At 71.4% G+C, this 104218-nt stretch carries 83 protein-coding genes, 2 tRNA genes, 1 other RNA gene and 5 pseudogenes; 58 read left to right on the top strand and 33 right to left on the bottom strand.

Going from position 1 to position 104218, the window contains the following annotated elements:
- Positions 1 to 86: 86 nt before the first annotated feature.
- Both ACZ5XZ_RS08685 and ACZ5XZ_RS08680 read right to left on the bottom strand, forming a co-directional pair.
- Positions 87 to 269 (bottom strand): annotated as a pseudogene (locus ACZ5XZ_RS08685) (Lrp/AsnC family transcriptional regulator); the annotation flags it as partial.
- A gap of 175 nt (positions 270 to 444) precedes the next feature.
- A complete protein-coding gene (locus tag ACZ5XZ_RS08680; RefSeq protein ID WP_468975499.1) occupies positions 445 to 1911 on the bottom strand; it encodes an amidohydrolase family protein in 1467 nt (488 codons plus the stop codon).
- A gap of 345 nt (positions 1912 to 2256) precedes the next feature.
- Here ACZ5XZ_RS08680 and ACZ5XZ_RS08675 point away from each other — a divergent pair, with 345 nt between their 5' ends.
- The 5 genes from ACZ5XZ_RS08675 to ACZ5XZ_RS08655 all read left to right on the top strand — a co-directional run bounded on the left by ACZ5XZ_RS08675 (position 2257) and on the right by ACZ5XZ_RS08655 (position 9675).
- Positions 2257 to 3144 carry an ATP-grasp domain-containing protein gene (locus ACZ5XZ_RS08675; protein ID WP_468975497.1) on the top strand — a complete coding sequence of 296 codons (888 nt, stop codon included), beginning with the start codon at positions 2257 to 2259 and terminating at the stop codon, positions 3142 to 3144.
- Positions 3141 to 4040 carry an ATP-grasp domain-containing protein gene (locus ACZ5XZ_RS08670; RefSeq protein ID WP_468975495.1) on the top strand — a complete coding sequence of 300 codons (900 nt, stop codon included), beginning with the start codon at positions 3141 to 3143 and terminating at the stop codon, positions 4038 to 4040. Before ACZ5XZ_RS08675 ends, ACZ5XZ_RS08670 begins: the two co-directional genes overlap by 4 nt.
- 90 nt (positions 4041 to 4130) lie before the next feature.
- On the top strand, positions 4131 to 6365 hold the full coding sequence (locus ACZ5XZ_RS08665) for a family 2 encapsulin nanocompartment cargo protein terpene cyclase (RefSeq protein WP_468975493.1): 2235 nt from the start codon (positions 4131 to 4133) through the stop codon (positions 6363 to 6365).
- A 203-nt stretch (positions 6366 to 6568) separates the two neighbouring features.
- Positions 6569 to 8704: a nuclease-related domain-containing DEAD/DEAH box helicase gene (locus tag ACZ5XZ_RS08660; RefSeq protein ID WP_468975491.1), complete on the top strand. Its 2136-nt coding sequence runs from the start codon at positions 6569 to 6571 to the stop codon at positions 8702 to 8704.
- Between the two features lie 38 nt (positions 8705 to 8742).
- Positions 8743 to 9675, top strand: coding sequence for a chitin-binding protein (locus ACZ5XZ_RS08655; RefSeq protein ID WP_468975489.1), 933 nt, complete (start codon positions 8743 to 8745; stop codon positions 9673 to 9675).
- Positions 9676 to 9742: 67 nt separating this feature from the next.
- On the opposite strand, the gene ACZ5XZ_RS08650 is transcribed toward ACZ5XZ_RS08655, so the two are convergent.
- Both ACZ5XZ_RS08650 and ACZ5XZ_RS08645 read right to left on the bottom strand, forming a co-directional pair.
- Entirely contained in the window at positions 9743 to 10234 is a 492-nt protein-coding gene (locus ACZ5XZ_RS08650) for a MarR family winged helix-turn-helix transcriptional regulator (RefSeq protein WP_468975487.1), read from the bottom strand.
- A 31-nt stretch (positions 10235 to 10265) separates the two neighbouring features.
- On the bottom strand, positions 10266 to 11387 hold the full coding sequence (locus ACZ5XZ_RS08645) for an Lrp/AsnC family transcriptional regulator (RefSeq protein WP_468975485.1): 1122 nt from the start codon (positions 11385 to 11387) through the stop codon (positions 10266 to 10268).
- A gap of 165 nt (positions 11388 to 11552) precedes the next feature.
- On the opposite strand from ACZ5XZ_RS08645, the gene ACZ5XZ_RS08640 reads away from it, so the two are divergent.
- Positions 11553 to 13028, top strand: a complete 1476-nt coding sequence (locus tag ACZ5XZ_RS08640) for an MFS transporter (RefSeq protein WP_468975483.1) — start codon at positions 11553 to 11555, stop codon at positions 13026 to 13028.
- A 488-nt stretch (positions 13029 to 13516) separates the two neighbouring features.
- Complete coding sequence (locus tag ACZ5XZ_RS08635; protein WP_468975481.1) at positions 13517 to 15517, top strand: ABC transporter ATP-binding protein; 2001 nt, start codon at positions 13517 to 13519, stop codon at positions 15515 to 15517.
- On the opposite strand, the gene ACZ5XZ_RS08630 is transcribed toward ACZ5XZ_RS08635, so the two are convergent.
- The 3 genes from ACZ5XZ_RS08630 to ACZ5XZ_RS08620 form a co-directional block, all read right to left on the bottom strand.
- Entirely contained in the window at positions 15477 to 18245 is a 2769-nt protein-coding gene (locus tag ACZ5XZ_RS08630; protein WP_468975480.1) for a SpoIIE family protein phosphatase, read from the bottom strand. The genes ACZ5XZ_RS08635 and ACZ5XZ_RS08630 overlap by 41 nt on opposite strands.
- A 397-nt stretch (positions 18246 to 18642) precedes the next feature.
- Entirely contained in the window at positions 18643 to 19137 is a 495-nt protein-coding gene (locus ACZ5XZ_RS08625; protein WP_468975478.1) for a hypothetical protein, read from the bottom strand.
- Between the two features lie 373 nt (positions 19138 to 19510).
- Positions 19511 to 20632 carry a toll/interleukin-1 receptor domain-containing protein gene (locus ACZ5XZ_RS08620; protein ID WP_468975476.1) on the bottom strand — a complete coding sequence of 374 codons (1122 nt, stop codon included), beginning with the start codon at positions 20630 to 20632 and terminating at the stop codon, positions 19511 to 19513.
- A gap of 202 nt (positions 20633 to 20834) precedes the next feature.
- Here ACZ5XZ_RS08620 and ACZ5XZ_RS08615 point away from each other — a divergent pair.
- Positions 20835 to 21278 (top strand): annotated as a pseudogene (locus tag ACZ5XZ_RS08615) (site-specific integrase); the annotation flags it as partial.
- 80 nt (positions 21279 to 21358) lie between these two features.
- Here ACZ5XZ_RS08615 and ACZ5XZ_RS08610 read toward each other — a convergent pair.
- Positions 21359 to 21446, bottom strand: a tRNA-Ser gene (locus tag ACZ5XZ_RS08610).
- A gap of 131 nt (positions 21447 to 21577) precedes the next feature.
- Here ACZ5XZ_RS08610 and ffs point away from each other — a divergent pair.
- The 11 genes from ffs to ACZ5XZ_RS08555 all read left to right on the top strand — a co-directional run bounded on the left by ffs (position 21578) and on the right by ACZ5XZ_RS08555 (position 33897).
- An RNA gene (gene ffs, locus ACZ5XZ_RS08605) (signal recognition particle sRNA small type) lies at positions 21578 to 21676 on the top strand.
- Positions 21677 to 21759: 83 nt separating this feature from the next.
- On the top strand, positions 21760 to 24327 hold the full coding sequence (locus tag ACZ5XZ_RS08600) for a DNA polymerase III subunit gamma and tau (RefSeq protein ID WP_468975474.1): 2568 nt from the start codon (positions 21760 to 21762) through the stop codon (positions 24325 to 24327).
- A gap of 283 nt (positions 24328 to 24610) precedes the next feature.
- Positions 24611 to 24961 (top strand): YbaB/EbfC family nucleoid-associated protein, encoded by a 351-nt coding sequence (locus ACZ5XZ_RS08595; RefSeq protein WP_384427784.1) that lies wholly within the window; start codon positions 24611 to 24613, stop codon positions 24959 to 24961.
- Between the two features lie 51 nt (positions 24962 to 25012).
- Positions 25013 to 25612 (top strand): recombination mediator RecR, encoded by a 600-nt coding sequence (recR, locus tag ACZ5XZ_RS08590; RefSeq protein WP_030813346.1) that lies wholly within the window; start codon positions 25013 to 25015, stop codon positions 25610 to 25612.
- The gene (locus ACZ5XZ_RS08585) at positions 25605 to 26267 is read left to right on the top strand and encodes a DUF5063 domain-containing protein (RefSeq protein ID WP_468975472.1); all 663 of its coding nucleotides are present in this window, start codon (positions 25605 to 25607) and stop codon (positions 26265 to 26267) included. The genes recR and ACZ5XZ_RS08585 overlap by 8 nt, the downstream gene beginning before the upstream one ends.
- Before the next feature lie 262 nt (positions 26268 to 26529).
- On the top strand, positions 26530 to 27801 hold the full coding sequence (locus tag ACZ5XZ_RS08580) for an aspartate kinase (RefSeq protein WP_384427788.1): 1272 nt from the start codon (positions 26530 to 26532) through the stop codon (positions 27799 to 27801).
- Positions 27798 to 28913 carry an aspartate-semialdehyde dehydrogenase gene (locus ACZ5XZ_RS08575; protein WP_468975470.1) on the top strand — a complete coding sequence of 372 codons (1116 nt, stop codon included), beginning with the start codon at positions 27798 to 27800 and terminating at the stop codon, positions 28911 to 28913. Before ACZ5XZ_RS08580 ends, ACZ5XZ_RS08575 begins: the two co-directional genes overlap by 4 nt.
- A 482-nt stretch (positions 28914 to 29395) precedes the next feature.
- Positions 29396 to 30058, top strand: a complete 663-nt coding sequence (locus ACZ5XZ_RS08570; RefSeq protein ID WP_384427792.1) for a SigE family RNA polymerase sigma factor — start codon at positions 29396 to 29398, stop codon at positions 30056 to 30058.
- A complete protein-coding gene (locus ACZ5XZ_RS08565; protein WP_468975468.1) occupies positions 30055 to 31506 on the top strand; it encodes a hypothetical protein in 1452 nt (483 codons plus the stop codon). Before ACZ5XZ_RS08570 ends, ACZ5XZ_RS08565 begins: the two co-directional genes overlap by 4 nt.
- 88 nt (positions 31507 to 31594) lie before the next feature.
- A complete protein-coding gene (locus tag ACZ5XZ_RS08560) occupies positions 31595 to 32389 on the top strand; it encodes an SURF1 family protein (protein WP_468975466.1) in 795 nt (264 codons plus the stop codon).
- A gap of 200 nt (positions 32390 to 32589) precedes the next feature.
- Positions 32590 to 33897: a cation diffusion facilitator family transporter gene (locus ACZ5XZ_RS08555; RefSeq protein WP_468975465.1), complete on the top strand. Its 1308-nt coding sequence runs from the start codon at positions 32590 to 32592 to the stop codon at positions 33895 to 33897.
- A gap of 122 nt (positions 33898 to 34019) precedes the next feature.
- Here ACZ5XZ_RS08555 and ACZ5XZ_RS08550 read toward each other — a convergent pair whose 3' ends face one another.
- Complete coding sequence (locus ACZ5XZ_RS08550) at positions 34020 to 35810, bottom strand: S9 family peptidase (protein ID WP_468975954.1); 1791 nt, start codon at positions 35808 to 35810, stop codon at positions 34020 to 34022.
- 183 nt (positions 35811 to 35993) lie between these two features.
- On the opposite strand from ACZ5XZ_RS08550, the gene ACZ5XZ_RS08545 reads away from it, so the two are divergent.
- Both ACZ5XZ_RS08545 and ACZ5XZ_RS08540 read left to right on the top strand, forming a co-directional pair.
- A complete protein-coding gene (locus ACZ5XZ_RS08545) occupies positions 35994 to 36827 on the top strand; it encodes a class I SAM-dependent methyltransferase (RefSeq protein ID WP_468975463.1) in 834 nt (277 codons plus the stop codon).
- A 211-nt stretch (positions 36828 to 37038) separates the two neighbouring features.
- Positions 37039 to 38115, top strand: coding sequence for a hypothetical protein (locus ACZ5XZ_RS08540; RefSeq protein ID WP_468975461.1), 1077 nt, complete (start codon positions 37039 to 37041; stop codon positions 38113 to 38115).
- A gap of 93 nt (positions 38116 to 38208) precedes the next feature.
- Here ACZ5XZ_RS08540 and ACZ5XZ_RS08535 read toward each other — a convergent pair whose 3' ends face one another.
- The 4 genes from ACZ5XZ_RS08535 to ACZ5XZ_RS08520 form a co-directional block, all read right to left on the bottom strand.
- A complete protein-coding gene (locus tag ACZ5XZ_RS08535) occupies positions 38209 to 39501 on the bottom strand; it encodes a cytochrome P450 family protein (protein WP_468975460.1) in 1293 nt (430 codons plus the stop codon).
- Positions 39502 to 39560: 59 nt separating this feature from the next.
- Positions 39561 to 40298 (bottom strand): TetR/AcrR family transcriptional regulator, encoded by a 738-nt coding sequence (locus ACZ5XZ_RS08530; RefSeq protein ID WP_468975458.1) that lies wholly within the window; start codon positions 40296 to 40298, stop codon positions 39561 to 39563.
- 54 nt (positions 40299 to 40352) lie between these two features.
- Positions 40353 to 40655 (bottom strand): FtsX-like permease family protein, encoded by a 303-nt coding sequence (locus ACZ5XZ_RS08525; RefSeq protein ID WP_468975456.1) that lies wholly within the window; start codon positions 40653 to 40655, stop codon positions 40353 to 40355.
- Positions 40656 to 40825: 170 nt separating this feature from the next.
- A complete protein-coding gene (locus ACZ5XZ_RS08520) occupies positions 40826 to 41347 on the bottom strand; it encodes a YcxB family protein (RefSeq protein WP_468975454.1) in 522 nt (173 codons plus the stop codon).
- Positions 41348 to 42224: 877 nt separating this feature from the next.
- Between ACZ5XZ_RS08520 and ACZ5XZ_RS08515 the strand changes: the two genes are divergently transcribed.
- Genes ACZ5XZ_RS08515 through ACZ5XZ_RS08470 form a run of 10 tightly spaced genes read left to right on the top strand, consistent with a single transcriptional unit; the run spans position 42225 to position 49939 of the window.
- Positions 42225 to 43133 (top strand): diiron oxygenase, encoded by a 909-nt coding sequence (locus tag ACZ5XZ_RS08515; RefSeq protein ID WP_468975452.1) that lies wholly within the window; start codon positions 42225 to 42227, stop codon positions 43131 to 43133.
- A 20-nt stretch (positions 43134 to 43153) separates the two neighbouring features.
- A complete protein-coding gene (locus ACZ5XZ_RS08510) occupies positions 43154 to 44017 on the top strand; it encodes a class-II aminoacyl-tRNA synthetase family protein (RefSeq protein WP_468975451.1) in 864 nt (287 codons plus the stop codon).
- Entirely contained in the window at positions 44007 to 44249 is a 243-nt protein-coding gene (locus ACZ5XZ_RS08505) for an acyl carrier protein (RefSeq protein WP_399151028.1), read from the top strand. The genes ACZ5XZ_RS08510 and ACZ5XZ_RS08505 overlap by 11 nt, the downstream gene beginning before the upstream one ends.
- The gene (locus ACZ5XZ_RS08500) at positions 44246 to 44896 is read left to right on the top strand and encodes a maleylpyruvate isomerase family mycothiol-dependent enzyme (protein WP_468975449.1); all 651 of its coding nucleotides are present in this window, start codon (positions 44246 to 44248) and stop codon (positions 44894 to 44896) included. Before ACZ5XZ_RS08505 ends, ACZ5XZ_RS08500 begins: the two co-directional genes overlap by 4 nt.
- Positions 44897 to 44933: 37 nt before the next feature.
- Complete coding sequence (locus tag ACZ5XZ_RS08495) at positions 44934 to 45353, top strand: MaoC/PaaZ C-terminal domain-containing protein (RefSeq protein WP_384427822.1); 420 nt, start codon at positions 44934 to 44936, stop codon at positions 45351 to 45353.
- Positions 45354 to 45395: 42 nt separating this feature from the next.
- On the top strand, positions 45396 to 46253 hold the full coding sequence (locus ACZ5XZ_RS08490; protein WP_468975446.1) for a class I SAM-dependent methyltransferase: 858 nt from the start codon (positions 45396 to 45398) through the stop codon (positions 46251 to 46253).
- On the top strand, positions 46250 to 47020 hold the full coding sequence (locus tag ACZ5XZ_RS08485; RefSeq protein WP_468975444.1) for a PIG-L deacetylase family protein: 771 nt from the start codon (positions 46250 to 46252) through the stop codon (positions 47018 to 47020). The genes ACZ5XZ_RS08490 and ACZ5XZ_RS08485 overlap by 4 nt, the downstream gene beginning before the upstream one ends.
- Positions 47021 to 47031: 11 nt before the next feature.
- Positions 47032 to 47988, top strand: a complete 957-nt coding sequence (locus tag ACZ5XZ_RS08480) for an EamA family transporter (protein WP_468975442.1) — start codon at positions 47032 to 47034, stop codon at positions 47986 to 47988.
- Between the two features lie 5 nt (positions 47989 to 47993).
- Positions 47994 to 48437: a PPC domain-containing DNA-binding protein gene (locus ACZ5XZ_RS08475; RefSeq protein ID WP_468975951.1), complete on the top strand. Its 444-nt coding sequence runs from the start codon at positions 47994 to 47996 to the stop codon at positions 48435 to 48437.
- Positions 48438 to 48463: 26 nt separating this feature from the next.
- Positions 48464 to 49939 (top strand): FAD/NAD(P)-binding protein, encoded by a 1476-nt coding sequence (locus ACZ5XZ_RS08470; RefSeq protein WP_468975440.1) that lies wholly within the window; start codon positions 48464 to 48466, stop codon positions 49937 to 49939.
- A gap of 74 nt (positions 49940 to 50013) precedes the next feature.
- Here ACZ5XZ_RS08470 and ACZ5XZ_RS08465 read toward each other — a convergent pair whose 3' ends face one another.
- The gene (locus tag ACZ5XZ_RS08465; protein ID WP_468975438.1) at positions 50014 to 50970 is read right to left on the bottom strand and encodes a toll/interleukin-1 receptor domain-containing protein; all 957 of its coding nucleotides are present in this window, start codon (positions 50968 to 50970) and stop codon (positions 50014 to 50016) included.
- A 263-nt stretch (positions 50971 to 51233) separates the two neighbouring features.
- Here ACZ5XZ_RS08465 and ACZ5XZ_RS08460 point away from each other — a divergent pair.
- Positions 51234 to 51817, top strand: a pseudogene (locus tag ACZ5XZ_RS08460) (tyrosine-type recombinase/integrase).
- A gap of 77 nt (positions 51818 to 51894) precedes the next feature.
- Here the strand turns inward: ACZ5XZ_RS08460 and ACZ5XZ_RS08455 are convergent.
- From ACZ5XZ_RS08455 to ACZ5XZ_RS08445, 3 genes are all read right to left on the bottom strand, one after another.
- A tRNA-Pro gene (locus ACZ5XZ_RS08455) sits at positions 51895 to 51968 on the bottom strand.
- Positions 51969 to 51980: 12 nt separating this feature from the next.
- Entirely contained in the window at positions 51981 to 52709 is a 729-nt protein-coding gene (locus ACZ5XZ_RS08450) for a Pr6Pr family membrane protein (RefSeq protein WP_468975436.1), read from the bottom strand.
- A 215-nt stretch (positions 52710 to 52924) separates the two neighbouring features.
- Positions 52925 to 53851, bottom strand: a complete 927-nt coding sequence (locus tag ACZ5XZ_RS08445) for a metallophosphoesterase (RefSeq protein ID WP_468975434.1) — start codon at positions 53849 to 53851, stop codon at positions 52925 to 52927.
- A gap of 112 nt (positions 53852 to 53963) precedes the next feature.
- Between ACZ5XZ_RS08445 and ACZ5XZ_RS08440 the strand changes: the two genes are divergently transcribed.
- Positions 53964 to 54428, top strand: coding sequence for a GatB/YqeY domain-containing protein (locus ACZ5XZ_RS08440; RefSeq protein ID WP_468975433.1), 465 nt, complete (start codon positions 53964 to 53966; stop codon positions 54426 to 54428).
- Positions 54429 to 54677: 249 nt separating this feature from the next.
- Here the strand turns inward: ACZ5XZ_RS08440 and ACZ5XZ_RS08435 are convergent, their stop codons facing one another.
- Positions 54678 to 56876, bottom strand: coding sequence for a transglycosylase domain-containing protein (locus ACZ5XZ_RS08435; protein ID WP_468975431.1), 2199 nt, complete (start codon positions 56874 to 56876; stop codon positions 54678 to 54680).
- A 382-nt stretch (positions 56877 to 57258) separates the two neighbouring features.
- Here ACZ5XZ_RS08435 and ACZ5XZ_RS08430 point away from each other — a divergent pair, with 382 nt between their 5' ends.
- Positions 57259 to 57600, top strand: a complete 342-nt coding sequence (locus ACZ5XZ_RS08430) for a WhiB family transcriptional regulator (RefSeq protein WP_468975429.1) — start codon at positions 57259 to 57261, stop codon at positions 57598 to 57600.
- 270 nt (positions 57601 to 57870) lie between these two features.
- Here ACZ5XZ_RS08430 and bagB read toward each other — a convergent pair whose 3' ends face one another.
- Both bagB and bagA read right to left on the bottom strand, forming a co-directional pair.
- Positions 57871 to 59214: an ATPase BagB gene (gene bagB, locus ACZ5XZ_RS08425; RefSeq protein WP_468975427.1), complete on the bottom strand. Its 1344-nt coding sequence runs from the start codon at positions 59212 to 59214 to the stop codon at positions 57871 to 57873.
- Positions 59211 to 60269 (bottom strand): ATPase BagA, encoded by a 1059-nt coding sequence (gene bagA / locus ACZ5XZ_RS08420; protein ID WP_468975425.1) that lies wholly within the window; start codon positions 60267 to 60269, stop codon positions 59211 to 59213. Before bagA ends, bagB begins: the two co-directional genes overlap by 4 nt.
- A 209-nt stretch (positions 60270 to 60478) precedes the next feature.
- Here bagA and ACZ5XZ_RS08415 point away from each other — a divergent pair, with 209 nt between their 5' ends.
- The 4 genes from ACZ5XZ_RS08415 (at position 60479) to ACZ5XZ_RS08400 (ending at position 63145) form a co-directional block, all read left to right on the top strand.
- Positions 60479 to 60640, top strand: a complete 162-nt coding sequence (locus ACZ5XZ_RS08415) for a DUF4177 domain-containing protein (protein WP_003975360.1) — start codon at positions 60479 to 60481, stop codon at positions 60638 to 60640.
- A complete protein-coding gene (locus ACZ5XZ_RS08410; protein ID WP_468975423.1) occupies positions 60637 to 61101 on the top strand; it encodes a RidA family protein in 465 nt (154 codons plus the stop codon). Before ACZ5XZ_RS08415 ends, ACZ5XZ_RS08410 begins: the two co-directional genes overlap by 4 nt.
- Positions 61102 to 61292: 191 nt before the next feature.
- Positions 61293 to 62312 (top strand): NUDIX hydrolase, encoded by a 1020-nt coding sequence (locus ACZ5XZ_RS08405; protein ID WP_468975421.1) that lies wholly within the window; start codon positions 61293 to 61295, stop codon positions 62310 to 62312.
- The gene (locus ACZ5XZ_RS08400; protein WP_468975419.1) at positions 62309 to 63145 is read left to right on the top strand and encodes an MBL fold metallo-hydrolase; all 837 of its coding nucleotides are present in this window, start codon (positions 62309 to 62311) and stop codon (positions 63143 to 63145) included. The genes ACZ5XZ_RS08405 and ACZ5XZ_RS08400 overlap by 4 nt, the downstream gene beginning before the upstream one ends.
- 61 nt (positions 63146 to 63206) lie before the next feature.
- Here the strand turns inward: ACZ5XZ_RS08400 and ACZ5XZ_RS08395 are convergent, their stop codons facing one another.
- On the bottom strand, positions 63207 to 64016 hold the full coding sequence (locus tag ACZ5XZ_RS08395) for a nucleotidyltransferase domain-containing protein (RefSeq protein ID WP_468975418.1): 810 nt from the start codon (positions 64014 to 64016) through the stop codon (positions 63207 to 63209).
- Between the two features lie 94 nt (positions 64017 to 64110).
- On the bottom strand, positions 64111 to 64785 hold the full coding sequence (locus ACZ5XZ_RS08390; protein WP_006604164.1) for a Crp/Fnr family transcriptional regulator: 675 nt from the start codon (positions 64783 to 64785) through the stop codon (positions 64111 to 64113).
- 458 nt (positions 64786 to 65243) lie between these two features.
- Between ACZ5XZ_RS08390 and nth the strand changes: the two genes are divergently transcribed.
- The 3 genes from nth (at position 65244) to ACZ5XZ_RS08375 (ending at position 68391) form a co-directional block, all read left to right on the top strand.
- Entirely contained in the window at positions 65244 to 66344 is a 1101-nt protein-coding gene (nth, locus tag ACZ5XZ_RS08385; protein ID WP_468975416.1) for an endonuclease III, read from the top strand.
- Between the two features lie 96 nt (positions 66345 to 66440).
- On the top strand, positions 66441 to 67178 hold the full coding sequence (locus ACZ5XZ_RS08380) for an NUDIX hydrolase (protein ID WP_468975414.1): 738 nt from the start codon (positions 66441 to 66443) through the stop codon (positions 67176 to 67178).
- 13 nt (positions 67179 to 67191) lie between these two features.
- Complete coding sequence (locus ACZ5XZ_RS08375; RefSeq protein WP_468975412.1) at positions 67192 to 68391, top strand: MarP family serine protease; 1200 nt, start codon at positions 67192 to 67194, stop codon at positions 68389 to 68391.
- Between the two features lie 78 nt (positions 68392 to 68469).
- On the opposite strand, the gene ACZ5XZ_RS08370 is transcribed toward ACZ5XZ_RS08375, so the two are convergent.
- The 7 genes from ACZ5XZ_RS08370 to ACZ5XZ_RS08340 form a co-directional block, all read right to left on the bottom strand.
- Positions 68470 to 68664 carry a hypothetical protein gene (locus tag ACZ5XZ_RS08370; protein WP_384427869.1) on the bottom strand — a complete coding sequence of 65 codons (195 nt, stop codon included), beginning with the start codon at positions 68662 to 68664 and terminating at the stop codon, positions 68470 to 68472.
- Positions 68665 to 68850: 186 nt separating this feature from the next.
- Complete coding sequence (locus ACZ5XZ_RS08365) at positions 68851 to 69789, bottom strand: alpha/beta fold hydrolase (RefSeq protein WP_468975410.1); 939 nt, start codon at positions 69787 to 69789, stop codon at positions 68851 to 68853.
- Entirely contained in the window at positions 69786 to 70244 is a 459-nt protein-coding gene (locus tag ACZ5XZ_RS08360; RefSeq protein ID WP_468975409.1) for a phage holin family protein, read from the bottom strand. Before ACZ5XZ_RS08360 ends, ACZ5XZ_RS08365 begins: the two co-directional genes overlap by 4 nt.
- 44 nt (positions 70245 to 70288) lie before the next feature.
- On the bottom strand, positions 70289 to 71641 hold the full coding sequence (gene nhaA / locus ACZ5XZ_RS08355) for a Na+/H+ antiporter NhaA (protein WP_468975407.1): 1353 nt from the start codon (positions 71639 to 71641) through the stop codon (positions 70289 to 70291).
- 314 nt (positions 71642 to 71955) lie between these two features.
- Positions 71956 to 73920, bottom strand: coding sequence for an acetate--CoA ligase (acs, locus tag ACZ5XZ_RS08350; RefSeq protein ID WP_468975406.1), 1965 nt, complete (start codon positions 73918 to 73920; stop codon positions 71956 to 71958).
- A gap of 148 nt (positions 73921 to 74068) precedes the next feature.
- Positions 74069 to 76402 (bottom strand): SulP family inorganic anion transporter, encoded by a 2334-nt coding sequence (locus ACZ5XZ_RS08345; protein WP_468975405.1) that lies wholly within the window; start codon positions 76400 to 76402, stop codon positions 74069 to 74071.
- Between the two features lie 468 nt (positions 76403 to 76870).
- Complete coding sequence (locus tag ACZ5XZ_RS08340; protein WP_468975403.1) at positions 76871 to 77857, bottom strand: ATP-binding protein; 987 nt, start codon at positions 77855 to 77857, stop codon at positions 76871 to 76873.
- Positions 77858 to 77958: 101 nt separating this feature from the next.
- On the opposite strand from ACZ5XZ_RS08340, the gene ACZ5XZ_RS08335 reads away from it, so the two are divergent.
- A complete protein-coding gene (locus tag ACZ5XZ_RS08335; protein WP_384427881.1) occupies positions 77959 to 78816 on the top strand; it encodes a Fic family protein in 858 nt (285 codons plus the stop codon).
- 376 nt (positions 78817 to 79192) lie between these two features.
- Here ACZ5XZ_RS08335 and ACZ5XZ_RS08330 read toward each other — a convergent pair whose 3' ends face one another.
- Complete coding sequence (locus ACZ5XZ_RS08330; RefSeq protein WP_468975401.1) at positions 79193 to 80083, bottom strand: HAD family hydrolase; 891 nt, start codon at positions 80081 to 80083, stop codon at positions 79193 to 79195.
- 493 nt (positions 80084 to 80576) lie between these two features.
- Between ACZ5XZ_RS08330 and ssd the strand changes: the two are divergent.
- The 7 genes and pseudogenes from ssd to ACZ5XZ_RS08295 form a co-directional block, all read left to right on the top strand.
- Positions 80577 to 81680 (top strand): annotated as a pseudogene (gene ssd / locus ACZ5XZ_RS08325) (septum site-determining protein Ssd); the annotation flags it as partial.
- A gap of 287 nt (positions 81681 to 81967) precedes the next feature.
- Positions 81968 to 83140 carry a TadA family conjugal transfer-associated ATPase gene (locus ACZ5XZ_RS08320; protein ID WP_468975400.1) on the top strand — a complete coding sequence of 391 codons (1173 nt, stop codon included), beginning with the start codon at positions 81968 to 81970 and terminating at the stop codon, positions 83138 to 83140.
- Entirely contained in the window at positions 83137 to 84081 is a 945-nt protein-coding gene (locus tag ACZ5XZ_RS08315) for a type II secretion system F family protein (protein ID WP_468975398.1), read from the top strand. The genes ACZ5XZ_RS08320 and ACZ5XZ_RS08315 overlap by 4 nt, the downstream gene beginning before the upstream one ends.
- Positions 84082 to 84446: 365 nt before the next feature.
- Positions 84447 to 84902, top strand: coding sequence for a type II secretion system F family protein (locus tag ACZ5XZ_RS08310; protein WP_468975397.1), 456 nt, complete (start codon positions 84447 to 84449; stop codon positions 84900 to 84902).
- A gap of 122 nt (positions 84903 to 85024) precedes the next feature.
- Complete coding sequence (locus ACZ5XZ_RS08305; RefSeq protein ID WP_468975395.1) at positions 85025 to 85222, top strand: DUF4244 domain-containing protein; 198 nt, start codon at positions 85025 to 85027, stop codon at positions 85220 to 85222.
- Positions 85209 to 85601, top strand: a complete 393-nt coding sequence (locus ACZ5XZ_RS08300; protein WP_468975393.1) for a TadE family type IV pilus minor pilin — start codon at positions 85209 to 85211, stop codon at positions 85599 to 85601. Before ACZ5XZ_RS08305 ends, ACZ5XZ_RS08300 begins: the two co-directional genes overlap by 14 nt.
- Positions 85579 to 85851, top strand: a pseudogene (locus tag ACZ5XZ_RS08295) (Rv3654c family TadE-like protein); the annotation flags it as partial. The gene ACZ5XZ_RS08300 and the pseudogene ACZ5XZ_RS08295, both read left to right, overlap by 23 nt.
- A 201-nt stretch (positions 85852 to 86052) precedes the next feature.
- Here ACZ5XZ_RS08295 and ACZ5XZ_RS08290 read toward each other — a convergent pair.
- Entirely contained in the window at positions 86053 to 88428 is a 2376-nt protein-coding gene (locus tag ACZ5XZ_RS08290) for a DEAD/DEAH box helicase (RefSeq protein WP_468975392.1), read from the bottom strand.
- A gap of 162 nt (positions 88429 to 88590) precedes the next feature.
- On the opposite strand from ACZ5XZ_RS08290, the gene bldG reads away from it, so the two are divergent.
- From bldG to ACZ5XZ_RS08255, 7 genes are all read left to right on the top strand, one after another.
- Complete coding sequence (gene bldG / locus ACZ5XZ_RS08285; protein WP_004571875.1) at positions 88591 to 88932, top strand: anti-sigma factor antagonist BldG; 342 nt, start codon at positions 88591 to 88593, stop codon at positions 88930 to 88932.
- A gap of 109 nt (positions 88933 to 89041) precedes the next feature.
- Positions 89042 to 89485: an ATP-binding protein gene (locus ACZ5XZ_RS08280; protein ID WP_468975390.1), complete on the top strand. Its 444-nt coding sequence runs from the start codon at positions 89042 to 89044 to the stop codon at positions 89483 to 89485.
- Between the two features lie 886 nt (positions 89486 to 90371).
- Entirely contained in the window at positions 90372 to 92777 is a 2406-nt protein-coding gene (locus ACZ5XZ_RS08275) for a sodium-translocating pyrophosphatase (protein ID WP_468975388.1), read from the top strand.
- Positions 92778 to 92996: 219 nt separating this feature from the next.
- A complete protein-coding gene (locus ACZ5XZ_RS08270) occupies positions 92997 to 93572 on the top strand; it encodes a small secreted protein (protein WP_468975387.1) in 576 nt (191 codons plus the stop codon).
- 132 nt (positions 93573 to 93704) lie between these two features.
- On the top strand, positions 93705 to 95264 hold the full coding sequence (locus ACZ5XZ_RS08265) for a DUF7059 domain-containing protein (protein WP_468975385.1): 1560 nt from the start codon (positions 93705 to 93707) through the stop codon (positions 95262 to 95264).
- 142 nt (positions 95265 to 95406) lie between these two features.
- Positions 95407 to 95604, top strand: coding sequence for a hypothetical protein (locus ACZ5XZ_RS08260; RefSeq protein ID WP_468975383.1), 198 nt, complete (start codon positions 95407 to 95409; stop codon positions 95602 to 95604).
- A 194-nt stretch (positions 95605 to 95798) separates the two neighbouring features.
- The gene (locus ACZ5XZ_RS08255; protein ID WP_468975382.1) at positions 95799 to 96203 is read left to right on the top strand and encodes a hypothetical protein; all 405 of its coding nucleotides are present in this window, start codon (positions 95799 to 95801) and stop codon (positions 96201 to 96203) included.
- A 79-nt stretch (positions 96204 to 96282) separates the two neighbouring features.
- Here ACZ5XZ_RS08255 and ACZ5XZ_RS08250 read toward each other — a convergent pair whose 3' ends face one another.
- A complete protein-coding gene (locus ACZ5XZ_RS08250; protein WP_468975380.1) occupies positions 96283 to 96708 on the bottom strand; it encodes a DUF2752 domain-containing protein in 426 nt (141 codons plus the stop codon).
- Positions 96705 to 97289: a hypothetical protein gene (locus ACZ5XZ_RS08245; protein ID WP_468975378.1), complete on the bottom strand. Its 585-nt coding sequence runs from the start codon at positions 97287 to 97289 to the stop codon at positions 96705 to 96707. Before ACZ5XZ_RS08245 ends, ACZ5XZ_RS08250 begins: the two co-directional genes overlap by 4 nt.
- A gap of 523 nt (positions 97290 to 97812) precedes the next feature.
- Between ACZ5XZ_RS08245 and topA the strand changes: the two genes are divergently transcribed.
- Both topA and tmk read left to right on the top strand, forming a co-directional pair.
- Positions 97813 to 100656: a type I DNA topoisomerase gene (topA, locus tag ACZ5XZ_RS08240; protein WP_468975376.1), complete on the top strand. Its 2844-nt coding sequence runs from the start codon at positions 97813 to 97815 to the stop codon at positions 100654 to 100656.
- Positions 100657 to 100777: 121 nt separating this feature from the next.
- Entirely contained in the window at positions 100778 to 104020 is a 3243-nt protein-coding gene (gene tmk / locus ACZ5XZ_RS08235) for a dTMP kinase (RefSeq protein ID WP_468975375.1), read from the top strand.
- Positions 104021 to 104218 lie beyond the last annotated feature (198 nt).

Here is a 104218-nt window from a genome sequence, read left to right as displayed (position 1 = left end):
ACGTTGGAAATCAGCCGCCCCCCCCCCCCCCCCCCCCACTCCCCCTCCCCCCCCCCCCCCCCCCCCCCCCCCCCCCCCCCCCCCCCCACGGTCGCGCTGAACCCCGTGATCACGTTGTTCTCCCGCAGCCGGTCCACCCGCCGCTTGACCGCCGTGGACGACAGCCCGACCGCCGCCCCGATCTCCGCGAAGCTGGCCCGTGCGTTGTCGATCAGCGCCGCCATGATCTTGCGGTCGAGGTCGTCGAAGGACGCGGCCTTGCTGGTCACTGAAACCTCCCGATCCATCCCGGTCCCGCACCGGCGCGGGCGCCTCACGCTAGCGGTACCAGGCGCGGTGACGAGGCATCCCCCGTCGGGTACGGCAATCCCGTAACGCCGACATCGATGCAGGTCACTCGGGGTGGCGTGGCTTCGCGGCAAGGCCGCTCCCCCAGGGCCGGCGCTACGTCGGCTCCACCCGTTGGAGCTTGGCGCGGCGTACGACCTCCGGGCCCACCTTCGCCGCGCGGGCGACCAGGGCAGGGCCGTCCCAGTCCGGCGGCCAGCCCTGCCACAGGCGCAGCTTGCCGCCCACGACGACCGCGGCGATCTGGTCGCGGTTCGCCAGGCGGACGAGTTCCCAGCGCAGGTCGTAGGAGGGCGTGAGCTCGGGGACGCGGAGGTTCACGACGAGGAAGTCGGCGGCCTTGCCGACCGCGATCTGGCCGGTCACCTTGCCCAGCCCGAGCGCATCGGCGCTGCGTGCGGTCGCGTGCTCCAGCCACAGCCGCCCGGCCCCGCACACCGAGTCGCCCTCGGCCATGCCGTACGCCAGCCGCTGCGCGCTCTCCCCCGCGTCGAGCAGCCGGAAGCCGTCGCCGCGGGTCCCGTCGGTGCCCATGCCGAACCGCACGCCCATCGCGGCCAGCATGGTCGCCTGCGCGACGCCGTTGCCCTTCCAGGCGCTGGCCACCGGGTTGTAGCTGATCGCGGCACCGGAGTCGGCCAGCAGCCGCACCTCCGCGGGGGTCAGCAGGGTGGCGTGCGCGCCCAGGGTGTGCGGGCCCAGTGCGCCGATATGGTGCAGATGGCCGAGGGGGCGCCGGCCGACGCTCTTCAACGAGCGCTCCACGGAGGCGAGATGCTCGTTGACGTGCACCTGTAGCACCGCGCCGGCCTCGGCGCACAGGTCCGCGGTCTTCTTGATGACCTCCGCGGGCGCGTCCTCGGGGACGGCGATCGCCAGCGAGGGGTGGATGAGCGGATGCCCGTCCCACCGCGCCAGGTGCTCCGGACCGCCCGTCCCGCTGGAGACGATCTTCGACAGTACGCAGCGGATCCCGGCCTCCTCCGTGCCCCTGGCCACCGCCCGGACATCGACGGGCGCACGGGTCCCGGCGTCGGCGACGGTGGTGAAGCCGCCGCGCAGCGCCTCCAACGCGGCCAGTTTCGCCGACAGATAGGCGCTCTCCTCGTCCAGCGCGTGCTCCAGCGGCTCCCAGATCGTCTTGAAGATCTCCGACGGCTGGCCGAACGACTGGGCCTTGCCGAAGCTCTGGGTCAGATGGTGGTGCGCGTCCACGAAGCCCGGCATCAGCAAGTGGCCGTCCAGGCGCACCGGCTCAAGGCCGGGGTGCGCGGCGACGAGCTGTTCGGCCGGCCCGATCGCGCGGAACTTCCCGCCGTCCACGAGCACCGCCCGGCCGTGCACCGGCCCGTCCGGCAGGAGCAGCACCTCGGGTACGAGCAACTGCCGTGTGCCGCGGAAGTGCGCGGGCCGCGGACCGCCGCCCGGTCCGTACTTCGCCGCGTCGTCGTCCCGGGTCGCGGCCTGCGCCGTGTCCGCACCGCCGACGCCGGACGCGCCGATGAATCCGCCCACACCGGCCAGAAACCCGCGCCGGCCGTAGCCGCTTCGCTGTTCGTTCACCAACCCGCTCGCCTGCTTCCCGTACTTCGTTACTCGCATACCGCTCGTCGATGCGTCCCCGGGGTGGCCTGACCCTAGGACCGCCCGGGAAGCGGAACAAGGGTTCCGGCATACGGGATTTGAAAATCGGGGGAGTGGGTGGCGGAAGTCGTGCGGGTGCCTGCCGCACCCCTGGTCAGGGCGTACGGGCGGGACGTGCGAGGTGGCGTAATGCGGCAGAAACGTCAGTCGGAGCCGGGCGCGTGGGCCACCCGGCTCGTCCGGTTGGTCACGTGGGATCCTGGTACGTCGTGGATCTGCCGGACGGACGGTGGACGGACGTGCGGCGAGGACGAGGATGCCCCGATGAGACTCTGCTTCCTGGTGGAGGAGCAGTACCGCGACGACGGCATGCCGCTGGACGTGATCCGCCAACTCGGCGTCTGGGGCCACCAGGTGGACGTGCTGCGGCCCGGCAGTTCACTGATCCCGCTGTCCCGGGCGGTGCAGGCGGGCAGCCATGACGCCTGGGTCCTCAAGACCGTCTCCGGCGGTCCGGGGCTGTCCCTGCTCGAAGCCGCCGCCTCCGTCGGGCTGACGACGGTGAACGACGTCCGGGCCATCCGGGGCGTACGGGACAAGGCGCTGGCCGCGGTGATCGCCCGCGGCAGCGGGCTGCCGGTCCCGGTGACGTATGCGGCGGCCCGGGCGGCGGACTTCGCGGAGATACCCGAGGCCGAGTACCCGCTCGTGGTCAAGCCGGCCGACGGCAGCTCGGGGCGCGCCGTCCGGCTGGTCGAGACGCCGGACCGGCTGACCGGCCCGGGCGCCGGGCCGGCCGACGGCGGCCTGCTCATCGCCCAGCCCTACGTCCCCAACTCCGGTTCCGACCTCAAGGTCTACTGCGTCGCCGGTGAGCTGTACGCGACCGAGCGGTGCTCACCGCTGCACCCCGGCCGCGCCGTACGGGAACGTCAGGTCCCGCTCACCCCCGAGGTCGCCCGGATCGCTCAGGAGGTCGGCGCGGTCTTCGGCCTCGACCTGTACGGCGTCGACGTGCTGATGGGGCCGGCCGGGCCGGTGGTCGTCGACATCAACGACTTCCCCAGCTTCCGCCAGGTGCCGGACGCCGTCGCCCGGGTGTCCGCCGCCATCGTGCGGCTCGCCCGTGAGGGGTCCGGGCGGCCGGTGGTCCCTCCGGCGAGGGTCTCCTCGGCCGCGGCCCCGCTGGCGGCGATCGGCGGCGACCGGTGAGGGTCGGCCTGATCACCGCCGATCCGCGGCACCCGCTGCTGGCCGCGGTCACCGCACTGCTGACGCCGCATCACCAGGTGGCACACCTGGGCGCCGGGGAGGAGGCCCACGGCGGCGACCGGGACGCGCCGCCGCCCGACGTCTGCCTCCTCAAGGCGCGTACGCCGCGGGCCCTGGCCTTGGCCGCCCGCCTGGAGGAGCGCGGTGTGCCGGTGATCAACTCCAGGGCGGCGACGGCGCGTTGCCAGGACCGGGTGGCGATGGCGGAGCTGGCGCGCGCGGCCGGGCTGCCGTTCGCCCGGACCGCCCTCGTGCCCACGCTGGGGCAGCTGGCCGCCGCCGGGGAGCCGGCCACCCCGCTGGTGATCAAGAGTCGGCACAGCCGGCGCCATGACCTGGTGGCGCGGGCCGACAGCGCCCGGCAGCTGCGACAGCTCGCCGCCGACTGGCCCGAAGAGCCGGTGGTCGTCCAGGAGTTCACCGCGAACAGCGGCTGGGACCGCAAGCTGTGGGTGGTCGACGGGCGGCTCTTCGCCGCGCTGCGCCGCTCGGAGCTGGCCCCCGGCGGCCGGGGACCGACCAGGCCGCTGCCACTGGACGAACTCCCCGCGGGCTGGGCCGAGTCCGCCCTGCGGGTCGGCGAGGTCTTCGGCCTGGAGGTCTACGGCGTGGACCTGCTCGACGCCGGCGCGGGCCGGCCCGTCATCGTCGACGTCAACGCCTTCCCCGGTATCCGCGGCCAGGCCGGCGCCCCGGAGGCGCTGGCGGCGCTCACCCTCCGTGCCGCGGCGCGAACCGGAAGGAGAGCGCCAGAGGTGAGCGCGAAACGATCATCCGCGGAAGGTGATCGAACGCAAGCGGCGCCGAGACGGAACCTCCCGCTCCACAAGGACTGACGCACCGACACCCGGGGTAGCGCTGGCCCCGTCAGGGGGGCGTGCTGCGCCGCGCCTTCCTTCCGTACGTATGGGGAGAGGCCAGCAACGGTGACACAGCCATTCGAACTGCCCAACTTCTATACGCCCTATCCGGCGCGGCTGAACCCGCATCTGGAGGCGGCGCGTACGCACTCCCGGAAGTGGGCCCGCGACATGGGGATGCTGGAGGGCTCGGGCATCTGGGAGCAGAAGGACCTCGACGCCCACGACTACGCCCTGCTGTGCGCGTACACCCACCCGGACTGCGACGCGGACGCGCTCTCGCTGGTGACCGACTGGTACGTCTGGGTCTTCTTCTTCGACGACCACTTCCTGGAGAGGTTCAAGCGGACGCTGGACCGGGAGGGCGGCAAGGAGTACCTCGACCGGCTGCCCGCCTTCATGCCGATGGACGACTCCGCGGCCGTACCCGAGCCGGTCAACCCGGTCGAGGCGGGCCTGGCCGACCTGTGGGCGCGCACCGTGCCGCACATGTCGATGGACTGGCGCAGGCGGTTCGCCGAGAGCACCGAGCATCTGCTCAACGAATCGCTGTGGGAACTGTCCAACATCAACATCCACCGGGTGCCCAACCCCGTCGAGTACATCGAGATGCGCCGCAAGGTCGGCGGCGCCCCCTGGTCGGCGGGCCTGGTGGAGTACGCGACCGGGGCCGAGGTCCCGGCGGCCGTCGCCGGATCCCGGCCGCTGCGGGTGCTCAAGGACACCTTCTCCGACGGCGTCCACCTGCGCAACGACCTGTTCTCCTACCAGCGGGAGACGGAGGAGGAGGGCGAGCTGAGCAACGGCGTCCTGGTGCTGGAGACGTTCTTGGACTGCACCACCCAGGAGGCCGCCGACTCCGTCAACGACCTGATTACCTCGCGGCTCCAGCAGTTCGAGAACACGGTGGTCGTGGAGCTGCCCGCGCTGTTCCTGGAGGAGGGCCTGGACCCGAAGTCGTGCGCGGACGTGCTGGCGTACGCCAAGGGCCTGCAGGACTGGCAGTCCGGCGGCCACGAGTGGCACATGCGCTCCAGCCGCTACATGAACGGCGGCGGCGCGGCGGCCGGTTCGGGGGCGCCCTGGTCGCCGTTCTCCGCCGGTGGGCTGGGCACCTCGGCGGCGGACCTCAAGACCGCGCTGACCACGGCGGCCGCACACCGCCTGCGCAGCTACACCCACGTCCCGCACGAAGAGGTCGGGCCGTCCCGCATCCCCGACATCCACATGCCGTTCACCACCACCCTCAGCCCGCACCTGGAGGGCGCCCGCCGCCGGCTCATCGACTGGGCGCACCGGATGGGCATCCTCCAGCCGCAGCCCGGTGTGCCGCTCTCCGACGTCTGGGACGAGCCCGCGATCATCCGCTACGACCTGCCGCTGTGCGCGGCCGGCATCCACCCCGACGCCACGCCGGAGCAACTCGACCTGACCTCCGGCTGGCTGGCCTGGGGCACCTACGCGGACGACTACTACCCGCAGGTCTTCGGCCGCCCCCGCGACATCGCCGCCGCCAAGGTCTGCACCGAGCGGCTGTCGGCCTTCATGCCGCTCGACCTGGGCGCCACCCTGGAGCCGGTCAACGCCCTCGAACGCAGCCTTTTGGACCTGTGGACGCGTACCGCCGGGCCGATGACCCCGGAAGCCCGCGAGGCGTTCCGCGCGGCCGTCGACAAGATGACCGCCAGCTGGCTCTGGGAGATCGACAACCAGGTCCAGAACCGCATCCCCGACCCGGTCGACTACATCGAGATGCGCCGCGCCACCTTCGGCTCCGACCTCACCATGGCCCTCAGCCGCATCGGCCACGGGCGGCAGGTCCCCCCGGAGATCTACCGCACCGGCACGCTGCGCTCACTGGAGAACTCCGCCGCCGACTTCGCCTGCCTTTTGAACGACGTCTTCTCCTACCAGAAGGAGATCGAGTACGAGGGCGAGGTCCACAACGGCATCCTGGTCGTCCAGACCTTCTTCGACTGCGACTACCCGACCGCGCTGGCCATCGTCCACGACCTCATGGCCTCCCGTATGCGCGAGTTCCAGCACGTCGCCGCCAAGGAACTCCCCGTCGTCTACGACGACTTCGCGCTCTCCGCCGAGGCCCGCGCGGCGCTCGACGGCTATGTGCGCGAGCTGGAGCACTGGATGGCCGGCATCCTCATCTGGCACCGGGACTGCCTGCGCTACGTCGAGCCCGAGCTGCGCCATCCGCCGGGCTCCCCGGGCTGGCTGGGCGCGCCGTCGGGGCTGGGGACGTCGGCGGCCCGGCTCTTCAGGCACTCCCTCGCCGGTGCCGGATAGGCCGTCGGACCGCGCCGGAGCGACGGGGCCCGCACCGCGCCGGACCGGCCGGGCGCCAGGCCGTCGGGCCCGTAGGTCCACCGCCTACGGGCCCCCAGGCCATGCCCCCTGTGCTCCTCCCGTGCGCACTACCGCGTCATGTGCCCCCGACCTATGGTTCATGGCCCCCGCGGGTGCGGGGGCCGGCGGTGAGGGGGCGAGCGATGGCAGCAGCGGGTGTGGCGGGCGGTTCGGCGGGCGGGTCGGCCTCCCGGCGGGCGCAGGAAGCCCGCAGGCAGGAGCGCGTGTTACGCGAGCAGTGGCGGGCGGCCCGGCAGCAGGCCGAACGCTGGGAGGCGGCGAGCGAGGGGGAGCGGCGGGTCGCCGCGCAGCTGCTGATGCTGACCGAGCGCGGCTGGCGGCTGCTGGTCGACCGGCGCTGGCCGGGCACCCGCGCGGCCAATGTGGACATGCTGCTGATCGGCCCCGGCGGCGTCTTCGTCATCGACGTCAAGAACTGGCGGGCCGCGCCCGAGCCTTCGGGCGGACGGCTGCGGGCCGGCGGGTTCTCCCGCGACGAGCACCGGCGCAAACTGCTCGCGGTCACCAAGGCCGCCGAGGTCGCGGTGGCGTCCCTGGGGATGTCCCCGGTGGCGGTGCGTCCGCTGATGGCCTTCGCCGGGCAGCGGGTCGACGCCGAACTGGGCCGGGTACGGCTGCTGGGCGAGCACGAGATCGGCCCCGCGCTGCTGTCGGAGCGCACCCGGCTGCCCGCGGCCTCGGTCCGCGCCCTGGCCGAGCATCTGGGGCGGGTCTTCCCCGAGTACGAGGACCCGGCCGGCAACGGGCCCGCCCGCACCGCGGCCCGCCCGCCCGAGCCCGAGGCCGACGGCCTCTTCGACCTCGACGGGCTCCGCGAGGCCGCGCTGGACGAGGCCCGCCGGGCCCCCATCGAGCAGTGGATGAGCTTCCTGGACCCCGACCAGCTCGCACTGGTACGCCGCAACTGGGCCGGCCCCGCCCGGATCAGCGGCCCGGCCGGCACCGGCAAGACGGTGGTGGGGCTGCACCGCGCGGCCCACCTCGCCCAGCGCACCGGCGGCCGCGTCCTGTACGCCACCTTCGCCAACAACCTGCCCCGAGTGCAGGCCACCTTCCTCAAGGCCATGGCTCCGGCGGTCGCCGACCGGATCGACTTCCGCAGCCTGCACTCCTGGGCACAGGAGTACCTCCACGGCCGCGGCGTGACCGTCCGCCTGCACCGGGACAAGGCCGAGACGGCCTTCAGCCTCGCCTGGAAGCACGTCGGCCGGGACAGCTGCCTGGCCGAGATCGACCCACTGCCCCGCTACTGGCGGGAGGAGATCGACTACGTCATCAAGGGCCGCGGCATCACCTCCTTCGACGAGTACGCCGCGCTCGCCCGCCGTCGCCGCCGGGCCGCCCTGCGCCGCCCGCACCGGCAGGCCGTCTGGGCCCTGTACGAGGCGTACGAGGCCGAGCGCACCGAGCGCGCGGTGCACGACTTCAACGACGTGCTCTCCCTCGCGCTCGCGGAGGCGGCCGGCCGCACCCACCACTGCGGGTACACGGCCGTCGTCGTGGACGAGGTCCAGGACCTCACGCTCGTCGGGGTACGCCTGCTGCACGCCCTGGTCGGCGACAGCTCCAACGGACTGCTGCTCATCGGCGACGGGCAGCAGTCGGTCTACCCCGGCGGGTTCCGGCTCTCCGACGCCGGCATCGACATCCGCGGCGACCGCGGGCAGGTGCTGCGCGCCAACTACCGCAACAGCAAGGAGATCGTGGACACCGCGCTCTCCGTGGTCGCCGAGGACGCCTTCGAGGACCTCGACGGGCTGCGCACACCGGGCCGCCGGGACGTGGACCTGACCTACCATCACGGCCAGGTGCAGCGCGCCGTACTGCCCACCGTGGCCGGACACGACCGGGCGCTGCTCGCCGCCCTGCACGCCCTGACCCCGCAGGAACTGGCCGACTCCGCCGTCCTGTGCTCCTCCCAGCGCGCCATCGAGCGCTACCTGCGCCTGCTCACCCGCGCGGGCATCGGGGTCTGCCCGCTGGAGCAGTACGACGGGAACCCGTCCGAAGGGGTGAAGCTCGGCAGCTACCGCCGCGCCAAGGGCCTCGAATTCAAGCGCGTCTACCTGCCCCGTTACGACGCCGCCCTGCCACCCGAGACCAAGCAGGACGCCGTGGGCGCCGGCGCCGAAACGGCCCGCGAGCGCGGGGAACTGGCCCGCAGTCAGCTCTTTGTGGCGATGACCAGGGCGCGGGATGTGCTGTGGCTGGGAAGCGTCACGGGGGCCGGGGGTGAATATCCGATTCGTGGTGAATAGTCCCATATGATATGTGGAACCTTCCGGCCATGCGACATATGACTGCTTTGCTTGGCGCGGCGGCAATCACCGGGACGGCGCTCGCCGCGTTCGCCCCCCTCCGTGCGCAGGCCACCACCGGCACCATCACCTTCCACATGCGCCCGCACAACAAGCAGTACGAGATCCTCGACCCGGGTGACGACCACTGCTACGGCCTCGGGCAGGGGGGCGGCGAGGTGGGCAACGAAACCCCCCTCGACCTCATCCTGTGGTCCTCCCGCGACTGCACCGGCAAGGCGATGGCCGTGGTCCCGGCCGGCGAGTGGGCCCGCTTCGCGCGGTACGGAAGCCTGCAGCTCGACCCGGACAGCGCCCCGGAGCCGGACCCGCGCGATGACGAGGACCCGTCCTACGAGGACCCGCGTGACTCGGGCGACCCGTCGGACTCCGGGGACCCGCGTGACTCCGGGGACCCGCGCGATTCCGGCGACCCGTCGGACTCCGGGGACTCGTCGTACTCCCCGGACCCGCGCGATTCCGGCGACCCGTCCGACGCCCCGGACCCGTCCCGCTCGCCGGACCCGCGTGACTCCGCGGACCCGCGTGACCCGGCGGATCACTCCCACGCCCCGGACCCGTCCCGCTCCCCGGACCCGCGTGACTCCGCGGACCCGCGGGACCCGGCGCATCCCTCGGGCACCCCGGCTCCCGCCAAGTCCCCGGACCCCGCGCGTTCTCCTGCGCCCGCCAAGTCGCCGGCGCCCGCCAAGTCCCCTGCGCCCGCCAAGTCCCCGGCTCCGGCCAAGTCCCCGGCTCCGGCCGGAGTTCAGGACCCCGTGAACTCCCCGGACCGGGGCGACTTCCCGGCGCCCGCGCGCACCCCGGCGGCCGCCAAGTCCCCGGCCGCCAAGCCGACGCCCTCCAGTGCGCCGGCCAGGCCGAGCAACCGCCCCAGAGTGGTCGGCCGACCCTCCGGCGACACGCCCTAGGGGCAGATGCCGCCCGGGAGCCCGTCTCCCCGCCCTCCGGCCCACGGAGTTCGGGGAGACGGGCTCTTCAGCTCTGTACCTCGCGGACCCAGGCCGTGAGTCCGGCGAGGAAGCCGGCCCGGTCGCCGGGGGAGAGTCCGTCCAGCGCGCGCAGCAGCGGCTCGGTGCGCCGGGCGATGAAGGTTTCCAGCGAGGGGCGGTGGGCCTCGGACAGCGACACCAGGATGCGGCGGCGATTCGTCGGGTCCTCGGCGCGCTCCACGATCCCGGCCCGGCTCAGGGCGCCCACCAGCTCGCTGGCGGTGGGCAGCGACACATGCAGCCGCCGGGCGATCTCGCCGACGGTCAGCGGCTCCCCGGCCAGCAGCTGCGGGAGCACCGCGCCGTGACGCGGCGTCAGCCCGTGTGCCTCCATGGCGTCGCGCAGGGGTGCCGGCATGAGGTCGCGCACCGCCGAGCCGCGGAAGAACGGCTCCAGCAGCGGCACGAGGCCGGTGATCCGGAGCTCGTCGGGGGTCGGCCTCCGGGGCGGCTCCCCGGCCTCGGGCGTCTGCGGCATGCTGCGAGTGTAGATGGTTCAGGTATTCAAACTATTGGGACAACCGAAAGGAGGCCGGGGGAGCGAGCGGGCCCGCCCCCTTGAGGGTGCGCAGGACGGGCGCGGTCTCCAGGGTGCGGATCGCGGTGCGGTTGCCCAGGCGGTGGGTGAGGTAGTGGTGCAGGGCCGCGGGCCCGGGGCACAGGGCGTGCGCGACCAGGTTCGTGGGGCCGGTGGTGGCGGCGACGAAGGCCAGCTCGTCGTGCCGGGCGAGGTCGGTGGCGACCTGGTCGAGGTGGGTGGGAGCCACGGTCATCCAGAGCAGGGCCTGCGTGGTGGCGCCGTATGGCGCGTCGTCGACCTCGACGTCGAAGAAGAGCGTGCCGGTCGCCCGTAGAGCGGTGAGGCGGCGCGCGACGGTGGCCGGGGACCAGCCGGTGGCCGCGGCCAGTTCGGCCTGGCCGGTCCGGCCGTCCCGCTGGAGCGCGGTCAGCAGGCGGTGGTCGCCGTCGGTCAACTCCACTGCGGGGATGGGGAGTTGGCCGCCGCCATGGTTCTCCCGGTTCTCCCGGTTCTCCCGGTTCTCCCGGTTCTCCCGGTTCTCCCGGTTCTCCCGGTTCTCCCGGTTCTCCCGGTCGTCCCGACCGTCCTGGCCGGTGTTCCCCTCGTCGTCCAGCCCTGTGTGGGGCGCCAGTTGGCGCCGCTGGGCCTCGTCCAGGACGTTGGCGCGGCCGCGCCAGGCGGTGGGGCCGCCGAGGTAGGTGTGCAGCAGGTAGTGGGCGGAGACCGCGGTGATGCCGGCGGTGCGCGGGATGTCGTGCAGCAGCAGTGAGTGCCCGGCGGCATCGGCCGGGGTGTGCACGACCGCGATGATCTCGGTGCCGCCGGAGGCGAGTTTCACCCAGGAGGTGTCCGCGCGCCTGGCCAGCGCCCAGGCGAGGTCCTGGGCGCTGTGCGGGGCGGCGGTGAGCCGCACCAGCCACTGCGCCCGGCCCGCGCGGTGCGGATCGGCGAGTCCGACGACCCGCAGCCCGGCCGCCGCGCGCAGCCGCCGGTAGCGGCGGGCCACGGTCTGGGTCGACACCCCGAGCACCGCGGCGATCCGGCTGAACGGCGCCCGCCCGTCGAGGTGCAGCGCGTGCACCAGCCCGCGGTCGACGTCGTCCAGCCGCACGGCCGCACCTTCAGGGACCCGCTCGATGGATGGATCCTTCACCAGCCCGGCTCCGATGGAAAAGATCGGCGATCTCCACGCCGTAGGTGGAATCCCACCGTACGCGCCCGCAGGCTCTCCCGTGCGCTCCGCCGCATCCCTCGCACCCGCTGAACGGAGGCCCCCATGCCCGCTCGCCGACGCTGGGCCGCCCTGGTGATCCTGCTGATCGCCGAGGCCATGAATCTGCTCGATTCCACGATCATGACGGTCACCGCCCCGGTGATCCATGCCGACCTCGGCGGGCCCGCCTCCGCCATCCCCTGGTTCAGCGCCGCCTACACGCTGCCGTTCGCGGTGCTGCTGATCACCGGCGGCCGGCTGGGCGACATCGCCGGACGCAAGCGGGTGTTCCGGATCGGGATCGCCGGGTTCGTGGCCGCCTCGGTGGCCTGTGCGCTGGCCACCTCGCCGGCGCTGCTGATCACCGCGCGGGCCGCCCAGGGTGCCGCGGCGGCGCTCGTCATCCCGCAGACCATCGGTCTGATCCGGAGCATGTTCGACGGCGACGAACTGGCCAGGGCCATGGGCAGCATCGGCCCGGTCATGGGCCTGGCCGCGGTCTGCGGTCCGGTGCTCGCGGGCGTCGTGACGCACGCCGATCTGCTCGGCTCCTCCTGGCGGGCGGTGTTCTTCGTCAACGTCCCGCTCGGCCTGGGGGTGCTCGCCGCGACGCCCCTCCTGCGGGAGGACCGCTCCGCGCGGCGGCCGCGCCTCGACCTCGCGGGCACCGCGCTGGCGGTCCTCGGCATGGGCCTGACCGTCCACCCGCTCATCGACGGCGGTCCGGCCTGGGGATCGCCCCGGCCCTGGGCCGTGCTGGCCACCGGTCTCGCCGTCCTGGCGGTCTTCGGCGCCCACCAGCGCCGCCGCAGCGCGCGGGGCCGCAGCGCGCTGGTCGAGGCCGGGCTCTTCCGGGACCGCGGTTTCCCGGCCGCGCTGGCCGCCTCCGTGCTCTTCTTCGCGGTGATCAACGGCCTGATGATGGTGATCGTGCTGCAGCTCCAACTCGGGCCGCACACCGATGTCCGGTCCGCGGGTCTCACCCTGCTGCCGTGGTCGTGCGCGATGGCGGTGTCCTCCTGGATCGCGGGCGCGCGCCTGGTGCCCCGCTACGGCGCACGCGTGATGTTCGCCGGGCTGGCCGCCCTGCTCGTGGGCACCCTGGCTGCCACCGCGGTCTACGTGGCCGGTGCGGCGACGTCCTACCCGTGGCCGCTGCCGGCCGCGCTGGCCGCCTGCGGCCTGGGGCAGGGGCTGTTCGCCGTCGCGTTCTTCACCACCGCCCTGCACCGGGTCCGCCCGCACGAGACGGGCTCGGCGGCCGGGTTGCTCAACGCCGCCCAGCAACTCGGCGGCACGCTCGGCGTCGCGCTGCTCGGCGCGGTCTTCTTCCACGCCATCGGCGCATCCGGCGCCGCCACCGGCACATCGGCCGCGGACGCCGCGCTGCTCGGCGCCCGCGACGCCTTCTGCGCCGCCGTGGTGGCGCTCGCCGCCACCGGCGCCGCAGCGGTGCTGATGCACCGGCCTCGGCGCGGTCCGGAGCCGGCGGAGCGCCGCGACCGGACCGTCAAGTCCCGTGCCGGCTACGGAGGGTGATAGTTGCCTGGTGAGGGCCGCCTCGCTCAAACGCGAGGCCGCATTCGGAGCGTCACCCGCAGGCACGTTGTGTGGTAATGAAAAGAATTTCGGCTTATGTCTGAAATTTCACGCATTTTTCCTTGTTGGTGGCAGGTTGGCGTCGTAGCTTGGGAGTTGACGGACCTGAAAAACGGCTCGTCAGCAAGGAACCCAACCGAGGAGGAAGCATGAGCTTCCGGAACGTCTTCCCACGTAGGCGCGACAGGTGCGACTGGGACGACCACGGCAGGGGCCGCGGCCGTCGGCGGTTCCGCCGCAGGCACGGTCGCAGGCTCCGTAGGCGCCGTTACTTCGGCTACTACGACTAAGTCAAAGCTCTGAGCTCGAGGCTGGCTCGCGTGACACGCGAGTCCGCCTCGTGTGTATAGGGGCACCCCGCGGCACTCCAACCGGGGGCGTGCCCGCCCGATCGGCCCTCCCGAGCAGCCCGAGATGACGTAGCGACCATGCATCTGCGCAGCTCCCGCCGGCGAACGGCACCCGATCAAGCGCCGACGCCGCCGCCCCAACAAGGCTCCGGAACACCGCCCGTTGGCCAGGGCCAAGGCCTTGGGCGAGGCCTGTGGGCGGCGCAGGCGGATCCCACGATCCGCACCAGGCGCGTCGGCCTCAAGGAATCGATCCGCCGCTTCTGGCCGCTGACCAGAGGCGACCGCCGCTGGATCTTCCTGGTCTGCCTGGCCGCCATCGCGGCCGCGGCCACCGAGACCGTGGCGATCCTGGTCTTCGCCCAACTCACCGACAACGCCCTGCAGAAGGGCTCGGTCAGCGCCTTCTGGCAGCCCGCCGGGGTGTGGCTCGGCGTCGCCGTCATCGGCGCGGTGGTGGCCTACCTCGGCAACTCGCTCGCGGCCTGGACCGCCGAGCGTTTCGTGATGCGCCTGAGGGCCCGGGTCTTCGCCCATCTGCAGAAGCTGCCGCCGCACTTCTTCCAGCGCAACCGCCGCGGCGACCTGCTGGAGCGGATGACCGGCGATGTCGACGCCATCGAGGAACTGGTGGTCTCCGGTCTCGTGCAGGCCGCCGCGGCCCTGTTCGGCATCGTCTTCTACGCCGGCGCCGCCCTCTGGCTGCGCTGGGAGCTGGCGCTGGCCACGTTCCTGCTGGCCCCGCTGTTCTTGTACGCCACACAACGCTTCACCAGCCGGGTGAAGGAGATCTCCCGCCGGGAGCGCGCCGCCGACGGCGCCATCACCTCGGTCGTCGAAGAGGGCCTGGTGAACGTCGTGATGACCCAGGCCTACAACCGGCAGCACGACGAGGAGCAGCGCCTCCAGCGCCGGGCGGACAACTGGTTCAGGGCCTCGGTGAGCAGCGCCCGCCTCAACGGCCTCTACGACCAGATCGTGGAGCTGCTCGAAACCCTCTGCGTGCTGGCGATCATCGGCCTCGGGGCGTGGGAGATCTCCGCGGGCCGGATGACCCTCGGACAGCTGCTGGCCTTCGCCGCCTTCGTCGGCTACCTCTACCCGCCGATCCGCTCCCTGGGCCAGCTCGGCCTGACGGCCACCGAAGCCACCGCCGGTTCCGAGCGCCTGCTGGAGATCCTCGACGCCCGCCCCGCCGTCAGCGACCCGCCGCCGTCCCTGGCCGCCCCGCCGCGCTTCGACCGCGCCATCGGGGAGGTGGAGGCGCGGGGGGTCGACTTCCACTACCCGGGAAGCACCGAGGACGTCCTGCACGACTTCTCCTTCACCGCGGTCCCCGGCGAACTGCTGGTCATCACCGGACCGAGTGGCGCGGGCAAGTCGACCCTGGCGGCGCTGCTGCTGAGGTTCTACGACCCCGACAGCGGCAGCATCCGGCTGGACGACGTGCCCGTGGACCAGATGCCGCTGGCCCAGCTCCGCCGCAACATCACGCTCCTGCCGCAGGACACCCTCGTCCTGCACGACACCGTGGAGGAGAACATCGCCTGCGGGCTCGTCCACACCCACGTCTCCCACGACGAGGTCGTACGCGCCGCCCGCGCGGCCGACGCCCACGGTTTCATCAGCGCCCTCCCGGACGGCTACGACACCGTCATCGCCCCCGGTACCGCCCGCCTCTCCGGCGGCCAGCTGCAGCGCGTCGCGATCGCCCGCGCCATGCTGCGCGACGCCCCGGTACTCGTCCTCGACGAGCCCACCACCGGCCTGGACGTGCTGGCCACCCAGCGCATCCTCGGCCCGGTGCGGCGCCTCGCCGAGGGCCGCACCGCGATCGTGATCAGCCACGACCTGGACCTCGCCGCGGAAGCCGACCGCATCCTCGTCCTGGACGGCGGGCGGCTGGTGGAGTCGGGCACCCACCCCCAACTCCTGGAACGGCACGGCCTGTACGACACGCTCTTCCACGCCCATCCCCCCGCCCGCACCCACAACGGCGCCCCGAGCCGTGCCGCCGGCCGACCGAGGCCCGGCCCGGTCAGAGAAGAGGCCGGTCAAGGGCCTGCTCGGCCCAGATGATCTTGCCCTCGGGGGTGTAGCGGGTGCCCCAGCGCAGGGCGAGCTGGGCGACGAGGAACAGACCACGGCCCCCTTCGTCCTCCGCGGCGGCGTAGCGCAGGTGCGGGGCGGTGCTGCTGGTGTCGGAGACCTCGCAGATCAGGGTGGAGTCGAGCAGCAGACGCACCCGGATCGGGCCGGTGGCGTGCCGGATGGCGTTGGTGATCAGCTCGCTGACGATGAGCTCGGTGGTGAAGGCCGCCTCCGCCAGGCCCCACCGCGTCAGCTGCCGGGTGATCTCCGCGCGCGCGTCGGCCACCGCCGCCGGGTCGGAGGGGACGTCCAGGTTCGCGATGCGCTCGGGGGCCAGCCGGTGGGTGCGTGCGACGAGCAGGGCGATGTCGTCGCGCTGGCGGTCCGGCAGCAGGGCGCCCAGCACGGCCTCGCACGTCTCGTGCGGCGTCCGGCCCGGCTGCGCCAGCGCCGTGGCCAGCAGCTGCAGCCCGGTGTCGATGTCCCGCTTGCGGTCCTCGACGAGACCGTCGGTGTACAGCACGAGGCTGCTGCCCTCGGGCAGCACCAGGTCCGTGGACTCGAAGGGCAGCACGCTGAGGCCGAGCGGCAGACCGGCGGGCAGCTCGGGGAACTCCACGGTGCCGTCGGGACGGACCAGCGCCGGCAGGAGGTGGCCGGCGCGGGACAGGCTGCACACACCGGAGGAGGGGTCGTAGATCGCGTACAGGCAGGTGGCGCCCGCGACCATGGCGTCCTCGTTCGCCGCGGCCGCCTCCTGGTCGATGCGGTTGATCAACTCGTCCAGGTGGTTGAGCAGCTCGTCGGGCGGCAGGTCGAGGGTGGAGAAGTTCTGCACCGCGGTGCGCAGCCGGCCCATCGTGGCGGCCGCGTGCAGACCGTGACCGACCACGTCGCCGACGACCAGCGCGACCCGGGCGCCCGGCAGCGGGATGACGTCGAACCAGTCGCCGCCCACCCCGGTCTGCGCGGGCAGATAGCGGTGGGCGATGTCGAGGGCGTTCTGCTCGGGCAGACCGCGGGGGAGCAGGCTGTGCTGCAGCGTGACGGCCAGGGCGTGCTCGCGGGTGAAGCGCCGGGCGTTGTCGATGCACACGGCGGCCCGGGCCGCCATCTCCTCGGCCAGGGACAGCTCGCTCTCCTCGAAGGGGGTGCTCTCCCGGGTGCGCCAGAAGTTGGCGACCCCCATGAGCACCCCGCGCGCCTGGAGCGGCACGGTGATCAGCGACTGGCACCCATGGCTCAGCACCAGCTGGAAGCGCTCGGTGTCCTGGTCGCGCCAGTGGTCGGCGACCCGCAGATCCGGTACGAGCACGGACTGCCCGGTCACGAAGACCATGGCCATCGGAGTCGTCCCGGCGAACCTGTGCAGCTCGCCCGCCGGGTAGAGGGGGTGGTCGTCGCGGATCCCGGCGAGTGCCACCCGGCGCAGCTCCGGAGCCTCCTGATACGCCCCCTGCGGCGGCTCCTCGCCGCTCAGCACCGGCTCGGCCAGATCGACGGTGACGTAGTCGGCGAAGCGGCCCACGGCGACCTGGGTCAGCTCCTCGGCGGTGCGCCGCACATCCAGGGTGGTGCCGATCGCCACGCTCGCGTCGTACAGCAGCCGCAGACGGCTCTGGGCGGCCTCGGCCTTCCCCGCGAGGGCGAGCAGCTCGGTGGAGTCCCGCAGCGTGGCCACACTGCCGGGCGGGCCCCCGCGGCGGTCGGTGGACCGGTTGTTCACCGCCAGCAGCCGGTCCCCGACCTGGAACACCTCGTCGGTGACCGCGCGCCGGGACGTCAGCAGGTCGGCCACCTGGGGGGCGAGCCCCAGGTCGTCGACCTGGCGCCCCTCCGCGTCGGGCGCCAGGTCGAGCAGCCGGCGCGCCTCGTCGTTCGCCAGCAGGACGCACCCGTCCGCGTCGACGATGAGTACGCCCTCGCGCACGGCGTGCAACACCGCGTCGTGGTGCTCGTACATGCGGGTCATCTCCGCCGGTCCGAGCCCGTGGGTCTGGCGCTGCAACCGCCGGCTCACCAGCGCGGTGCCGGCCGTGGCCAGGCCCAGCGCCGCCGCCCCGGTGCCGAGGACGACCGGCAGCTGCCGGTCGATCGCGCTGCTCACACGGCTGACCCGCATACCGGCCGACACCAACGCCACCACCTTGCCGCGCGCGTCCCTGACCGGCACCACCGCCTGCACCTCGTGGCCGAGCGGGCCGTTGACGCTCTCCAGCGTGACCTTGCCGGCGAGCGACGGCTTGATGGTGCCCACGAAACGCTTGCCGATCAGCTCCGGCCGGGGGTGGGTGTAGCGGATGCCGTCCCGGTTCATGACGACGATGAAGTCGAGCCCGCCCCGTTTGCGGGCGGACTCCGTCCGCGGCTGGAGCACCGCCGACGGGTGCTTCCCGTCCAGCGTCTCCACCAGGCCGGGGCTGTGCGCGAAGGCCTCGGCCGCCGCCAGCGAACGATCGCGCGCCCCCTGGAACCGGTCGCTGCGGGCCTGCACCAGCAGCGTGATCACCGCGGCCACGACGAGCAGCAGCACGATCAGGACCTGCAGCAGGAACAGCTGACCGGCGACGCTGTGGACACTGGCCAGCGGCCGCGGGCGCCGTCCTGGCGATCCCGGCGAGGCGGCACGCCGTGCACGCCGACTGCGGCCCGGGCGCCGACCGGTGAACCAGCGCCCCGAAGGCAGCCACGGGAAGCGGCCGGAATTTCGGGCCATGTCCCATATGTACCGCTCGTTTGGCACCTCCGACACACACCACGCCGGGGTATCGGATGACTGTACGACGGGACCCGGCCACACTGACCCGCCTGGCGGGGCCGAGGGGGGTGCTGAGGGGGCCGGGGGCGTGGGGAGGGGCGGGTCCGCTTCCACGCCCCTCAGGTGGCCCAGGTGGTGACCCGGGTGCCGCAGGCGGACGAGGCCCAGGACGTCCGACCGGTCCCGCGCCGGTATGGCCTCCGCGTCGGCTCACCGGTCGATCTCCGCGGTGATCACCAGCACGGACCCGGCCTTACCCCTTCAGCGCAGCCAACGGACCCGGCCTTACCCCTTCAGCGCAGCCAACGGACCCGACCCTGCCCCTTCAGCGCAGCCGCCCGCCATGCACGAGCGCTCAGCGGCGCTCCTGGGGGCGCTCTACGCCGTCCACTGCCTTCACCGGCCGCCAGGACGGATCCTTGTCCCTCTGCGCGGCCGCGGCGATCTCCATCCAGCCATGCTCCTCGGCGAACACTTCGCCGGTGGCTTCGTCCAGGGCCCTGCGGACGATGCCGCACACATCGACCGGTCCCGCCTTGTGCACGGGGTCGACGACCACGACGGGATCGCCTTCCTGGCACCCGGACCACTCCCAGTGACCCCCGGCCGTGTACAAGACGGCCTCCCCCAGATAAGCGCCCAGCCCGCGGACGAGGAGATCGGTGTTGCCCCCCTGCTCCAGGTAGGCGATCGCCGCTTCCTCCAGGACGGACAGCGTGCCGGGGCTGTAGTCGTCCGCGAAGCCCTCCGGGAGAGCAAGCGCACCCAGCTTGGACAGTTCGACGGCGATCTCGTCCAGCCACATGGCGAGAAACCCGTCGGCCATGGGGGACTGGCCGCTGTCGGCCACCTGGCCACCTCCGCGGATCCCGTGCTCTCGTAACGGCCGCCCAGGGACGCCCGCCCATCGGCTCCGCCGTACCAAGTGCCAGACATGCTTACCTGGTTGGGGCACAGCGAGCGCCACCAGCGAGACCACCGGGCCACGCTCCTGACCTTGCTGCCCCGACGATGCCCGGCACGGCCACGTAGGACGGTGCTTCTTCCGTCCGCGCCAGGCCCGCACCGCACGGATGGAGAGAGGGGGGCAGCGGGTCGAGGTGACCGTAGGGGGGCTGCCAGCCGGACGTGAATCGGGGTGAGTCGGGTAGGTGCCCCTGTCTTCGACCGGTGGGAGAGCGGGGAGTGCACTTCGCACGGTCGCCTCGGTGCTCTGAGCGCGGTCAACGCGAGGTTACTGTCGGGCCATCGCCTTCCTTGATCAACCTCTCCCACTCGTCCATAACGGCTTGCCCGTCGACGACTCGCTGCACAGATTTGACCAGCGTCCTCATGAGGGGCCGCATGCTCCTGCTGTATTTGGCAGTTTCCTCTGCGCTGGACGCGAAGCCTGTGAGAATCGGCACGTTTTCGCGCGAGATGGCAACTGTGTGTACAACGACGCGGAAAAATTCCTCGACCGCGGACCGATCCTCTTCGGGGAGATCGGGGTCTTTCGCCATCCTGATGAACGTCAAGACGCCGGGGTCGACGATTGCCAATGCAGAGGCGTACTGCTCCCCTAGTTCGGCAAGCTTCTGTACCGGCACCTGCAGCCGGTCAGCGAGCTGATCGCTTACTCGCAGCCTTCCAGCAAATCCACCATTACGCTTGTCGGATTCGCCGATCTCGCCCGTTGCCCACTGCATGTGGGAGCCGATTTCTCCCGTTACCTGACCGAACCCGGTCAGGCATTCAGCTAGCCGTGGCAAGGCATTTTCCATGTCGGCGAGCTGGTCAACGATACCCACTTGGTCGTCAACGATCAGCGTTTCTTGAGCGGTAGGCTCCATTTCGCTGGAACGGTCCAGAATTTCTGCCAGCCGTTGGGCGAGTGCATGGACGGCCCGACGGTACTCGGGAGAATCTTCGTCTTCCAGGCGGAGGTGCGTCCAGTTGACGTAGTTGCGCCTCTTGATCAAGGTGGCCACTTCGTCGTCGTGATTTTCGTCCAGCAGGGCGGCGGGGCCGCTGTAGAGAATAGGGAGCAGTAGGTCATCAAGGCCGCGACTCGATGCATGGCTAGAGAAGGTGATCACCTCTCGACGGCACTCCTGGCTCTTCAAGAACCGGGGAGTGACGATGGCGATCATGAAAGTCGTCCCCATGATTGCTGAGTCAATTCGTGTGCGCCATTCCTCGCCCCAGGAAATGTCTTGCTTGTCGAAGAAGATGTGTAGCTCGCGGCCGGTCATGATCTCGAACTCGTCCGAGATGAGATCGACCAACCTTTTTATCTTGCCACGTTCGATTTCATCGTCTCGGCGTGTGTAGCTCCAGAAGCCAACGGGCTCATCCTGATGCATGCCCGTACCGTAAGGCGCAGGGGCCGACCTGTCCCAGAAACGCAGTTATTCATATTAATCGGCACGGCTGGCAGTCTTAAGGCTGGCGGAGCGGGTTCGGCCGGTGGCCCGCCCGGTCTTACTCGACGCGGGACGCTGGCCGGGGGGTGGCTAAAGCCGTGGAGCCGACTGCTCCAGCCGCAGAGGGGGGTTTCTCCCACGTCGGTGGGTCGTCGCCCCGGCACTCGGCCTGCGGCAGGGGGAAGTCCTCGGGCTGCACTGGGAAGACGTCGATCTTGGGGCGGGATACGTCCGTATCCGGAAGAACCGGCTTCGGCCCAAGTACGCGCACTTATGCGGGGGTCACCCCCTGCGGACGGAAGGCCGGCTACTGCCTCCGGCGGGAACAGGCCCGGCGTGAGCACACGTCCACCAAGTCGCGGGTGGGCCGGCGCACCATCGGTCTGCACTGACCCTCTGATCGAGATCCTTCGGCAGTACCGGGAAGTCCCGGACGGGCGGCTTCATGTCGCTCGTCACACATAGGGGACCGATCTGCTGCTCTTCGGCGTTCGCCCGGTACATGCACATCACCGGGCCGATGCTGCGGAAGGCCGCGCAGCAGATCGGAGAGGCGCTCTGGGCGCCGCCGCCCGAAACCGACTGAGACGGGAACCGAGAGGGAGAACCGCGAAGGGCCCCACCGCAAGCGGTGGGGCCCTTCGACATCGTGCCCGGTGAGAGCACTGGCGGAGGATACGAGATTCGAACTCGTGAGGGGTTGCCCCCAACACGCTTTCCAAGCGTGCGCCCTAGGCCACTAGGCGAATCCTCCGCCGCAAACAATACAAGACGTTGGGGAGTGCTCGCGAACATGATCCGGGGGAGGGGGTGGAGGTGGGTCGGAGCGGGGGTGTGGGCGGGGGCCGGGTTCGGCTGTCGGGCGGTGGATCCGCTACTGTGGTGCTCAGCCCCTCACGTGGCGCTATCTGACTGAACTCCCCCAGGGCCGGAAGGCAGCAAGGGTAGGTCGGCTCTGGCGGGTGCGTGGGGGGCGCTTGCGTTTGCGATGGGGCCTTCCCTGCTCGAGCGAAGCCGAGGACTTGGGGAAGGGCCGGTTGTCAGTGGGGCCCGATATCGTCGTATGCGTGTCGTCCCTTGCGCTGTACCGCCGATACCGACCCGAGACCTTCGCCGAGGTCATCGGGCAAGAGCACGTGACCGATCCGCTGCAGCAGGCGTTGCGGAACAACCGGGTCAACCACGCCTATCTATTCAGTGGGCCGCGCGGCTGTGGCAAGACGACCAGTGCTCGGATTCTCGCGCGCTGCCTGAACTGTGAGGAAGGTCCCACTCCCACGCCCTGCGGGACGTGCCAGTCGTGTGTGGACCTGGCCAGGAACGGGCGCGGGTCCATCGATGTGATCGAGATCGACGCGGCGTCGCACGGTGGCGTGGACGACGCCCGTGAGCTGCGCGAGAAGGCGTTCTTCGGGCCGGCCAGCAGTCGGTACAAGATCTACATCATCGACGAGGCCCACATGGTCACCTCCGCGGGGTTCAACGCCCTGCTGAAGGTGGTCGAGGAGCCGCCGGAGCATCTGAAGTTCATCTTCGCGACCACCGAGCCCGAGAAGGTCATCGGGACGATTCGGTCGCGGACCCATCACTATCCGTTCCGGCTGGTGCCGCCCGGGACGCTGCGCGAATACCTGGGGCAGGTGTGCGGGCAGGAGGACATTCCGGTCGAGGACGGTGTGCTGCCGCTGGTCGTGCGGGCCGGTGCCGGCTCCGTGCGTGACTCGATGTCGGTGATGGACCAGCTGCTCGCCGGTGCGGGCGCCGAGGGTGTGACGTATGCCATGGCGACGGCCCTGCTGGGGTACACCGACGGGTCGCTGCTGGATTCGGTGGTGGAGGCGTTCGCCGCCGGAGACGGCGCGGCGGCCTTCGAGGTGGTGGACCGCGTCATCGAGGGCGGCAACGACCCCCGCCGGTTCGTGGCGGACCTGCTGGAGCGGCTGCGGGACCTGGTGATCCTGGCGGCGGTGCCGGACGCGGGGGAGAAGGGCCTGATCGACGCCCCCGCGGACGTGGTGGAGCGGATGACGGCGCAGGCGTCCGTGTTCGGCGCGGCCGAGCTGAGCCGGGCGGCCGATCTGGTCAATACGGGCCTGACGGAGATGCGCGGGGCGACCTCGCCCCGGTTGCAGCTGGAACTGATCTGTGCGCGGGTGCTGCTGCCCGCGGCGTACGACGACGAGCGCTCGGTGCAGGCGCGGCTCGATCGCCTGGAGCGCGGCGCGGGTGCGGCGCTGCTCGGCGGGGCGGGCGGTGCCGGCGGGGTGACCGGTGGTGGCGGCGGTGACCTGGGGGCCGGGGCGGCGCCTGTAGTGGCCACCGGCGGGCCCGCGGCCGGGTATGTGCCGGGCCCTGAGGCACATCCGGCGATGCCGGCCGCGGGGTCGTCCGGCCCGGCGGCGGCCCGTGCCGCGGTGCGGGGCGCGACGGGCGGCGGTGCGGCGAGCAGTGGCCCGGGTGGCGGTGCGGCGGCACCGGCCGCAGCGAGCGGCCCGGCCGCGCCGGCCCCTGCGGCTCCGGCCGCGGGTGGCCCGGGTGCGCCCGGTGGAGCCATGGCCGGGTCCGGTGGGGAGCAGCAGCGGGGAGCCGACGGCGGTGCCGCGGGCGGGCCGCAGGGCGGTCCGGCGGGCGTCCCGGCGGGCGGTGCGCAGGACGCCGGCCGTGAGGGCGCGCCCGCACGGCCGGGAGCCTGGCCCGGAGCCGCGGGCCGCGGCAACGGCGCAGGCGGAGCGGGCAGCGCGGGCGGGGCACGGCAGCCCGGTGGCTGGCCGACGGCCGTGGCGCCGGGCCAGGGCGGCCAGGGGCAGCAGAACCAGGGCGGCCAGGGGCAGCAGGGCGGTGCGCCCACGGCGCCCGGTCCGGCGGCCGGCGCGCCCGTCCCGCCGCAGTCGGCGCAGACCGCTCCGGCGGCCGGTGGGCACCCGGCCGTACAGCAGCAGCCGCAGGCCGGGGCGGCCCCCGGGGCGGCGCAGGGTGCCGCTCAGGTGCGGCAGATGTGGCCGGAGATCCTGGAGGCGGTGAAGGACCGGCGGCGGTTCACCTGGATCCTGCTGAGCCAGAATGCGCAGGTCTCCGGATTCGACGGGACGACGCTGCAGATCGGGTTTCCCAATGCCGGTGCCCGCGACAGCTTCGCCAACGGCGGCAGCGAGGACGTCCTCAAGGACGTGCTCGCCGAGCGGTTCCAGCTGCAGTGGCGGGTGGAGGCGATCGTCGACCCGTCCGGCGGCGCCAATCCGCCCGCCGGCGGCGCGCCCCGCACTGGCGGTGGCGGCTTCGGTGGCGGAGCGCCCGCCGCGCCGCCGCAGTCCGCACCCCAGCCGCCGCCCCAGCAGGGCGGCCCGGGGGCGTCCGAGTCCTCCGGCGGGCAGTACGGCCAGGGCGGTGCCGCCGGCGGCAGCCAGGGCGCGCGGATGGCGCGGGAAGCGGTGGCCCCTTCGGCGTCCGCAGGGGGCGGGCAGGGCGGCGCCCCCGTCGCGGAGCCCTCGTACACCCCTGAGCCTCCGCCGATGTCGATCGAGTACGACATGCCGGCCGAGGACGACCCGGACCTGGTCGACTCCGCGCTCAGCGGCCACGACCTGATCGTGCGGGAGCTGGGCGCGACGGTGCTGGAGGAGTTCAACAATGAGTGAGCGCATACGGGGATGAGCGATCGCATACGCGGATGAGTGAGCGCATGCGGGCATGAGTGCGTGCCTCACGGCGAGGGCGGGCGCGGCGCGGTGGGAGGTGCCTGTTCCTGGGGCCCTCGGCCGGAGTCGTCGACCGGATCGGCACGCGGCGAGAGACCGGCTCTGAGTGGGCGTACATCAGGCGTACGCCCGTGCTCCTCCTTACGCAGTAGGGCGCGGGGGCGGTGGAACACGTAGGCTCGGGCTACCGCACCAATCGTTGTCGTATGGCAGGAGTCACGTCGTGATCCCCGGTGGTCAGCCCAATATGCAGCAGCTGCTCCAGCAGGCCCAGAAGATGCAGCAGGACCTCGCGGCCGCCCAGCAGGAGCTGGCGGAGACGCCCGTGGAGGGCTCCGCGGGCGGAGGCCTGGTCAAGGCGACGGTGACCGGCTCCGGTGAGCTCAAGGGCCTGGTCATCGACCCCAAGGCGGTCGACACCGACTCCGCGGAGGAGACGGCCGAGACGATCGCCGACCTCGTGCTGGCGGCGGTCCGGGACGCCAATGCCAGTGCCCAGCAGCTGCAGCAGCAGAAGCTCGGTCCGCTCGCCCAGGGTCTGGGCGGCGGCGGCATCCCCGGTCTCCCCTTCTGAGGAGTAGCCAACTAGCGTACGCAGCACGGCAGAAGAGAGAGAAGACGTTCCGTGTATGAAGGCGTGGTCCAGGACCTGATCGACGAGTTGGGCAGGCTGCCCGGCGTCGGTCCCAAGAGCGCGCAGCGGATCGCCTTCCACATCCTTCAGGCCGAGCCGACCGATGTCCGCCGGCTCGCGAACGCGCTGATGGAGGTCAAGGCGAAGGTCCGGTTCTGCAGCGTCTGCGGCAATGTGGCGCAGGAGGAGCAGTGCCGGGTCTGCCTGGACCCGCGGCGTGATCCGGCGGTCATCTGCGTCGTGGAGGAGCCCAAGGACGTCGTGGCCATCGAGCGGACCCGGGAGTTCCGCGGCCGCTACCACGTCCTCGGTGGGGCGATCAGCCCGATCGAGGGCGTCGGCCCCGACGACCTGCGGATACGGGAGTTGCTGACCAGGCTCGCGGACGGCACCGTCACCGAGCTGATCCTGGCCACCGACCCGAATCTGGAGGGCGAGGCCACGGCCACGTATCTGGCCCGCATGATCAAACCCATGGGCCTGAGAGTGACACGACTGGCGAGCGGACTGCCGGTCGGAGGCGATCTGGAGTATGCCGACGAGGTCACGCTCGGGCGGGCCTTCGAAGGGAGGAGACTTCTCGATGTCTGATGCCACGCTGCACAACGCGACACAGGACCCGGACGACTTCGCCGTTTCGATCTCCGACTCGATCGAGAGCTTCATCGTCGCCGTCACGGAGGTCGCCAAGGGCGACGAGCCGGACAGCGCGGTGCCCTTCCTGCTGCTGGAGATCTCCCAGCTGCTGCTCACCGGCGGACGGCTGGGCGCCCACGAGGACATCGTTCCCGACGAGCGGTACGAACCGGACACCGGACCGGAGCCGGACGTCGACGATCTCCGGGAGCGCTTCGCGGTCCTGCTCGACCCGGTGGACGTCTACTCCGAGGTCTTCGACCCGTATGTGCCGCGTAGCGAGCCGGTCGCCTGCCGTGTCTCCGACGACCTGGCCGACATCATCACCGACCTGCGGCACGGCCTGGCGCACTACAGGGCGGGCAGGATCAGCGAGGCCCTGTGGTGGTGGCAGTTCTCCTACCTCTCCAACTGGGGCCCGACCGCCTCGGCCGCCCTGCGCGCGCTGCAGTCGCTGGTCGCCCACGTACGCCTCGACCAGCCGCTGGACGCGCTGGACGGCCTGGACACCGACAGCGGGGCCGACGGCGACGAGGAACGGCTCGCCGAGGAGGCCGGGAAGGTCATGGCGGCGGAGATCGCCGGTCCGCTGGGGCTGGGCGGAGTCTGAGTTCCGGGGCGCCCCGCCCTGTGACCTGGGTTACGTTTTCGTGTGTACCGGTCTGTAGCGGGCATGTGCTCGCCGAGCGGGCGCGATGGGGCGCCCGGCGGAACCGCCCCCGGGAGGCGTGGCTCACGTAGTGGGTCCCGCGTCTCACGATGTGGTATTAGCAGGGCGGACTCCGCTTGCTCGATAGACTGAGCCGACCGCAGTACCCCCATTTCGGGGGTCCGGGAGGAAACTCCCGAAGAGACAGTTGCGAGGAGCGCACGTGGGCCTTGTCGTGCAGAAGTACGGCGGCTCATCCGTTGCGGATGCCGAGGGCATCAAGCGCGTTGCCAAGCGAGTCGTCGAAGCCAAGAAGAACGGCCACCAGGTGGTCGTCGTGGTTTCGGCGATGGGCGACACGACGGACGAGCTGATCGATCTCGCGCAGGAAGTGTCCCCGATTCCGTCGGGGCGCGAGTTCGACATGCTGCTGACCGCCGGAGAGCGGATCTCCATGGCCCTGCTGGCGATGGCGATCAAAAACCTCGGTCACGAGGCGCAGTCCTTCACCGGTAGCCAGGCCGGTGTCATCACCGACTCCGTGCACAACAAGGCACGGATCATCGATGTCACGCCGGGCCGCATCAAGAGCTCGGTCGACGAGGGCAACATCGCCATCGTCGCCGGCTTCCAGGGCGTGTCCCAGGACAAGAAGGACATCACCACGCTGGGGCGGGGTGGCTCGGACACCACCGCGGTGGCGCTGGCGGCCGCGCTGGACGCCGAGGTCTGTGAGATCTACACCGACGTGGACGGCGTCTTCACCGCCGACCCGCGGGTCGTGAAGAAGGCCCGGAAGATCGACTGGATCTCCTTCGAGGACATGCTGGAGCTGGCCAGCTCCGGCTCCAAGGTGCTGCTGCACCGTTGCGTCGAGTACGCACGCCGTTACAACATCCCGATCCACGTCCGCTCCTCCTTCTCGGGGCTGCAGGGCACATGGGTCAGCAACGAACCGCAAGGGGACCAGCCGATGGAGCAGGCAATCATCTCGGGCGTCGCACACGACACCTCCGAGGCGAAGGTCACGGTCGTCGGCGTTCCGGACAAGCCGGGCGAGGCCGCGCGCATCTTCCGCGCGATCGCGGACTCCGAGGTCAACATCGACATGGTCGTGCAGAACGTGTCGGCCGCCTCGACCGGCCTGACCGACATCTCCTTCACGCTGCCCAAGGCCGAGGGCCGCAAGGCCGTCGCCGCCCTGGAGAAGACCCGGGCCGCGGTCGGTTTCGAGTCGCTGCGCTACGACGACCAGATCGCCAAGATCTCGCTGGTCGGCGCGGGTATGAAGACCAACCCGGGCGTCACGGCGACGTTCTTCGAGGCGCTGTCGAACGCCGGCGTGAACATCGAGCTCATCTCGACCTCCGAGATCCGCATCTCGGTCGTCACCCGCGCCGATGACGTGAACGAGGCCGTGCGCGCCGTGCACACCGCCTTCGGTCTCGACACGGAGAGCGACGAGGCCGTGGTCTATGGCGGCACCGGACGATGATTCCGGCCGAGGCGGGCCGTCCGTCCCTCGCCGACACGGCGGGGGCGGACGCCCGTACGGCTCGCAGGCCGCATCTCGCCGTCGTCGGCGCCACCGGTGCCGTCGGCTCGGTGCTGCTCGGCATCCTCTCCGAGCGGGCCGACATCTGGGGTGAGATCCGCCTGATCGCCTCGCCCCGGTCGGCCGGCCGCAAGCTGACCGTACGGGGTGAGCAGGTCGAGGTCGTCGCGCTGAGCGAGGAGGCCTTCGACGGCATCGACGTCGCGATGTTCGACGTCCCCGACGAGGTCTCCGCGCAGTGGGCGCCGGTCGCGGTGTCCAAGGGCGCGGTGGTTGTGGACAATTCGGGCGCCTTCCGGATGGATCCGGATGTGCCGCTGGTCGTCCCCGAGGTCAATGCGCATGCCGCGCGGGTGCGTCCGCGCGGCATCATCGCCAACCCCAACTGCACGACGCTGTCGATGATCGTCGCGCTGGGCGCACTGCATGCCGAGTACGGGCTGAGCGAGCTGATCGTCTCCTCGTACCAGGCCGTCTCGGGGGCGGGGAAGGCCGGCGTCGACACGCTGCGGGCGCAGCTGTCGGCGGTGTGCGGCACGGAGCTGGGCGCGACGCCCGGTGACGTACGGCGGGCCGTCGGCGACACGCTGGGGCCGTTCCCGGCGCCGATCGCGCTCAACGTCGTGCCCTGGGCCGGCTCGCTCCAGGAGGACGGCTGGTCCTCCGAGGAGCTCAAGGTCCGCAACGAGTCCCGCAAGATCCTCGGGCTGCCGGACCTGCGGGTCACCGCGACCTGTGTACGGGTGCCGGTGCTCACGACCCATTCGCTGGCCGTGCACGCGCGGTTCGAGAACGAGGTCACGGTCGCCGGCGCGCACGAGATCCTGGCCGCCGCCCCCGGGGTCGTCCTCAGCGACGATCCGGCCGAGGGGGAGTTCCCCACCCCGTCCGACGTCGTCGGTACGGATCCGACCTGGGTCGGCCGGGTGCGGCGTTCGCTGGACGATCCGCGGGCGCTGGAGCTGTTCGTGTGCGGGGACAATCTGCGCAAGGGTGCGGCTTTGAACACGGCGCAGATCGGCGAGTTGGTGGCGGGGGAGCTGCGCGGGTAGGACGCGGGCCGGGCCGGCGGGGTGGCGCAGGCGGGGGTCGGTGGAGCGCGGTGGTCCCGGTGGGGCAAGCTGGGCGTCCGTCGCGACGGGTCGTAAGTCCTGGGATGACGGCATCGGGTTCGGGTGACTTGGCGGGATTGGCCGTCGCGTCCCGACCGCCTGGGAGATACTTTGCGGGATGTGTGAAGATCCTGTGAGCGAATTGCTGGTCCATACGTCTTGATCTGGACTGACGATCTGTTCGACCATTCGCTCCCCGCCGCACTGCAACCGGCAGTTGGGCGGGGAGCGTCTTTGTGGCCGCCCTCAGGGGTGGCCCGTGATGCCCGCGGGCGGCTTGGTGAGCCCCGGGTGACAGGGCAAGCGCGTCAAGGTGAATGGGACATTCGGGAAGAGCTGGTACGCATGAGGGCATTTGATGCATCGTCAAAAGCGGTGCCTTGCGCGTACAACCCTTATGGGGGGAAGCGTGTCCAACAGGCGTGGCAGAGGTACTCGGATTCACGATCGCCCCAGCGGGCGCAGCAGGGGCAGCAGTGCGCCCGCAGCGGCCCCGTGTGGCCGGGGGCATGCCGGTGATCGCCCCCTGGCCCACCACGCGCCCCGCGCAGCTTCCTGCTCAGAGTGGGGACTCTGACGAGGCGATGGCAGCGGGCACCACAGTCGACCACCTCACCGAGACCTACCGCGCGCACTACCGCTCGCTGCTCGGTCTCGCCGCGCTGCTCCTCGACGACACCGCCTCCTGCGAGGACGTCGTCCAGGAGGCCTTCATCCGCGTGCACTCCGCACGCGGACGGGTGCGCGACCCCGAGAAGACCCTCGCCTACCTCCGGCAGACCGTCGTCAACCTCTCGCGCTCCGCGCTGCGTCGCCGCATCATCGGGCTCAAGCTGCTCTCCAAGCCGATGCCCGACATGGCCAGCGCCGAGGAGGGCGCGTACGACCTGCTGGAGCGGGATCAGCTGATCAAGGCGATGCGCGGACTGCAGCGCCGCCAGCGCGAGGTACTGGTCCTGCGCTACTTCGCCGACATGACCGAGGCGCAGGTGGCCCAGACGCTGGGCATATCACTGGGCTCGGTCAAGGCGTACGGGTCGCGCGGGATCGCGGCGCTCCGCGTCGCGATGGAGGCTCCCGCATGAGTGGCACGAGGTTCGGCCGGCAGGACTCGGTGGGGGCGTGGGGGACACGTCGCCTGCGGGAGCCGGTTGGTGCGCATGGGGCGTTCGGTTCGTATGCCGTGCGTGAGGCGCAGGGACGCCAGGAAGGCGAGCCGGCCGGCGGCCGTTCGTGCGGCGGCGCGGCGCTCGGCCGGAGCGTTGAGGCGAGCCGGGACGCGGAGACGGGCCGGGGAGCCGAGGCGAGCCAAGGTGCGGAGACGGGCCGGGGTGCTGCGGCGGACCAGGGCGACGCCGGCGCCTGTGACGAGGCCACCGCGTACGACGACGTCACCGCCTACGACGACGCCGCGCACGACCGTGATGCGCAGGCCGACGTCACCTTCGGCAGCGGTGGCGGCAGTGGCGGCGATGACGACGACCGGCACGGCCGCAGCCATCCCACGGGCGGTGGCTTCGGCGGCGAGGACGAACTGAGGCGGCTCCTGCAGTCCCGCGTCGGCGACCTCGAACCCGCGACGGACGCGCTGGAGCAGCTGCGCCGCGCGGTGCCCGCCCGCCGCCAGCGCCGTCGTCATCTCGTCGTCGGAGCGGCCGCCGCGCTGCTGCTCGGCGGTACGTCCATCCCCGCCATGGTCCATGTCGTGGACCTCGCGGACGGTTCCACGGACCGCTCCGCCAACACCGCGAGCAGCCAGCGCTCCCAGGGCGGTGCCGAAGGCGCACACGGCGAGGGGACCGAGCACGCCGGACCTCGGCCGACCGACGCGGCCGGCGCGAAGCCCGGTGGGCGCGCGCCCGAGGGCAAGGGCAAGGCCGCCGACAAGAACGGCGCGGGCCACGGCGCCGGGGCCGGTACCCCCACCCCCGACGCGACCATGGACGTCACCTCGCCGGTCTGCTCCCGCGACCAGCTCGGCCAAGGCACAGGAACGGTCCTTCCGGCGGACTCCGCGGGCCGCGTCTATGGCTCGTTCCGCGTGGTCAACACCTCCGCCACGGCCTGCTCCGTCGACGGCGGTGGCGCCGTCGGCGTCGTCGCCCAGGGCTCCACGAACCCGGACCGCATCCACGTCGTCGACCACACCTCGGGTGACGAGGCCACCGGCCTGCCCGACCCGGCCACCACCCCTGACCAGCTGGTTCTCAAGCCGGGGGAGGCGTACGAGGTCAAGTTCGCCTGGATCCCCGAGTCCGGTGGCGGCCCCACCGGATGCGTCACCCCGGGGCCCTCACCGACACCCGACGCCTCCAAGGAACCGGACCAGTCCCCGGATGCCGGGGCCGCAACGGGCGGTGACGGCAGCGGTCAGGCGGGCGGCGACGACGGGACCGGTGGTGGCGGAACCGCGCCCGGAGGGGTCGTTCTCAGCCATACGCCGGAGGCCGGGGAGCCCGCCGCGACCGAGGCGAAGATCGCGGACGCGTGCGCCGGGACGGTCTACCGCACCGAGGCGCTGGCGACCCAGTAGCGGCCGACGGCCCGGGCCCGCGTGACTGGCTGCGGGCGGTGGAGGGGGCGGTGCGGCCCCGCCGTACAGGCCCCGTACCGTTGGTGGTGTGTACCGGTTCCTGCTGACCCCGCGGTGGTGGGGGATCAACGTCTTCGCCGTACTGGCGATTCCCTTCTGCATCTTCATGGGCAGCTGGCAGCTGAGCCGCTTCGAGGACCGGGTCGACTCCCACCAGCAGCAGGAGGACCGCTCCGCCCGGGCCAAGGCCGCGGCGGCCCGTCCCCTCGCCGGCCTGCTGCCCGTCGATCAGGTCACCTCCGGCCGTCAGGCCAGTGCGCGCGGGCACTACGACCCCGGTCACCAACTGCTCGTACCCGGCCGCTCCCTGAAGGACGAACACGGCGACCGGCAGGGCTTCTACGTCCTCAACCTCCTGCGTACGGACAGCGGCAAGGCCCTGCCCGTCGTGCGGGGCTGGCTGCCCGGTGACGCCGGCGCCAAGGCCGATACGGCGAAGGTTCCCGCGCCGCCCAAGGGCGAGGTGACGGTCACCGGGGCGCTGCAGGCCTCCGAGAACCAGGGCACCGACGGCGTCCAGGCCGGCGGCGGGCTGCCGCGCGGGCAGCTCGGCATGATCAGCGCGGCGTCGCTGGTCAACATCGTTCCGTACGAGGTCTACGACGGCTGGATCACGCTCACCGACGTCCAGGCCCCGCTGCGTGCCGTCCCGCCGGCCGCCGCCGAGGGCAGCGGCCTGGACCTCAAGGCCTTCCAGAACCTCGGCTACACCGGCGAGTGGTTTGTCTTCGCCGGATTCGTCGTCTTCATGTGGTTCCGCCTCTTCCGCCGCGAATCCGAAGCGGCGAGGGACGCAGCACTGGGGATCTTGCCGGAGGGGTGAGGGGTGCGGGGTGGGGCGTGGGGGCTGAGGTGTGAGGGGTGGGGGGCTGGGGTGTGAGGGGTGGGGCCTGGGGGCTTCCCCCCCGGGGCCCTCCCCCTCCCCCCCGCCCTCCCCACCCCCACCTGCGACGGCTTTGCACCTGGTCAGCGGGTGTATGACCGTTGTAGCCGCAATCGACTCGGCGTGCCACGGTAGGCCGTATGGCAGGCAACCACTCCCGCTCGCACGGCCATGACCATCCGCACATCGCCGATCACGGTCACGACCAAGCACCCGCCGACCGCCATACACCCACCGACCCGCACGCCGGCCACCATGGTCACGGCCCTGGTCACGCACCCCATCACTGTCACGCTGCCCACGACAGCCACCATCACAGCCACGTCGGGGACCAAAGCCACGTCGGGGACCCCAGCCATGCCGACCACCACAGCCATGCCGACCACCACGGTCAGGCTGCCCCCGGTGCTCGTGTCAGCGCCGTCGGCGGGAACGTCACCGCGGACGGCCACCACGGTGCCGGGCGGTGGGCGAGGCTACGGCACCAGCTCGTCCACCTGGTCACCCCGCACAGCCATGAGGCCATGGACAAGGTCGACACGGCGATGGAGACCTCCCGCGAGGGGATGCGCACCCTCTGGCTCTCGCTCGGGATCCTCGGTCTGACCTGTGTGTTCCAGGCCGTGATCGTTGCGATGTCCGGGTCGGTGGCACTGCTCGGCGACACGATTCACAACGGTGCCGACGCCCTTACCGCCGTCCCGCTGGGCATCGCGTTCGTTTTGGGCCGCCGCGCGGCGAACCGCCGCTACACCTACGGCTACGGCCGTGCCGAAGATCTCGCCGGTATCGCCATCGTGCTGACCATCGCCGCTTCCTCCCTCCTGGCCGGCTATGAAGCCGTCGACCGCTTGCTGCACCCTCGTGATGTCACGCACCTGTGGGCGGTTGCGCTGGCGGCCCTGGTCGGATGCGTCGGCAACGAGTGGGTGGCCCGATACCGCATCCGCACCGGCCGCAGGATCGGCTCCGCCGCCCTCGTCGCCGACGGCCTGCACGCTCGCACCGACGGCTTCACCTCCCTGGCCGTCCTCCTCGGCGCCGGTGGCGCCGCCCTGGGCTGGCGCCTGGCCGATCCCCTCATCGGTCTGCTGATCACCGCCGCCATCCTCATGGTCCTGCGCGACGCAGCCCGTGAGGTCTACCGGCGGCTGATGGACTCCGTCGACCCCCGTTTCATCGACACCGCCGAGACCGCCCTGCGCACCGTGGACGGCGTCCGCGACGTCGGGCAGGTCCGTATGCGCTGGATAGGCCACACCCTGCGTGCCGAGGCCGACATCGTCGTCGACTCGGCTCTGACCGTGGTGCAGGCCCACGCCCTCGCCGTCGCCGCCGAACACGCCCTCATACACGCCGTCCCCCGGCTCACCGCCGCGACCGTCCACACCGACCACACCACCGAAGGCACCGACCCGCACGCCGCCCTCGCCCATCACACCCCCTAGGGCTCCCTCCCCCGGGGCGAAGGCCGCGCGGTAGCCGGGTGGTTACCTCACCGAGGGCTGTGCTGTGTCCGTGTGGCTGTCGCGTTCGGTGGGGCCGGCGCGGCCGGTCTGGCCGTGCCCCGTCAGTTCTCCCGCTTCTTGTCGATGACGTACCGCTGGGCGAACTCCAGCTCCAGTCGAACCTGCTTGATGCGCTCTTCCACGACCAGGGAGCCGTGACCGGCGTCGTAGCGGTAGACCTCGTGCGGGTGGCCGCGCCGCTCCAGCCGCTCGACGTAGTTCTCCACCTGCCGGATCGGGCAGCGGGGGTCGTTGACGCCCGCGGAGATATAGACCGGTGCCCGCACCGCGTCCACGTACGTCAGCGGAGACGACGCCTCGAAGCGCTCGGGGACCTCCTCGGGGGTGCCGCCCAGCAGCGTCCGGTCCATCGCCTTGAGGGCTTCCATCTCGTCGTTGTAGGCGGTGACATAGTCCGCGACCGGGACCGCCGCCAGGCCCACGGCCCAGGCGTCCGGCTGGGTGCCCAGGCCCAGCAGTGTGAGGTAGCCGCCCCAGGAGCCGCCTGCCAGCACCAGCCGCTCCGGGTCCGCCAGCCCGGACGAGACCGCCCACTCGCGCACCGCGGCGATGTCCTCGAGCTCGATCAGGCCGACGCGGTGCTTGAGCGCGTCCGTCCAGGCGCGGCCGTATCCGGTCGAGCCGCGGTAGTTGACGCGTACGACCGCGAAGCCGTGGTCCACCCAGGCCGCCGGGGACGAGGCGAAGGCGTCGCTGTCGTGCCAGGTCGGGCCGCCGTGTATGTCGAACACGGTCGGGAAGGGACCCTCGCCCGCCGGCTGCTGCACCAGCGCATGGATACGGCCTCCGGGGCCCTCCACCCAGACGTCGCGCACCGGCACCGACCCGGGCGCCTTCATTCCGGGCGGGTCCAGCACGACCCTGCCGCTCGTCGAGCGCACCTCCGGAGGCTGCGCGGCCGAGGACCACAGGAACTCGACCGTGCCGTCCGGCCGTGCCGTCGCACCCGAGACCGTGCCGGCCGGGGTCTCCACCCGGGTCAGCCCCTGGGCGCCCGCCCCGGACAGTTCGTAGCGCCACAGCTCGCTGCGCGCCTGGTACTCGTGCTCCACCAGCAGGGCCGAGCCGTCCGGATACCAGTCGGCGCCGACATCTCCGGGCAGATCGATGGCGAGGGCCGTCTCCTCGCCGGTCAGCGGATCCCAGACCATGGGCTCCCAGCGGCCCCGCCGCTGGTGCCCGACCAGCAGTCTGGAGTCACCGTCCACGGGCGCGAAGCCCATCACCGACAGGCCCAGCTCCTCGGTCCCGCCGTTGGTGTCGTCCAGCTCGGCGACCACGGAGCCGTCGGGCCGCACGACGCGGATCGCAGAGTGCATCGCGTCGCCGTGCTCGGTGTGCTCGATGGCGATCAGCGAGCCGTCGTGCGAGAGAGCACCGACGCCCGCCGACTCCCGATGGCGGTAGATCTCCACCGGCGGCTGCCCCTGCCGTACGACATGGACCGTCGAGCCGTCCTCGTCCGTGGAGCAGCCGACGACCGCCGTGCCGTCGCGGCCGATCTCCAGGCCGCCGGGGTACGAGGGAGCCAGGCCCGGGGTGGCCGGCTCATCCGGGCCGCCGCCGAACGGCTGGCGCATCCAGACGCCGAACTCGTCCCCGTCGGTGTCCGAGAACCACCAGATCCACTCGCCGTCCGGCGACAGCGTGCCGTCCGTCGTGCCGTTCGGCCGGTCCGTGGCCTGGCGCTGCCCGCCCGTCGCCCGGTCCCAGGCGTACAGCTCGAAGGTGCCGGTGGCGTTCGAGACGAACAGAGAGCGGTCCGGGGCGTCCTCGGCCCAGTCCGGCAGCCCGATCCGCGGGGCGCGGAAGCGCTTCTCCCAGTCGGGCATCTCCGTGCCCGCTATCGGCCCGGCCGGGCCCGTCCCGGGGGAGCGGTCGGCTGCGGCCGCCGGGGCGATCGGATCGATGGAGGGGTCGGGACCTGCGGTCGTCTCGTCAGTCATGGGCCCATTCTGCGCCCGGCGCTCGAATTGCGTTGGCGAGGGCCGCAAGGCTGTGGATAACTTCGTCGTATGCAAGGACATAGCGGCCCCGACGACTGGCGGGAGGCCAATCGCGCCAGGTGGGACGAGCGCGTGGCCATCCACACCGCGAGCGATTATTACGACCAGGGCAGATTCCGCCGGGCCCGGGACGTCATCCGCGACTTCGAGGTCGCCGAGGTCGGCGACGTCACCGGCCGGTCCCTGCTCCACCTCCAGTGCCACTTCGGACAGGACACCCTCTCCTGGGCCCACCGCGGCGCCGCCCGCGTCGTCGGCCTGGACTTCTCCGAGCAGGCCGTCGAAACGGCCCGAGAGCTGGCCGCCGAACTCGGCTACGCGCCGGACCGCGCGGCGTTCGTCGCAGCCGACGTCTATGACGCAGCCGAAGCCGTCCCCGACCCCGCGTACGACATCGTCTACACCGGCATCGGCGCCCTGAACTGGCTCCCGGACCTGGAACGCTGGGCCGACACCGCCGCCTCCCTCGTCGCCCCGGGCGGGTTCCTCTACCTCGCCGAGTTCCACCCGCTGTGCGACGTGCTGGACGACGAGACCGGGTCGCGCATCATCCACGACTACTTCAGCCGGGACGCCTGGGTCGACGAAATACCCGGTACCTACACGGACTTCGACGCGCCGACGGTCAACAACCGCAGCGTCGAATGGCAGCACCCGCTCGGCGAGGTCGTCTCCGCCCTCGCCGGCGCCGGTCTGCGCATCGACTTCCTGCACGAACACGACATGACGATGTTCCAGCGCTTCACGGCCCTGCGCCGCGCCGACGACGGCTACTACCGCTTCCCCGGGGACCGCCCCCGCATCCCCCTCATGTACTCGCTGAAGGCGAGCCGTCCACGCTGAGGGAGAGCCGGTCCGTGCCGGGGGAGGGCGGTCCGTGCCGGGGCGGGCCGTCCCGGTGAGGGCGGACCGGGCGCCCCGAGGGCCGGCCCGGGACCGCCGCCGTCCCCCTTCCCCGCGGCGGCTAACGTGACTGCCCGACCGGGCCGGACGGGGGCGCGGTCGACGGCCGTGTGGTGAGGCGCCAGACGGCACAGATCAACGGGGGTTTGCCGTGCGGAAGCCGATACGTATCGCTGGTGCCGCGGGTGTCAGCGCGCTCATGCTGCTGGCCGTGGGGTGCTCCGGCGCGGCCGGTACGGCCAGGAAGCCGGGGGCGTCGGAATCCGTCACGCCCGCCAAGCCGCTGCCGATGAAGGCCACACCGCGCCAGGCCACCTGGACCGACTCCGACGACAAGGCGCATCCGTTGCGGCTCACGCCCACCCGGCTCGCCCGCGGCTCGGACTCCGACCTCTCGCACATCCGGCTGGACGACGACCTGAAGGGGATGGTGCCGTACTACCTCACCTTCTCGTACACCAACACGGCCAAGAGCACGCTGCGCCAGGTGGATCCGGCGCGGAACTTCTCCGTCAACGGGGCGAACGGCGAGGCCGCCCAGCAGGTCTCGCTCTTCCAGTCCAACCCGTTGGCGACCGGCTCCGGACTGCCGCCCGAGTGCCGCGAGGGCGGCGCCGCCGAACTGGCCGCCGGTGCCACGTCGGCGATCTGCCAGATCTTCATGCTGCCCAAGGAACAGCCGCCGGCGACCGTCTCCTACAAGGACGACGGCGGCGACACCCTCATCTGGCCGGTCGGCGGCGGCGCGGGTGGCTCCAAGGGGGTGCTGGCCCCGGACGTGCCCGCCGACGGCATCACGGAGGACACCCGCGACCGCCCGGTCTCGCTGCGCATCACCCCCAAGGGCGTGCGCACCGGCTCCCTCGCCGACCTCAGCCGCTTCGACCTGGACGCGGACCAGAAGAAGATGGTGCCGTACTACGTGACGATGCAGTACCGCAACAGCGGCAAGTACGACCTGCTGCCGAGCATGAGCCAGGGGATCACGCTGCGGACCGCCGGCGGGCAGACCGTGAAGAGGATGCTGCTGATCGACATCGGCGGGCCCGGCGTCGCCAAGTGCCCCGAAGCCGTGCCGGACAACATGGTCAAGCCGAACGGCGTGGTCACCGAGTGCTCGATCCACCTGCTGCCGAAGGGCGATGCCCCGGCCGCCGTCGTCTTCACCGGTGAGGGGCAGAGCGCGCAGCCGGTCACCTGGAGGGCGCAGGTGGACGGCGGACAGTGACCGTCGCCGCCCGGCGAGTTCGGGCGAGCGGGGGAGCGCCAGGGGGTGTCCGATGGGTCATGGCCACGCCCTGGCCCGCTCCCCCGCCCGCGGCTACCCCAGCCGCAGCGGCAGTGACGCCAGCCGCCAGTTACCGGGCAGCGGCAGCCGCTCCAGCCGCTGCGGTTCGACGCCCAGCGACAACTCCGGGAAGCGCGCCAGCAGTTTGCCGAACGCGACCTCGCCCTCCTGCCTGGCGAGCGAGGCCCCCAGACAGTAGTGCGGCCCGTGCCCGAAGCCCACATGGTTCTCGGCGTGGCCCGCGGGGTGCCGGGTCAGGTCGAGACGGTCCGGGTCGGTGTAGTGGCGCGGGTCGTAATTGGCCGACACCAGGATGACTTGCACGGCGTCGCCCTTGCGCAGCTGCGTACCGGCGAGCTCGATGTCCTCGGAGGCGTACCGCAGCTGGGTCATGTGCACCGGCCCGCACCAGCGCATCAGCTCGTGGACCGCGCGCGGAAGCAGCGCCGGGTCGTCCTTGAGCAGGCGCAGCTGGTCGGGGTGGGCGAGCAGCGCCGCCGTGCCGTTGGCTATGAGGTGCGCGGTGGTCTCGTGGCCGGCCAGGACGAGGGTGAGGACCATGGTGACCATCTCGACGTCGCTCAGCCGGCTGCCGTCGTCGTCGTGGGTCTGGATCAGCTCGCTGAGCAGGTCGTCGGTGAGCGCGCCGCGCCGTTCGCGGATCAGCTCGTGGATGTGGTCGATCATCGCGGGGAACGTCCTGCCGAGCCGGTTCGGCTCCAGCGAGACGAGGTCGGCGCCCCACTTGCGCCACAACGGGCGGTCCGCTTCGGGAATGCCGACGAGTTCGCAGATGACGGTGATCGGCAAGGGGTAGGCGAAGTGCTGGATCAGGTCGACCACGCCGTCCTCGGCGTGCTCGGGGAGCCGGGCCAGCAGCTCGTCGGCGATCTGCTCGACGCGCGGACGCAGCGCGGTGATCTTACGGGCGGTGAAGGCGCGCGACACGAGGCGGCGGAGCCGGGTGTGATCGGGGGCGTCGTTGTTGAGGATCGAGCCCGCCAGATAGACGCGCAGGTGCTCGGGGAAGCCCATCATGTCCATCATGCGGTCCCTGGGCGACTGCCCGGGCGCATCGCCCAGGGCCGAGGAGACCGGGTTGTTCACGAACCGCTGGTCACGCAGGACCTGGCGGACCTCCTCGAAGCGGGTCACGAACCACACCGGTGAGTCGTCCATGAACCGCCCGCGGACGACCGGAGCCTGCTCGCGCAGCGCGCCGTAACCCCTGAACGGGTCGCCGATCAGCGCCGGATCCATCACGTTCGGCTCGCCCGGGTGTTTCCCCACGTGCTCGGCGAACGGAGAGCTGGGTAATGCCGACATCTCGTTCTCCTCCGGTTGGGAGTCGTCTGGAGTTGTGGAGTCAGGGTGGGACTCGAAGATCAGCTGCGAACCTGCCGGCGCATCTCCTGCGCCCTGTGCTCCCCCAGTTGCTCGTGGAGCGCGATGATCTCGGGCGCGGCCGCGACGACGGCGCCGTGAACGGGGTCGGAGTCGGGGGCCGGGCAGGGGCCGTGGCCGGGCACGACTGACGTTTCCAGTGTGCTCCGGACTGTCTGGGCGAGGAGTTCCGCACGTACCTCCGGGGTGTCCGGGGCACGGTCGTGGAGCAGCGCTTCGGACATGAAGAAGCCGGTGACGATCGCCATCAGGGTGTACTGCTGGTGGTGCAGGTCGGTGTCGTCGCGCATCAGCCCGTGGGCGCGCAGCACCTCGAGGTGGCGGTACAGGGTCCGGTCGCCGTGCGCGATCAGCTCGGCGAACTCCTTCTTGGCGGTGTCGTTGAGCCGGCCGAGGATGTCGGAGTCGTCGGTGTAGAGGGCGCGCAGCACCGGCTCGTCCAGGAAGTCGAGGAAGAGCCCGCTGACGTGCCGGCCCGGCAGGATCTCCAACGGGTCGGCGCGCATCCGCTCCAACTGGCGCTGGTGGGTGCGGGTCTGCGCCTTGAGCACGACGGCCAGGAGCAGGGCCTCCTTGGTCTTCCAGTGCAGGTAGACCGTGCCCTTGCCGACCTTGGCCCGCCGGGCGATCTCCTCGATCGTCAGCCGCCCGTACCCCCAGGCGAGCAGCAGTTCTCCCGCCGCCTCCAGGATGCGCTCGGCCCGCTCCGCCCGTTCCACGCCTGCCCCCTCCGCTGCCGTGACCAGATTTCAGATCTGGTCACACAGTCAACGCTAGGTCGGGCGGCACAAGGGGGTAAGGCGGTTTCCGGTCAGCCGGGCGTACGCGGTCGCCGATCGGTCGGGGTGCGGATCCTGGAGGTCCATCCGCCGGACGCCGGCGCGGGCCATGCCGATGGCGCGCAGTACGCCGATCTCGCAGGTGCGTTCCGCGACCGACATGGCCGGCGTGTTGACGATGCCCAGCGCGGAGATCACGGCGCCGATGGCCAGCAGCCCGTACATCAGGGTCAGCAGGTTGCCCAGGTTGCCCAGGTTGCCGGCGGCCTCGTGGACGAGTGCCTCCCGGTCCCGCACCGTGTCCCCCCCCCGGCGAATCCCCAGGTCAGACCGGACGACACCACTCGGACAGCCGCCGCCGGCACGGCACGCCGGCCCCGTTGGGCCGCACCGTGCCAGGGCCCGGCGCACCGATTCGATGGCCGGCCAAGCGCTCCCCGATACCCGCCCGATACAAAGCGCAGGGTTCAGAAGCGGGGCAGATGGCGGCCCACGAGCTCCCGCAGTTGCTCCGCGTCCTGCGCGCAGCGCAGCCCGCGCTTGGGCAGCACCTCCACGAGCAGGATGTTCGGGTCGCGGCTGAGCAGCACCACGTGGTCGCGGGTCTCGCGGTAGCCACGAAAGACCGACCAGCGCTGTACGAGCGTCACATGCGCGGTCTCGGCCGTGATGCCCGTCTCGCTCACGGACGTGCGGTACTCGCCCTGCCAGGAGACCGTGCGCAGCGCATGGTGGGCCTGGAGGCGCGGGATCGACCAGATCACGGCGGCGCAGAAGACGGCGGTCACGAACGACTGGGCGGAGCCTCGCGGTGCGGTCACGGCCAGTACGGCGCCGGCGCCGAACAGTCCCGTGAAGCCCCACCGGACCAGGTGGAGGTGCCGGCGGCGCTCACGCACCCGGACGCCCGCGAGGAGGTCGGCGCGCGCCGGCCGGTAGACCAGCTCGACCGTGTCCCCTCTTCCGTCCCGCCCCGTGTCCACGCTCATGAGACGGGAGCGTACTGGCCTACGGAAGACGGCGGAGTCCCCGGTGCGACGGCGCCGTACCGGGGACTGGACCCCGGCCCCGACGCTCACGGGTCGAACGGGCTCTGCCGGACGTTCTCGACGACGTTCCGTCGCGCGGAGAACGCACCGGGCACGGAATCCGGGGCAATTCCGCGGGCGGAGACGACGCACCGGCGCCCCGGCCGCGGTTCCTCGGGAAAAGCGTCTTACCTGGCGGGCGCTGCATAAATACTCTTCGGTCGGTTATTCATATACCAGTGACGCCTGCCGCTCGCATTGTGATAAGGCGGCCGGCCGCTCGCGTCGCCGGGGGCGCATCCCGCGGGGAGTCCCAGTGGTCGCTCCAGACCTCAGTTGTTCGAGGATGGGGAAGCCGGCAGTGTATTGATTGCGCCAAAGTGTGGCACCAACCACCCGCTCCTGAAGAGCAGTTGAGCGCCCTGTCGACCGTCGAGACCCGCCGTGACCTCGGGTTTGTGTGCCTTCAGGGTCGGCGGAAAAACGTCCAGCGGGGTCAAACTCACGTTTGAGGGCACCTTGATCACTTAATGTAGCTGCAATGTTCCTGCAACAACCGGGGAATTGGCTGCTCAGACCCTCGTCAGGGGCGACACACGGTGAAATTGGAGACGTGAACTCCGCTTAGTACCGCGAAGAATGACGCTGGCCCACGGCTGTATCGGTCGCCTAACATCGTGAATGTCTGCCAGCCCGCCAGTGACCGCGGCGGATAAGTGGATCCCGCAACTCCATACAGCGGACGTCGCGAAGTCCCTGGAATTCGCGGATCCGCTACTAGTAGTGCCCGAACACCCCCCTCTCGCCCACCTCCAGTCTTTTACCGACAGGGAGAAGCATGTCCGCAGTAGCCAGCAAAGCGCCGCAAGTGCCGGAGCAGTCGGCTCGGTTCGCCGAGATCCTCAAGCGGCTCATCGACAAGTCGGTGGACGGCTACTACAACCCGTACCGGGAGTTCGACTGGCCTGATTCGCTGCCCGAGCAGATGTCGTGGATGAGCGATGACCTGGTCTCCACCTACGGCACCGAGGTCGCCAAGGAGCTGACGACCGAGGAGGCGCAGCGGCTGTCCCGCTGGGAGAGCATCAACTTCTACAGCCTCAACGTCGAGGGAATCCGCGAGCTGCTGATCGAGGTCATCAAGCGGATCCACACGACCGGCTTCGAATTGCCGTCGGACTTTTTCCACCACTTCATCGGCGAAGAGAACGAACACATGTGGTTCTTCGCCGAGTTCTGCCTTCGCTACGGCGAAAAGATCTACAGCGGGCCGAAACTCAACTCCATTCCGCATGACAACGCGCAGGTGGAGAACTTCCTGGTGTTCTCCAGGATCCTCCTCTTCGAGGAGATCGTCGACTTCTACAACATGCGGATGGCCGCCGACGACTCCCTGCACGAGACCATCCGCAAGGTCAACCGGGTGCACCACGAGGACGAGTCCCGGCACATCGCGTTCGGCCGCGAGCTGGTCTCGATGCTCTACTCCGAGCTGGCGGAGACCATGACCGACCAGCAGCGCCTGGAGATCGAGCAGTACCTGAAGCGGTACATCGTCTTCAGCCTCCGCTCCTTCTACAACCCGCAGGTCTACCGGGACGCCGGCATCGCCAAGCCACTGGAGTTCCGCGAGCGGGTGGTCTCCGACCCGGCCCGCCGCGAGCTGGAGCGCAAGATCGTGCGCAAGCCGATGTCCTTCATGCTCAAGTCGGGGATCTTCGCCGACGACGTGCTGCCGGACGTCTGATCCGGGCGAAGGAGGTCGGAATGGAAGCGAACGGTCTCGCCTACCTGCCCGCCGGCGAAGCCCGGCTCCTGCGGCGCCTGGACGACATGTTCGAGCGGTGGGGCATCGGGGTCGGCGCCGAACCGGTCATCGGGGCACCGCTGCTGCCCGTGGCCAAGCTGGCGAAGCTCGACTACTACCAGAACTTCCCGCACCAGGCGCTGGTGGTCAACGCGCTGGACCTGGAGCACCGCCCGCAGGGCCAGGACGCCTGTGCCATCGAGGCGTTCCCACCGGAGCAACTGCAGAGCGCGGAGATCGCCCTGCCGTCGGCCACCTGCTACGCGGTCTACCTGGGGATGGAGGGCACGAGCCTGCCGGGCAACACCCTGATCACCCTGGTCGGCCGCTGCTTCCGCCGGGAGGAGCGGTACACCGGGCTGCGCCGGCTGCTCGGCTTCCACATGCGGGAGATCGTGGCCCTGGGCGAGCAGGATTTCGTCGAGGAGCACATCGACCGCTTCTCGTCGCGCATCCTGCGGTTCGCCGAGGAGCTGGACCTGCCGCTGCGCAAGGAGGCGGCGACCGACCCGTTCTTCGACGGCGAGGGCCCGCGCGCACTGCTGCAGCGCATCGCACCGGTCAAGTACGAGTTCCTGGCCGGGGAACTGGCCATCGCGTCGGTGAACAAGCACCGCAACTTCTTCGGCGAGCGCTGCGACATCCAACTGGCCGACAGCGGGCGGCCGGTGTTCACCAGCTGCGTCGCCTTCGGTCTGGAGCGGTGGCTCGCCGTGCTGCACGACCGCTACGGCGACTGGGCGGCGGCCGACGAAGCCGTCGCGAAGGCAGACCAGGCACTGGCATCAGCCGCAACTACCGAAGGGACGTCCCATGCAGTCTGAACAGGCACAGCTCAAGCAGTGGATCCTGGCCCGCCACCCGGAGATCTCCGACATCGACGCGGACCTCGACATCCTGGAGAACCGGCTCATCGACTCCCTCGCCTTCGTCGAGTTCATGCTGCTGGTCTCCCGGCTCAGCGGCGAGGAGATCGACATGGAGACCCTGGACATCGACGACTTCCGCACCCTGCGGCGGATCGAGGGGCGGTACTTCCGGGCGGGCGTGGCGTGACGGCACCCGCCGTCGAGACCGTCCCCGAGCGGTTGCTGCGCGCCGAGCGCGAGACCCTGGTGCCCGCGCTGCGCGACCTGCCGTCGGGCATGGTCGAGCGGGTCACGACGGCGTGCCCGGCGTGGACGGTGCGCGATGTGGTGGCGCACTGTGCGGCGGCACTGGTGGGACTCACCGCCGGCGCGGCGTACAAGGCGAGCCACGACCAGAACCAACGGGACGTCGAGGAGCGCCGGGACTGGCCGTTCGCCGACGTGCTGGCGGAGTTCGAGCGCGGTCTGACGGTGGCCGGCCCCGCGATCCGCGCGGCCGGCGGCGCCAAGGATCTGGCGGCCCTGGGCACCTGGATCCACGGCGGCGACGTCCGGGACGCCCTGGGGATGTCCGACGCGTACCGGAGCGCGGGGGTCCCCGAGGCGCTGGAGGCGCTCGCCGGATGCGCCCGGGTGGTCGCCACCCCGCAGGTGCACGTCACCCTCGACGACCGGGAACTGGTCCTCGGCTCACCGCTCGAGGACCGGGAGCCGGCGCGGCTGCACACCGATGTCCCCACCCTCTTCCGGCTCTACACCGGCCGCCCGGCCGACCCGGAACGGTACCGGCTGGCCGGAGCCCGGCCGGAGGAACTCATCAGCGCGGAATGGTAGGTCGGTTCGGCAAATGCTCTACCTAGAAGATTTTCACGTGGGGGACGTGTTCGAGCTGGGCAAGGTCGAGGTCACCGAGGAGGAGATCCTCAGCTTCGGCCGCGCCTACGACCCGCAGGTCTTCCACACCGACCCGGAGAAGGCCCGGGACTCCTCCTTCGGCGGCCTGGTGGCCAGCGGCTGGCTGACGGCCTCGCTGTTCATGCGGCGCTACGTCGAGGAGATCCTCAACCGGTCCGCCGGAGAGGGCTCGCCCGGCGTGGACGAGCTGCGCTTCCTCCAACCGGTGCGGGCCGGGGACGTGCTGCAGGCCCGGCTGACGGTGCTGGGGATCGCCCCGGTGCTCGGCCGCCGCGGTTCCGGCATCGTCCGCCCCCGGTGCGAACTGCTGGACCCGCAGGGAACCGCGGTCTTCAGCATGGTCCTGCACAGCATCTTCCGGCGCCGGGATGTCTGACACCACCCGGGCCCACTTTCTACAGACGGGGAGCAGTGACACATGGAATCGGTGAATCAGGTCATGGAGCCGGTGTCCAAGACCGCGCAGTGGACCGCGGCCGCACGCGCGGTGGAGTCCGAGCGGCCGGACCGGATCTTCGACGACCCCTACGCGCGGCTGGTCGCCGGTGAGACCGGCTTCGAACTGCTCGAACGCTACGCCGGTTCCGCGGTCGTCCCGTTCGTGCTGGTGCGCACCCGCTACATGGACGACGCCATCGTCCGCACCGTCAAGGAGCGCGGCATCCGCCAGGTGGTGCTGGTGGCCGCCGGGATGGACATGCGGGCGGTGCGGCTGACCTGGCCCGAGGGCGTCACGCTCTACCAGCTCGACCGGCCGGCGCTGCTGGAGACCAAGGCGGCGCTGCTGGCCGAGAACCCGCCGCGGCAGGCGGAGGGCGCCGTCAGCAAGAGCCACTCGGTTCCGGTCGACCTGGCCGCCGGATGGCAGGACGAGCTGCACGCCGCGGGCTTCGACCCCGGGCAGCCGACCCTGTGGGTGGCCGAGGGGCTGTTCTTCTTCCTGCCCGAGGACGTGGTGCGCGACTTGCTGGGTTCGCTGCGCGAGCTGTCCGCGCCCGGGTCGGTGCTGATCGGCGACATGACCAGCCGGGCCACCCTCCACAACCCGCTGGCCAAGGGCTTCATGCGGGTGCTGATGGAGGACGGCAACCCCTGGCTGTTCGGCACCGACGAGCCGGAGGAGTTCCTGGAGTCCTGCGGCTGGGCCACCGAGCAGCTGCTCCAGCCCGGTGAGGAGGGCGCCGACTTCGACCGCTGGCCGCACCCGGTTCCGCCGCGCTCGATGCCCAACGTGCCGCGGTCCTTCCTGTTCACCGCCGGGGTGAAGCCCGCGTGACGTACGCCGGATCCGCCGAGCCCCCGTTCGGCCATGTGGACCGGGTGCTGGCGATCGTCGCGCACCCGGACGACGTGGACTTCAAGGCGGGCGGCAGCATCGCGCAGTGGACCGCGGCGGGCACCGAGGTGACCTATCTGGTGCTGACCGACGGGGCGGCCGGGGGCGAGGACCCGGCTGTCCCGCGCGCCGAACTGGCCGCCGTCCGGGAGGCGGAGCAGCGGGCCGCCGCCGACGCCCTCGGTGTCAAGGAGGTCGTCTTCCTCGGCCTGCCCGACGGCGAGCTGACGGCCGGCCTGGAACTGCGGCGGGAGATCACCCGGGTGATCCGGCGGGTCCGGCCGCAGCGGGCGCTGATCCAGAGCCCGGAGATCAACTGGGACTTCCTGCCGGACCTCCATCCCGACCACCGCGCCGCGGGAGAGGCCGCGCTGGCGGCGCTCTACCCGGACGCCCGCAACCCGCGCGCCTACCCGGAACTGCTGCTGTCCGAGGGGCTGGCGCCGTGCGTCGTCCCGGAGATCTGGGTGATGACCTCACCGCGGCCCGACACCTGGGTCGACGTCACCGACACCTTCGACCGCAAGCTGGCCGCACTGCGCGCCCACACGTCGCAGACCGCCCACCGTGCGAACCTGGCGGACGACATACGTTCGAGGTTGCGCGGGCAGGCCGCGGCGGGTGGCCTGGCCGACGGCCGACTGGCCGAGGCCTTCCAGGTGATACGTACCGAACCGGCTGCCCAGCCTGTCGAGCGCACCCGTTGAAGGAGGGTCCCTTGCCGATTTCGAAGTTCCTGGGCGGCGTCCTGGTGATGGTGATCTGGGGGGTCAACTTCGCCATCATCGACATCGGCCTACGGTCGTTCGACCCCTACCTACTGGCCTCGCTGCGGTTCCTGCTGGCGGCCCTGCCCGCGGTGTTCTTCTTCAAGCGCCCCCAAGTGCCGTGGCGCTACATCGCGTTATACGGGCTGTTCTTCGGCATCGGGCAGTTCGGGCTGCTCTTCGCCGGGATGCACTTCGGGTTCTCCGCCGGGCTCGCCTCGGTGGTGATGCAACTCCAGGCGTTCTGGACCATCGGGCTGGCGGCGGCGATGCTGCGCGAGAAGGTCGTCCCGCGTCAGCTGACCGGCGTGGTGGTGGCGGCCGTCGGCATCGCGTTGATCATCGGGATCACCGACGGGTCGGTCACCGCCGTCGGCGCGGTGCTGGTGATCGGCGCGTCGCTGTCGTGGGCGGCGGCCAACATCGTCATCAAGAAGGCGCACCCGACCGACGCGCTGGCGTTCACGGTGTGGGCGAGCCTGATCCCGCCGATCCCGATGTTCCTGCTCTCGCTGGGCGTCAACGGCTGGGGTTCGATCACCTACTCCTTCGCGCACATGGGCTGGGTGGGCCTCGGCTCGCTGGCCTACATGGTGTACCCGACGATCCTCTTCGGCTTCACCCTGTGGGGTCATCTGCTGCGCAACTACAAGACCTCCCACGTGGCGCCGTTGTCGCTGCTCGTGCCGGTCTTCGGGATGGCCTCCTCGATGCTGCTCCTCGGTGAGCCGCTCGGCGCGCTGAAGGCCGCCGCGATCGTGCTGGTCATCCTGGGACTGGTCATCAACCAGTTCGACCTCGTCGGCCGGTTGAGGAAACGCCGGCAGGCCGCACCGACCGCGCCCGCGCCGGCCGAAGTCCCCGGCGGCGACCCGGCCGCCAGCACCAGCACCACGAAAGCGAGTTGACCCAGATGCACAGCCGCCTGCTGACCGATGGCGCACCCCGGATGTTCGCCGTCGTCTTCGACCAGGACGATGACGTGCTGCCCGTACTGGAGAAGTTCGCCACCGACCACTCGGTGGCCGGGGCCTCGTTCACCGGTATCGGCGCCTTCCGCGACGCCGCGCTCTCGCTCTTCGACCCGGAGAGCAGGACGCATGTGCCGATCCCGGTCACCGAGCACACCGAGGTGCTCGGCCTGACCGGCAACATCGCGCTCAAGGACGGGCGGCCCTCCGTCCACATGCACGCGGTGCTCGGCCGCCGGGACGGCACGACCGTCGGCGGACACGTCCAACGGGCCACGGTGCGGCCGACGCTGGAGGTCATGGTCACCGAGTTCCCGAGCCCGCTGACCAGGCGTCTGGACGAGGCGCGCGGGCTGCCCGTCATCGATCTGGAAGCGGACCGCTAGACCCGGCGGCCGGAGGGGGAAGCACGATGCGTGTGGCGATGATCGGTGGTGGAGCGGCGGCGGTCAGCCTGCTGGACAGCATGCTGCGCCGTTTCGAGGGCGAGGAGACGCGCTGTGACCTCACGGTGTACGAGGGATCGGCCCATCTGGCCACCGGCCGCGCCTACCGCCCGGACCTGGACTGCGCCCTGGTCAACAGGGAGGCCGGGTACATGTCGGTGCGGTGCGCGGAACGGGACCACTTCCTGCGCTGGCTGCACCGCGAACCCCGGTACCGGAACACCCCCTACGCGTCGCAGCCGGTGGACTCCTACGTTCCCCGGCGGGTCTACGGCGAGTACCTGACGTCCCAGCTGGAGTCCGGCCGCGCCGAGGCCGAGCGGCGCGGCTGGACGGTGGGGGTGGTACCGGAGTTCGCCGTCGAGGCGAAGGCGACCGCCGCCGACGTGATGATCCGCAGCGCCGGCGGCGTCAGCCACTTCGACCGGGTGGTGCTGTGCCTGGGGACCGGCGAGCCCGCCGACCCCTACCGGCTGACCGGCACCCCCGGCTTCCACCCGGACCCCTATCCGCTGCGCTCGGTACTGCCCGCGATAGCCGCCGACGCCCACGTCCTGGTGCTGGGCACCGGCCTGTCCGGAGTGGACGTCGCCCTCGGACTGCTGCGCTGCGGACACCGCGGGCCGATCACCATGACCTCTCGGCACGGTCTGCTGCCGGGGGTACGCGCCACCCAGACCCCGTTCCCGCTGCGCCACACGACGCCGGAGGCGGTGCGGCGCCGGGCCGGGCACGACGGGACCCTGCGGATACGGGACGCCTGGCGGCTGCTGCGCGACGAGCTGACCTCGGCCGGGGTGGACCTGCGCGCCCTCGCCGCGGACCGGCCCGCGGCCGAGCGGCTGCGCGAGGACCTCTCCCAGCTGGACTACAACGCCTGCCATGCGGCGGTGGCGGCGATGATGCACCAGGCGCGGGAACCCCTCTGGTGCGCCATGCCGGACGCCGACCGGCGGCTGTTCCTGAACCGGTTCCATCCGTTCGGCAAACCGCTGTACAACCCGATGCCGCCGCCCACCGCCAGGGCGCTGCTGGACGCCATGGACAGCGGCCAGTTGACGGTACGGTCCCGAACCGCCGGCGTCACCGCGCGCGCCGGCGGCGGGTTCACCCTGGAGGACGGCGGCGGACGACTGACCGGCGTGGACACGGTGGTCGACGCCACCCGCTCCGGCCTGGCCGGCACCGGTACCCGCGCCGAGCCCTTCATCGACTCGCTCACGGGTTCCGGCCTCGCCGTCCGCAACCCCCTCGGCGGCATGCGCATCGACGTCGCCACCAACGCCCTGCGCTCCACCCTCCCCGAAGACGTCCCACGCTTCTTCGCACTGGGCGACATCGCCTCCGGGGATCTCTTCTACGCGGGCAGCATGTACATGATCAATTCCCGCGCCGACGTGATCACCCGCGCCCTCGCCCGAACCGCGAACGGCGGCCGGTAGGGGGCGGACTGGGTAGGCGGGCCAAGAGGGGACGCGTGAGGCGCCTTTCGTGCTTCACCCCTGGAAGGCGGACTTCATCGACTGGTCAAGCGATCATTTATGTATTGCCGAGCCATAGAGAGTTTCGCATGTGGCTTTATGGACGTCATTCCCGCATTCCCTTGCGCAAGCGTGAAAATGATCGTGATCAAGCCGCGATCCAGATTAATGATGTGGGAGTAGGGGATGAACTGTTCTGCCTTGCTGCGCGACCATGGAATATAGACAATTCGGCGATGGGTCAATGCTGCCAGTCCCCGAAGTGACCCCATGTCTCTGCGAAGAGTTTTGACCTCGTCGTCAACCCAGAGGTTGCACAGGAGCATGTGTGCAACCTCCTCATCCGTATCCAGGCTATCTGTGAGGCGGTCGAGCTGCCCTCTTCGATAGCCAGGCTGGATGAACGGGTCATTGCGGTACTGGATTTTATTGAAGTCGAACAGCGATCGATACTGGCGATCGATGTCGGTGAATCGAAGAGTTCGCCCTCTCTCCATGCGCTTAACGGGATCGGTTCCCCAATCGCCAGAGCCGGCGGAGGTAATCGCACCTACCAACGTGCGTACGTCACCATTGAAAGTGGCGGCTGTCAGCGTCAGGGCGTTTTTGTCGCGGAGTCGCCCCAGGCTGGACGGGAGGTCCTGCAGGGATGGGAGTTTCGCCCCTGGAAGCAAAACGGGGATCACCCTGATTCCGCCGTCTAGTGCGGTCTCTACTTCTCGTCGAACCCAATCCGTCGGATCCGAGATCCTTGATGGCTCGACAGTGGCGCCGATCCAGTCCGAGCCAATCAAAGCGACCAGGACATCGCATGCTGTGATTGCCTGGGCTATGACTTTCGGAAAATCAACCCCAGGGTTCAGGGATTCTACGTCCATGAACACATTGGAAATCCCAAAACGCTCAGCCAGGCGGTCACGCAACCATCCCGCATAGGGGTCGCTACACCCGTGCCTATAACTTATGAAGACCCTTTTTTCGTCCGAAGCCACGAGTCACCCCGATGCAGCTAGCGCCAGCTCACTAACGCGGCAAGATAGGCGACTTGCTCCAGGGTCGCACTTATTTTAGCTGATGATAAAAATACTTTCGGCAGATGTTCGATATCCGGTGTCGCACCAGAAACTTGAGCATCACTGATAGTCCGGTTCACCCTCTGCTGTCGCACAGACAGACAGATCCCCGTGCCCTCTCCGCCGCCATCGGCGCGGTCAATCCGGTTCACGCCACCGAATCGATCCACTTTCATTGGTTTCTGCTCCCACGCCCGGTGAGCTCTCGGTTAGATGCTCGGCGGAGAAAGGAAGTCATCCGGAACCATGAGGACGGACTCGCCATCGCTCCCGCCGGCTACACGGTGGAGAACGCGGTCGACGACTGGCTCATGTATGGGCTGGCAGGCAGGGGCAGGGGCAGGGGCACGCTCGACAACTGCACGATCCTCAGCCGGAATCACGTGATCCCGGCGCTCGGCGCCCGGAGGCTTCGGGGCCTGGGTGCAGGGGATGTGGACAAGTGGCTTGCCCAGAAGGCGAAGTCACTCAGCACGCGTACCTTGCAGAGCATTCACTCGTGCCTGAACCGCTCGGTGAAGCGCTGGGACCGACTGGCTGCCGGCGACGGCTGGTGAACGCCGAGGAATGAACGCCACGTGAGCTACGCCACAGCTTTGTCTCGCTGCTGTCGGACAGTGGGGTCCCGCTCGAAGACATCTCGCGCCTGGTCGGGCACTCCGGTGCGGCGGTCACAGTGGCGGTCTACCGGAAGCAGATCCGTCCCGTGATCCAGACGGGAACGGTCGCCATGGACGGGATCTTCAAGATGAACCCAGAGCGATAGTCACGCAGTTAGTCACGCACAAAGCAGGAGAGGCACCTACCAAGATTGGTAGGTGCCTCTGACCTGTGTTCCTTCAGTCGGGGTGGCGGGATTTGAACCCACGACCTCTTCGTCCCGAACGAAGCGCGCTGCCAAGCTGCGCTACACCCCGAAGCAACGAGCTCTACTTTAGCGGACTGATCCCCGTAGGCGAAATCCGGTTGTTGCGGAGCCGCGGAGTCGGCCTGACCTGGTCGATCGCGATGGCGGCCAGGGGGAGAAGGCAGCTCGCCACGGCGATGGTGAGGGTGGGGGCCAGGGTGCGGGAGAGGGCGGTGCCCGCGGGGGCCGGGAGGGGGAGGGTGAAGCCGAGGTAGAGCAGGGGGTAGGCCGGCCACTGCCAGGCGAAGGGGAGGCGGAATCCGCGCGGGCTGGTCAGCAGGAGCCAGTCGGCGGCGGTGGCGAGCGGGGTGAGCGTGAAGAGGAGGAGGTGGGAGATCGCCTGGGCCGTGGTGGGGGTGGCGGCTTCGGGGAGCGCGAAGGGGGCGGGGGCGCCGGTCGGAAGGTGGTGGAGGAGGGCCGTGAGGGAGACGTAGGTGAGGAGGGCGCCCGTGAGGCGGGGGGTTACGGGGCGGCGGCCGGTCCAGGCGCGGTGGGCGGTGCAGACGGAGACCAGTGCTGTGGCGAGGGTGGCCTGTGCGGTGAAGGAGGCGGCGAGGCGGGCCGGGGCGGGGGTGGCGAGGGCCTCCAGGAGGAGGCCGGTCAGGGCGGCCGCGGCGAGAAGGAGGCGGAAGGCGCCCGCGAGGGGGCGCCGGAGGGCGGGGGCGACGGCCGCCGCCGGGGTGCGGGCGGCGGCGCCGGCCGGTCCGGTGGCGTGGCGCGTGGACTGCGAGGTCCGGGTGGGGTCGGACATTCCTCCACGGTAGGGGGAGGGAGGAGCGGGGACGGGCGGGGGAACCCCGTGTCGGAAGAGCACCGGGCCGCGGAGACGGCGGCTCGTGGCGGAAGCGGGCCATGGAGGTACCGCGGCCTACGAAGGCGCCGGGCCGCGGAGGACGGTGGCCCGTGGCGGTACCGCGGTCAGCCCTTGATGCTCGTCCCCCGCGCCCGTACGCCCGGGTGGTCTTCCTACGCCCGCGCCGTGAGTGTCAGCAGCGTCGCCTCCGGGGGGCAGGCGAAGCGGACCGGGGTGTAGCGGTTGGCGCCGCAGCCGGCGGAGACGTGGAGGAAGGAGGTGCGGCCGTCGGCGGTGTGGGTGGACAGGCCCTTGACCCGGTCGGTGTCGATGTCGCAGTTGGTGACCAGGGCGCCGTAGAAGGGGATGCAGATCTGGCCGCCGTGGGTGTGGCCGGCCAGGATCAGCGGATAGCCGTCGGCGGCGAAGGCGTCCAGGGAGCGCAGGTAGGGGGCGTGTACGACGGCCAGGGAGAGGTCGGCGCCGGATTCCGGGCCGCCGGCCACCTCGGCGTAGCGGTCGCGCTTGATGTGCGGGTCGTCCAGGCCGGTCAGGGCGATCTCGAAACCCTCCAGCTTGAGACGGCCGCGGGCATTGGTCAGGTTGACCCAGCCGGCCGTGTCGAAGGCGTCGCGCAGCTCTTCCCAGGGGTTGTGGACGGCGCCCACGACGGGGGCGTTCCCGTTGAGCCCGTGCCGGCCCTGGACCCGCTCGAGCAGATAGCGGGCGGGGTTGCGCAGCCTGGGGCCGTAGTAGTCGTTGGAGCCGAAGACATACGCGCCGGGGAACTCCATCAGCGGGCCGAGCGCGTCCAGCGTCTCCGGGACGCCCTCGGGGTCGGAGAGGTTGTCACCCGTGTTGATGACGAAGTCGGGACGCAACCCGGCGAGCGACTGGAGCCAGCGCTGCTTCTTGCGCTGCCCGCTGACCATGTGGATGTCGGAGACCTGCAGGACGCGCAACGGGCGCATGCCGCGGGGGAGTACGGGCACGGTCACGCGTCGCAACCGGAAGGAGCGGGGTTCGAAGCCGGCGGCGTAGGCCAGGCCGGCCGCGCCGACTGCGGTCAGGGTCAGGGGTACTCCGTATCGCGCGCGCATGCCCCCATCGTTGCAGAGTGGCCGGGGTGGGTGCAGGCAGGGCGGGCCGGGGCGGGGCGACCGGGAGGAAAAGGCGCGGCGGTTGTCGGTGGGTGGAGGCATACTCGACGGCATGACCACGCTCAAGACCAAGCTGCAGGACGACCTCACCGCCGCGATCAAGGCGCGCGACGAGCTGCGCTCCTCCACCCTCCGCCTCACGCTGACCGCGATCCAGAAGGAAGAGGTCGCGGGCACGGAGGCACGCGAGCTGTCCGACAGCGAGGTCGAGAAGATCATCGCGCGGGAGGCGAAGAAGCGCCGGGAGGCCGCGGAGGCCTTCGACAAGGGCGGCCGGAGCGAGTCGGCCGAGCGGGAGCGCGCCGAGGGCGAGGTGCTCGCGGAGTATCTGCCCAAGCAGCTGACCGACGACGAGCTGGAGCAGCTGGTCGCGGCGGCGGTGGCGGAGGCCAAGGGGGCCGGCGCCGAGGGGCCGAAGGCGATGGGCGCCGTCATGAAGATCGTCAACCCGCAGGTGGCGGGGCGTGCGGAGGGCGGCCGGGTGGCCGCGGTGGTGAAGAAGCTGCTGGCCGGCTGAGCGCCGAGGGAAGTTCTGAGGGAGGACCGAGGGACGTCCTGAGGACGGGCCGGAGGAAGTCCTGAGGAAAGGTGAGGGGGCGCCCCCGTTGTGGGGGCGCCCCCTCATCGCGCTCGCCGTCCGGCTCTACGGTCGGGCACCCGGCGCTACGGGCGAGTCCCCGCGGGGGCTGCCGCCGCCGACCGGCCCCCGCCGACGCGCCGGCCGGTCACCAGTCCCCGGCCGACTCGTCCGCCGCCAACCGGCCCTCTACCAGCCGCCGTTGCCGCCGCCCAGGATGTCGGGCCAGTCGGGAAGGTCCCAGCCGCCGCCCGGCTTGTCGTCGCCGCCGTGGCCCGGGCGGGGCTTGTGCTTGCCGCGGCCCTTGTCGTCGCCCGGGTCCTTGTCCTTGTCGGGGTTGCCGATCGGGACGGTGGGCAGGGCCGGCGCGGGCCGGCCGGCCAGGGCGCCGGTCATCGCGTCGCGCCAGATGGGGCCGGGGGTGTCGGCGCCGTAGACCTTCTCGTGCGGGACACCGCCGATGGTGATGCCGTACATCTTGCGCTTGTGCTGCGGGTCGCCGACCCAGACGGCGCCCGCCGCGTTCGGGGTGTAGCCGACGAACCATGCGGCGTACCGGCTGTCGCTGGTGCCGGTCTTGCCGGCGCTGTCGCGGCCCTTGAGGCCGGCCTCCTTGCCGGTGCCGTCCTCGACGACGCCCTTGAGGAGGGTGTTGATCGTGTCCGCGGTCCGCTTGGACATCGCGCTGCGGCAGCTGGTCCGCGGGACCTCCAGCGCCCGGCCCCGCGCGTCGGTGATCGACTCGATGGCGACCGGGGAGCAGTACTCCCCGCCGTTGGCGAAGGCGGCGTAGCCGGAGGCCATCGTCAGCGGCGACATCTCCTGGACGCCGAGCGTCATCGACGGCACCTGCTGCAGGGGCTTGCCGTCCGCCCGCTCGATGCCCATCTTCTGGGCCATCTTGACCGCCGGGCAGATGCCCATATCGCTGATCAGCTGCACGAAGTAGGTGTTGACCGACTTCGCGGTCGCCTCCTTCATGCCGTACGGGCCGACCTCGCGCTTGTTCTCGTTCTGGGTGGTGTCGGCGGGGCTGCCCTGCCACTGGCCCTCGCAGGTCTGCACCGGGCTCGGATACGGCATCCGGTAGGGCGAGGAGTACTCCTGCTCGGGGCTGGTCCCCTGCTCCAGCGCGGCCGCCGCGATCACCGGCTTGAAGGTCGAGCCGGGCTGGTAGCCGGCGCCGCCGCCCATGGCGCGGTCCACCGAGAGGTTGAGCACGGTCTGGTTCTCACGGAAGCCGTAGGGGCGCGACTGGCCCATGCCGAGGATCTTGCCGGTGCCCGGTTCGACGATGGTGGCGGCGGTGGCGACCGGGTCGTCCTCGTAGACGTGGTCGCCTATCGACGCCTGGATCGCCTTCTGGGTCTGCGGATCGAGGGTGGTGCGGATGGTCATTCCGCCCTTGTCCCAGCGCTTCAGCCGGTCCTTGCGGGTCTTGCCGAAGGCCTTGTCGGTGAGGAAGACCTTGCGGATGTAGTCGCAGAAGAAGCCGGCGCCGTCCGTCGCGGTGATGCAGCCGTTCTTCGGGCGGCTGACCGCGAGCTTGATCGGCTTCTTGGCGGCCGCGTCGGCCTGCGCCTGGGTGATGTTCTTGAGGTCGGCCATCCGCTGCAGAACGGTGTTGCGCCGCCGGGTCGCCTCCTGCGGGGCGGTGACCGGGTCGTAGCGGCTCGGCGACTGGACGATGCCGGCCAGCAGCGCCGACTCCGCCAGGCTCAGGTCCTTGGCGTGCTTGCTGAAGTACCGCTGGGCGGCCGCCTCGACGCCGTACGCCTGCTGCCCGAAGAAAGTGATGTTGAGGTAGTTCTGCAGGATCTTGCGCTTGCCGAGTTCCTTCTCGACCTGGATCGCGTACTTGAGTTCCTTGATCTTGCGGCCGATCGTCTGCTGGGTGGCCTGCGCGACCTTGTCCGCGTTGTTCCCGGCCTCCTCGATGAAGACGTTCTTCACGTACTGCTGGGTCAGCGTCGAGGCTCCCTGGGAGACACCGCCCGACTGGGCGTTCTTGTTGACCGCGCGCAGGATGCCCTTCATGTCGACGGCGCCGTGGTGGTAGAAGCGCGCGTCCTCGATCGCGACGATCGCCTGCCGGATGTACGGCGACATGTCCTTGAGGCCCACGACCGTGCGGTCACGGGAGTAGACCTTGGCGATCTCGCCGCCCTTGGCGTCCAGAATGGTGGTCCGCTGGCTGAGCGGCGGCGTCTTGAGGTTCGCCGGGATGTCGTCGAAGCCCTCGACGGATCCCTTGGCCGTAAGGCCCAGTGCTCCGGCCGCCGGAAGCGCGAGACCGGCGAGCACCGCTCCGGCCAGGACGCTGACACCGAGGAACTTGGCGGCTTGCTGCGTCTTGGACAGACCTCCGCCATCGCGCTTCTTAGGCATGGGGGCAGCCTACGTTCTGAATCGCCGGACAGGGGCGCACCTGTTCGTTTAGCCTGTCCTCAGCTGCCGCAGCGGAATGGTTACGCCTCGGTTCGTCAACCCCTACTCTCCCGCGGACCGCACCCCACGTGTCCCCATGAGTCGCCGGAAATCCCGCGTCAGGACGACGGACTGTCCCGCCTTGTGAGCAAAGTTACGTATGCCGTTCGGTCACTCCGTTGGGTGATCTGCCGCGTACGCATAGTCCGTTCGGGCCATTCAAGATTGGGCCCGAAGGGGGTGTTGCACCCTGTCTGCCTTCCGTAACGTCCTCAACTGGCAACGGTGAATATGCCGATTGCCGCCGTGGGGGAGCCTCGATTCGGGAGAGGACGGCGCCAGCATGGGCTGGGTAACCGACTGGAGTACGCAGGCAGCTTGCCGCACTACCGATCCGGATGAATTGTTCGTTCAAGGGGCGGCACAGAACCGCGCCAAGGCGGTGTGCACCGGATGTCCGGTACGCACGGAATGCCTGGCCGATGCCCTGGACAACCGGGTGGAGTTCGGCGTGTGGGGCGGGATGACCGAGCGCGAGCGGAGGGCGCTGCTGCGCCGCCGCCCGACCGTGACGTCATGGCGTCGCCTGCTGGAGACAGCACGTACGGAATACGAGCGCAGCACGGGCATTCTGCCGATGGACTGCGAGGACGAGACCTTCGACGAGTACGCCGCGGTCGGATAGCGGCCGGCCGGGTGGCCGGATGAGCGCGGACTCGGTCGGTGGCACGCTCGGTGTCGCGGGCGCGCACCGTCAAGTGATCTTGGTGCGCCCGGAGGTTGGGCACCGCCGGTGTGCGCGTCGAGCGCCTTGGTGCGCCCACACGTGATGCGCAGGGCAGTGGTGTGCACGACAGTGGTGTGCGCTCGTATGTGATGCGCGTGTGGGTGGTGCTGTGTGCGTGCGTACGGGCGGGGTGAATGCCGCCCGGTAGGGCCGCATGGCTGGTACGGCTCAGATGTCGGAGCCCGTATCCGTGCTGTTCTGCGCGCCGTTGAGTGCCAGGCGGTCGCCGATCGCGCGCAGGCCCGCGAGGTCGTGGACGTCGCCGGGCAGCGCGGCGACCTCCGTCACCGGGACCTCGGGATGCAGCGCGGTGAAGCGGTCCCGCGTGCGCCGTTCGCGCGCGAGAACCTGCATGCGTTCCGCGTGCAGTCGCAACAGCCCGGCGGCCAGTTGCGCCGCCGAGGCCGAAGTGGGTGCCACATGCTCCGCCGCGGCAGCGGGGGAGAGGCCGCCGGCGGTACGTGATCCAGCCTTCCCGCCGTCGAGATCCACAATGCCGGTTGCTTCAAGATTATTTTCGGCGCGGTCCGCTTCGGTGTCGTCCTCCGCGGCCGCGTCCGTCAGGGCCTCCGCGGCGGCAAGCGCGCGCTCGGCGCTCAGTTGGGCGGCGCCGCTGCCGTGTACCCGGTTCAGCACCAGGCCGGCCAGCGGCATCTGCTCGGCGGCCAGCCGCTCGACGAAGTACGCCGCCTCGCGCAGCGCGTCCCGCTCCGGCGCGGCCACCACGAGGAACGCCGTACCGGGCGCCTGCAGGAGGCGGTACGTGGCGTCCGCGCGGGTGCGGAAGCCGCCGAACATGGTGTCCATGGCGGCCACGAACGTCTGGACATCGCGCAGCAGTTGACCGCCCATGAGCTTGCTGAGCGTGCCGGTCATCATCGACATGCCGACATTGAGGAACTTCATGCCGGCCCGGCCGCCGACCTTCGCCGGCGCCATCAGCACCCGGATGAACTTGCCGTCCAGGAAGGAGCCGAGGCGCTTGGGCGCGTCCAGGAAGTCCAGAGCGGACCGGCTCGGTGGCGTGTCGACGACGATCAGGTCCCACTCGTCGCTCGCGCGGAGCTGGCCGAGCTTCTCCATGGCCATGTACTCCTGCGTGCCCGCGAAACCGGCCGACAGGGACTGGTAGAAGGGGTTCTCCAGGATGGCGCGGGCCCGCTCGGCGTCGGCATGGCCTTCGACGATCTCGTCGAAGGTGCGCTTCATGTCGAGCATCATCGCGTGCAGTTCGCCGCCCGCGGTCTCGTCGACGCCCTTGACCCGGCGCGGGACGTTGTCGAGCTCGGAGATGCCCATCGACTGCGCCAGCCGCCTCGCCGGGTCGATGGTCAGCACGACGACCTTGCGGCCGCGCTCGGCGGCGCGTACGCCCAGCGCCGCGGCGGTGGTGGTCTTGCCGACGCCGCCCGAACCGCAGCACACCACGATCCGGGTGTGCGGGTCGTCGATCAGGGCATCGACCTCCAGGCCCGGGGCCGAGGCGTCCAGCGTCGTGTCGTCCGAGGTCATATGGGCCCCTGTTTCCGCAGGTCTCTCGCCAGTTGGTAGAGCCCGGCGAGGTCCACTCCCTCGGGGAGCAGCTCCAACTCGTAGGTGGGCAGGCCGATCGCGGTCAGTTCGGCGTGCTCGGCGCGCTCCAGCTCGACCCGCTCGGCGTGTTCCCGCGCCTGTTCCAGCAGGGGGTCGATCAGCCGGTCCGCCAGGCCGCCGCGGCGGGCACCGCCCAGGCCCGCCTGGGAGAGCGCCTTGGCGACGCCCGTACGGGCCCCGCGGGCGGCGATGAGGTCGAGGTCGCCGTTGTCCAGCAGGGCCGGGCGGGTCATGTTGATGACGATGCCGCCGACGGGGATGCCCGCGGCGCGCAGCTCCGCGACACCGTCCGCGGTCTCCTGGACCGGCATCTCCTCCAGGAGCGTGACCAGATGCACCGCGGTCTCGGGCGACTTGAGGACCCGCATCACGGCCTGCGCCTGATTGTGGATCGGGCCGATCTTCGCAAGGCCGGCGACCTCGTCGTTGACGTTCAGGAACCGGGTGATGCGGCCGGTCGGCGGGGCGTCCATCACGACCGCGTCGTAGACGAACTTGCCGTTCTTGTCCTTGCGGCGCACCGCTTCGCACGCCTTGCCGGTCAGCAGGACGTCCCGCAGGCCGGGGGCGATGGTCGTGGCGAAGTCGATCGCGCCGAGCTTCTTCAGCGCCCGGCCCGCGCCGCCGAGCTTGTAGAACATCTGGAGGTAGTCCAGCAGGGCGCGTTCGGCGTCGATGGCCAGGGCATGGACCTCGCCGGCCCGTCGTCCGCCACCGCCCCTGACGGCGTCTCCCCCCGACTCCGCCCGGGGGGACCCCCACCGCGGGGCGCCCTCGGATGCCGGACCTACCGCGATCTTGCGCTCCTCGTACGGAAGCGCCTCGGTCTCGAACAGCTGGGCAATGCCCTGCCGACCCTCGACCTCGACCAGGAGGGTACGGCGCCCCTCGGTGGCCAGGGCGAGGGCGAGGGCAGCGGCGACCGTGGTCTTGCCGGTGCCGCCCTTGCCGCTGACGACATGGAGCCTGCTCACGCCAAGGAGCCTAACCAGTCCGCGTCGCGAGTACGCACGGGATACGCCTGGGAGGTCCCGGAGATCTTGGCCACGATCCCTCCGGGACAGTTCAGGGATGTGCCGTAGGGGTCGGGCGGGCGCCGGCTCGGCGGCCGTGTCGGGCGGGCGCGGGCGGGCCGTGGCGGACGGCGTCCACCGCGGCCCTGGACAGGCATTACGCTCGGCCCATGACCAAGTGGGAATACGCGACCGTGCCGCTGCTCGTGCACGCGACGAAGCAGATTCTGGACACCTGGGGCGAGGACGGCTGGGAGCTGGTCCAGGTCGTGCCGGGCCCGAACAACCCTGAGCAGTTGGTGGCCTACCTGAAGCGGGAGAAGCAGGCGTGAGTGCGGGCGAGGACAAGATCGCAGCGCTCGGCCTGAAGCTGCCGCAGGTCGTGCCGCCGCTGGCCACGTACCAGCCCGCGGTGCGCTCCGGCTCGTACGTCTTCACCTCCGGCCAGCTGCCGATGGTGGATGGCGCGCTGCCGGCCACCGGCAAGGTCGGCGCCGAGGTGAGCGCGGAGCAGGCCAAGGAGCTCGCCGCGACCTGCGCGCTCAACGCGCTGGCCGCCGTGAAGTCCGTCATCGGCGACCTCGACAAGATCCAGCGGGTCGTCAAGGTCGTCGGCTTCGTGGCCTCCGCGCCGGACTTCACCGGCCAGCCGGGCGTCCTCAACGGCGCCAGCGAACTGCTGGGCGAGATCCTCGGCGACAAGGGCGTCCACGCCCGGTCCGCGGTGGGCGTGGCGGTGCTGCCGCTCGACGCGCCGGTCGAGGTCGAGATCCAGGTCGAGGTCGCGCAGTAGCCGGGACCGCGGAGTGGTCGAGGTCGCGGGGCGGGCCCCGCGACCTCGCGTGCGCGCGGCCGGCGGCCTCGCGGTTTCGTGGTCGGCGTTTCCCCCGCTCCTGGTGGTGGGGGCAGCGCCCGTCCCGGCGGAGCACGCCCGGCGCGAAAGTGGCCCTCGAACATCCGCGCGCGAGCGCATAGCATCCGGCCATGTCGTCCACGACCAATGGCCAGTGGTACCCGCCGGAGTGGCCGGACCGCATCCGGGCGCTCACGAGCGGCGAGCTGACCCCTGCCGAGCCCCGGCGGGCCGCGACCGTCCTGCTGCTGCGGGACCCGGGATCCGGCGGCCCCACCGTCCACATGCTGCGCAGACGCGCCTCCATGGCCTTCGCCGGAGGCGCGTACGCCTATCCGGGCGGCTCCGTCGACCCCCGTGACGAGCGCCCGGTGGCCTGGGCCGGCCCCTCGCGCGCCCAGTGGGCGGTCCGTATGGGCGTCGACCCGGCCACCGCGCAGGCCATCGTCTGCGCGGCGGTGCGCGAGACCTTCGAGGAGGTGGGCGTGCTGCTCGCCGGTGCCTCGGCCGACACGGTCGTGGAGGACACCACGGGCGAGGACTGGGAGGCGGACCGCGCGGCCCTGATCGCCCATGAGCTGTCCTTCGCCGACTTCCTGGGGCGCCGCGGCCTGGTCCTGCGCTCCGACCTGCTGGGCGCGTGGGCGCGCTGGATCACCCCGGAGTTCGAGCCGCGGCGCTACGACACCTGGTTCTTCGTCGCCGCGCTGCCCGAGGGCCAGCGCACCCTCACCCAAGGACCTTCCGACATCCCCGCGTCCCAGCCCGGTGCGACCGGGTCCGCCGTCGCTCCAGGGGGGACCCCCAGCGCGTCCACAGAGGCGGATCTCGCACTGTGGGTCCGGCCCGAGGAGGCGGCGGCCGGCTACGACCGGGGCGAGCTGCTGATGATGCCGCCGACGATCGCGACGCTGCGCGCTCTCCAGCCCTACGCCACCGCCGCGGACGTGCTGGCCGCCGCGGAGGCCCAGGACCTGACGCCGGTCCTGGCCCGCGCGCGCCTGGTGGGCGGCGAGATCGAGCTGAGCTGGCCGGGGCACGACGAATTCACCAAGCACATCGCGCCGACGGACGCCGACGGCGCCGCCGGAGCCGGCGGTTCCGACGGATCCTCAGGAGCCCCCGGCCCCACGGGAGGGAACCCGACATGACCGAAGCAGCCGCCCTCCCGGGGCAGCCCCGTGGCGGAGTGATCCCCGGGGCGGCCACCGCGCGCGCCCACTGCGTACTGGCCCCGAATGCGTCGGCGATGACGCTGGACGGCACCAACACCTGGATCGTCGCCGAGCCCGACTCCGACCTCGCCGTCGTCATCGACCCCGGACCGCTCGACGAGGGTCACCTCCAGGCCGTCGTCGACACCGCCGAGCGGGCCGGCAAGCGCATCGCGCTGACCCTGCTGACCCACGGTCACCCGGACCACGCCGAAGGGGCCGCCCGGTTCGCCGAGCTGACCCGTTCGGCCGTACGGGCGCTGGACCCGGCGCTGCGCCTCGGCGGCGAGGGGCTGGCGGCCGGCGACGTCATCACCACCGGTGGGCTCGAACTGCGCGTGGTGCCCACACCGGGGCACACCGCCGACTCGCTCTCCTTCCACCTCCCTGCCGACCGCGCGGTGCTCACCGGCGACACGATCCTGGGGCGCGGCACCACCGTGGTCGCGCACCCGGACGGGCGCCTGGGCGACTATCTGGACTCGCTGCGCCGGCTGCGCTCCCTCACGGTGGACGACGGCGTCTCGACGGTCCTGCCGGGCCACGGGCCGGTCCTGAACGACGCCCAGGGGGCGGTGGAGTTCTATCTGGCGCACCGCGCCCACCGGCTCGCCCAGGTGGAGACCGCGGTCGAGGCCGGGCACCGCACCCCCGCCGAGGTCGTCGCCAACGTCTACGCCGACGTCGACCGGTCCCTGTGGCCGGCCGCCGAGCTGTCGGTACGGGCGCAGCTGGACTACCTGGGCGAGCACGGGCTGATCGAGAGCTGAGCTCCCGGCCGTGGCGCCGGGAGCCGGCCCCGGCGCCCGCCGCGAGGCTCCGTCAGCCGCTCTACGGGCGGGGAGCCTTCGCCCCGTGGACGGCGAGGTACTCCTCGGCCAGCCAGGGCGCGAGGCCGGCCAGCAGCTCGTCCAGCAGTTCCGGGTACGCGGCGGGCGTCCGGGCGGCGCGAGCCGCGGCGCGCATCTGCTCGGCGTGCGCCGGGTAGTAGCGGCCGAACACCTCGGCGGACTGGGCGAGATCGCTGGTCCAGCCGCCCCAGCGCGGCATGACCAGCGTGAACCCGGTGCGTACGAGCCGGCGGGCCACGCCCCGGGTCAGCCGGGTGCGCTCGGCCTCCGTAGTTGCCGCCGCGGCCTTCTCGCGCAGACCGGGCAGGCTGCGGAAGAGATCGCCGTTGGTCTCGCGGGCGAGGAGCGAGGTGGGGCGGTAGCGGGGCAGCCGGGCGGCGAGGTCCGGGCCGCTGAGGGGCGTGCACAGACACGCCACGAACCACGCGAGGTCGTGGCGCTCCAGCTCGCTCAGCAGCCGGTCCACACCGAACAGCAGGAGGCCGGCGCCGTCGATCTGCTGGTGTGCGGCATCCAGCTCCTCCTCGATGGCGCGGGCGGCGGCGCGGTCGTCGTCGGTCGGCTCGTCCCGTAGGGCGACCAGCGCATCGAGGTCGGAGACGCCCGGTACGGCGGCGCCCCGCGGGATGCTGCCGAAGAGGTAGCTGCTGTGGAGGCGGTCGGGGCCGAAGTGGTCGGTGAGGCGGGCGCTGAGCTGTGCCACCACGGGCGCGAACCGCGCGGACACGCGGTCCAGGGACCCTTCCCGTACGAAGCAGCCGTTCCGATCCAGTCCTGTGCCGTTGGCCATGGCGTAACTATGGCGAGGAGGCGGGCGGGGGCGCGAGGCAATGGCGAAGGGCCCCGCCTGAGCGGGGCCCTTCGATACCAGCGGTCCGCGGCGCTCAGCGCGAGCGCTTGGCCAGCCGCTCGACGTCCAGCAGGATCACCGCGCGCGCCTCCAGGCGCAGCCAGCCGCGGCCCGCGAAGTCGGCGAGCGCCTTGTTGACCGTCTCGCGGGAGGCGCCGACCAACTGGGCCAGCTCTTCCTGCGTGAGGTCGTGGACGACGTGGATGCCTTCCTCGGACTGCACGCCGAAGCGGCGCGACAGGTCGAGCAGGGCGCGTGCCACACGGCCCGGAACGTCCGAGAAGACCAGGTCGGACATCTGGTCGTTGGTCTTGCGCAGCCGGCGGGCGACCGCCCGCAGCAGGGCCGTGGCCACCTCGGGGCGGGCGTTGAGCCAGGGCTGGAGGTCGCCGTGGCCCAGGCCGAGCAGCTTGACCTCCGTGAGGGCGGAGGCGGTGGCCGTACGCGGGCCGGGGTCGAAGAGCGAGAGCTCACCGATCAGCTCGCCGGGGCCGAGGACGGCGAGCATGTTCTCCCGGCCGTCGGGGGAGGTGCGGTGCAGCTTCACCTTGCCCTCGGTGACCACGTAGAGGCGGTCGCCGGGGTCCCCTTCGTGGAACAGGGCGTCGCCGCGGGCGAGCGTGACCTCTCCCATAGAGGCGCGCAGCTCGGCCGCCTGCTCGTCATCGAGCGCCGCGAAGAGCGGTGCGCGCCGCAGAACGTCGTCCACGAGATCTCTCCTTGTCGACATGCTCCGGGGGACTGTGGTCCCCATCATGCCGGAATGCAAAACAGTGCGATCAATCACAAGTTTGCCGGACCGGTGCTCCCAGCCATAAGGCAGGGGGCCGATTGGGGTCACGAATCACGGTGATCAAGCCGGATGTCAGTGGCTGGCTTTAGTCTGGCCGAGTGTCCAATACGCCGGTGAGAGCAGAGGACTGGGGGGCTGGACGAGTGAGCGCAGGGCGCGATTCCGCTGTGGGCGAACAGGCGTCCGGCGAAGCGTTCCATTCGGATAAAAGTAACAAATCGCCCTCCGGGGTGACGGTCGAGCGGAAGCCGACCGTCCAGGATCCTGGCGCGTCGCGACCGTCGGCGCGGGACGCCGCCGAGCAGGACACAACCGACCAGATCTCCGCGACGAAGACCCCGGTAGGCACGACCTCGGCAGGGAAGAAGGCGGCCGTGAACGAAACCCCCGAGAAGCCGACGGCGGCGAAGAAGGCCGCGGCGAAGAAGGCCGTGACGAAGAAGGCCGCGGCGAAGAAGGCCGTGACGAAGAAGGCGGCCGCGACGAAGGCCGTGGCCAAGAAGGCAGCCACCAAGAAGGCAGCCACCAAGAAGGCAGCCACCAAGAAGGCGGCGACCAAGACGGCGGCCACCAAGACGGCCGTGACGAAGACGACCGCCGCAGCCAAGAAGACCGCCGCCAAGACCACCACGGCGAAGGCCCCCGCCAAGAAGGCCCCCGCCAAGAAGGCCCCCGCCAAGAAGGCCGCCGCGCGCAAGCCGGAGTCGCGGGCCGCCATGGTGCGGCGGGCCCGCCGGATCAACCGCGAGCTGGCCGAGCTGTATCCGTACGCCCACCCCGAGCTGGACTTCACCAACCCCTTCGAGCTGCTGGTCGCGACGGTGCTGTCGGCGCAGACCACCGACCTGAGGGTCAACCAGACCACCCCGCGCCTCTTCGCGGTCTGCCCCACGCCCGAGGACATGGCGGCGATGGATCCGCAGGAGCTGGAGGAGTTGATCCGGCCGACCGGCTTCTTCCGGGCCAAGACGAGGTCGCTGCTTGGCCTGTCCGCGGCGCTGCGCGACCGCTTCGGCGGCGAGGTGCCCGGCCGCCTCGAGGATCTGGTCACGCTCCCCGGTGTCGGCCGCAAGACCGCCAATGTGGTGCTGGGCAACGCCTTCGGCGTACCGGGCATCACCGTCGACACCCACTTCGGCCGCTTGGCGCGCCGCTTCGGCTGGACGACCCACCAGGACGCGGACAAGGTCGAGGCGGATGTCGCCGAGATCTTCCCCAAGAGCGAGTGGACGATGCTCTCGCACCGCGTCGTCTTCCACGGCCGCCGGGTCTGCCACTCCCGCAAGCCGGCCTGCGGAGCCTGCGCCATCGCCCCGCTGTGCCCCGCGTACGGCGAGGGCGAGACGGACCCGGAGAAGGCCAGGAAGCTGCTCAAGTACGAGCTGGGCGGCCAGCCGGGACAGCGGCTCAAGCCACCGGCCGACTATCCGGGGCAGCCCGCGCCCCCGATGGCGGCCCCGGTGGCCGCCTCATGACGGTGGCCGCGCCGTCCGTGGGGCCGGGGCCGCGCGCGATCACCGGCGAGGCCCGAGTAGGGATCCACCATCGAAGCCAGGCCTGAGGGGGCGCGTATGAGGAGTGCACGGGAGCAGCAGTACGGCGAGGAAGCGGGGTTCGGGGGAGCGGCCGGTGCGGCGGCCGGCCAGGAGGTCGCGGTGACGGCCGACGGCCTGCCCGAGTGGCTGGACCCGGTGGTGCGTGCGGCCGGCACGATCGAGCCGCGCCAGCTCAGCCGCTTCCTGCCGCCGGAGAGCGGCGGCCGGCAGTCCGCGGTGCTGATCCTCTTCGGCCACGGCCCGCGCGGCCCGGAGCTGCTTCTGATGGAGCGCGCCGGCACGCTGCGCTCCCATGCCGGCCAGCCGTCCTTCCCCGGTGGCGCCCTGGACCCTGAGGACGGCGACCCCGACGGCCCCGGACCGGTGCGGGCGGCGCTTCGTGAGGCCCAGGAGGAGACCGGCCTCGATCCGTCCGGTGTACAGGTCTTCGGCGTGCTGCCGCGGCTCTACATCCCCGTCAGCGGCTTCGTGGTGACCCCGGTCCTGGGGTGGTGGCGCCGGCCGAGTCCGGTCGGCGCGGTCGACCAGGCGGAGACCGCCCGGGTGTTCACGGTTCCCGTGGCGGATCTCACGGATCCCGCCCATCGTGTGACAACGCGCCATCCCAGCGGCCACGTCGGACCTGCGTTCCTCGTCGAAAACGCCCTGGTCTGGGGCTTTACGGCCGGAGTGATCGACCGGATTCTGCACTACGCCGGGTGGGAGATTCCGTGGGACCGTGACAAGCAGGTCCCGCTCGACTGGCGCTCGTGAGACGGTGTCCGGCGTGAACGTCCTGGACATCCTGCTGCTGGTCGCGGCCGTGTGGTTCGCGATCGTCGGGTACCGACAAGGCTTCGTCGTCGGCATCCTGTCCGTGATCGGCTTCCTCGGAGGCGGCCTGATCGCGGTCTATGTGCTGCCGGTGATCTGGAACGAGATCACCGGTGATGCCACACCCGGCACCTTCGCGGCCATCGCGGCGGTCGCCATCGTGATCGTGTGCGCATCCGTGGGTCAGGCGCTCACCACCCATCTGGGCAACAAACTGCGCCGCCACATCACCTGGTCACCGGCGAGAGCGCTCGACGCGACCGGCGGCGCGCTGGTCAACGTGCTGGCGATGCTGCTGGTCGCCTGGCTGATCGGCTCCGCGCTGGCCGGTACGTCCCTGCCGACGCTCGGCAAGGAGGTCCGCAACTCCAAGGTGCTGCTCGGGGTCTCCCGGGTGCTGCCGACGCAGGCCAACACCTGGTTCGCGGACTTCTCCTCGGTGCTCGCCCAGAACGGCTTCCCGCAGGTCTTCACGCCGTTCTCCAACGAACCGATCAACAACGTGCCGGCGCCCGACCCGCAGCTGGCCTCGAGTCCCGTCGCGGCGCAGGCCAAGCGCAGCATCGTCAAGGTCGTCGGCACGGCCCCCGGTTGCGGCAAGGTCCTCGAAGGCAGCGGCTTCGTCTTCGGCCGGCACCGGGTGATGACCAACGCCCATGTCGTCGGAGGAGTGAGCGAGCCGACCGTCCAGGTGGGCGGTGAGGGCCGTCAGTACAACGCCAGGGTCGTGCTCTACGACTGGCGGCGTGACATCGCGGTCCTGGACGTGCCCTCGCTGGACGCTCCGGCGCTGCGGTTCGCCGGCGAGGACGCCGACAGCGGCAAGAGCGCCATCGTCGCCGGCTTCCCGGAGAACGGCGGGTACGACGTCCGCTCCGCCCGCATCCGCGCCCGTATCCAGGCCAACGGCCCGGACATCTACCACCGGGGCACGGTCGGCCGCGACGTCTACTCCCTCTACGCCACGGTCCGGCAGGGCAACTCCGGCGGTCCGCTGCTCACCCCCAGGGGCGAGGTCTACGGCGTCGTCTTCGCGAAGTCGCTGGACGACTCGCACACCGGCTACGCGCTGACCGCCGATGAGATCCGTCAGGACATCCTCAGGGGGCGTACGGCCCAGCAGCAGGTCGACAGCCAGGGCTGCGCGATCTGAGCGGTCCGAGCCGCCCGGAGGGGCTCAGGGCGCGGGGAGCGGTGCTTCCCGCGCCTCGTCGGCTCGGGGCGTGGCCGGTCAGGTGCGATGGCGCAGGCGCGCGCTCATCCAGCGCGCTCTGCGGCGCAGGATGCGCGGGATGCCCATCGGGTGCGCCGGGTCGGGGGACGCGCCGGACCCGAGATCCGGTGTGCCCCTGTCCTGAGTGCCCACTGCAGCGGCACTGCTGCGGCGGTTGCGTGCCACGTCACGGTAGTCGTGCGTCCAGCCCATACCCTCGACTCTGCCCGTGGCCCAAGGTCCGTAACCGCCATGGGGGCCGCCAATTGGCCTATGCGCCGGGCAAGTGGCCGTTCGCCATGCCTACGTTCGAGTGCTGTGGCGTGTCGGTTCCGCTGAGCGGTGCAACCCGCCCCGTTCAGCGGTACGCCGCTGCCCGAACGATCCGTCAGGGCGCGCTCAGCGGTCGGGTTCCGGGTCCTTCAGCCAGTTGATCAGCTCGGTCGAGAAGGCGGCCGGATCCTCCTCGTGCGGGAAGTGCCCCAGGCCGTCGAACAGCCGCCAGCGGTAGGGGGCTTCGACGTACTCGCCGGAGCCGGCTGCGCTGCGGGTGCGCATCACCGGGTCCAGCGAGCCGTGCAGATGCAGGGTCGGGACCCGTACGGGCATCTTCATCCGGCGGTTGAACTGGATGCCGTCGGGGCGGGCCATGGACCGCACCATCCAGCGGTACGGCTCGATCGAGCAGTGCGCCGTCGAGGGGATGCTCATCGCCCGCTGGTAGACCGCGAGCGCCTCGTCGTCCGGCAGCCGGGGCCCGGACCAGTCCCGGATCATTCGGCCCACCAGCGCCGCGTCGTCCGCCGTCAGCCGGCGCTCCGGCAGCCAGGGCCGCTGGAAGTTCCAGATGTGCGAACTGCGGGTGCTCTGCCGGACGTCGGCGAGCATCGCCGAGCGCCAGCGCCGCGGATGCGGCATCGAGGCGACCGCGAGCCGGCGCACCAGCTTGGGCCGCATCACCGCCGCCGTCCAGGCGAGATAGCCGCCCAGGTCGTGTCCGACGAGCGCGGCGTCCGGCTCGCCCAGGGACCGTACGACGCCGGTGACGTCCAGTGCGAGGTTCGCCGGGTCGTAGCCGCGCGGGGTGCGGTCGCTGCCGCCGACGCCCCGCAGGTCCATCGCCACCGCGCGGAAGCCCGCCTCGGCGAGGGCCGGGAGCTGATGCCGCCAGGTCCACCAGAACTGTGGAAAACCGTGCAGCAGCAGCACCAGTGGGCCCTCGCCCATCTCGGCGATGTGGAAGCGCGCACCGTTCGCCGCGACGTCGCGGTGCGACACCTCGTGTCCGCCGGGGACGTCGAGCCGTACGACCGATGCGGTGCTGTCAGGGGCTGTCATACCGACGAGCGTGTCACAGACTCCAGGACCGGGTGGTCCTTGGTCTCCACGCGCGGGTGCGGCTTGGCCTTCTGCAGTACGGCCGCGGTCTCCCTGGCGGAGTTGATGGACTTCTCCGGCTTCTTGATCTTCTTGATCTTGGCGATGGCGATCAGGGCCAGCAGCCCGGCGAGGGCCAGGAAGGCGCCGCCCACGATCAGGAAGGACCAGGCGAGCCCGAGGCCGAGGTTGTGGATGCCGTATGCCGCCGCGAAGCTCAGCACCGGCAGCGCGAACAGCGCCAGCGCGCCCGCCACGACGAAGGCGGCGCTGCCGATGCCCGCCCGCTTGGCGTCCTGCCGCAGCTCCGCCTTGGCCAGTGCGATCTCGTCGTGCACCAGTGCGGACATCTCGGCGGTGGCCGAGGCCACCAGTTGCCCGAGGCTGCGGTCCGCGCCGTGGTCGGCTGCGCTCATCGCCGTCTCCCTCATCTCGTCACCCGGATGCAAAGCCTCTCAGATCATGCCGGACCATCGTCTCCGGCGTGCGAGCCGGAGGCCACTTCGGCCAGCCGCCGGTGTTCGGCGGCCTTGGCCTCGTGGATCGCGGCCATCCGGAGGTGGTATTCCGGTTTGTCCACCTCGTAGATGTCGGGGATGCCGTCCTGGTCCTCGTCCCGCTCCTCGTCCTCACACAGCTTTCTGTACTTGCGGTTGCGGAGCTTGAGTAGGACGGCGGCGAAGACGGCCGCGAGCAGCGAGCCGATCAGCACCGACGCCTTGATCTCGTCGGCCAGCGCCAGGTCCTCGGAGAAGGCGAGTTCGCCGATCAACAGGGAGACGGTGAAGCCGATGCCGGCGAGGGAGGCCACCGCGAAGACGTCCGGCCATCTGAGGTCGGGGTTGAGTTCGGCCTTGGTGAAGCGGGCGGCGCACCACGTTCCGCCGAAGATCCCCAGCGCCTTGCCCACTATCAGGCCGAGGACCACCCCGAGCGTTTCCGGCCGGGTGAAGACCTCGTGGAGTGCGCCGCCGGAGAGGGAGACACCCGCGGAGAAGAGGGCGAACAGCGGTACCGCGAGACCGGCCGAGAGCGGGCGGATCAGATGCTCGATGTGCTCGCCGGGCGACTGGGTCTCGCCGTCGCGGCGGTGGCAGCGCAGCATCAGGCCCATGGCCACGCCGGCGATGGTGGCGTGCACCCCGCTGTTCTCCATCAGGGCCCAGATGACCACGGCGAGCGGGACGTAGACGTACCAGCCGCGGACGCCCTTGCGCAGCAGCAGGTAGAAGACCACCAGGCCGACGACGGCGAATCCGAGCGCCGCGAAGTTGATCTTCGAGGTGAAGAAGATCGCGATGATCAGGATGGCGAAGAGGTCGTCGACGACGGCGAGCGTGAGCAGGAAGGCGCGCAGGGCGGCGGGCAGGGACGTCCCGATGACGGCGAGTACGGCGAGTGCGAAGGCGATGTCGGTGGCGGTGGGCACCGCCCAGCCCTGTAGCGAGCCGCCGCCGAGGGTGTTGACGACGACGTAGACGAGCGCCGGTGTCGCCATGCCGCAGACCGCGGCGATCACGGGGAGCGCGGCGGCCCGGCGGTCGCGCAGCTCGCCGGCGACCAGTTCGCGCTTGAGCTCGATGCCCGCGACGAAGAAGAAGATCGCCAGCAGGCCGTTGGCGGCCCAGTGCTGGACGGAGAGATCCAGACCCAGAAAGGCCGGGCCGAGGTGGAAGCCGCGGACCGCCTCATAGCTTCCGCCGAGGGTGTTCGCCCAGATCAGAGCCGCTACCGCGGCGGCGAGGAGGAGGATGCCGCCGACGGTTTCGGCGCGCAGCGCATCGGCGATGAAGTTCCGCTCGGGCAGGGACATTCGCCCGAGGAATAGGGAACGGCGATTGGACGCACTCACGACGGGTGACCTCCGGCCTTCGGCAGCTGTGTACGGCTGTTGCAGTTGCCGACCAGACTTCCCGGCGCACCCTGAGTTTCTTAGCGCATCATTGACGCGCCTCCTACTGTACCGGGCGGGTGCGAACGGCTATTCGGTGGCCCTACTTTACGGGCAAATCGGGCGCCGGGTCGCTGGAGGGAAAGCCGGCCCTTCAGGCGCCCGAGGGGCCCCGGGAAGGCCGGAGGGGGCACCCGGCCGCTGTGGCCCGGCGCCCCCTCCATGATCCGTACCGCTCAGTCCTCGCTGGCCGCGCTCGGCAGCTTGGCCTGGATCAGATCCATGACCGAGGAGTCGGTGAGCGTGGTGACATCACCGAGGTCGCGGTTCTCGGCGACATCGCGCAGCAGCCGGCGCATGATCTTGCCCGAGCGGGTCTTGGGCAGCTCCGCGACCGGCATGATCCGCTTCGGCTTGGCGATCGGGCCGAGCTGCTGGGCGACATGCGCCCGCAGCTCCTCGACCAGGCCTTCGTTCTCGGCCGCGCCGCCGCGCAGGATGACGAAGGCGCAGATGGCCTGGGTGGTCTGCGGGTCGGTGGCGCCGACGACCGCGGCCTCGGCCACCTTCGGATGCGAGACCAGGGCCGACTCCACCTCGGTCGTGGAGATGTTGTGGCCGGACACCAGCATGACGTCGTCCACCCGGCCCAGCAGCCAGATGTCGCCGTCGTCGTCCTTCTTGGCGCCGTCGCCGGCGAAGTACTTGCCCTCGAAGCGCGACCAGTACGTGTCGAGGTAGCGCTGGTCGTCGCCCCAGATCGTACGGAGCATGGCCGGCCAGGGCTCGGTGAGGACGAGGTAGCCGCCACCGCCGTTCGGCACCTCGCGTGCCTCGTCGTCCACCACCGTGGCGGAGATGCCGGGCAGCGGTTGCTGCGCCGAGCCGGGCTTGGTCTCCGTGACGCCGGGCAGCGGGCTGAGCATCATCCCGCCGGTCTCGGTCTGCCACCAGGTGTCGACGATCGGAGTGGCGTCGGCGCCGATGTGCTTGCGGTACCACATCCATGCCTCGGGGTTGATCGGCTCGCCCACCGACCCCAGGACGCGCAGCGACGACAGGTCGAACTTCGCCGGGATGTCGTCGCCCCACTTCATGCAGGCGCGGATCGCGGTCGGCGCGGTGTACAGGACCGTCACGCCGTACTTCTGCACGATCTCCCACCAGCGGCCCTGGTGCGGGCTGTCGGGTGTGCCCTCGTAGAGCACCTCGGTCGCACCGTTGGAGAGCGGGCCGTAGGTGATGTACGAGTGGCCGGTCACCCAGCCGACGTCGGCGGTGCACCAGTAGACGTCGGTCTCGGGCTTCAGGTCGAAGACCGCGTGGTGGGTGTACGACACCTGGGTGAGGTAGCCGCCGGTGGTGTGCAGGATGCCCTTGGGCTTACCCGTCGTACCGGAGGTGTAGAGGATGAACAGCGGGTGCTCGGCGTCGAAGGCCTCGGGCGTGTGCGTCTCGCTCTGCCGCTCGACGATCTCGTGCCACCACACGTCCCGGCCCTCGTGCCAGGCGACGTCCTCCTGGCCGGTGCGGCGTACGACGAGCACGCTGCGGACGTTCTCCGTACCGGGCTTGGTCAGCGCGTCGTCGACGGCCGGCTTGAGGGCGGAGGGCTTTCCGCGGCGGTAACCGCCGTCGGCGGTGATCACCACGCGGGCGTCGGCGTCGATGATGCGCGTCGCCAGCGCGTCCGCGGAGAAGCCGCCGAAGACCACCGAGTGCGGAGCGCCCAGGCGGGCGCAGGCCAGCATGGCGATGACCGTCTCCGGGATCATCGGCATGTAGATGGCGACCCGGTCGCCGGCCCGCACGCCCAGCTCGGTCAGCGCATGGGCGGCCTTGGAGACCTCGCGCTGCAGCTCGGCGTAGGTGATCGCGCGGCTGTCGCCCGGCTCGCCCTCGAAGTGGATGGCGACCCGGTCGCCCAGGCCGTTCTCCACGTGCCGGTCCACGCAGTTGTAGGCGACATTGAGTTTGCCGTCGGCGAACCACTTCGCGAAGGGCGCATTGGACCAGTCGAGGGTCTGAGTGGGTGCGGTCTCCCAGGACAGTCGCCGGGCCTGTTCTGCCCAGAAGCCCAGCCGGTCCGCCGCGGCCTGTTCGTACGCGGCGGCCGTGACGTTGGCATGCGCGGCCAGATCCGAGGGTGGCGCGAACCGCCGCTCCTCCTTGAGCAGATTGGCCAGGCTTTCGTTGCTCACGACATCTCCCATTCCCAGGGCGTCCGATGTGTCCCAGGCCATAGCTCATCAGCCCGCGGTGGACCCTGACAAGGGCTGTGGAAAATTATTGGTGTAGACCTGTTGACTGTTCGTCTGTTCCGCGGCCGCCGGGCGGCCGCTGCGCAGGTCAGACGCCGACCGGCGCCGCCTCGCCGCGGACCGCGCAGAACCGCCCGGTGGCCTCGTCGAGCACATACGCCTGGGCCGCGCCGACGTCGAAGTACATGCCGTGCAGCGCCAGGGTGCCCTCGGCCACCCGGCGGGCCACACAGGCGTGTGCCCTGAGATGGTCGAGCTGCTGCATGACGTTGACGAGCGCCAGTCGCTCCTGGTCATCGGCCACCGGCCGCCCGGCCAGGGCGACCTCGCCCCGTCCCAGCCGCCCGATGCGCTGCATCCGTGCCAGGCTCGGGTGGCCGTGGCGCAGCCAGCGGGCGAGGGGGGTCGGCTCGGCCCCGTCCGGTGCCGCGGTGCTCAGCAGCGCCCCCATGGCGCCGCACCCCGAATGCCCGCACACCGTGATCGAGCCGACCCGCAGCACCTCCACCGCGTACTCGATCGCCGCTCCCACGGAGTCGCAGGAGGCCTCCGAGCCGGGTGGCGGCATCAGGTTGCCGACGTTGCGCACGGTGAACAGGTCGCCCGGGCCACTGGAGGTGATCATGCTCGTGACCAGCCGGGAGTCCGCGCAGGTCAGAAACAGTTGGGTGGGCCGCTGGCCGTCGCGGGCGAGCCGCGCCAGCTCCTCGCGTACGAGCGGGGCGGTGTGGCGCTGGAACGCGCTGACCCCGCCCAGCAGTTGGCTGCCGCTGCTCTCCGGGGCCGTCGCCTGGTGCGGGGCGGGCCGGGTGCAGTGGTGGTTGCGCCAGGGCGTCCACGGCCGGCACGAGTGCCCGCCGGCCGGCTCGGCGAGCGGACGGCCCCCACGGCCGCCCAGCTTCACCCAGCCGCCGTGCGCCCGATGGGTGGCGCACCAGGACTGCAGGGCCTCGTAGGCGGCGTGGTCCATGAACGAGCCGTACAGCTCGACGACGACCTCGGTGTGCGCCGGCACCAGCGCCAGTGCTCGGGTCAGCCGCGGCACTGCCAGGAACGTCAGCTGGCCGCTGATGCGCACCCGGTAGGCCTCGTCCTCCTGAGTGACGGTGACCCGGGTGTGGGTCAGCCGGCGCAGCGCCAGGAAGGCCGCGACCGCGATGCCGGCCGCCACGCCCTGGAGGACCCCGAAGAGGACGACCCCGCCCAAGGTGCCCGCGTACACCGGGAATTCGCGGTGCCGCTGCACATGCCGGATGTGCGCGAAGCTCACCATCCGTACGCCGACGGCCATCACCAGCGCGGCGAGCGCGGCCAGCGGGATCAGCTCCAGCACCCCGGCCAGCAGGCCCGCGCACAGCAGTACCCATACGCCGTGCAGCACGGTGGCCCAGCGGGTGGCGGCACCGGCCCGTACGTTGGCCGAGCCGCGGATCGCACCGCCGGAGATCGGCAGCCCGCCCAGCAGCCCGGAGGCGACATTGGCCACGCCCTGGCCGGCCAGCTCGCGGTTGAGCTGCGCTCGGCCCGTGGGAGCGCCCGGCCGCTCGGCCGCGAGCCGGTCCACCGCCGCCGCCGACAGCAGCGACTCCATACTGGCGACGAGGGTGACGGTCAGCACCGCGGCCACGAGGGCCGGCACGGACGCCTCCGGGAGGGCGGGCGGCTCGGGCAGTCGCCAGGACGGCAGCTCCACGCGCGGTACCGCCATCGCGGCGCTGGCGGCCGTCGCGGCGAGCACGGCGGCCAGCGGAGCCGGCAGCACCCGCGCCCAGCGCCCGGCGCGGCCCGGCAGCCGGCCCCAGCCGATCAGTACGGTGACGGTGATGGCGCCGATCAGCAGCGCGGCGGTGTGCGGATGCGCCAACTGGCCGGGCAGTGCGACGGCGTTGTCGAGCGCCGAGCTGTCGGGGCTGCCGCCGAGCACCACATGGAGCTGGCCGATGGCGATGGTGACCCCGATACCGGCCAGCATGCCGTGCACGATGGCCGGACTGATGGCCAGCGTCGCACGCGCCACGCGCAGTGCGCCCAGGGCGAGTTGGGTGAGGCCGGCCAGGACCGTGATGGCGCAGGTGGCGCGCCAGCCGAAGCGCTGGACGAGGTCGGCGGTGACCACCAGGAGGCCGGTGGCCGCGCCGCTCACCTGGAGGGGAGTGCCGCCGAGCAGCCCGGCGACGATACCGCCGACGGCCGCCGCGACCAGTCCGGCCTGGAGCGGGGCGCCGGTGGCCAGCGCGATGCCCAGCGACAGCGGTACGGCGAGCAGGAAGACGACGATCGAGGCGGAGAGGTCCCGGCGGAAGGTGGCCCGGCCGGCCCTTTGCGCGGGGGGTTCCTCCGGGCGCATACGGGGCTCGGGAGGGATCTCGGAGCGGTGCGGTGTGTGCGGCGGCTGCGGCGGCAACTTCTCCATCTGCGACATTCCCGTCTCCTCCGGGGCGACGCGGTCGCGCGGGGCGCGAGCGTGGGGCGGCGGTGTACTGCGGCGGGACGTGAGCCGACCGGCGGTCGTCGAGGTGGGGGACGGTCCGGCGACCCTCAAGCATCGGTAAATGGATCGTAATGACGGGTAAAGCTAGTGAGAAGCTTTTACGCGCATTTGCCCCAATCTGTCCATCTATCGGGTGAATGCGAGTTCTTTCGGCTTGCCCGTGTCATTCCTGATTCCTGGCGCCTGAACGCTTGCGGGGGTATTCCGATCGGCCACTCGGAAAAGCGCTCGCGGCGCCAGGAATGAACGGCCGAGGGCGGTCGCATCGGCTGAGGCCGCCCGCGGCAATGAGGTGGCGAGGAGGTGGCGCCGGGAGCGACGGGACCTACCGCGGCGGGGGGCGGCTGGTTCGGCCGGCGGGCCGCGGACCAGGCCGCCCGGCCCGCGCGGCCTGGCAGGTCAGGCGGGCTGTGGGGTGGCCGCTCCTTCGTGGAGTACGAACGCCGGGTCGACCTGGGCCGCCAGGTCGACGCCGGTCTTCGCATTGCCCCAGCTCTCCGCGTTCTTCAGGTGGAAGTGCACCATCTGGCGCGTGTAGCGCTCCCAGTCGCGTCGCCCGTAGGCCGCGTCGGCCGTGTCGTGCAGCACCTCCAGGGCGCGGCGGTTGGCCTGCTCCAGGTAGGCGAAGCGGGCCGGGCGGCCCTTCTCCATGGCGCGCACCCACTCGGAGTGCCCGACCGTCACCAGCAGGTCGTCGCCCACCTCCTCGCGCAGGAACGCCAGGTCGTCGGGGCTCTGCACCTTGTTGCCGACGACCTTGAGGGGGACGCCGAAATCCTGCGCGTACTCCTTGTACTGGCGGTAGACGGCGACGCCCTTACGGGTCGGCTCGGCTACCAGGAAGGTCATGTCGAAACGGGTGAACATCCCGGAGGCGAAGGAGTCGGAACCGGCCGTCATATCGACGACGACATACTCCGCCCGGCCGTCGACAAGGTGGTTCAGGCACAGCTCGACCGCGCCGACCTTGGAGTGGTAACAGGCCACGCCCAGGTCGGACTCGGTGAACGGGCCCGTCGCCATCAGCCGCGCCGCGGCGCCGTCGAGCTCCACCGTGCGCGCGCAGGCGTCGTAGACGGGGTTGTCCTCGACGACCCGCAGCAGTCGTGAGCCCTCTCCGGGCGGGGTGGTCTTGATCATGGAGGCGGCGGACGGGATCCGGGGGTTGCCGCCGCGCAAGTAGTCCTTGATCAGCGGCAGATGGGCGCCCATCGCGGGGAGCGCGGCGGCCCTTGCCTCATCGAGGCCGAGGGCGGCCCCCAGGTGCTGGTTGATATCGGCGTCCACCGCGATCACGGGGATCCGGGACGCGGCGAGATGCCGGATGAACAGGGAGGACAGGGTGGTCTTGCCGCTGCCGCCCTTGCCTACGAAAGCGATCTTCATGTTCACCAAGGGTAATCTGGCTCTACCTCTGAGTGAGGGGTTCGCGTGAAGAAGACCACTCCTTCGAGGGGTCCGGCCCGGTGGTGCGTAGGGTCGTACCCATGGCTGGAATCTCCCGGGGGACCTCCCCCGTACCCCCCAAAGCGAGCGACGATCCGCTTGTGACCCTGGCCTCGCTCCCGGGAGTCGCCGACTCCGTGGACTCCGTGCGCAAGGGCGTCGACCGGGTCTACGGCCACCGGATCATGCGGCGCCGGAGCAATGAGGTCACCTCTGAGGCGGCGCTGCGCGGAGCGCGCGGTTCCGCGGCGCTGTCGGGAGCCGACTGGGCGCTCGAAGAGGTCCGGCGCCGTACCGACTTCGGCGTCGCGGGCGAGCCGCGGACCGTCGGCGCGGCGCTGCGGCTGACCGCGGAGGCGGGGCAGCTGCTGAGCGTGTGGCGGCAGTCGCCGCTGCGCGTCCTGGCGCGGCTCCATCTGGTGGCGGCCGGCGGGGAGTCGCCGGACGAGACCGTGGGGCGGCCCCGACTGGCCGGCGAGCCGGTGGACGAACCGCTCGTCGAGCTGGCGCTCCCGGATGCGGACGAGGTCGCCGGGCGGCTGGACGGGCTGTCGCGGCTGCTGCTCGCGGGCACCGAGGCGCCGGCCCTGGTGGTCGCGGCGGTGGTGCACGGCGAGCTGCTCGCGCTGCGGCCCTTCGCGTCGCACAACGGGCTGGTCGCGCGGGCCGCGGAGCGGATCGTGCTGATCGGCAGCGGACTGGACCCCAAGTCGATCTGTCCTGCCGAGGTCGGGCATGCCGAGCTGGGGCGCGCGGCATATGTCGCCGCCCTGGAGGGCTATGTCTCGGGCACCCCGGAGGGCGTCGCGGCATGGATCGCGCACTGTGGGCGCGCGGTGGAACTCGGCGTTCGGGAGAGCACCGCGGTCTGTGAGGCGCTGCAGCGCGGCGCGGCATAAGAGAGGCATAAGTGGCGACGAGGTGAAGACTGCGAAACCGCCCGGGGAATCCGGAACCATTGCTTCAATTCGTCCCTGAACAGGGTTGCGGCGGTACCAATCGGTGGTACCGCCGCTGGCATGTCTGCCGGGTTACCATGCGTGCACGAAATTTGCCCATCAGGTCGGAATCTTCGTCCGGTTACCTGGTGCGGCTGGCCCGTAATCGACGGGTCGGCGTCGCGTGGGTGCCCGACTTTCATGCATCGGTCCGTGGGCCACTTGCTGCGTTAAAGGTGTTCCTCTCGGATGTCCTTGGTCTCGCGGGCCGTTAAGTCCTTTGTACTACTCGTGCCGGGCGAGGGGAAGCCCAGACCGCAGAACTTTACGTTCACCTTCAAACACGGGCATTACGGGCGGCACTGCTTCGGTCAAAACGGAAGCGCAACTTTGTGGGTTTCCGCCGGCTCGCGTACCAGACCAGTGTCGCGGTCGCCATGGCCGCGCCGGCCGCCGCCATGGCGGCGAGAACCGGCCGCGAGGGCATCGACAGCGCCGGCAGCCGCTGCTTGAGCGGGACCGGACGGCTGAAGGTGAGGACCGGCCAGCCGCGCGCTACCGCCTCCCGGCGCAGCGCCCGGTCCGGATTGACCGCGCAGGGGTGTCCGACCGCCGAAAGCATCGGCACGTCGGTGGCCGAATCGCTGTAGGCATAGCAGCGCTCCAAGTCGTAGCCCTCGGATGCGGCGAGTTCCCGGACGGCTTCGGCCTTGGTCGGTCCATAGGCGTAATACTCGACCTCGCCGGTGAAGCGGCCGTCCTCGCCGACGACCATACGGGTGGCCACGACCCGGTCGGCGCCCAGGAGTTCACCGATCGGTTCGACGACCTCGGCGCCGGAAGTCGAGACGATGACGACATCGCGTCCGGCGGCGTGATGCTCTTCGATCAGTGAGGCCGCCTCGTCGTAAATGATCGGGTCGATCAGATCATGCAGGGTCTCGGCGACGATCTCGCGGACCTGGGCCACATCCCAGCCGCGGCACAGCGAGGAGAGATATTCACGCATCCGCTCCATCTGATCGTGGTCGGCGCCGCCCGCGAGGAACACGAACTGGGCGTACGCAGTGCGCAGTACGGCCCGCCGATTGATCAGGCCGCCTTGGTAGAACGACTTGCTGAAGGTCAGCGTGCTCGACTTTGCAATGACGGTCTTGTCCAAGTCGAAGAACGCAGCAGTACGGGGAGTCGAGTGAGGCACGGAGTGGTTTTCCACGGGGGTGAGCATAGGCTCCCACCATTCGGCGTAAGGTGTGGCGCGTGGGTTTGCCTGAGAAGGCTCTCGGGTACACCATGGAAGTCACGGATCGTTCGCGACCGTGCTAACCCGGTCCGGCTCCTCCCCCCCCGAGTCGGCCGTGGGGACGACCCCCGCTCTCCCCCCCCGGCGGGGGTCGTCGCATGTCCGGACGCTTTTTCCGCCGCCGGACGAGGATCCGCCACTCACTCCGCCTCCACGGCGTCGACGGCTGGTCCACCTCGGTCCCGTTACCCACTGTAGTCAACACGATGCTCTGAGGAACCCCCTCCCGAGGCTTTCGTGGAGCTCTCTTGCGCCCCAGAAGTCGCCCTTCGTCGCTGGAATAGGTGACGGGTATATCCACAGCCGCTGAGTTGTCCACAGATTTGGTTCAAGATCCACTCGGATTTCCTGATCGCCGCATCGTAAAAGTCCGCGAGTTCGCGGATGTGTGAGTTGCGTAGCGATAGGGGGACGGAACGTGGCCGGAACCACGCCATCGGAGCGACCGGACCGCACCGGCGAGGAGCGGGTCGGACCGCTGATCATCACCGAGGACGAACGGCTCCTGGACGATCTGCTGCGGCTGTGCGCCGCGGCGGGTGCGCTGCCCGAAGTGGCACATGGGCTGCCGACCCGCAAAGGGGGCTGGGAGGCGGCGCCACTGGTGATCGTCGGCGAGGACTGCGCGAGCCGCCTGTACGGGGCCGGCCGCCGGGCAGGCGTCATCCTGACGAGCCGGGACACCGACGACCAGGAGACCTGGCGCCGGGCCGTCGCCATCGGGGCGGAGCGCGTCCTTGCCCTGCCTGACGGCGAGCGCTGGCTGGTCGACCGCATCGCCGACGCCGTCGAGGGCGTGGGCCCGTCGGCCCTCACGGTCGGCGTCATCGGCGGCCGCGGCGGCGCCGGCGCGAGCACCCTGGCCGGGGCGCTGGCCGTCACTGCCGCCCGGACGGGCCGGCGCACGATGCTCGTCGACGGCGACCCGCTGGGCGGCGGACTGGACGTCCTGCTGGGCGGCGAGAAGGAAAAGGGCCTGCGCTGGCCCGCGTTCGCCGAATCGCGCGGCCGGGTGGCCTGCGGCGCGCTCGCCGAATCGCTGCCGTACCTGCACTCCCTGCGGGTCCTCAGCTGGGACCGGGGCCCCGACGTCGCCATTCCGCCGGCGGCGATGCGCGCGGTCATGGCGGCGGCACGCCGACGGGGCGGTGTCGTGGTTGTGGACCTGCCGCGTCGCGTCGACGAAACGACGGCGGAGGCCCTGGCCCAGGTGGACATGGGGCTGCTGCTCGTTCCTATGGAACTGCGCGCGGTCGCGGCGGCCCAGCGGGTGGCCTCCGGCGTGCAGCAGCAGCTGGGTGATCTCCGCGTGGTGGCCCGAGGCACCCCTGAACGCCACGGTCACGGCCTGTCTCCGAGCGAAATCGCCCGCCTCATGGATCTACCCCTGTCCGGTGAACTGCCCTGGGAGCAGGGCCTGTTGGCCGACCTGGCGCGTGGCGTACCGCCGGGGGTGCGGGTGCGGGAGCCGTTGGCGCGGTTCTGCGCGGCGTTCTGGCGGCGGATGGTGGCGAGTGGGGGCGACGGGTCAGGGGAGGGGCCTGGCCCGGGCACGGCGCAAGGGCAAGCCCCACAGCCGGGGCAGCAGGCAGGCGCGGCTCCCGGTGCCGGGCCGAGTCAGGGCCCGGGAGTGGAGCCGGGGGCCGGTTCGGGACCGGTGCCCGACTCACGACTGGGGCTGAGCCCGGGCTCGGAGCCCGCAGCGGGGCGGGGGCAGGGGCGCGGTCCGGTGGCATGGGCCGATTCGGGGCCGTCGGCCGCGATGGACGCCGGCGCGGTCCGGGCGGGCAGCCGGGGCGGAGGCCGGCCATGAGGGCGGGGCCGGGGCAGGACCTGCTGGATGTCGTGCGCCGGCGGCTCGCCCAGGCGGGGGCGGAGCCGACGCCGGCTCGGGTGGCGGTGGCGCTGCGCGAGGAGGGGCGGCTCCTGGGAGACGCCGAAGTGTTGGGCGTGGTGGCCGCGTTGCGGTCCGAGATGGTGGGCAGCGGGCCGCTGGAGCCGCTGCTGGCCGCGCCCGAGGTGACGGACGTCCTGGTCACCGCGCCGGACGAGGTCTGGGTGGACCGCGGCACCGGGCTGGAGCGTACGGATGTCCGCTTCCGGGACGAGGCAGAGGTACGCAGGCTCGCCCAGCGGCTGGCGGCGGTGGCAGGTCGGCGCCTGGACGACGCCCGCCCCTGGGTGGACGCCCGGCTCCCGGACGGCACCCGCCTGCATGCCGTGTTGCCCCCGGTGGCGGTGGCCGGGACCTGTCTGTCCCTTCGGGTGCTGCGGCCGCGCGCCTTCGGACTCGCGGAGCTGGTCGCGGCGGGGACGGTCCCGCCGGGCGGCGAACGGCTGCTGCGGGCGATGCTGACGGCCCGGCTGTCGTTCCTCATCAGCGGGGGCACCGGCTCCGGGAAGACCACACTCCTCAGCACGCTGCTCGGCCTGGTCGGCCCGGCCGAGCGGATCGTCCTGGCCGAGGACTCCGCGGAACTGCGGCCGGACCACCCCCATGTGGTGCGGCTGGAGGCCCGCCCGGCCAACCAGGAGGGCGTCGGCAGGGTGGTGCTGAGGGACCTCGTACGGCAGGCGCTGCGGATGCGCCCGGACCGGCTGGTGGTCGGCGAGGTGCGCGGCGCCGAAGTCACGGACCTGCTGGCCGCGCTCAACACGGGGCACGAGGGCGGCTGCGGCACGGTCCATGCCAACGCCGCCTGCGACGTCCCCGCCCGGCTGGAGGCCCTCGGCTCGGCCGCAGGGCTCGACCGTGCCGCGCTGCACAGCCAGCTGGCGGCCGCGCTCTCGGTCGTGCTGCATCTGGTGCGCGATCGGACCGGCCGGCGCCGGATCGCCGAGATCCATGTCCTGGAGCGGGACCGCGACGGCTTCGTGGTGACCGTACCGGCCGCGGTCTGGGGCCCGGGCGGCTTCCAGCAAGTGCGTGGCTGGGGGCGGTTGATGCGGCTGTGCGAGCGGAGCGGGGGCGAGAGCCGATGAACGGGACCGGGGTCGCACTCGTGGTCGCGGTGCTCATCGCGGGAGCCGCGCTCCGGACGGCCGCCGCCGGGCGGCGGCATGACGTACGGCGGCGGGCCCGGGCCCTGTTCGGGGGCGACGGGGAGGCCGGCCCGGCAGGTCGGTGGCAGGCCCGGCTTCGGGGCGAAGGGCTGCGGAAGTGGTGCGCGGGGCGGGTGGCCGAGGGGGATGCGGGCAGACGGTGGAGCGTCGGTCGCTGGGGGGACATCGGGCGGGAGGTCTGGTGCCTGCCGGCCGGGTTGGTGCTGGGCGTGCTGGGCGGGTCGCCGCTGCCGGTGCTCGCCTCGCCGGTGGTCATGTTCCTCGTCCGGCGCCGGCTGGCCGCCCATGGCGCGGGGCGGGCGCGGGACCGGCGGGCCGCTCAGGTGATCGGGCTGTGCGCGGCGGTGGCGGGCGAGCTGCGGGCCGGACGGCAGCCGGCCCAGGCACTGCTCGCCGCGGGGGCGCCGGGCCTCGGGGATGCGGGCTCGGCGGTGGTGGCGGCCGCCCGTTACGGCGGGGACGTACCCCAGGCGCTCCGTGCCGCGGCGCGAGCGTCCGGAGCCGAGGGACTGACCGGCATGGCGGCGTGCTGGCAGGTGGCGGTGGAGGGCGGTGCCGGACTGGCCTCCGGGCTGGAGCGGATCGCCGCCGGACTGCGCGCCCAACGGGATCAACGCGAAGAGCTGCGTGCCCAGTTGGCGGGGCCACGCACCACCGCGCTGATGCTCGCCCTGCTTCCGGCAGGCGGGCTCCTGATGGGCAGCGCACTGGGCGCCGACCCTCTGCGGGTGCTGCTGCACACCCCGGCCGGCTGGGGCTGTCTGGCGGCCGGCGGGCTTCTGGAGTGGGGCGGCGTGGCCTGGACCGCCCGGATCGTCGCGGACGCGGAAGGCACTGCAGTGAGGAGGGCGGCGTCGTGAGCGCGGAAGTTTTCCACAGGGTGGGGATGGCGGTCGCGGCCGTGATGACATTGCTGTGCGCCATGGCGCTGTTACGGGCAGCGCACCGCGCACGAGCCGTACGCAGACGGGCGTCGGCGCTGTGGGGTGGCGCGCCGGGCCGCGACGGGGCTCGACGGACGGGAGGCCGGACTGGATTTCGAGCCGGAGGACGGAACGGCGGTCGGGGGACCGTGAGTGGACCGAGAGCGTGGGCCGGGCCGCTGGGGGTGGCCGGCTTCGTGGCCATCGTCGTCGGCGGATTCCCTGGTGCCGCGGCAGGAATCGCCGTGGGCATCGGAGCATATCGCTGGCTGGCACGCCAACGGGGTGCGGAGGAGGCGAGGTTGGCGGCTGCGGCGGTACGTGCGGAGCTGGCGCCGGCCGGCGATCTGCTGGCGGCCTGCCTCGCGGCGGAGGCCGGCCCGCGGGAGTCGGCCGAGGCGGTGGGCCGTTCGCTCCACGGGCCCGTAGCCGAGCGGCTGCGTCAGGTGGCGGCGGAACTGCGCCTGGGCGGCGAACCGGCCGTCGTATGGCCGCGGTTGGCTGCCCTTCCCGGAGCCGAAGGGCTGGCGCGCTGCATGGAGCGCGCCGGGATATCGGGGGTGCCGGCCGTCGAGTCGGTGTCGCGGATCGCCACCGAGCTCCGTTCGGAGCAGGCCAGGGACGCCACCGCGCGGGCCCGGCGGGCCGGGGTGCTCGTCACCCTTCCACTGGCGGCGTGCTTTCTGCCGGCGTTCCTGGTGCTCGGGGTGGCACCGGTACTGATCGGCCTGGCAGCCGGCCTCTTGGGAGGCGACTGATGCCGATACCCATCCGGCTGATCTTGATACCTGACCGATCTCGGTACCCGACCGATCTCGATACCTGACTGGTCTCTGGATGAAGCAAGTTCAACAACCGGCCAAGAGCCGGGGAGCGGGGGATGGAAATGTTTCGACGGTGGTGGACGAGGCTGCGCTCGGTGGCGGCCGACGACCGGGGGATGGTCACGGCGGAGTACGCCGTGGGAACGCTCGCGGCGGCGGCCCTGGCGACGGTGTTCTACAAGATCGCGACGAGTGACGCGGTCCACGCGGCACTGCGGTCGCTGTTCGAGCGGGCGCTCCATGCCCAGTTCTGACGGCAGGAGCGGCCCTGGGAACCGTGGCGCCCCGAGGGCCTCGCGCGACGCCGGATTCGTGACGGCGGAGGCGGCCGTGGTCATGCCGGTTCTGGTGACGATCGTGGCGGCGCTGATCTGGGGACTGATGGCGGTCTGCGCCCGTATCGAGTGTGTGGACGCGGCCCGGGCCGGGGCGCGGGCGGCGGCGCGGTCGGAACCCCGGGCGGCGGCGATCGCGGCGGCACGGGGCGCCGCTCCGCGGGGTGCGCGGGTCGCGCTGGCGAGGGAGGGCGACCTGGTGCGCGTACGGGTCGAGGCCGGGCTGCTTGGTGCGGGGCGGCTGACGGTCCGGGTCACAGGGGAGGCGGTGGCTCTTGCGGAGGAAACGGTGCGGTGATGAGGGCTCGGCGACGGTCTGGACGGTCTTCGCGGCCGCCGCGTTGTGCGCCGTCTTCCTGGCCCTGATCGCCGTGGGGCAGGCCGTCACGGCACGACATCGCGCGGGGGGAGCCGCGGACCTGGCGGCGCTGGCCGCGGCGGATCGCGCCCTCCAGGGGCCGGCCAGGGCGTGTGCGGCGGCGGGCCGGGTGGCGGACGCCCAGCGCACTCGTCTGGTGAGGTGCTCGGTGGCGGGGGCGATCGCGGATGTGTCGGTCGAGGCGGGCGGCCGTCCGTTCACCTCGCGGGTGCGGGCGCGCGCCGGTCCGGCGGGGTCCGGGCCGGCGCCCGCGGGGTCGGCGGGGCGGCTGGGGCGTGGAGATCCGGCAGGAGCCCGGACTGGGCCGGGCGGGGCGCGGCCGTCCGGTAGGGGCCACCACCGGCTCGCCACGGACGCCGCCGTGGGACCGCTACGCCCCCGGCCGGGTTCCCTCCGGCGCTCCCCGCAGCAGCTCTGCCAGCAGGCGGATCGCTCCCCGCTTGTGGAGCGGGTCGTTGCCGTTGCCGCACTTGGGGGACTGGATGCAAGAGGGGCAGCCGGCCTCGCATTCGCAGGACGCGATGGCGGTGCGGGTGGCGGTGAGCCAGTCGGCGGCCGTGTGGAAGGCGCGTTCGGCGAAGCCGGCGCCGCCGGGGTGGCCGTCGTAGACGAAGACGGTCGGCAGCAGGGTGTCCGGATGCAGGGGGAGCGAGACGCCGCCGATGTCCCAGCGGTCGCAGGTGGCGAAGAGCGGCAGCAGGCCGATCGAGGCGTGCTCCGCGGCGTGCAGCGCGCCGCCCAGCTGCTCGGGATTGACGCGGGCGGCGTCGAGTTGGTCCTCGGTGACGGTCCACCACACCGCGCGGGTGCGCAGCGTACGGGGCGGCAGATCGAGCTTGGCCTCGCCCAGGACCTCCCCCGTGATGAGTTTGCGGCGCAGGAAGGAGACGACCTGGTTGGTGACCTCGACGGAGCCGAAGCAGAGCCGGGCGTCCCCCCAGGGGACCTCGGTGTCGGTCTCCAGGATGGCGATGGCCGTGGTGTCGCGGGCGGTCGTCGAGTAGGGCGGGCTGGACTCCTCGACGAGGGCGACGTCGTCGTCCAGGTCGAGGTGCTGGACCACGTAGGTGCGGCCCTGGTGGAGGTGGACCGCGCCGTCGTGGACGGTGGTGTGCGCGGCGGCGGCGTCGACGGTGCCCAGCAGCCGCCCGGTGCCGGCCTCCACGACCTGGATCGGCGAGCCGCCCTGGCCGCGGATGTCGGTGAGGTCGGCGGCCCGCTCGCGACGCGTCCAGTGCCAGGCCGTGGCGCGCCGGCGCAGCAGGCCCGCGGCCTCCAGCTGCGGCATCAGCCCGGCGGTCGCGGGCCCGAAAAGCGGGAAGTCGGCTTCGGTGAGGGGGCGTTCGGACGCGGCCGCGCACAGGTGCGGGGCGAGCACGTAGGGGTTGTCGGGGTCGAGCACGGTCGACTCGACGGGCTGGTCGAAGAGGGCTTCGGGGTGGTGGACGAGATACGTGTCCAGCGGGTCGTCGCGGGCCACGAGCACGGCGAGCGCGCCCTGCCCGGCGCGCCCGGCGCGCCCCGCCTGCTGCCACAAGGAGGCGCGGGTGCCGGGATAGCCGGCGATGACCACGGCGTCGAGGCCGGAGACGTCCACGCCCAGTTCGAGCGCGGTGGTGGCGGCCAGGCCGAGGAGATCCCCGCTGTGCAGGGCGCGTTCCAGGGCGCGGCGCTCCTCGGGCAGATAGCCGCCCCGATAGGCGGCGACACGCGCGGGCAGCGAGCGGTCGACCTCCGCGAGCCGTTCCTGGGCGATCAGAGCGATCAGCTCGGCGCCGCGCCGGGAGCGTACGAAGGCGACGGTGCGTACGCCCTGGACGGCGAGGTCGGTGAGCAGGTCCGCGGTCTCGGCGGTGGCGGTACGGCGGACCGGCGCGCCCTGTTCGCCGTGCAGCTCGGTCAGCGGCGGCTCCCACAGCGCGAAGACCAACTCGCCGCGCGGCGAGGTGTCCTCGGTGATCTCCACCACGGGCAGACCGGTGAGCCGGGTCGCGGCCTGGGCCGGTTCGGCGGCCGTGGCGGAGGCGAGCAGGAAGACCGGCTCGGAGCCGTAGCGGGCGCAGACGCGGCGCAGCCGGCGGACGACCTGCGCGACATGGGAGCCGAAGACACCCCGATAGCTGTGGCATTCATCGATGACGACATAGCGCAGCGCCCGCAGGAAGGAGGACCAGCGGGGGTGGGACGGCAGGATGCCGCGGTGCAGCATGTCGGGGTTGGTCAGGACGTAGTTGGCGTACTGGCGGACCCATTCGCGTTCCTCGACGGGGGTGTCACCGTCGTAGACCGCGGGCCGGACGGCGGTGCCCAGAGGGGCGGCCAGCTCGCGTACGGCGCGCCGCTGGTCGGCCGCCAGCGCCTTGGTGGGGGCCAGATACAGGGCTGTGGCTCCCCGCCCGTTCGGAGCCTCGGAGCCGTCCAGGAGCGCGGAGAGGACCGGTGCGAGATACGCCAGGGACTTGCCCGAGGCGGTGCCGGTGGCGACGACGACCGACTCGCCGCGCAGTGCGTGTTCGGATGTCCGTGCCTGGTGGGCCCAGGGTCGATCGATTCCGGCCGAACGGATGGCGTCGATCACTTCCGGTCGGATCTGTTCCGGCCAGTCGGCATGGCTGCCGATGCGCGGGGGCAAGTGCTCCGTATGAGTGATGCGCGCAGCGCGGGTCGCGCCCCGGGCGAGACGTTCGAGAATCATGCCTGGGGAAGGACGCGCGCCCGCATCCGGCGGGAGTCGATTGGAGGCCATCGGCACCGAGTGTGTCACCGGAGTGACGGACAATGCTCAAAGGGCGTCGTGCACGCCTACTGGTAAGTGATTGAATGCCATTGCGGCTGCCAGATCCGCCCCTACCTTCGGTGGGGAGGCCCCAGGGGGGCGACCGCTCGATAGCAAGGTGCTGGAGGATCCGTGGACCTGTCCCTGTCGACCCGGACCGTTGGCGACCGTACGGTCGTCGAGGTCGGTGGCGAGATTGATGTATACACCGCGCCCAAGCTGCGGGAGCAGCTGGTCGAGCTTGTGAACGACGGAAGCTACCACCTCGTGGTGGACATGGAACGTGTCGACTTCCTGGACTCCACTGGGCTCGGCGTGCTGGTCGGCGGGCTCAAGCGGGTGCGTGCCCATGAGGGCTCGCTGCGCCTGGTCTGCAACCAGGAGCGCATTCTCAAGATCTTCCGTATTACCGGCCTGACCAAGGTGTTCCCGATTCACACCTCGGTGGACGAAGCCGTCGCAGCCACTGACTGACGGCTTGCCGGTGCCCCCGTGCCAGCCGGTGCGGGGGAGGAAGTAGTGGGGGGTACCGGACCGGTGTCCGGCCCCCTGCGCCGCACGCCCGCATATCGAGGGGGATGGCATGGCCACCGTCGAACTTCGCTTCAGCGCCCTTCCCGAGCATGTCCGTACCGCGCGACTGGTCGCAGCTGCCGTGGCCCGGCGCGCCGGGGTGGACGAGGCCGTGCTGGACGAGGTGCGGCTCGCCGTCGGTGAGGCCTGCAGCCGGGCCGTAGGGCTGCATGAGAGCCATGACATCTCGGCGCCGGTGCGGGTGCTGCTGATCGAGGACGAGAAGAAGTTCTCGATCGAGGTGGGCGACGGGGTGTCCGGCGGCCCCGGGGCGGCCGGTGCGCGGGGCTCCGACGAGGCCGAGAGCGTCGCGGAGAGCGACGCCGAGGGCGAGGACGAGATGGGCCTCGCCGTGATCAGCGGGCTGGTCGATGACGTCGAGGTGACCTCCGGCAAGGACGGCGGGATGATCCGCATGACCTGGCCCACGACGACAGCCGCCGTCCTGCCTTAGCGCGGGAGCGCCGGCTTGGGCGCGTAGAGGGGCGCCGGCCTTGGCGCCGAGCGCGCGAGCCGTATGCGAGCGCGCCAGCCGTACGCGAGCGTGCCTGTCGGCCCCGTACCTGGTGCCGGCGGCTTCGGCAGGGCCCGAGTCCGATGGTTCGCCATCACCGACGCCGAGCCACGTGATCACCGCAGGCCGACCACGGCATCACTGAAGACGGCCCCTCGCATCACCGCGGACGCGCGGGTACGCCCGTCCGTCCACGCTGCCCCTCGCGTCACCGCTGACGCGCCGGTGCGCCCGTCCACCCCGCCCTGACGGCCCCGGCCCCAAGTCCTGGCCCCGATCCCGGCGGCCCGCCCGGGTACCGCTGACGACCCCCAGGAGCGCCCCCCAGGCGAACCCGCCCGCAGCACCCCGCAGGACCTCGGCCCGCCTCCCCCCCCGGGCACACCACCCGCCCACCCATGCGTTGCGATCCGGACTCGATCTGACGGCCTATCACCGTCCCTCGGCGGGCGTCGGGTGGTGACCCGCGCGTCCCGGGTCACCCGATCGGCCGCGTCCGAGCGGCTCAATTCTCCCCGCCGTCACGCCCGCCACAACCGGCCCGGGTGCCGGGACCGCCCCCTTTGAGCAGCGGCGATCAATGGGCGGGCAATTGACGATCAGTACGACATCGAGATCATCGGGCCGCGGTCAGCCAATTCGCGCCTTTCCTTCGTCCGGGCGAATTCCGTGTGCCGCCAGCCTTTTGATCTTCGCCGCTACCGGCGAATTCCCTTTGACGCGCCCTGTTTTGATCAACGGCGGCTCCCTACAATCCGTCCACATCTTGCTCAGGACGCCTGAGCGTGCTTCCGCGCGCCCATGTGCCAAACGTCAAGGAGGACGAATGGCGGGGCCTTACACCCCTCAGTTGCTTGACACCCCCTCTTTTCTGGCCGGGCCCTCGCTGACGGCAGGCAATCGCGGCATCGTGCTGGTGATCGCCGTGGTCGCCCTGGCGGCGCTGGCTGTCGCGGCGGTGCTGGTTCGCCAAGTGCTCGCGGCCGGCCAGGGAACCGACAGTATGAAGAAGATCGCGGCGGCCGTGCAGGAAGGCGCGAATGCCTACCTGGCACGGCAGTTGCGGACCCTCGGCGTATTCGCCGTCGTGGTGTTCTTCCTGCTCATGCTGCTGCCCGCGGACAACTGGACGCAGCGCGCCGGACGCAGCGCCTTCTTCTTGATCGGTGCCGGATTCTCGGCGGCCACCGGCTATATCGGCATGTGGCTCGCGGTCCGCGCCAATGTGCGGGTGGCGGCGGCCGCCCGGGAGGCCACTCCGGCCGAGGGCGATAAACGGGAAAAGGATCTTACGGCGGTCTCGCACAAGGCCATGAAGATCGCTTTTCGCACCGGTGGCGTCGTCGGCATGTTCACCGTGGGGCTGGGCCTGCTCGGCGCGTCCTGTGTGGTGCTCGTGTACGCGGTCGACGCGCCCAAGGTGCTGGAGGGCTTCGGCCTCGGCGCCGCACTGATCGCCATGTTCATGAGGGTCGGCGGCGGCATCTTCACCAAGGCCGCGGACGTCGGCGCCGACCTCGTCGGCAAGGTCGAGCAGGGCATCCCCGAGGACGACCCGCGCAACGCCGCGACCATCGCGGACAACGTGGGCGACAACGTCGGGGACTGCGCCGGTATGGCGGCCGACCTCTTCGAGTCGTACGCGGTGACCCTGGTAGCCGCCCTCATCCTGGGCATGGCGGCCTTCGGCAACGCCGGGCTCGCCTTCCCGCTGCTGGTCCCGGCCATCGGTGTGGTCACCGCGATGATCGGCATCTTCGTCGTCGCGCCCCGGCGCAGCGACCGCAGTGGCATGACGGCGATCAACCGCGGGTTCTTCATCTCCGCGGCCATCTCGCTGCTCCTGGTGGCCGCCGCGGTGTTCACCTACCTGCCGTCCAGCTACCGGGACCTGAAGGGCGTCACCGACCCGGACATCCTCGGCCGCAGCGGCGACCCCCGGATCCTGGCCCTGGTGGCGGTCGCCATCGGCATCGTGCTCGCCGCGCTGATCCAGCAGCTGACCGGCTACTTCACCGAGACCAACCGGCGGCCCGTCAGGGACATCGGCAAGACCTCGCTGACCGGCCCGGCCACCGTCATCCTCTCCGGCATCTCGATCGGCCTGGAGTCGGCCGTCTACTCGGCGGTGCTGATCGGCCTCGCGGTCTACGGGGCGTTCCTGCTGGGCGGCGCCTCCATCATGCTGGCGCTGTTCGCGGTGGCGCTGGCCGGCACCGGCCTGCTGACCACGGTCGGCGTGATCGTGGCGATGGACACCTTCGGCCCGGTCTCCGACAACGCGCAGGGCATCGCGGAGATGTCCGGCGATGTCACCGGTGACGGCGCGAAGGTGCTGACCGACCTGGACGCGGTCGGCAACACCACCAAGGCCATCACCAAGGGCATCGCCATCGCGACGGCCGTACTGGCTGCCGCCGCGCTCTTCGGCTCGTACCGGGACGCGATCGCCACCGCCGTACGCGAAGTCGGCAGCGCCGCCAGCGGGATGGGGCTCAGCCTGGACATCTCGCAGCCCAACAACCTGGTCGGGCTGGTCCTCGGCGCCTCGGTCGTCTTCCTGTTCTCCGGGCTGGCGATCAACGCGGTGTCGCGGTCGGCGGGCGCGGTGGTCTTCGAGGTGCGCCGGCAGTTCCGGGAGAAGCCCGGGATCATGGACTACACCGAGACGCCGGAGTACGGCCGGGTCGTCGACATCTGCACCAAGGACGCGCTGCGCGAACTGGCCACCCCCGGGCTGCTGGCGGTGCTCACCCCCATCGCGGTCGGCTTCTCGCTCGGCGTCGGCGCGCTCGGCTCGTTCCTGGCGGGCGCGATCGGCACCGGCACGCTGATGGCGGTCTTCCTCGCCAACTCCGGTGGTGCGTGGGACAACGCCAAGAAGCTGGTCGAGGACGGCCACCACGGCGGCAAGGGCAGCGAGGCGCACGAGGCGACGGTCATCGGCGACACCGTCGGCGACCCGTTCAAGGACACGGCGGGCCCGGCCATCAACCCGCTGCTGAAGGTCATGAACCTGGTGGCGCTGCTGATCGCGCCCGCTGTGGTGAAGTTCTCGTACGGCGAGGACAAGAGCCTCGGCGTACGGCTCGTGGTCGCGGTGCTGGCGATCGCCGTCATCGTCGGCGCGGTCTACGTCTCCAAGCGGCGCGGAATCGCCGTAGGTGACGAAGGCAACTCCGAAGACTCGGAGAGCATCGCCAAATCGGCCAAGACGGCCGTGGCGTCCTAACGGGCCGAGCACCTTCGAAAGGCTCGCGGACCGCTCAACTGGGCGGGTGGACGGCGTTTTTCACACGCGCCGGCCACCCGCCCTTTCGGCTGCCCGGGTGGCCCTGAGGTCCTTGGTGCAAATGGCTGCAATGAGGGGCGGAGGCAATGCCCGACCCATGGGCCAGGCCCTTTGGGCGTGTATGTTCCGGGGCCGAGAGCCATGGAAGGGACCAATCCGGTGAACAAGAAGCTTGTGGCTGCACTGTCCGGCGGTGCGGCACTGGTGCTCGCGCTGACCGGCTGCAGCGAGGACAACAGCAAGAAGCTCAACGACTGGGCGAAGACGTTCTGCGACTCTGCGCAGGCTCAGTTCAAGAAGATCCAGGATGCCAACGCCGCCATGCAGACTGCCGACAATGGCAGCACGGACTCCAAGAAGGTCCAGCAGACCGACTCGAAGGCGTTCCAGCAGATCTCCGACGCCTACGCCACGCTGGCCAAGAACCTGGACAAGGCCGGGCCACCGCCCGGCGAGAACCCCGAGGCGCAGAAGCACGCCGTCACGGAGCTCAAGTTGCTCTCCCAGGGATACGCGAACCTCAAGAAGCAGGTCGAGGGCCTGAACACCAAGGACAAACTCAAGTTCGCGGACGGTCTGCGCGATCTGTCCAGCGGCATCAACAAACTCAACAAGCAGAGCGAGGCGGCCTTCAAGAAGCTGGAGTCCGGCGAGGTCGGCACGGCGATGGCCGGCCAGTCGGGCTGCCAGAGCAGCCAGGGTGTATCCGGGGCCCCGTCGCCCAAGAAGTCCTAGAATCCGGCCGGCGTACGACGCCTGGAACCGGTCCGGCGTGCAGGGATCGGCAACGGATCCGTACGGCCCGGCGACGCGCCCGAGGCGGGCGTGGCGCCGGGCCGTCGCCGATTGTCAGTGGCAGGGCCGACAATGGGGGATGTGAGTACGCACCTCCCCACCGCAGATGCCCAGGACCCCGAGAGCAGCGCCCGCACCGCCCGGCTGCGCGAGGCGCTGCTGGCCGCCGCCTTCACTGCCGACGGGTTGCTGGACCTGCTCGGCGCCCCGGCCTACGCCGCGCTGGCCCGCAGCGAGACCGTTCCCGCGCTGCGGGCGACCCGCGGCGACAGCCCGTTGGAGACGCTGGTACGGCTCTTCCTGCTCCAGCGTCCGGTGGAGCTGCGGCGGGCGCGGGCGGCGCTGCCGGTCGAGGACTGCCTCGCCGACGGCTGGCTGGTGCAGGACGGCGACGAACTGCGCGCCCGTGTGGATGTACGCCCGTACGGCGGCCCCGAGGGGCAGGACTGGTGGATCGTCTCCGACTTGGGCTGCGCGGTCGGCGGCGCCGGCGGCATCCGGGGCGCCGGGGAGGCCGAGCGCGCGCAGCTGGTGCTCGGCGTCGGCGGCGCCTCCACGACCCTCGCCGGGATCACGGTCCGCCGGCCGGTCGCCAAGGCGCTCGATCTCGGTACGGGCTCCGGCATCCAGGCGCTGCACGCCGCCCAGCACGCCACCCGGGTCACGGGCACCGACCTCAACCCCCGCGCGCTGCGGATCGCCGCGCTGACGCTGGCGCTCTCCGGGGCGGGCGCGGCGGACCTGCGCGAGGGCTCGCTGTTCGAGCCGGTCGGCGACGAGACGTACGACCTGATCGTGTCCAACCCGCCGTTCGTGATCTCGCCTCTGGCGTCCGACGGGGCGCGGCTGACCTACCGGGACGGCGGCATGGGCGGCGACGACCTGTGCCGGACGCTGGTCCAGCAGTCCGCCGCGCACCTCAACGACGGCGGTTACTGCCAGCTGCTGGCCAACTGGCAGCATGTGGCGGGCGAGGAGTGGCACGACCGGCTGCGCTCCTGGGTGCCGCGCGGCTGCGACGCCTGGATCGTGCAGCGCGAGGTGCAGGACATCACCCAGTACACCGAGCTGTGGCTGCGCGATGCCGGTGACCACCGCGCCGACGCCGGGGCGTACGCCGCGCGGTACGACGCCTGGCTCGACGAGTTCGAGGCGCGCAAGACCAAGGCCATCGGCTTCGGCTGGATCACGCTGCGCAAGTCCGGATCCGACACCCCGTCCATCACGGTCGAGGAGTGGCCGCATCCGGTCGAACAGCCGCTGGGGGAGTCGGTCGTGGGGCACTTCGACCGCCAGGACTTTCTGCGGGCCACCGACGACGCGGCGCTGCTGGCCGGCCACTTCCGGCTGGCCGACGAGGTGGTCCAGGAGCAGGTCGGGCTGCCCGGCGCGGAGGACCCCGAGCATGTGGTGCTCCGTCAGAACCGCGGTATGCGAAGGGCGACGAAGGTGGACACCGTCGGTGCGGGCTTCGCCGGGGTGTGCGACGGCTCGCTGCCCGCGGGGCGGATCCTCGACGCCATCGCCCAACTCGTCGGCGAGGACCCGGTCCTGCTGCGGGACCGCACACCGGCCTCCATCCGGATGCTGGTCGAGCAGGGGTTCCTGGAGCCGGTGGCCGAGGCCGACTGACGGCCGGAAGAGAGGAACGGAAGGGCCGCAGGCCAGGGGAGGGCTGAGGCAGGGGCCCGGGTGAGCGGGTCCGTACGGGACAGGCGGAAGTCGTTCATCCGGTGTTCGCCCGGATGCCGTCCTGGGGTGTCACGCTGCCCGCATGGAGAGTGGACCCGAGGTGTTCGCCGGTGCGGCCTTCGCACTGTTCGGCGCCGGACTGCTGGTGTGGACGGGAGTCTGCGCACGGACCGGCCAGCCGGTCGCCGAGGGCGTCAGCCGGCCGGTCGCCGCCCTGGCGGCGCTGCTGGCAGGAGTGGCGTTCCTGGCCACCGGGGGCTGGCTGCTGGCCACGCTGTAGCCGCCCTCGCGGCCCGCCTTGCTGCCGCGCCGATGAGCCACCCCGACAGATCGCTCCGTGTGCTTCCGGACAGTTCTGTAACAGCCGGCCGACAGATGGCCGATATGTGCCGTTACGTGGAACGCCGGCAGGCCCCTGGCCATGTTCCTCGGTGAAGGTCGCCAACGGCCCTACACCGTCAGTGAGGAACTCCCATGAACCGTGCACTTCGCTACGCCACCGTCGGCGTCATCGCCGTCTCCCTGCTGGCCGGCGGCTCGGCCGCCGCCTTCGCCGCGCCGCAGGACCTCCACACCGCCAAGCCGGTCGTGGCCTCCGCCCCGGCCGCCGCCTCGCTGACCGCCAAGGCCAGCGTGAACTCGGTCAAGGCCTGGCAGGAGTTCCGGATCTCCGGCGTCGCCAAGGGCATCAAGGCCGGCAGCAACGTCACCGTCCAGCAGAAGCAGGGCACGAAGTGGGTGTCGCTGCCCGCGAAGGCCCCGGTCAACAAGAGCGGCGCGTACTCGGTACGGGTCAAGCTCGGCATCAAGGGCGCCAACCAGCTCCGCATAGCCGCGGGCAGCACCATCTCGCCGGTGGTCGCGGTCACCGTCCGCTGACGTCGAGACCGTCCACGCACGTCCGGCGGACGGCCGGGGCGCGCTCCGCGCGGCGCGCCCCGCGGCCGCCGGACACGCCCTACCCCACCAGATTGCGGGCGACCATCCACACCGCGCCGATGCCGAGCACCACGGCGTTGGTCCGGGCCGTCAGCCGCATCCGGTGGGCCCGCCCGCGCAGCCCCGCGACCAGCCAGCGCACGGCGACGAACGCCACGGCCGGCACGCCCAGGGTGAGGAGCACGGCGTTGTCGTGGAAGGCCGCGACGACATCGCCGTGCATCAGGTCGTACGCCATCCGCGTCCCGCCGCACCCCGGGCACAGCAACCCGGTGCACCACTTGAACGGGCAGGCGAGCAGCGCCTGTCCGGGCTGGTGCGGATTGGTGTGCCAGAGGTAGACGGCCCCCGCCCCGCCCACGCCGAGCGCGATCGACGCCCGGCGCAGGGTGCGGCTCCGGATCGACGCCCCGGTGGGCGGCTGAGCGGGCTCCAGGGGGGTCACACGCTCAGCGACCTGGCGTAGTTGACCTGGTTGAGCACGAACATCACCTGCTCGCGCGACTGCACCGGGATCATCGTGGAGTGGTGCCGGCCCCCGCTGTTCACCGTGACCTGCACGAACCCGGTCGTCACCCGCTCCTTCATCAGCAGGAACAGCAGGCCGAGCAGGCAGAAGAGGAAGAAGACGATGGCGAGGACGACTGCGTGCGCCGGGATCTTCTCCTCGGTCCGCGACATGTCCGTCGCCGTCCAGATGGCGCCCTTGAGGGGCATCGGCCCGGCCGGTGTCATGATCGTGTCGCCGCTCACCGCTATGTCCCCGAGCGACAGCGACATCCCGCCGGCCTGGGGCGCGGCCTGGAACACGCCGGGCGCCGGCGGCGGCGGAGCGCTCGGCGGGAAACCGGGCGGGGGCGGCTGCGAGCCGGCCTGCGGATAGCCGTATCCGGGCTCGCCGGGGTGGCCGCCCTGTGGGTATCCGTAGCCGGAGTCGGCGGGCTGGCCGCCGGCAGGTGTGGCGTACGGATTCTGGCCGGGCTGGCCGGGCTGCTCCGGTGGCGGTCCGGGGTACTGGTTCGCCATGGGTGATGTCCCCCCGAGTGTCTGCGTGACCACGGCAGCGCTCGGCTCGAGCGGTGAGCCGTGCCGTGTGTTCGTCCTGCGCCCATCCTGCCAGCCCGCTCACATGCCGTATCAAGGTGATGACGGGATCTGGCGCCGCCTTGTGACCGTCGCCGGTGCCGTCGGCGCGGCGGCGGGGACACCGGGCGCACCTGTGTACCCGCACGCGGCCCGTCACTCTGCGAGATCATCGGCGGGCCGCCGGTAGCGGGTGCGCAGGTCGACCGGGGAGGGCGCCGGGAACCGCCGCGGACCCGCCATGATCCATCCGACCCGCTCCGGGGCCCGTGAAGAGCGGCTGATGCGGTCCGGGCGGCATGAAGCCATGTAGTCGGGTTACCGTTCGAGTGGCGTTGCGGGGTTTTTCCGTTTGACACGGGGGCGGGAGGTACCGTCACACTCCGCAGCGTCAAGCGTCACCGCAGTGCGCCCCGGCGTCCCGGCCGGGGAGCAATCCCAGCGTCGACCGGAGAGAAGAGCGAAGTTGTCCCCGACCAGCGAAGCCACAGAGGGCGGCGGCCGCCGACTTGTCATCGTCGAGTCGCCTGCCAAGGCGAAGACGATCAAGGGCTACCTCGGCCCTGGCTATGTGGTCGAGGCCAGCGTGGGGCACATCCGCGACCTGCCCAACGGCGCGGCGGAGGTCCCGGCGAAGTACAAGGGCGAGCCCTGGGCCCGCCTCGGCGTGAACGTCGACGCCGACTTCCAGCCGATCTACGTCGTCAACAGCGACAAGAAGGACCAGGTCAAGAAGCTCAAGGAGCTGCTGGCCGAGTCCGACGAGCTCTACCTCGCCACAGATGAGGACCGCGAGGGCGAGGCCATCGCCTGGCATCTGCAGGAGATCCTCAAGCCCAAGGTCCCGGTCCACCGGATGGTCTTCCACGAGATCACCAAGGACGCGATCCGCGAGGCCGTCGCCAACCCGCGCGACCTCAACCAGAAGCTGGTCGACGCCCAGGAGACCCGGCGGATCCTCGACCGCCTCTACGGCTACGAGGTCTCGCCGGTCCTGTGGAAGAAGGTCATGCCCCGGCTGTCGGCCGGCCGTGTGCAGTCCGTCGCGACCCGGCTGGTCGTCGAGCGGGAGCGCGAGCGCATCGCCTTCCGCTCCGCGGAGTACTGGGACCTGACCGGCACCTTCTCCACCGGCCGGGCCGGTGACGCGAGCGACCCGTCGACCCTGACCGCCCGCTTGAACACCGTCGACGGCCGCCGGGTCGCCCAGGGCCGTGACTTCGGTCCCAACGGGCAGCTCAAGAACGACGTGCTCCATCTGGACGAGGCGAACGCCCGCGCGCTCGCCGCCGCCCTGGAGAACACCGACTTCGCGGTGCGCTCGGTGGAGTCCAAGCCCTACCGCCGCTCGCCGTACGCCCCGTTCCGCACGACGACCCTCCAGCAGGAGGCCAGCCGCAAGCTCGGCTTCGGCGCCAAGGCGACCATGCAGGTGGCGCAGAAGCTGTACGAGAACGGCTTCATCACCTATATGCGTACGGACTCCACCACGCTCTCGGACACCGCGGTCGCCGCGGCCCGGGCGCAGGTGACGCACCTGTACGGCGCGAACTACCTGCCGGACAAGCCGCGCACGTACGCCGGCAAGGTCAAGAACGCCCAGGAGGCGCACGAGGCGATCCGCCCCTCCGGCGACCGCTTCCGCACCCCGGCCGAGACCGGGCTGACCGGCGACCAGTTCCGGCTCTACGAGCTGATCTGGAAGCGGACCGTCGCCTCGCAGATGAAGGACGCCACCGGTAACTCCGTCACGGTCAAGATCGGTGGCCAGGCCGCCGACGGCCGCGAAGCCGAGTTCACCGCGTCCGGCAAGACCATCACCTTCCACGGCTTCCTCAAGGCCTACGTGGAGGGCGCCGACGACCCCAACGCCGAGCTGGACGACCGCGAGCGCCGGCTGCCGCAGGTCGCCGAGGGCGACGCGCTCGCCGCGCGGGAGATCACCGCCGACGGGCACGCCACCAAGCCGCCGGCCCGCTACACCGAGGCCACGCTGGTCAAGGAGCTGGAAGAGCGCGAGATCGGCCGCCCGTCGACGTATGCGTCGATCATCGGCACGATCCTGGACCGCGGCTATGTCTTCAAGAAGGGCACCGCGCTCGTCCCGTCGTTCCTCTCCTTCGCGGTGGTCAACCTCCTGGAGAAGCACTTCGGCCGTCTGGTCGACTACGACTTCACCGCCAAGATGGAGGACGACCTCGACCGCATCGCCCGTGGCGAGGCGCAGGCCGTGCCGTGGCTGCGGCGCTTCTACTTCGGCGAGGGCGAGGCCGAAGGGGCCGCCTCGGACGCCGGCAACGGCGACGGCGACCACCTCGGCGGGCTGAAGGAGCTGGTCGAGGACCTGGGCGCGATCGACGCCCGGGAGATCTCCTCGTTCCCGGTCAGCGACGACATCAAGCTGCGGGTCGGCCGCTACGGCCCGTACATCGAGCGCGGCGAGAAGGACTCCGAGGGCCACCAGCGGGCCGACGTCCCCGACGACCTCGCGCCCGACGAGCTCACCGTGGAGTACGCGGAGGAGCTGCTCGCCAAGCCCAGCGGTGACTTCGCGCTGGGCACCGACCCGGTCAGCGGCCACGAGATCGTCGCCAAGGACGGCCGCTACGGCCCGTACGTCACCGAGATCCTGCCCGAGGGCACCCCGAAGACCGGGAAGAACGCGGTCAAGCCGCGTACCGCCTCGCTCTTCAAGTCGATGTCCCTGGACACGGTGACCCTTCAGGACGCGCTCAAGCTGATGTCGCTGCCGCGGGTCGTTGGCAAGGACCCCGAGGGCGTCGAGATCACCGCGCAGAACGGCCGCTACGGCCCGTACCTGAAGAAGGGCACCGACTCGCGCTCCCTGGAGAGCGAGGAGCAGCTCTTCACCATCACCCTCGACGAGGCGCTGGCGATCTACGCCCAGCCCAAGCAGCGTGGGCGGGCCGCCGCCAAGCCGCCGCTGAAGGAGCTGGGCACGGACCCGGTCAGCGGCAAGCCGGTGGTGGTCAAGGACGGCCGCTTCGGCGCGTACGTCACCGACGGCGAGACCAACGCGACGCTGCGGCGGGACGACGACGTCGAGACGATCACCGCCGAGCGCGGCTACGAGCTGCTGGCGGAGAAGCGCGCCAAGGGCCCGGCGAAGAAGACCGCCAAGAAGACGGCGGCGAAGAAGACGACGGCCAAGAAGACGACCACGGCGAAGAAGACGACCGCCAAGAAGACCGCGGCCAAGAAGACGACCACGGCGAAGAAGACGACCGCCAAGAAGGCGACCGCGAAGACCGCGGCGGCCAAGAAGACGGCGGCGTCGGCCGACGACTGAGACCGTGCCGGACGGCTCCGGGCGCAGGACAAGGGCGGGCAAGACGGACGTGTTCCGTCGAGCCCGCCCGTTTGTTCGGGCAGGCGCCCGACGGCGCGGACCGTCCCTATAGGCTGGCGAGATGACGCGTACCGAGCAGCCAACGGTCGTGACCCCCACTTCAGGCGCCCTGGCGGCGGATTCCCGCGAGCGCGCGGTGCGAGCCCTGCTGCGCTTCCCCCCTCTGAAGCGACTGTGGAGCGCCCAGTTTGTCGGGGGCATCGGCGATGCCCTGTCCATGCTTGTCCTGATAGTGCTCTCCCTTCAGGCGGCGCTGTACGTACCGGTGGGGGGCGAGGCCGTCTTCGGTGGCGGCTATCGGGGCATCGCCCTGGCGGTCACCACGGTCTTCGCGGCCCGGATGCTGGCGATGCTGCTCTTCGGGGCCGTCCTGCTGGGGCCGCTCTCGGCGCTCACGGCGCCCTCCGGGCCGCTGGACCGGCGCTGGACGATGATCGGCGCGGATGTGCTGCGGCTCGCGCTGCTGGTGATCGCCCCGCTGTGGATCGACTGGACGCCGGCCGACGCGCTGGCCTGGCTGCTGGTCACGGTCTTCGTCACCGGCGTCGCCGAACGCTTCTGGACCGTCTGCCGGGAGAGCGCGGCCCCCGGACTGCTGCCCGCCCCGCCCCCGGAGGGCGCCGCGGTGCGGCCGCTCCCGGACAACATGGACGCCCTGCGCCGGCTCTCGCTGCGCACCACGTTCGTCTCGTTGCCGATCGCGGCCGCCGCCCTGGTGGTCGTCACGCTCCTCAGCAAGCTCCTGGGCACCGGCATCGACTGGTTCGACCTCCACCAGGTCGCGCTCGGCTCCTATGTGGCCGCGGGGCTGTTCGCCGCCTCCGTGTCGATCCTCTACTTCATCGAGCTTCCCGGTACGCAGACGCCGCGGCCGAGGTCCCCCCTGGAGGGGCTGCGCCGCCCGAAGGCCACCGCTGACAAGGCGGAGGGTGCCCGGCCGGGCGGCGACAAGGGCCGTACGGGGGCGATCCCGCTGCTGGTGCTGGCCTGCGCGGCGGTCGCCGCCGGGATCGCCGCGGCCGTCGCGCTCGCCGTACTCCACGCCTACGACCTGTCGGGCGGACCGGCCACCTTCGCGCTCCTGGTGCTCGCGCTGACCGGCGGTACGGCCGTCGGCATCCGCGGCGCCCGCCGGGTGCTGCCCGCGCTCTCCCGGCGCCGGCTGCTCGCCCTGGCGGTCGCCGCCACCGGCCTGGCGCTGCTGGCCATGGGCCTGGTGCCGGACGTGACGACGGTCGTGGTGCTCGCGCTGCTGGCCGGCGTCGCCGCCGGCATCGCCGCCAATACGGGGCACACCCTGCTGGACCAGGAGTCCGAGGAGTCCCGCACCGCCCGGACGACCGAGCATCTGCAGGCCGTCGTACGGCTCGCGATCGCACTGGCCGCCATCGTCTCGCCCCTGCTCGCGGCCGCCATCGGTCCGCACCACCTCGGCAACGCCACCTTCGACTTCTCCTACGGGGGCGCGGCCTACACGCTGATGCTGGTCGGCGCGCTGCTGCTGCCGGTCGCCGCCTGGGTCCTGAGCAAGCTCGACGACCGCGAGGGCGTGTCGCTGCGGCGCGATCTGCGCGAGGCGCTGCGCGGCGGCGACCCGTCGCAGACGCCCGCCGCCACGGGCTTCTTCATCGCCCTGGAGGGCGGCGACGGCGCCGGCAAGTCCACCCAGGTCGAGGCGCTCGCCGAGTGGATCCGCGCCAAGGGCCACGAGGTCGTGGTGACCCGTGAACCGGGCGCCACCGCCATCGGCAAGCGACTGCGCTCGATCATCCTGGACGTCTCGACGTCCGGGCTCTCGGACCGTGCGGAGGCGCTGATGTTCGCCGCCGACCGGGCCGAGCACGTCGACAGCGTCATCCGGCCGGCCCTGGAGCGCGGCGCGGTCGTCATCACCGACCGGTACATCGACTCCTCGGTCGCCTACCAGGGCGCCGGGCGCAACCTCGCGCCCACGGAGATCGCCCGGATCTCCCGCTGGGCGACGGACGGCCTGGTCCCGCACCTGACCGTGCTCCTCGACATCTCCCCCGAGACCGCCCGCGAGCGCTTCACCGAGGCACCGGACCGGCTGGAGTCCGAGCCCGCCGCCTTCCACCAGCGGGTGCGGGCCGGCTTCCTGGCCCTGGCCGCCGCCGACCCCGCGCGCTATCTGGTCGTCGACGCCGGGCAGGAGCCCGAGGCCGTCACCACCGTCGTGCGCCACCGCCTCGACCAGGTCCTCCCGTTGTCCGAGGCCGAGGTCAAGGCGCAGGCCGAGGCCCGTAAGGCGGCCGAGGAAGAGGCCCGCCGCAGGGCCGAGGCGGAGGCCGCGCGCAAGGCGGAGGAGGAGCGCCTGGAGCGTGAGCGCCAGGAGCAGCTCGCCAAGCTCCGCGCCGAGGAAGAGGAGCGCAAGCGCCAGGAGGCCGAGCAGGCCAAGGCGCTGGAGGCCGCCCGGCAGGCGGCCGAGGCCCGGCAGCGCGCCGAGGAGGCCCGCCAGGCGGCGGAGGAGGAGCGGCAGCGCCGCGAGGCCGAGGAGCGGGCCCGCCAGGCCGAGCAGGAGCGGCTGCGCAAGCAGCACGAGGAGCAGGCACGGCTGCGCCAGGAGGCCGAGGAGCGCCGCCTGGAGAAGCAGCGCAAGGCCGAGGAGGCCCTGCTGCGCGCCGAGCAGGCGCGGGTGGAGGCGGCCGAGGCGGCGGCCGCGGCGGAGGCCAGGGCCCGCGCGGAGGCCGAGGCGCCCACCGCGGAGACGCCGGTGGCCGATCTGCGCAAGCGGCTGGGCGAGGACGGCTCGGCGGACGCCTCCGCCGGTTCCGGATCGGACCAGGAGCGTACGGAGTCGCTGTCGTGGTCCGAGGCGCCCCGGGGCGGCGAGGCGTCCGGCGCGGCGGACGAGACGGCCGTGCTGCCTTCGGTGCGCGAGGAGCGGGACGGGCGGGGGAGCCACGGCTCCGACGCGGAGCAGACCACCGTGCTGCCACCCGTACGGCCGGACGGACACTCCGATGGCGCACGGGAGGGTGACCCCGCAGACCGGGTTCCGCCGTGGATGTTCCGCAAGGAAGCCCCGAACGAGGAGGCCGGGGGCTCCTCCGCCGCCGAGTCGGGCGTGGAGCGAACCCGTGAACTCCCGCAGGTCGACCCGTCGACGGGCCGCCCGGCCCAGCCCCCGCAGCGCAGCCGCCCCCGCCCCGAATGGGCGGAGGAGACCCCGCTGGACGACCTGCCGACGCTCGCCGACGAGCTGCTCGGCCCGCACCAGGGCGACGACGCGGACGGCGGCGCGGGCGACGACGGCGACCGGGGCGGTCGGGGACGGCGGAGCTAGGGGAGCCCGCGGGGTACCGTCGTCCGCCCGTAGGGCGGGGCCAGGCGGGACTTCGCGGATACGCCCAAGGCGCATCCGGCCGAACGGCGAGGGCCTGGAACACCGGCCGTGGGGGGGGGGGGGGGGGGGGGGGGGGGGGGGGGGGGGGTGGTGGGGGGTGGGGGGGGGGGGGGGGGGGGGGGGGGGGGGGGGGGAGCG

The sequence above is a fragment of the Streptomyces sp. NPDC033270 genome (assembly GCF_055576575.1).
This window is presented reverse-complemented; position numbering and strand designations above follow the sequence as displayed.

What these genes read in the sequence shown, in the direction of transcription:
- ACZ5XZ_RS08675 (WP_468975497.1), top strand. Translation starts at nt 2,257, where the DNA reads ATGAGACTCTGCTTCCTGGTGGAGGAGCAGTACCGCGACGACGGCATG.
- ACZ5XZ_RS08660 (WP_468975491.1), top strand. Translation starts at nt 6,569, where the DNA reads ATGGCAGCAGCGGGTGTGGCGGGCGGTTCGGCGGGCGGGTCGGCCTCC.
- ACZ5XZ_RS08655 (WP_468975489.1), top strand. Translation starts at nt 8,743, where the DNA reads ATGACTGCTTTGCTTGGCGCGGCGGCAATCACCGGGACGGCGCTCGCC.
- ACZ5XZ_RS08650 (WP_468975487.1), bottom strand. Translation starts at nt 10,234, where the DNA reads ATGCCGCAGACGCCCGAGGCCGGGGAGCCGCCCCGGAGGCCGACCCCC.
- ACZ5XZ_RS08640 (WP_468975483.1), top strand. Translation starts at nt 11,553, where the DNA reads ATGCCCGCTCGCCGACGCTGGGCCGCCCTGGTGATCCTGCTGATCGCC.
- ACZ5XZ_RS08635 (WP_468975481.1), top strand. Translation starts at nt 13,517, where the DNA reads ATGCATCTGCGCAGCTCCCGCCGGCGAACGGCACCCGATCAAGCGCCG.
- ACZ5XZ_RS08630 (WP_468975480.1), bottom strand. Translation starts at nt 18,245, where the DNA reads ATGGCCCGAAATTCCGGCCGCTTCCCGTGGCTGCCTTCGGGGCGCTGG.
- ACZ5XZ_RS08620 (WP_468975476.1), bottom strand. Translation starts at nt 20,632, where the DNA reads ATGCATCAGGATGAGCCCGTTGGCTTCTGGAGCTACACACGCCGAGAC.
- ACZ5XZ_RS08585 (WP_468975472.1), top strand. Translation starts at nt 25,605, where the DNA reads ATGTCTGATGCCACGCTGCACAACGCGACACAGGACCCGGACGACTTC.
- ACZ5XZ_RS08575 (WP_468975470.1), top strand. Translation starts at nt 27,798, where the DNA reads ATGATTCCGGCCGAGGCGGGCCGTCCGTCCCTCGCCGACACGGCGGGG.
- ACZ5XZ_RS08565 (WP_468975468.1), top strand. Translation starts at nt 30,055, where the DNA reads ATGAGTGGCACGAGGTTCGGCCGGCAGGACTCGGTGGGGGCGTGGGGG.
- ACZ5XZ_RS08555 (WP_468975465.1), top strand. Translation starts at nt 32,590, where the DNA reads ATGGCAGGCAACCACTCCCGCTCGCACGGCCATGACCATCCGCACATC.
- ACZ5XZ_RS08550 (WP_468975954.1), bottom strand. Translation starts at nt 35,810, where the DNA reads ATGCCCGACTGGGAGAAGCGCTTCCGCGCCCCGCGGATCGGGCTGCCG.
- ACZ5XZ_RS08545 (WP_468975463.1), top strand. Translation starts at nt 35,994, where the DNA reads ATGCAAGGACATAGCGGCCCCGACGACTGGCGGGAGGCCAATCGCGCC.
- ACZ5XZ_RS08535 (WP_468975460.1), bottom strand. Translation starts at nt 39,501, where the DNA reads ATGTCGGCATTACCCAGCTCTCCGTTCGCCGAGCACGTGGGGAAACAC.
- ACZ5XZ_RS08520 (WP_468975454.1), bottom strand. Translation starts at nt 41,347, where the DNA reads ATGAGCGTGGACACGGGGCGGGACGGAAGAGGGGACACGGTCGAGCTG.
- ACZ5XZ_RS08515 (WP_468975452.1), top strand. Translation starts at nt 42,225, where the DNA reads ATGTCCGCAGTAGCCAGCAAAGCGCCGCAAGTGCCGGAGCAGTCGGCT.
- ACZ5XZ_RS08510 (WP_468975451.1), top strand. Translation starts at nt 43,154, where the DNA reads ATGGAAGCGAACGGTCTCGCCTACCTGCCCGCCGGCGAAGCCCGGCTC.
- ACZ5XZ_RS08505 (WP_399151028.1), top strand. Translation starts at nt 44,007, where the DNA reads ATGCAGTCTGAACAGGCACAGCTCAAGCAGTGGATCCTGGCCCGCCAC.
- ACZ5XZ_RS08490 (WP_468975446.1), top strand. Translation starts at nt 45,396, where the DNA reads ATGGAATCGGTGAATCAGGTCATGGAGCCGGTGTCCAAGACCGCGCAG.
- ACZ5XZ_RS08475 (WP_468975951.1), top strand. Translation starts at nt 47,994, where the DNA reads ATGCACAGCCGCCTGCTGACCGATGGCGCACCCCGGATGTTCGCCGTC.
- ACZ5XZ_RS08470 (WP_468975440.1), top strand. Translation starts at nt 48,464, where the DNA reads ATGCGTGTGGCGATGATCGGTGGTGGAGCGGCGGCGGTCAGCCTGCTG.
- ACZ5XZ_RS08450 (WP_468975436.1), bottom strand. Translation starts at nt 52,709, where the DNA reads ATGTCCGACCCCACCCGGACCTCGCAGTCCACGCGCCACGCCACCGGA.
- ACZ5XZ_RS08445 (WP_468975434.1), bottom strand. Translation starts at nt 53,851, where the DNA reads ATGCGCGCGCGATACGGAGTACCCCTGACCCTGACCGCAGTCGGCGCG.
- ACZ5XZ_RS08440 (WP_468975433.1), top strand. Translation starts at nt 53,964, where the DNA reads ATGACCACGCTCAAGACCAAGCTGCAGGACGACCTCACCGCCGCGATC.
- ACZ5XZ_RS08435 (WP_468975431.1), bottom strand. Translation starts at nt 56,876, where the DNA reads ATGCCTAAGAAGCGCGATGGCGGAGGTCTGTCCAAGACGCAGCAAGCC.
- ACZ5XZ_RS08430 (WP_468975429.1), top strand. Translation starts at nt 57,259, where the DNA reads ATGGGCTGGGTAACCGACTGGAGTACGCAGGCAGCTTGCCGCACTACC.
- bagB (WP_468975427.1), bottom strand. Translation starts at nt 59,214, where the DNA reads ATGACCTCGGACGACACGACGCTGGACGCCTCGGCCCCGGGCCTGGAG.
- ACZ5XZ_RS08415 (WP_003975360.1), top strand. Translation starts at nt 60,479, where the DNA reads ATGACCAAGTGGGAATACGCGACCGTGCCGCTGCTCGTGCACGCGACG.
- ACZ5XZ_RS08405 (WP_468975421.1), top strand. Translation starts at nt 61,293, where the DNA reads ATGTCGTCCACGACCAATGGCCAGTGGTACCCGCCGGAGTGGCCGGAC.
- ACZ5XZ_RS08400 (WP_468975419.1), top strand. Translation starts at nt 62,309, where the DNA reads ATGACCGAAGCAGCCGCCCTCCCGGGGCAGCCCCGTGGCGGAGTGATC.
- ACZ5XZ_RS08395 (WP_468975418.1), bottom strand. Translation starts at nt 64,016, where the DNA reads ATGGCCAACGGCACAGGACTGGATCGGAACGGCTGCTTCGTACGGGAA.
- ACZ5XZ_RS08380 (WP_468975414.1), top strand. Translation starts at nt 66,441, where the DNA reads ATGAGGAGTGCACGGGAGCAGCAGTACGGCGAGGAAGCGGGGTTCGGG.
- ACZ5XZ_RS08370 (WP_384427869.1), bottom strand. Translation starts at nt 68,664, where the DNA reads ATGGGCTGGACGCACGACTACCGTGACGTGGCACGCAACCGCCGCAGC.
- ACZ5XZ_RS08365 (WP_468975410.1), bottom strand. Translation starts at nt 69,789, where the DNA reads ATGACAGCCCCTGACAGCACCGCATCGGTCGTACGGCTCGACGTCCCC.
- ACZ5XZ_RS08360 (WP_468975409.1), bottom strand. Translation starts at nt 70,244, where the DNA reads ATGAGCGCAGCCGACCACGGCGCGGACCGCAGCCTCGGGCAACTGGTG.
- nhaA (WP_468975407.1), bottom strand. Translation starts at nt 71,641, where the DNA reads ATGTCCCTGCCCGAGCGGAACTTCATCGCCGATGCGCTGCGCGCCGAA.
- ACZ5XZ_RS08345 (WP_468975405.1), bottom strand. Translation starts at nt 76,402, where the DNA reads ATGTCGCAGATGGAGAAGTTGCCGCCGCAGCCGCCGCACACACCGCAC.
- ACZ5XZ_RS08340 (WP_468975403.1), bottom strand. Translation starts at nt 77,857, where the DNA reads ATGAAGATCGCTTTCGTAGGCAAGGGCGGCAGCGGCAAGACCACCCTG.
- ACZ5XZ_RS08335 (WP_384427881.1), top strand. Translation starts at nt 77,959, where the DNA reads ATGGCTGGAATCTCCCGGGGGACCTCCCCCGTACCCCCCAAAGCGAGC.
- ACZ5XZ_RS08330 (WP_468975401.1), bottom strand. Translation starts at nt 80,083, where the DNA reads ATGCTCACCCCCGTGGAAAACCACTCCGTGCCTCACTCGACTCCCCGT.
- ACZ5XZ_RS08320 (WP_468975400.1), top strand. Translation starts at nt 81,968, where the DNA reads ATGAGGGCGGGGCCGGGGCAGGACCTGCTGGATGTCGTGCGCCGGCGG.
- ACZ5XZ_RS08315 (WP_468975398.1), top strand. Translation starts at nt 83,137, where the DNA reads ATGAACGGGACCGGGGTCGCACTCGTGGTCGCGGTGCTCATCGCGGGA.
- ACZ5XZ_RS08305 (WP_468975395.1), top strand. Translation starts at nt 85,025, where the DNA reads ATGGAAATGTTTCGACGGTGGTGGACGAGGCTGCGCTCGGTGGCGGCC.
- ACZ5XZ_RS08300 (WP_468975393.1), top strand. Translation starts at nt 85,209, where the DNA reads ATGCCCAGTTCTGACGGCAGGAGCGGCCCTGGGAACCGTGGCGCCCCG.
- ACZ5XZ_RS08290 (WP_468975392.1), bottom strand. Translation starts at nt 88,428, where the DNA reads ATGGCCTCCAATCGACTCCCGCCGGATGCGGGCGCGCGTCCTTCCCCA.
- ACZ5XZ_RS08280 (WP_468975390.1), top strand. Translation starts at nt 89,042, where the DNA reads ATGGCCACCGTCGAACTTCGCTTCAGCGCCCTTCCCGAGCATGTCCGT.
- ACZ5XZ_RS08275 (WP_468975388.1), top strand. Translation starts at nt 90,372, where the DNA reads ATGGCGGGGCCTTACACCCCTCAGTTGCTTGACACCCCCTCTTTTCTG.
- ACZ5XZ_RS08265 (WP_468975385.1), top strand. Translation starts at nt 93,705, where the DNA reads ATGGGGGATGTGAGTACGCACCTCCCCACCGCAGATGCCCAGGACCCC.
- ACZ5XZ_RS08260 (WP_468975383.1), top strand. Translation starts at nt 95,407, where the DNA reads ATGGAGAGTGGACCCGAGGTGTTCGCCGGTGCGGCCTTCGCACTGTTC.
- ACZ5XZ_RS08255 (WP_468975382.1), top strand. Translation starts at nt 95,799, where the DNA reads ATGAACCGTGCACTTCGCTACGCCACCGTCGGCGTCATCGCCGTCTCC.
- ACZ5XZ_RS08245 (WP_468975378.1), bottom strand. Translation starts at nt 97,289, where the DNA reads ATGGCGAACCAGTACCCCGGACCGCCACCGGAGCAGCCCGGCCAGCCC.
- tmk (WP_468975375.1), top strand. Translation starts at nt 100,778, where the DNA reads ATGACGCGTACCGAGCAGCCAACGGTCGTGACCCCCACTTCAGGCGCC.